Genomic DNA, 113,719 nt, shown 5'->3' with positions numbered 1-113,719 from the left:
CTGGGCGGGGTTGCCCGACTTGAAGATTCCGGATCCGACGAACACGCCCTCGGCGCCGAGCTGCATCATTATCGCCGCGTCGGCGGGGGTGGCGATTCCACCGGCCGTGAAGAGGGTGACGGGCAGTTTGCCCGCCCGCGCGACCTCCACGACGAGATCGTAGGGCGCCTGGAGTTCCTTGGCGGCGACGTAGAGCTCGTCCTCGGGAAGCGAGGTCAGACGACGGATCTCCTGGCGGATCCGGCGCATGTGGGTCGTGGCGTTCGACACGTCGCCGGTACCGGCCTCGCCCTTGGAACGGATCATCGCCGCGCCCTCGTTGATACGGCGCAGTGCTTCACCGAGATTCGTGGCACCACACACGAACGGCACCGTGAACGCGAACTTGTCGATGTGGTTCTCGTAGTCGGCGGGGGTGAGCACCTCCGACTCGTCGATGTAGTCGACACCGAGGGCCTGCAGGATCTGGGCCTCGACGAAGTGGCCGATGCGGGCCTTGGCCATGACGGGGATCGAGACGGCCTCGATGATGCCGTCGATCATGTCGGGGTCGCTCATGCGCGACACGCCGCCCTGCGCGCGGATGTCGGCGGGCACGCGTTCGAGCGCCATGACCGCCACCGCGCCGGCGTCCTCGGCGATCTTCGCCTGCTCGGGGGTGACCACGTCCATGATCACCCCACCCTTGAGCATCTCGGCCATGCCTCGCTTGACGCGGGCGGTGCCGGTGACGGGGGCGGTATCGGGGCTGGTCACGATGGGAATTCCTCCTCGGTGGACGGATCGACGAATCCTGCCGGCGCACAAGCGACCGGGCAGCGGTCCCCAGCTTAGGGCTGTATCAGAGCCCACCCCATAGCCAGTTGCAAACAACTGGACTGCATTGTGTCGGTCCATCCCTTCACCGAACGTCGGGAGGTTCGACCACGCCGCCCCGAACTGTCGTCCGGATCAGCGCCGATTCTCGTAGCGAGTGGCGCGCGGCCCGGGGGTCGAGACCCGCACGTTCTCGCCGGAACCGTCCAGTTCCGCACACTGGCCCGCACGTGTACACCCTCGGCATGACCGAAATGCTCCTGGCGACGTCAGTGGATCGCGCGGATCTCCGGTTGGCGTCGCCGCGCCGCGATCTGCCGCGCCTCGTCGAGCAGCTCGGGCAGATCCTGCGGGTAGACCGCGTTTCCGGACCGCACGAGCGCCTGCAGGTCCTCGTCGTCGAACCAGCGATGCTCGAGGCGCATGCGCCGCTCGAGATCGGTGAAACCGTCGTCGGCGGGTTCGAACGACGGCACCCGCACCGCGAAGAACAACTCCTCCGAATGCAGGACCTCCCCGTTGAACGGGAACACCGCCACACGCCGCCACATCGGCCCGCACAGGTGGTCGCGATCGACGTGGAGGCCGGTCTCCTCGGCGATCTCCCGGAGCGCGGCCGTCGCCAGGTCCTCGCCACCCTCGACCGCGCCGCCGACCGTGAACCAGAAGTGCCGCTCGGGCGCCGCCGGGTCGTGTCCGCGCAGGAGCAGGACCCGGCCGTCCTCGTCGAGCAGCACGACCCTGGCCGATGTGCGTGCCCGATCCGGAATCGGAGTGGTGCGGTCGGCAGGTACGGGCGCGGCGGCGGGAGCGGTCGCGACCGCACCCGCGCGCTCGGCGATCTCGAAGTAGGTGGGTAGCGGCGCGGTACCGCCGAGATGCAGCCAGCGGACCGGCCGACGGCGACGCAGCGCCAAGGTGTCGCGCACCGCGTCGTTGTGGAAGCGACGGGCGATGAGGACCCGCGCCTCCGCGTCCGCGAGTTCGGCTACGAGCTGGGGCCGCAACCGGCCGGTCTCGAGCCGTGCCAGGGCCGCCGACAACGCGTTCTCGGCTTCCTCGCGCCGAGTACGGTCGGCCCGCTCGGCGGTGTCGGCGAGCAGTGCGAGGGCGCGTCCCTCCGGCACCGGGATCGACGCCGCGATGCTCCGCACGACCACCGCGCGCCGGGCCAGGGCCGCGTCCAGAGCCTGCCAGGACAGGTCCGAGCGCACGTGGAGGCGGTCGAGGCGGTTGGCGGTGGAATAAGCCCATACACCGATCGCTACGACGACAGCGGCCACCAGCGACAGGATCAGGATCGTCACCGCGCTGAAGGTCACGACCGGACCTCCCGGACCGGACCGGCCCCGACGGTGACGGTCTCGTAGACCCGCAGGATCTGGTCCGCGACCACCGGCCAGTCGTAGGCCTCGACCACTGTGGATCCGAAGTCGACCAGTGCCTGCCGGCGGTCGTCGTCGTCGAGGACCTCGAGGATGCCGCGTGCGAGCGCGTCGGCGTCGCCGACCGGGACGAGGACACCCGCCTGCCCGTCGCGCAGCACCCGGCGGAAGGCGTCGAGCTGGGAGGCGACGACGGCCGTCCCCGCGGCCATGGCCTCGACGAGCACGATACCGAAACTCTCACCACCGAGGTTCGGCGCGCAGTACACGTCGGCGCTGCGCATCGCGGACGCCTTGTCGTCGTCGTCGACCTGCCCGAGGAGGCGCAGGTGCCGGAAGTAGCGTCCGGCTTCCTTCCGCAAGCGGTCCTCGTCGCCCCGGCCGACCACGAGAATCTCGATATCGGGGTGACGCGCGACGAGAGCGGGCAGCGCGCCGAGCAGAACCTCCATGCCCTTGCGGGATTCGTCGTACCGGCCGAGGAACAGCACGGTGCGGCCCGCTCGCGGGTAGCCGGGCAGCAGCGGGGCGTGCCGGAAGAACGGCACGTCGACGCCGTTGGGGATCTCGACCGCGTCGGCACCGAGGGAAGTGACCTGCCACCGCCTGGCCAGCTCGGAGACCGCGATCCGGCCGCTGATCTTCTCGAGATAGGGCTGCAGAACACCCTGGAAGGTGCTGAGCACCAGCGATTTCGTCGTGGATGTGTGGAAGGTCGCCACGATCGGTCCCTCGGCCACCTTGAGCGCGAGCATCGACAGGCTCGGCGCGTTCGGTTCGTGGATGTGGAGGACGTCGAAGTCGTTGTCGTTGATCCAGCGGCGGACCCGCGCGTAGGAGACCGGCCCGAAGCTCAGTCGCGCGACCGACCCGTTGTAGGGAATGGCGACGGCGCGGCCCGCGGAGACGACGAAGTCGGGCAGGGCCGTCGTCTCGGACGCGGGTGCCAGCACGCTCACCTCGTGCCCGCGGCCGATGAGGACCTCGGCGAGATCCACGACATGTGCCTGTACTCCGCCCGGAACGTCGAAGGAGTACGGGCAGACCATCCCGATCCTCACCTACGCCTCCATTCGGGCGCGGCGGGCCTCCGACAGATCGTCGAGCCACAACGGTTGCAGCATGTGCCAGTCCTCGGGATGTGCGGCGATGTTCGTGGCGAACCGGTCGGCGAGGATCTGCGTGGCCGCGTCGAGCCCGACGCTCACGTCGATCTCCGGATCCACGCGGAACCCCCAGCCGTCCTCGGTGAACCAGCAGTGCACCGGTAACAGAGCTGCGCCGGTGTCGATGGCAAGTTTCGCCGGTCCGGCGGGCATCCGGGTCGGTTCGCCGAAGAAGGTGACCGGGACTCCCTTGCGGGCGAGGTCGCGTTCTCCGAGCAGACACACGATCCGGTTGTCACGCAGCCGCGCAGCCAGCTCCCCGAAGGGCGGTGTCTCGCCGCCGCTCGACGGGAAGATCTCGAACCCGAGCCCCTCGCGGTACTCGAGGAAGCGCCGGTAGAGGGATTCCGGCTGCAAGCGTTCCGCGACCGTCGTCAATCCCCCGAAGTAGCGGACGCACCACACCCCGGCGAGGTCCCAGTTCCCGCTGTGCGGCAGGGCGAGGATCACACCGCGACCGGCGCCCAGCGCCGCCTCGATGTGCTCGCGGCCCTCGATGGACGCATCGATCGACGCCGCCGTCGCGTCGAGATCCATCGACGGCAAGCGGAACGCCTCACGCCAGTAGCGAGCGTAGGACCGCACCGAACTGCGGATCAGCTCGTCGGGCACCTCGTGCGGTTGCACCCCGAGCACCCGCCCGAGATTGCGTCGTAATTGCTGCGGTCCGCCGCCGCGGCGTGCCGCGACGTCGGCGCCGGCGTCGAACAACCGTCGCGCGACGCCGTCGGGCAGTGCCCGGACCAGCCGCCAGCCGCCCGCGTACGCCAGATCGGATGCGTTCTCGGCGAAGCTCACTGCGTTCCCCCGTCGTCCCGGGGAGCGGTGTCACTGCTCCCGGCCGGCGTGAGGGGGAGCAGTTCGCGCGCCCCTTCGGAGTTGCGGACGGCGAGCACCCGCTGGAAGACCGTGATCACCGATCCGACGACGAGCAGCCACATCGCGATGTGGATCGCCCAGTCGAGGCCGAGTCCGGTGAGGCCCGCTCCCACGAGCACGATCACGAGCCGGTCGGGACGCTCGATCAGGCCGCCGTCGGCGGACAGTCCGCTCGCCTCCGCGCGTGCCTTCGCATACGAGATGACCTGCGAGGTCACCAGACAGAGCAGGGTGGCGACGAACAGCGGACGGCTCTGCTCGTGGTAGACCGCCCACCACGCGAGACCGGCGAAGATCGCGCCGTCGGCGATCCGGTCGCAGGTCGCGTCGAGGACCGCGCCGAACCGGGTTCCACCACCGCGGGCCCGCGCCATCGCGCCGTCGAGCATGTCGAACATCACGAACAGCCAGATGACCATCGCGCCCCAGAAGAGGTACCCCATGGGGAACAGGGTCACGGCGGCGGCGACCGTGGCGACGGTGCCGACCAGGGTGACCGCATCCGGAGTCAGGCCGGTGCGGATCAAGGCCTTACCGAGCGGCGCGGTGACCTTCGACACCGACGCACGCCCGAAGAAGCTCAGCATCCCGCGACCCCTGTCTTCCCGTCCGACCGTTGTGTCCGGAATCCGATCCTGCCACGAGTCGAGCCGAAGATGCGCGGGTGGCTCGCTGCAGATCTGCAGGCGACACCGGGGGTGCGCTGCGATCTCGCCGGCTCGGGACGCGCCCTCACTCGTCCCATGCCGAGGCGAGCAGCGCACGGGTGTCGCGCAGCAGCTGCACCATCACCTTCGACCCGCCGAGGACCGTGATGAAGTTGGCGTCGCCACCCCAGCGCGGCACGACGTGCAGGTGCAGATGTTCGGCCAGCGAACCTCCTGCCGCGGCACCGAGGTTCAGGCCCACGTTGAAGCCGTGCGGACGCGACACCCGCTTGATGACCCGAAGCGCACGCTGGGCGAACTGCATGAGCTCGGCGCTCTCGTCGGGCGTCAGATCCTCGAGATTGGCGACCCGGCGGTACGGCACGACCATCAGGTGCCCCGGGTTGTACGGGTACAGGTTGAGCACCGCGTACACCGTTTCGCCGCGAGCGACGACGAGACCTTCCTCGTCGGACATCTTCGGGATGTCGGTGAAGGGTTCGTACGGCTCGTCGCGACCTCGCGGGGACTCGGTGATGTACGACATCCGGTGCGGCGACCACAGGCGCTGCAGGTGGTCGGACTCCCCCACACCGCGATCGACCATCGACGCGGGACTGTCGTCGGTCGCGGGGATGTCGGCCGGCCCCGGAGTGCGATCGCCCGTCACGACGTACTGCCTTCCCCACCGGAACCGACGAGCTCGGCGGTGGGCGAGGCGTTCTCGCGGCGGCGGACCCATTCGGTCACGATCCGCACGGCCTCGTCGACCGGCACGCCGTTGACCTGCGTGCCGTCGCGGAAACGGAAGCTGACCGCGCCCGCCGCGACGTCGCGCTCACCGGCGAGCAGCATGAACGGCACCTTCTGCGTGGTGTGGGTGCGGATCTTCTTCTGCATACGGTCGTCGGAGACGTCGACCTCGGCCCGGATCCCCTGAGCCTTCAGCTTGCCCACGACGTCGAACAAGTGGTCCTCGAAGTCCGCGGCCACAGGAATGCCCACGACCTGGACGGGCGAGAGCCACGCCGGGAAGGCACCGGCGTAGTGCTCGGTGAGCACGCCGAAGAACCTCTCGATCGACCCGAAGAGCGCCCGGTGGATCATGACGGGCCGGTGTTTCGCCCCGTCGGTGCCGGTGTACTCGAGCTCGAATCGCTCCGGCAGATTGAAGTCGAGCTGGATCGTCGACATCTGCCAGCTGCGACCCAAGGCGTCCTTGACCTGCACCGAGATCTTCGGACCGTAGAAGGCCGCACCGCCCGGATCCGGGACGAGGTGCAGACCCGAGGCCTCGGCGACCTCACGCAGGGTGTCGGTCGCGACGTCCCACAGCTCGTCGCTGCCGACGAACTTCTTGGGATTCTTCGTCGACAGTTCGAGGTAGTAGTCGTCGAGCCCGTAGTCCTTCAGCAGGTCGAGGATGAACTTCAGGACGCTGGTGAGCTCGTCGCGCATCTGCTCCGGGGTGCAGAAGATGTGCGCGTCGTCCTGCGTCATGCCGCGCACACGGGTGAGTCCGTGGATCACACCGGACTTCTCGTAGCGGTAGACGGATCCGAACTCGAACATGCGAAGCGGCAGCTCGCGGTACGAGCGGCCTCGCGACCGGAAGATCAGGTCGTGCATCGGGCAGTTCATCGGCTTGAGGTAGTAGTCCTGACCCGGCTTGCGAACCGTGCCGTCCTCGTTGAGCTCCTCGTCGATGTGCATCGCCGGGAACATGCCGTCGCGGTACCAGTCGAGGTGACCGGAGACCTCGTAGAGGTGGCCCTTGGTGATGTGCGGCGAGTACACGAACTCGTAGCCGGCCTCGACGTGGCGCTGACGCGAGTAGTTCTCCATCTCCTGGCGGATGATGCCGCCCTTCGGATGGAAGACCGGCAGTCCCGAGCCGAGCTCGTCGGGAAACGAGAACAGGTCGAGTTCGGTGCCGAGCTTGCGGTGGTCGCGGCGCTCGGCCTCGGCGAGGAGTTCGAGGTGCTCGTCGAGCGCCTCGGTGGACTCCCAGGCCGTGCCGTAGATGCGCTGCAGGCCGGCGTTGTCCTGGTCGCCGCGCCAGTACGCCGCGGAACTGCGCGTGAGCTTGAACGCCGGGATGAACTTGGTGGTGGGCACGTGCGGGCCGCGGCACAGGTCCTTCCAGACGAGCTCACCCGTGCGGGGGTTGAGGTTGTCGTAGATGGTCAGTTCCTTGCCGCCGACCTCCATCACCTCGGGGTCGTCGATGCCCGACTTGTCGTCGATGAGTTCGAGTTTGAAGGGTTCGTCCTTCAATTCCTCGCGGGCGTCCTCGAGGCTGTCGACGACGCGACGCGAGAAGCGCTGGGCATCCTTGACGATCTTCTTCATCCGCTTCTCGAGCTTCGCGAGGTCTTCCGGCGTGAAGGGACGCTCGACCTGGAAGTCGTAGTAGAAGCCGTCGCGGATGGGCGGGCCGATGCCGAGCTTCGCCTCCGGGAACTCCTGCTGCACGGCCTGTGCGAGCACGTGGGCGGCGGAGTGGCGGATGACGCTGCGGCCGTCCTCCGTGTCGGCGCCGACGGCCTCGACCTCGACGTCCGATTCCGGCGTCCACGAAAGATCGTGCAGCGTGCCTTCGGAGTCGCGGACGACCACGATCGTCTCGGGTCCCTTGGTGGGCAGACCCGCGTCACGGACCGCCGCGCCCGCAGTGGTCCCCGCGGGCACCCGGACGATCGTGGCTGGTTTCGCGGATGCGGGCGTGGTCACTGTGACGGACTCCTCGGCTCGATGCCTGATACGTGGTCGTCGCCGGGCGCGTGCTGCGGTCGACGATCGCGAGCACACGGCAACTTCATCATGCTATCGACATCCGCCCGGGCAGCGAACACAGGGAGCCGAGCGGAGAAACTCAGAGGTGGTTGAGACCCGTCAACACCCGTTCGAGCAGTTCGACGTTCGGTCCCACCTTGTCGGCCGTGCGGTGCACGGTGATCTCGCCGGTCGCGGCGAGATCACCGACCAGCACCCGGGCGACACCGAGCGGAATCCGGGCCAGTGCCGCGATCTCCATGATCGATCGGGGTTGGGCGCACAACGTCAGGATGAGGCGATGCTCGTCCATCGCCGGACCGGACTCACTGCCCATCGCGGAGGGGACGGCCGACACGAGCGCTTCGAGAGGCAATTCGACCTCGGCTCGGGTGCGTCCCCCGCTCCGCACGAACGGGCGCACGAACGACGACGTCTCTGGCTGGTTCATGTCCTCGATTCCCACACTGGTCCCGGTGCCCGCAATCCGGTCGGCCGACCGCGCTGCGTGGATCTGCTGCGCCCCCTCGACCGATCGCGTTGCGGGCCGGTTCACCTCGGTCGCCGCGACCTCGTCGACGACGAGGTCCGGCTCGTGGTGATTCCGTACCGGCACGGCGTGATCCGCCGGCCGCCGACGTCGACGGGACCGACCGGATCCGAATCTCGCACCGGTCGCCCCCACGACCGGCCATTCGCTGTCCGCAACGCTCATCCGGACGTGTCCTCCTCGACGACCACGATCCTGCCATCACTACGCACACTTCGGCCACAAGCACCACAGCTGTGCCCCCACGCCACCTGTGGACGAGGCCCACGCGGACCGTTGGGTTCGAAGGAATATGCGCGCGGGGGCAGCCGGCCGACCGGGCGCCACGCACGCGCTCCACGATGTCATCCGGGTACGAAAAAAGGCACCCTGGTAAGGGTGCCTTTCGTCACTGTCGATCTCTGTGGTCCCGGCTGGGATCGAACCAGCGACCTCCCCGGTGTGAACGGGACGCTCTTCCACTGAGCCACGGGACCGGGCCGCTTCGCAGCGGCTCGAACGAGATGGAACACTAACACGCTCCCGTCATGAAGACGAATCGCCTGGTCGCGGCATTTCCGACCGCAGCCTCACGCGCGTGCACGCGAGCGGGATGTCGGCCCTCGGACACCGGAGGGGGTCGGACGGACCGTCCCCGGTCCGAGACACCGAGAGGGCGCGACAGCCGGCCCCCGGAGCCCCAGCGACGCCCGCCGAAGGGGTCATCGGCCGGTCACCTTCGCGAAATCTGCCGGTTTTCTGCCGTTGACCTGCGGATTTGTGCGTTTCGTAGATGCTCGGCTACTGTTTTGAACCGCACCACGGAGAGCACGACGCCGAGCGGTGCGAATGCGGATGTAGCGCAGCTGGTAGCGCATCACCTTGCCAAGGTGAGGGTCGCGGGTTCGAATCCCGTCATCCGCTCGAGAGGTTGGACTCGACCTTTTACGGTGGAGTGGCCGAGTGGTGAGGCAACGGCCTGCAAAGCCGTGCACACGGGTTCGATTCCCGTCTCCACCTCGCGCGATTAGCTCAGCGGGAGAGCGCTTCCCTGACACGGAAGAGGTCACTGGTTCAATCCCAGTATCGCGCACCAGGTTCGACCAGCACGTGGGTCGATCCGGTTCACCGAAAGAACGTGCACATGCGGATGTAGCGCAGCTGGTAGCGCATCACCTTGCCAAGGTGAGGGTCGCGGGTTCGAATCCCGTCATCCGCTCCACTCCGGCGATCACGATGCCGGCGCGATTAGCTCAGCGGGAGAGCGCTTCCCTGACACGGAAGAGGTCACTGGTTCAATCCCAGTATCGCGCACAGAAGATGAAGGCCCCCTTCGAATTTCGAAGGGGGCCTTCATCCGTTCGGGCCGGGATCCGGACCGGCGGCGGGCCGGAGCGCGGGTGATCCGGTGCGGAGGCACTCCCCGCACCGGACGGGGCGCGTCATGCGCCGAGCTTGTTGATCCCCGCGACCATCGCTCGCAGCGACGACTCGTTGCCGGTCTCACCCGTGCCCATCACCCATGTCGTGTGCTCGCCGGAACGGCACAGCAGGAAGGTCGCGGACATCTCGCCGAGGTCGTACCGATGGAACGACAGGATCTCGATGTTCAGCCCGAGGTCGTACAGCATCGCAGTCATCGCGGCGATCGGTCCGCAGGTCGTGGCGGATGCGGTGTGGATCGTATCGCCGATCGCGATGGTCGCCTCGAATGCGCTGCGACCCGCCCCCAGGGCGGTTGCCGACCAGCCACCGAGCCTGACGGGGCCGGGCCGGCCGCCGTAAGCGGATTCGAACTCCGCCCAGGTCATGCCGGTGGTTTCCTCGCGCAATCCCCGAGGAAGTGCACGCCCGTATCGGGCGAGGAACGGATCGGTGGCGCCCGTGGCGCCGAAAGGGAACATCGGAGCAGATCCGGAGGAAGAGGTGAAGGCGTTCATCGTTCGTAGTGGTCTTCCACGAGAAGGAAGGACCGACGCGTAGCTCAACGACCCGCAGCGAGGGGTCGGTCCGAATCAGACCCCGCTACGGCGGTGAACTACGAGTACGCGCTTCATAGCCGCGACGGTACAACGCACCGACATTTCGTGCAAGTCGCACGCACGAACTCGTGTGACGCAACCGTGACCGCCCTGGCTGGAACCTGAGGGATCCCTCATGTAGCGTGGATGGTGCCATCCCCCCGATGGTGTCGAACCCCAGCCATGACCCCCCATCCAAGGCTGGGGTTCAGCCATATCCGGGCCCTTCTCCGCATCGCATCGGTCCTGCGGGGCGTGTGCCGAATCGTGTCGTCCGGGTGCTTCACTGGTGTGCATGTCCATGCCACCACTCGAAGAAGCGGTCTCCGTCGACGAGGCGGGAATCTGGGATGCCGAAGCGATCGCCCAGGTTGCAGCGGCCACCTTCCCGCTCGCCTGCCCTCCGGATGCCGCCGAGGACGACATCGCCGAGTTCATCGAGCGAACCCTCAGTGCGGAAAAGTTCGCCGAGTACCTGTCGTCTCCCGAACGCATCGTCCTCGAGGCGCGCGCGGGCGGTGAGATCGTCGGTTATCTGATGGCAGTGGACGCCGCCCCCGAGGATCCCGCGATCGACGCCGTGATCACGGCGCGGCCGGCGATCGAGATCAGCAAGCTGTATGTGATGCCGGGTCATCACGGCGCCGGCGTGTCCACGGCGCTCATGGAGGCGATCGTCGCGCGAGCTCGTGCGCTCGGGCGGGCCGGACTGTGGCTCGGAGTCAATCAGGAGAACACGCGCGCCCGTCGCTTCTACGAGAAACAGGGATTCGTGGCGGTGGGCACGCGCACGTTCGTGGTGGGCGCACGGACACACGACGATTTCGTCATGCAGCGCGCCCTGTGACGGGCGAGGGACCCCGGCGAGCGGGTGCGCGCCGGGTTCCCGATCAGCCCGCGGCGACCTCGAAGCGGGACAGTGCCAGCAGACGGGACGTCGCGCGCAGGTACTTCTTGCGGTAACCACCGGCGAGCATCTCGGGCGTGAAGATCTCGTCGAGCTTGGCTCCGGAGACCGTCACCGGGATGCTCGCGTCGTACATCCGGTCGGCGAGGACCACCAGACGCAGAGCCACCGACTGGTCCTTCGCGGGGTGGACGCCTTCGAGGAAGACCGCGGGGACACCCTCGACGAGTTTGCCGTAGCGGGAGGGATGCAGGGTGCTCAGGTGCGCGCACAGTTCGTCGAAATCGTCGAGCGTGGCACCCGGAATCGTGTCGGCGCGCTCCACCAGCTCGGCCGAATCGACCGGGTCGGGCGCGGGCGGCAGGTCGCGGTGACGGTAATCGGGACCGTCGACGCGGAGCGTCTCGAAGATGGACGCGAGCTTCTTGATCTCGCGAAGGAAGTCCTGGGCCGCGAACCGGCCCTCGCCGAGCTGGCCGGGCAGCGTGTTGGAGGTCGCGACGATCGAGACCCCGCGGGCCGACAGTTCGGTCAGCAGACGGGAGACGAGCATGGTGTCGCCCGGATCGTCGAGCTCGAACTCGTCGATGCACAGCACGCTGTGGTTCGACAGTTCTTCGACGGCCTTGTTGAACCCGAGGGCACCGACCACGTGGGTGAGTTCGACGAAGGTGCCGAAGGCCTTGGGTGCGGGTGCGCTGTGGAAGATCGAGGCGAGCAGGTGGGTCTTGCCCACGCCGAAGCCGCCGTCGAGATAGAGACCGGCACCCTGCGGCTGGGAGCGGCGACCGAACAGTCCCCGCTTGCCGCCGCGGATCTTCCCGATCTTGCCGACGAACTCCGCGGCGGTCGTCACCGCGGCCGCCTGGCTCGGTTCGTTGGGATCCGGAATGTACGACTCGAAGCTCACCTCGTCGAACATCGCGGGGGGCACCATCTGCGCCACCAACTGGTCTGCAGGCACCACCGGATTGCGATCGACGAGACGTTCGTGCATCAGCCCAGGGTACGACCGCATCATGCTCGAATCCTCACCCGAATCCGGAATGCGACCTACTTCACACGGCGTTCACCCCGCCGTCACGCTGCGGGAGGATACTTCCGGTCGGGCCGTCCACCACCGGTTGCACGCCGTCGTGGCCGAACCTGGCAGGCTGTGCGCATGCGCAGATCGGGAGTGATCGCCGCGATGTGGATCACGGTTGCCGTGGTGTCGACCGCGTGCGGAGCAGGCCCGTCGATACGTCCCGACGTCGCCGTCGTACGGGACGATCCCGGTGTCGCCGTGGATCGGCCCTCGCAGGACGAGGCCACGGTGCCCGAACTTCCGGTGCCGTCGGCCGAACCGGCCTGGCGGGACTGCACCGGAGAGACCCTGTCCGCCTTCGATGCACCCCCGGGTCCTGCGGGTCTCGTCCTCGAGTGCGCGGAGGTCGTCGCACCGATCGATGTGGCCGGAACCGTGACGGGCACCTTCCCCTTGGCCGTCATGCGTGCGCGACTGGCGGACACTCCCACCGACGCCGCTCCCCTGGTGCTCACGACCGGCGCCGACACGGCGTCGACACGCGCACTCACCGGCATGGCGACCGGTCCGATGTCCGGTGCACTGGCGATGCGTCCGATCGTCGCGGTGGATCGTCGCGGAATCGGCAGCTCGCTCGCGATCGACTGCATCTTTCCCGCTGATCGCCGCGGTCTCGGCGACCTCGGCCAATTCGGCCGCACCGGCGATGCACCCGATCGGGTCGCCGACCTCGGCCGTCAGGCGACCGTCTCGTGCACCGACTATCTGCAGCCTCAGCAACTGATGTTCGGCGCCTCGCACGCCGCCGACGACATCGAGCGTCTCCGCCAGGCGTGGGGGGTGGACCGGATCGGTCTGCTCGGAGTAGGGAACGGTGCGACCGTCGCACTCGCCTACGCTGCGGCGTATCCCGGTGCGGTCGGCCGGCTCGTCCTCGACTCCCCCGCCGCGGCCACCGCGGACGCGGAGCTCATGGCCGAGTCGCAGGCCCGTGGCGCGGAGGCCGCCGTCGACGCCTTCGCCCGTCGGTGCGCCGCCCTCGACTGCGCGCTCGGAGACGATCCCCGCGCGGCGATCGAGGAACTGCACGAGCAGGCGGCCGCGGGCGAGCTCGCGCCGGTCTCGGCCAACTCCTTCCTCACCGCCCTGACGGGGGTCCTCGGCACTCCACGCGCCGATCTGCAGGCCCGCGTCCGCGAAGTCGCGGACGTCCTCGCAGCGGCGCGGGGCGGTGACGTCATGCCGCTCATCGAGCTGGTCGGTGCGGCCGAGGCAGCGCTCTCGACGGACGGCCAGTTCGTCGCGCGGTGCAGCGACGGACAGCGGTGGCCGACCCCGACCCACGCGGGCGATCTCGCGAAGAGCTGGTCCACGCTGTACCCGCTGTACGGAGCGGACCTCGCGACGGGCCTGACGGCGTGCGCGGCCTGGCCGAGCCTGCCGGCGCCCCCGCTTCCTGCCGCGCTCGACGTGCCCGTGCTCGTCTCCTCGGGCGCCGCCGACCCGATCGTGGGTAACGCCGGGGTGGAATCGGTGACCGGTGTACTCACCGCGGGTGGCATCGCCTGGGCGTCACTGTCGTGGCAGGGCGCCGGCTACTCGGCGGTCCTGCACTCGGGATGCGTGCAGGCGCGGGTGGAGACCTATCTGTCCGACGGAGAACTTCCACCCAACGGGAGCCTGTGCCCCGCGTGACATCGCGGGGCACCGGCCAGGGCGTGTGCGCAGGCCCGCATTCGCTCGGGGTACCGTGCCGTAGTGTTCCTCAGAAGTCTCGAACCCCGTACCGCACGCACGACCGCCGAGGTGGTCAAGGCTGTGGTGTGGCCCCTCGCCGTCCTGACGGTTCTGCACCGGGTCGTGATCAAAGCGGTCAACGGGTTTCGAACGGACGACTTCACCCCGGTCTACAACGCGGCGCTGGCCTTCCTCAACCGCCGGCCCGTGTACACCGCCGAGTTCCAGTGGGTCGACCCCCACTATCTCTACCCACCTTCCGGGACCCTGTTGATCGCACCGATCGCGGTGATCGACCCGGAACGGTCGCGGTGGCTGTTCATCCTGGCCAATGCGATCGCGATCCTCATCGCGCTGTACCTGCTGCTGCGCATGTTCGGTCTGCGACTCGATTCGCCGATCGCGCCGGTGCTGGTCTTCGCCGCGTTCGCGTCCGAGACCGTGACCAACACACTCGTCTTCACGAACATCAACGGTCTCGTCCTCCTCGGCGAGATCGCGTTCTTGACGCTGCTGCTCAAACGGCGTGACCTGGGGGCCGGAGCGGCGCTCGGCCTGACCTTCGCCGTCAAACCGATCCTGGCGCCCCTGCTGTTATTGCCGCTCGTCCGCGGGCAGTGGAAGGTCTTCGTCACCGCTGCCGCCGTCCCGATCGCGTTGACGATCATCGCCTGGCCCCTGTCGGTCGACGCCTGGCAGTTCGTCGAGCACACCGTGCCCTATCTGCTCGAGTCCCGCGACTACTTCAACAGCGCGATCGTCGGCAACGGCATGTACTACGGGCTTCCGGGGTGGCTGATCCTCGGTCTGCGGGCGGTGCTCGCGGTGATGGTGGCGGTCTCGGTGTGGCTGCTCTACCGCTACTGCCGCCACGACGAGGTGTTCTTCGTGTGCACCGCCGGCGGTGTGCTGCTCGCGGCGTCGTTCCTGCTCGGGTCGCTCGGGCAGATGTACTACTCGATGATGCTGTTCCCGCTGCTGATGACGGTGCTGCTGCCGAACTCCGTGATGCGGAACTGGCCCGCCTGGCTCGCCGTCTACGGCTTCCTGAGCTACGACTCGTGGCTGTCGAACCGGTGGGTGGAGGCCGGACGGGCAGCGGAGTACATGAAAACCACCTTCGGGTGGTCGCTGCTGCTCATCGTGGTGTTCGCCGTCCTGGTCGACCGGTACCTCGCGGCGAAGCGCGAAGGACGCCTGGCGGACGGCATCGAACCGTCGCACCTGCTCCAGGAGAAGCAACCGGCCCGCACGTGATCCGTCCGTTCCGGTGCAGACGTGACGGGCGCCCCGGCCGCGGTTAGCGTGGAGATCATGACGTCTGCTCCTCGATCCGAACCCGCACCCAAGGTCGTCCACAGCGACGAGGAATGGCGCGCGAAACTCACTCCCGCCGAATTCGCCGTGCTACGGCAGGCCGGCACCGAACGTCCCTTCGTCGGCGAGTACACCGACACCGACACCGAGGGCCTCTACGAATGCCGGGCGTGCGGTGCCGAACTGTTCCGCAGCACCGAGAAGTTCCACTCGCACTGCGGGTGGCCGTCGTTCTTCGATCCCACCGACTCCGACGCCGTGATCCTGCGCGAGGACGACTCGCTGGGGATGCGGCGTGTCGAGGTGATGTGCGCGACGTGCCACAGCCATCTCGGGCACGTCTTCGAGGGCGAGGGCTACCCGACGCCCACCGACAAGCGGTACTGCATCAACTCGATCTCCCTGCGCCTGGTTCCGTCGGAGTGATCCCGGCCGCGGCCAGCGCGGTCCACAGCGCGTCGTGCCGCTCGGCGGTCGGTGACGGTTCGACGAGTTCGAACGCACATCCGATCGACCGTGCGGCCCCGTCCGCCTTTTCGCTGTCGCCGATCATCAGCGTGCGCCGCGGATCGACGCCCAGCGCGTCGACGGCGTAACGGAAGATCTCCGGTTCGGGTTTGACGGCGCCCACCTCGAAGGACAACGCGAACACCGACACGAGGTCGTCGATGCCGAGCCGCGCGAAGGCGGGCCGCAGGTCGAACGCGATGTTGCTCACCACGCCGACGGCGATCCCGTCACCGGCGAGCGCCTCGATCACGGGGACCGTGTCGGGATAGACCGTCCAGCAACCGGGGTCGGTCACCTTCCGGTACAGCGCCTGTGCCTGTTCGGGATCGGCGACTCCCGACTTCCTCAGCACCGTCAGATAGGCCTCGCGGTGCCAACGGGGTTCGCGGTCGCGATTGGTCCAGGCGTGGTGCTCGTCGGCGTCCATCTCGACGGGCTGGCCGGTGGGCGCGGTCAACCGCCGCATGAGTTCGGCCTGCCGGTGCACGTCGAAGGGTTCACCCGCGTCGTCGGTGACGTCGGCGAGCCAGCTCTCGTCCTCCTCGAGCCGGAACAACGTGCCGGAGAAGTCGAACAGGACGGCGTCGAAAGGTGTCGTGGCCATGCAGTCGAGGCTAGAGCCCGCACCGCCCGTCGGTCGGGCAACCGCCCCGTCCCGTGCCGGCCGCTCCGCTCGCGCTCGTCCGTCAGGTGGGCGAGAATCTGTCCATGGCCGCGACTCGCACGAGTGCCGGAAGCAGTACGAAACTGTCCGTCGTCGGTGCCGGCAGCGTCGGTACCGCAGTGGCCTACGCATGCCTGCTGCGGGGGTCGGCCGACGCGATCGCATTGTTCGACACGAATCCCGCGAAGGTGCGCGCCGAGGTCCTCGACCTGAACCACGGCACCCAGTTCGCGCCGTCGTGCCGGATCGAGGGCGGCGACGACGTCGCGGTCACCGCCGGTTCGGATCTGATCGTCGTCACGGCGGGCGCCAAGCAGCATCCCGGCCAGTCGCGCCTCGAGCTCGCCGCTGCGAACGTCGCGCTGGCACGGGATCTGACGCCCCGCCTGCTGTCCGCCTCCCCCGATGCGGTGATCGTGTTCGTCAGCAATCCCGTCGACATCGTGACCCGTGCCGCGGTCGCGGCGACCGGAATCGCGGACGGTCGGATCTTCGGATCGGGAACGGTGCTCGATTCCGGTCGGCTGCGGTACCTGCTCGCGCACCGCGCCGATGTGGCCGTCGAGAACGTCCACGCGTTCGTCGTCGGGGAGCACGGCGACTCGGAGGTCGCTCTGTGGTCCGGTGCGACGATCGGCGGCGTGCCGGTAGACTCCTTCACCGTCGACGGACGACCGGTCTTCGGTGCCGCCACCCGCGCCGAACTCTTCGACGAGGTGGTACGCAGCGCCTACGAGATCATCCGCGGCAAGGGTGCCACGAATCTCGCGATCGGCCTGTCGAGTGCCCGCATCGTGGAGGCGGTCCTGCGCAACCAGCGCCGGGTGCTGGCGGTCTCGACGCTGCAGACCGGCCTGCACGGCTTGCAGGACGTCTGCCTGTCGCTCCCCACCATCGTCGACGCGCGCGGCGCGCACACCGTGCTCGAGGTGCCGCTGTCGCCGGAGGAGAAATCGGGGCTGGCCGCTTCCGCGGCCACCCTGCACGACGTACAGTCGTCCCTCGGCCTGTGACGGCCCTGTACCGGAGAACTCAGCGCTGCCGGACGACCGGCGGGTCGTAGGCCCGGATGGGCGGCAGCTCACCGTCGAACCGCTCGACGTCGACGAGCACGTGCTGCCCCGTGCATCCGTGGGACAGCGACGACGTCCCGACGTCGGGGGTGAGCACGTTCGCATTCCCGTGCACGCACATCGACCCCGGATCGGACGGGTCCAGCGGGTCGTACCACGCACCCGTCGCGAGCTGGACGACGCTCGGGAGCAGTCCGTCGTCCACGACGACCCCCGCGAGGCAGGATCCGCGATCGTTGATCACGCGGACGATGTCTCCGGATTCCAGACCTCGCGCGGCGGCGTCGTCGGGATGCATCCGGATCGGTTCACGGCCGCGGATCTTCGACGCCTGGCTCACGGACCCGTGGTCGAGTTGGCCGTGCAGGCGCGTGGCCGGCTGGTTGGCGATCAGGTGCAGCGGGAACCGTTCGGCCCGAGGGGAACCGAGCCATTCGTCCGGCTCGTACCAGGTGGGGTGACCGGCGCAGTCGTCGTACCCGAACGAGTCGATGTCGGCGGAGAAGATCTCGAGACGTCCGCTGGGGGTTCGCAGCGGATGTCCGTCGGGATCGGAGCGGAAGTCCTCGAACAGGGTCAGATCGTCCTCGGTCCGCATCCGGACCGGTCCGCCGTACCAGAAGTCCTCGAAGGGCGGTGGATCCTCGACCCGCCGGTCGTCGGCGAGGACGAAACCGCGCCACTGCTCGTAGAGGTGTTCGAGCCACTGCCGGGAAGTCCGGCCCTCGGTGAACGTCTCGCCGAAACCGAGCCGGTGGGCCAGAGCGGTGAAGGTGTCGTAGTCGTCGCGGGCGTCGGCGAAGCGCGGTACGGCGGCCTGCATCGCGACGAGCAGCGGATCGTTGCGTGTGCACGTGAGGTCGTCGCGTTCGAGCGCCGTGGTCGACGGCACGACGATGTCGGCGTGCTTGGCCATCGCCGTCCAGTACGGGTCGTGGACGACGATCGTGTCCGGTCGCCGCAGCGCGCGACGGAGCCGCCCGATGTCCTGGTGGTGATGGAAGGGATTGCCGCCCGCCCAGTACACGAGCCGGATGTCGGGGAAGGTCGGACGTTGCCCGTCGTAGTCGAACTGTTCCCCCGGCCGCAACAGCAGGTCGGAGATCGCGGCGACGGGGATGAAGTCCGCGACGTCGTTGTTGCCCTGGAAGAGGGTGGGCAACGGATACGGGACGGGCGCGAGACCGGGTTCGTTCATCGAGCCGTAGCCGTGACCGAAACCGCCGCCGGGAACCCCGAGTCGACCGAGCATCGCGGCGAGGGTCACGCCCGCCCAGGGAGCCTGCTCGCCGTGCCGGACACGTTGCAGCGACCAGGTCACGGACACCAGGGTGCGACCGCGGGCCATGCGCCGCGCGAGGTCGACGAAGGTTCCGGCGGGCAGCCCCGAGAGCGTGGCCGCCCACTCCGGGGTCTTGGGAACGCCGTCGGTGCGGCCGAGCAGATACTCCTCGAACCGGTCGTAGCCGGTGCAGTAGCGGTCGAGGAACTCGCGGTCGGCGAGACCTTCGGTGGCCAGGACGTACGCGAGGGCGAGCATGATCGCGACGTCGGTGCCCGGCCGGGGAGCGAGCCACTCGTGCTCGCCGTGCATGTCGCTGCGGATCGGGCTGAACGAGACGATCCGGCCGCCGCGGGCCCGCATCCGGTCGAGGGCGTCGCGGGTGGGGTGGTCGCTCGTGCCGCCGTCGTTGACAGCGGTGTTCTTGAGCGGGATGCCGCCGAAGCACACCATCAGATCGGTCTCGCGGGCGATGACCTCCCAGGAGGTGGAGCGCGCGAACAGTTTCCAGTGGGTGCCCAGCACGCGTGGCATGATCACGCCGGTCGCGCCGAGCGAGTAGGAGTGCACCGAGCGGGTGTAGCCACCGAACATCTTGAGGAAGCGGTGCACCTGGCTCTGCGCGTGGTGGAACCGGCCGGGCGCCGACCAGCCGTAGGAGCCGCCGAAGATCGCCCGGTTGCCGTGCCGGTCCTTCACGCGCTGCAGTTCGCCCGCGAGGATCTCGGTGAGTTCGTCCCACGAGACCGCGACGTACTCGTCGTCGCCGCGTCGCGTGCTCGGTCCCGGGCCGTTCTCGAGCCAGCCGCGGCGGACGGCCGGTCCGGCGATGCGAGCACGGTGCCGCACCGATCCGGGGATGTTCCCCAGGATCGGTGAGGGGTCGCGGTCCCCGGCGTAGGGCTGCACGGCGACGACCTCGCCGTCGCGTGCCTGCGCCGAGAACATCCCCCAGTGCGCCATCTGGGAGAACAGCCGAGCGTCTCCCTCCGGTGGCACCGCGCTCGTCGGGGTCACGTCAGGGCAGCGACGCGACCAGCGCTGCGACGTCGACCCGCGGCCCGGTGAAGAAGGGGGTCTCCTCCCGGACGTGCAGGCGCGCGTCGGTGGCACGCAGGTCGCGCATGAGATCGACGATGCGGTCGAGCTTCGGAGCCTCGAAGGCGAGGATCCACTCGTAGTCGCCGAGCGCGAAGGCCGGGACGGTGTTGGCACGCACGTCGGGGTAGCCGCGAGCCGCCATACCGTGGTCGGCGAGCATCTTCCGGCGCTGCTCGTCGGGCAGCAGGTACCACTCGTAGGACCGCACGAAGGGGTACACGCAGACGTAGTCGCCCGGCTCCTCCCCCGCGATGAAGGCGGGCAGGTGGCTCTTGTTGAACTCCGCGGGCCGGTGCAGCGCGGTGTTGGACCAGACCGGGGTGCTCGCCCGGCCCAGGAGCGTGGTGCGCCGGAAGTCGGCGTACAGCTTCTGCAGGTCCTCGATGTGCTCGGCGTGGCTCCAGATCATGAAGTCGGCGTCGGCGCGGGTGCCGGCCACGTCGTAGATGCCGCGCACGATCACGTCGGTGTCGTCGAGGCGGGCGAAGAACGCCTTCGCGTCCTCGATCGCGGCGGTGCGGTCGTCGCCGAGAACACCGGGCCGGACCTGGAAGACCGACCACATGGTGTAGCGGAGGGTGGAATTGAGTTTGTCGTAGTCGAGACGTGCCATGACGTTCATCCTTCCATTCGTGCAGCCAGGCGTGCGGCCGCGGCCGTGCCTGATGCGACACATGCGGGTACGCCCACTCCGTGCAGCATCGCGCCTGCGACCTCGAGTCCGTCGATCCCGGCGATCTCGGCCTCGAGGGCGGCGACGATCTCGCCGTGGTGTTCGCGGTACTGCGGCAGCCCGCCGTGCCATCGCTGCACGATGGCGGCCACCGGTTCGGTGTCGACTCCGGTCACGGTGGCGAGATCCGCGCGGGCGAGTGCGATCAGCTCGGCCTCCGAGGCGTCGACGAGCGCGTCGTCGCCGAACCGTCCGAACGACGCGCGGGCGAGTGCGACGGGTCGTTCCGCAAGGTGCGGCCACTTCCGGCTCGACAGCGTGAACGCCTTCGCCGACAGCTCCTCCCCCGTCGCGACGAGGATCCCGGAGTTCTGCGGCAGGCCGGTGTCGTGCGGGAACGCGAGCGCGACCACCACCGACGAGGCGAGTGGGATCTGCGCGGCGCACTGCGCGGCAGATCTCACGCTGTCGGCGAGCAGCCGGGCGGCGTCCGGCGCGGGCACGGCGAGTATCACTCCGTCGACCTCACCGAGCGGCTCGATCGACCACCGGTCGCCGTCCCGCTTCAGCCCGGAGGCCGCGGTGCCGTAGAGGAATTCCGCGTCGGCCTCGCGCACGAGGGCCTCGAGCAGGACTCCGTAGCCCTCGCGCAGCGTCCCGAAGACCGGAGCGTCCGACGGCGGGGGCAGGGCGCGGGAAACGGCATCGCTCAGGCTCGTCGCACCGGCGTCGAGGGCGGCGGCGAGCGTCGGGACGGTGGCCCGGACACCGGCGGTGTCGGACAGCCCCGAGTACACCCCGCCGAGCAGCGGGTCGACGCTGCGCCGCACCACCTGCTCCCCGAAGCGTGAACGGACGAGTTCGGCGACGGAGACATCGGAGCTGCGGTTCCACTCCAGCGGCACGGTGGGCTCGGCGGCGATACGGGCCAGGGTCTCGTCGTCGACGAGTCCCTCGACGGACTGCGCGGACGCCGGGATACCCATCAGCGTGCCCGTGGGCAGCGGATGCAACCGTGCGCCGGCGTACAGGAGCGGTCGCGCGCCCGAGGGGTGGACGATGTGGTCGCTCAGCCCCAGTTCCTCGGCGAGTGCGAGCACTTCGGGACGGCGTGCGATGAACGCCTCGGCCCCGACGTCGACCGGGTCTCCGGCGAACGGCACGGTGCGGAGCTTGCCGCCGAGCCGCGACGATCGTTCGAGCACGACGATCCGCGCGGCGGCGCCGAGCGAACGACGCAGCCGGTATGCGGCGACGAGACCGCTGATCCCACCGCCGACGACCGCGACCGTCGGCGGGGTCACAGCGAATGCACCAGCTCGACCACTCGGGTGATGACGTCGGGATCGGTGTCGGGCAGGACCCCGTGACCGAGGTTGAAGATGTGGCCGGTGGCGCCGGCGGCCAGCGCACGATCGGCTTCGGCGGCGATGCGGCGCACCTCGCGTTCGACGACCTCCGGGCCGGCGAACAGGATGGCGGGGTCGAGGTTGCCCTGCAAGGCCTTGCCGGCGCCGACGCGCGTCGCGGCGACGTCGAGCGGGATGCGCCAGTCGACGCCGACGACGTCCGCACCGGCCTCACCCATGGCGCCGAGGAGCTCGCCGGTACCGACGCCGAAGTGGATGCGCGGTACTCCCGCATCGGCGATCTCGGCGAAGACACGCTCGGAGTGCGGCAGGACGTACTCGCGGTAGTCGGCGAGCGACAGGGCGCCCGCCCACGAGTCGAAGAGCTGGACGGCGTCGACACCGGCGCCGATCTGCGCGCGCAGGAAGCCGATGGCGACATCGGTGAGCTTGCCGAGGAGCGCGTGCCAGGTCTTCGGGTCGGCGTGCATGAGCGCCTTGGTGTGCTCGTGGTTGCGGCTGGGTCCGCCCTCGACGAGGTAGGACGCCAAGGTGAAGGGCGCCCCCGCGAAGCCGATGAGCGGGGTGTCGCCGAGCTCGCGGGTCAGCAGCCCGACGGCGCGGGCGACCGCTCCGACCTCCTCGGCCTCGAGGGACGGCAGCGCGGCGACATCGGCGGCGGTGCGGACGGGGGTCGCGACGACCGGGCCCGTCCCGGCGACGATGTCGAGGTCGATACCTGCCGCCTTGAGCGGGACGACGATGTCGGAGAACAGGATGGCGGCGTCGACCTTGTGGCGCCGCACCGGCTGCATCGTGATCTCGCAGACGAGCTCGGGGTCGAAGCACGATTCGAGCATGCCGACGCCGGCGCGGATCTCCCGGTATTCGGGGAGGGAGCGGCCGGCCTGGCGCATGAACCACACGGGCCGGTGGACGGGCCGCTCACCGCGTGCGGCCGCCAGCAGGGGCGCATGCGGCAGGATCCTCCGCGCGGGGTACTCCGCGGGCACCGCAGAGCCGACGTTCGTGTTCTCCAAGCCGGTCATCGATCCTCGTTCTTCGGGCACTGCGCGCAGTCGCGCAGGGCAGCGTCTGTCGGGTCCCGGACCGAGACGTGTGGTGCGGACCCGTTGCCCCATGCTGCCACGACCGCGCCGCCCACCGGAATCGGCGCGCCTCCCGCGTGCGGTGCGTCACCGGCACTAACGTCCGCTCGGTGACCACCTCGCCCGCCGAGCCGGCCCGCTTCCGTTCCGCAGTCGATGCGATGAACGCGGCTACCGTGCGCCCGGAGATCGAGGTCGGGCCGATCCGACCACCGCAACGGCTCGCTCCCTACAGCTATGCACTGGGCGCCGAGGTCCTGCACGACGAGACGGAGAGGGTGCCCGAGCAGTCGGAGGGCGACGCGTTCGGCCGCCTCATCCTGCTCTACGACCCCGACGGCGACGAGGCGTGGCACGGGACCACCCGGCTCGTCTCGTACATCCAGGCCGACGTCGACGAGAGCCTGGCGGCCGACTCGCTGTTGCCGGAGGTCGCGTGGAGCTGGCTCGTCGATGCACTGGCCGCGCACGGCGAACCCCTCACGGCCCTGGGCGGCACGGTGACCTCGACGACCTCCGTGCGGTTCGGCGACATCGCGGGCCCGGGCCGCGCACACCAGCTGGAACTGCGCGCCTCGTGGACTCCGCAGTCGGACGTGCTGGCCCCGCACGTCGAGGCCTTCTGCGACGTCCTCGCCTATGCCGCCGGTCTGCCTCCCGCGGGGGTCGCACGACTGCAGCGGTGAAAACCGACGCAATCCGACCAGATTTCTAGAACCTGTTCTACCCTGGTTCCATGCAGCGTCTCAGCGGACTCGACGCGGGTTTCCTCTACCTCGAGACTCCCAGCCAGCTCCTCCACATCTGCGGGCTGATCGTGCTGGATCCGACCACTGTCCCGGGTCGCCACGACTATCCGAGCCTCCGCAACGAACTCGGGGCACGACTCGCCGCCGTGCCCCAGTTCCGGATGAAACTGGCCGACAGCAAGTTCAACCTCGACCATCCGGTCTGGGTCGACGACCACGATTTCGACCTCGACCGGCACGTCCACCACGTCGGCGTGCCCGCCCCGGGAAGCCGGGTCGAACTCGCCGAACTGTGCGGCCACATCGCCTCGCAGCCCCTGGATCGCTCCCGGCCCCTGTGGGAGATGTGGTTCGTCGACGGGCTCGACGACGGCCGGGTCGCCGTCGTCGTGAAGATGCACCACGCCGGAGTGGACGGGGTGTCCGGCGCCGCCCTCGTCTCACAGTTGTGCAGCCTCGACCCGGCCGATCCCCGGCCGGAACCGGTCAAGCGGGGCGCCGGCGACGCGAACGATCTCGCCATCGCCCTCGCCGGCGCCCTCAACGTCGCCCGGCGACCCCTCCATTTGCTGCGGATCCTGCCGGCCGCCGTGACGTCGGTGACCTCGTGGATCGCCCGCGCACGACGCGGCGACGCGATGCCGGCGCCGTTCACGGCTCCGCGCACACCGTTCAACTCCACCATCACCGGACGCCGCAACGTCGGCTTCGCCGAGCTGGACCTCGACGATGTGAAACTGGTGAAGAACATCTTCGGCGTCACCGTCAACGACGTGGTGATGGCCGTGTGCGCCGGCGCGCTGCGCCGATATCTGGAGCGTCGTGGGGAACTTCCCGATTCCCCGCTCATCGGGATGATCCCGGTCTCGGTCCACGGCAGGTCGGATCGGCCGGGACGCAACCAGGTCTCGGCGATGTTCGCCGACCTCCACACCCACATCGCGGATCCGGCCGAGCGCCTGCGTGCCCTTGCGGAAGCGAATGCGGTGGCCAAGGACCACAACGCCGATCTCGGTGTGAACCTGCTGCAGGACTGGTCGCAGTTCCTCGACGCGGCGGTGTTCGCGCCCGCGATGCGCGCCTATGCCGGACTCCGCCTCGCCGACCGGCATCCGGTGATCCACAACCTCGTGGTCTCCAACGTGCCCGGACCGCCCGTCCCGCTGTACTTCATGGGTGCGCGTATGACGGCCATGTACCCCTTCGGACCGATCTTCCACGGGGCGGCACTCAACGTGACGGTGCTCTCCCTCGACGGCAGGCTCGACATCGGCCTGATCTCGTGCCCCGATCTCGTTCCCGACCTGTGGGAGCTCGTCGACGACTTCTCCCCCGCCCTCGACGACCTGATCCTCGCGGCCGGCGCGGAGGGCGACGAGGCCGTGCCGCAGGAGGGGTGAGCGAGGTCCGGCGAGCCCGCGCGGTCCCGCCGATCGCACGATCCGGACACGAACGGAATTGCGCACGGGAGGGACACGGCTAGAGTCACGCCCATGCCGGCACAGAACGACGAGGACGGGCAGAACAGCGCGAGCGTGACGACGGTGCCGCTCCTCGAACCCCGTGACGGCGTCCCCGAGGTCGTCACCACGGCGCGCGGGGTCGCCGACGCGGCAGCGATGCTCGCGCAGGGACACGGCCCGCTGGCCGTCGACGCCGAACGCGCGTCGGGCTACCGCTACTCCGCGCGCGCCTATCTCGTACAGTTGCGCCGCGAGGGCGCCGGCACGGTGCTGCTCGATCCCATCCCGACGCGGGACGATCTCGCGCCCCTGGCCGAGGTGATCAACGACCTCGAATGGGTGCTGCACTCCGCCGACCAGGACCTCCCCGGCCTTGCCGAACTCGGTCTCCGGCCGGCGACGTTGTACGACACCGAACTCGCCGGTCGCCTCGCCGGTTTTCCTCGCGTCGGTCTCGCTGCGATCGTGGCCGAGACCCTCGGCCTGGAACTGCGCAAGGGTCACGGTGCCGCGGACTGGTCGACCCGGCCGTTGCCGGAGTCGTGGCTCAACTACGCCGCGCTCGACGTCGAACCGCTCGTCGAGCTCCGCGAGGCGATGGCGCGTGAACTCGAGCGGCAGAACAAGACCGAGTGGGCCGCCCAGGAATTCGAGCACATCCGCCTCGCCGGGCCTCCGGCGCCGAAGCCCGACCGGTGGCGACGTACGTCGAAGATCCACGCGATCAAGGACCGGCGCCGCCTCGCGATCGTCCGCGAACTGTGGACCACGCGCGACGAGATCGCTGCCCGTCGTGACATCGCCCCCGGGCGCATCCTGCCCGACTCCGCGATCATCGCCGCCGCGGAGGCGAGCCCCGCTACCGTCGAACAGCTGCAGGCACTTCCGGTCTTCGGTGGACCCCGTCAGCGTCGTTCCTCGCGTGCCTGGTTGAACGCGATCGAGCGGGCCCGGGCGCTGCCCGAGGACCGGCTCCCACCCCTCACGCCGCCGCTGACCGGGCCTCCCCCGGCCGGTCGCTGGTCGCGCCACCACCCGGCGGAGGCGGAGCGTCTCGCCGTGGCGCGCGGCGAACTCACCGCTCTGAGCGAGGAGGTCGCCGTTCCGGTCGAGAATCTGGTGAGCCCGGAACTCGTGCGGCGCCTGTGCTGGGACTGGGACGTCGCGGCCGGGGACGACGTCGAGGAGTACATCGGCGGTCGTTTCGCCGAGGGCGGGGCACGGCCGTGGCAATGCGAGTTGACCGTGCCGCGACTGGCGAAGGCGCTCACTGCGGAGAAGTGATCTCCGGGGATCGCCCGAGCGAGGTGCGGACCGGGGACGAGTTCTCGCCGGAAACGTCGAGTCGGCAGTTCGGCGCGGCGTAATGTTCCCCTGAAGAAAACACAGTGTGTCCAGCCCTTTTCGTGCCCTCGCGGCCTGTCCCATCCAGGAGTTCCACGGTGACCCAACCATCGACCGCACACGCCGCGAAAGTCATCGCCGTGACCGTCGCAGCGGCCGTAGGCGGTTTCCTGTTCGGCTTCGACAGTTCGGTCGTCAACGGCGCCGTCGACTCCATTCAGGAGAACTTCGCGCTCAGCTCCTTCGTGACCGGCTTCGCCGTCGCCATCGCCCTGCTCGGTTGTGCCGTCGGTGCGTGGTTCGCCGGACGCCTCGCCGACAGCTGGGGCCGCAAACGCGTGATGCTCCTCGGCTCGGTCCTGTTCGTGATCTCCTCGATCGGATCCGGCCTGGCCTTCAGCGTTCCCGACCTGATGTTGTGGCGCATACTCGGCGGCCTCGGTATCGGTATCGCCTCGGTCATCGCGCCGACCTACATCTCCGAGATCGCGCCTGCGCGCTACCGCGGTGCCCTCGCGTCGCTGCAGCAGCTCGCCATCACCCTCGGCATCTTCGCGGCTCTTCTGTCGGATGCGATCCTGCAGAACGCCGCCGGTGGCGCGTCGAACGAGTTGTGGTGGAATCTCGAGGCCTGGCGGTGGATGTTCCTCGTCGGTGTGGCCCCCGCAGTCCTCTACGGTGTACTGGCGCTGACCATTCCGGAGTCGCCCCGGTATCTCGTGGGCAAGGACATGGACGAAGAGGCCGCGGCCGTGCTGGCGAGCGTCACCGGCGAGCTTCGGCCCGACGAACGTGTCCGCGAGATCCGTCTCACGCTGCGCCGGGAATCGAAGGCCTCCTTCGGCGACATCCGCGGCCCGGTCTTCGGTCTGCAGCCGCTGGTGTGGGTCGGCATCACGATGGCGGTGTTCCAGCAGTTCGTCGGTATCAATGCGATCTTCTACTACTCGACGACGCTGTGGAAGTCCGTGGGCTTCTCGGAGAACCAGTCGTTCACGACGTCGGTGATCACGGCCGTGATCAACGTGCTCATGACGTTCGTCGCGATCCTGTTCGTCGACAAGATCGGTCGCCGCCCGTTGCTGATGACCGGCTCCATCGGCATGTTCGTCAGCCTCCTGCTGGCAGCGATCGCCTTCTCGCAGGCGGTCGGCAGCGGTGAGGATGTCGAACTGCCGGCACCGTGGGGTGCACTCGCGCTCGTCGGAGCGAACGCCTTCGTGATCTTCTTCGCCGCCACCTGGGGTCCGATCATGTGGGTGATGCTCGGCGAGATGTTCCCGAACCGCATGCGCGCGGTGGCCCTCGGCATCAGCACCGCGGCCAACTGGATCGCGAACTTCACGGTCACGCTCGCATTCCCGCCACTCACCTCCGCGGTCGGACTGTGGTTCCTGTACGGGCTGTTCGCGTTCTTCGCCCTGCTGTCGTTCTTCTTCGTCAAGGCGAAGATCCCTGAGACCAAGGGCATGGAACTCGAGGAGATGCAGAGCTAGTCGACATGCGTGAGGGGCGGTATCCGGACCACCGGATACCGCCCCTCACGCGTATGCCCTCGTGTCGGCCGGCTCAGCCCGCTTCGCGGTCGGACTGTTCGACCGCCGAGGGGCGCGACCGCTCCTCGGGTTCGCTGTCGAGGCCGGCGACCCAGCCGGTGACCTGGCGTGCCACGTCCTGGGCCGTCAGACCGAGTTCGGCGTGGATCTCGTTGCGGGAGGCGTGATCGAGGAACCTCTGCGGCACCCCGACATCGCGCGTGGGAACGTCGACATCGTTGCGGCGCAGGGCAGCGGAGACCGCCGAGCCGACACCACCGTGCAGACCGCTGTCCTCGACCGTGACGACGATCCGGAAACCGCGCGCGAGGTCGACCACCGCGTCGGGCACGGGAAACACCCACCGGGGATCGACGACCGCGGCATCGATCCCCTGCCGGGAGAGACGATCGGCGACGTCGAGCGCGAGACCCGCGAACGCTCCGACCGCGACGATCAGTGCGTCGCCGCGCCGCGCCGGCGGCATCCGCAGCACGTCGACCGTGCCGTCGATCCGTTCGACCGCGGGAATGTCTTCTCCCACCGAACCTTTGGGGAATCGGAGGACGGTCGGTCCGTCCGAGACGCCGAGCGCCTCGCCCAGTTCCTCGCGCAGCGTCGCCCCGTCGCGCGGAGCGGCGACCCGGATACCCGGCACGATGCCCAGCAGGGACAGATCCCACATGCCGTTGTGGCTGGCACCGTCCGAGCCCGTCACGCCCGCGCGGTCGAGGACCACGGTGACCGGCTGCCGGAGCAGCGCGACATCCATGAGCAACTGGTCGAAGGCCCGGTTCAGGAAGGTCGAGTACACCGCGACGACGGGGTGCATCCCGCCGAGCGCCAGACCCGCCGCCGACGTCAGCGCGTGCTGTTCGGCGATGCCCACGTCGAAAGTACGTTCGGGGAACCGTTCGCCGAACTTGGCGAGGCCGGTCGGTCCGGGCATCGCGGCGGTGATCGCCACGACATCCTCTCGCTGCTCCCCCAGCGCGATGAGCTCGTCGGAGAAGACCGACGTCCAGTCGGGTGCGGAAGCCGCCTTCGCGCGGCCCGTGCGCGGATCCATGACGCCCGTGGCGTGCATCTGATCGGCGAGGTGATTCTCGGCGGGCGCGTACCCGGCGCCCTTGCGGGTCACGGCGTGGACGAGGACCGGACCGCCGTACGCCTTCGCGCGACGCAAGGCGGATTCCATCGCCTGCTCGTCGTGCCCGTCGACCGGACCGAGGTACTTGATCCCCAGGTCGGTGAAGAGCACCTGCGGGCTGACCGCGTCCTTCACGCCGGACTTCATGCCGTGCAGCACGGAGTAGGCCGCCGAGCCGATCCACGGAATTCGCTTGACGATGCGCCTGCTGTTGTCGAGCACCTTCTCGTAGCCCGGCTTGAGGCGCAGCGCCGCGAGATGGTCGGCGAGACCGCCGATGGTGGGTGCGTAGGACCGGCCGTTGTCGTTGACCACGATCACCATCGAGCGGTCCTGCCCGGCGGCGATGTTGTTGAGCGCTTCCCAGCACATGCCGCCGGTCAGCGCACCGTCGCCCACGACCGCGACGACGGTCCGATCGGACTGCCCGGACAGCGAATAGGCCTTGGCGAGCCCGTCGGCATAGGACAGCGCAGCCGACGCGTGCGACGACTCGATCCAGTCGTGTTCGCTCTCCGCGCGGCACGGGTAGCCGGACAACCCGCCCTTCTGCCGGAGGCTGTCGAACGCGTCGCGACGACCGGTGAGAATCTTGTGTACGTAGGCCTGGTGACCGGTGTCGAAGAGGATCGGGTCGCGCGGCGAATCGAACACCCGGTGCAGAGCGATGGTCAGCTCCACGACGCCGAGATTGGGCCCGAGGTGACCGCCGGTCGCCGCGACCTTCTCGACCAGGAATTCCCGGATCTCCCCTGCGAGCTCGGTGAGCTCCACAGGGGAGAGTCGACGTAGATCGTCGGGCGACTGGATGCGGGACAGAACACCCAACTGGAACAGCTCCCTCCGGCTCGTGCCTCGCGCTCGTCGCGCGAGTGATTCCCTCAGTCTACGGAGCACGGGAACGGAGCGTCTCCCGCCACCGCCTCGGTTCCGCGTGATCTGCTGGTCACCGGCGGGCGGATCGCCCGGTCGTGATCGAGGTCACCCTTGCGGGGAGATGTCGGCGCGATCGGCCGGCGACTTCTCCTCCACGAGATCGATGGTGGTGCGCAACGCCCGGTTCGGGATCAGCACCACTGCTACCAGAGTAACGACTGCGAACGCCGCCGCCACGAGGAAGAGAGTCGCCGTCGCATCGCCGTAGGCAGCGCGGATGACCTCCGCCACCGGCGCAGGCAGCCGGGAGAAGTCGAGACTTCCGCCGGAACCGCCACCGGAGGTGTCCACACCGAGCTTCGCGAGGCCGTCGGCGGAGAGCGTCGCGACACGGGAGGCGAGGATCGAACCGAGCACCGACACGCCGATCGCGCCACCGAAGGTGCGGAAGAAGGCCACGGAGCTGCTCGCGGCGCCGATGTTGCGAACGCTGACGGTGTTCTGCACGGCGAGGACGAGGTTCTGCATCAGCATGCCCGTGCCCAGACCCACGATCGCGATGTACACGCTGATCAGCGTCAGCGACGTGAGGTGATCGACCGTGCCGAGCAGGCCGAAACCGACCATCTGCAGGAGCGCACCGCCGATGAGGAATCCCTTCCACTTGCCGAAGCGCGTGATGAGCTGACCCGAGAGCATCGACGAGACGAGCGTGCCGGCAACCATCGGGATGGTGAGCAGACCGGCGACCGTCGGGCTGTAGGCACGCGAGGTCTGGAAGTACTGGCCGAGGAAGGTGGTGGCACCGAACAGGCCGATACCGACTGCCACGGACGCGATGATGGCGAGAGCGGTGGTGCGTTCGGTGACGATCTTGAGCGGGATGATCGGATCGGCGACCTTCGACTCGACGATGAGCGTCGCGGCGAGCAGGACGAGGCCGGCTCCGACGTACAGGGCGGACTCGACCGAGAACCACTCGTAGTAGCCGGCCTTTCCGGCGAAGGAGACCCAGATGAGCAGGACGCTCACGGCGGCGGTGATGAGCGTGGCGCCGAACCAGTCGATGCTCACGTTCTCCTTGCGGACGGTCGTGACGTGCAGCGTGCGCTGCAGCAGGACCAGCGCGACCATGGCGATCGGCACACAGACGTAGAAGCACCAGCGCCAGCCGAGGAGGTCGACGATGACGCCACCGAGCACGGGACCGCCCGACATGGCGACGGCCATGACGGCGCCCATGTAGCCGGAGTACCGACCGCGTTCACGGGGCGGGATGATGCTGCCGATGATCGCGACGACCAGAGCCGTCAGACCGCCCATGCCGATGCCCTGGATCACGCGGGCGGCGAGCAGGACCGGCACGTTGTGTGCGAGGCCTGCCAGCACCGATCCGACGACGAAGACCAGGATCCCGAGCTGGACGAGCAGTTTCTTGTTGAACAGGTCGGCGAACTTGCCCCAGATGGGGGTCGACGCGGCGTTGGCGAGCAGCGCCGTGGTGATGACCCAGGCGTACTGGGTCTGGGTGCCGTTCAGGTCGGCGATGATCGTCGGCAGGGCGGTCGAGACGATGGTGCTGCTCAGCAGCGCGGTGAAGAGAGCGGCAAGGAGGCCCGACAGCACGACGAGGATCTCGCGGTGCGTCATCTGCTCCTCGGCTGCGGGAGCAGCCGGGTGCGCTCCCGATCCGGAGACTGTGGTCATGGATTGGTCCTTCGTGTATCGATAACGAGCGGCGCCAGGGATGAGGTGAGGCGCTCGAGCGTCGTGATGGCGCCCGCGATCTCGTCCTCGTGCCAGTCCGCGAGTTCTGCGGAGAGACGTTCGGTCCGGCGTTTCTTCACGAGTTCGAGGATCTCGATTCCCGCGACCGAACAACTCACCCGGTGAGCGCGGCGGTCGTCGGGATCGGGATGTCGATCCACGAGGCCACGCTCGACGAGTTCGGCGATCTGTCTGCTCAACGACGACTGGCTGACGCACATTTCGACGGCGAGCTCGCTGGGACGGCACTCCCCCATCCGTGCGAGCACGAACAGCACCGCGACGAGTGCGGAGGGAAGCACGTCGGTGTCGTGGTGGACGAGTGCACCGCGCAGCGTGCGACCGAAGAGGAAGATGGCGTCGGCGAGTTCGTGGGTTTGGGCCTTGTCCGACACAGCGAACCTCCGTCGGGTGGATCAGTTGATTACGTCATGCAACTGTACATATTAGTTGCATACTACAAGCAATCTCTTACCGACATCACACCACCACTCCGACGTGTTTCCCGTCACACCACATCTCCGGGAGGGTGACGGGAAACACGCTCAACGGGTGAACAGACCGATGCACTCCACATGATGAGTAGACGGGAACGCCGCGAAGGCCCGGACGTCCGCCAACTCGAACCCGTGATCGCGATACAGCCCCACATCACGGCCGAACGAGGCGGGATCGCACCCCACGTGGACGATCCGGCGCGGACCCGCCTCGGCCACGGCCGCCACCACGTCCCTGCCGGCTCCCGCCCGCGGTGGGTCGAGCACGACCACCTCGGGTGCCGGTAGCTCGGGGATCATCCGCTCCACCCGACCGTGACGGAAGGACACCTGCCCGAGATCGGCGAGTGCCTCCATCCCGTCGTCGACGGCGGTCTTCGACGACTCGACCGACACCACATGCCCGGACGGACCCACCTGCTCGGCGAGCACCGCGGCGAACACCCCCACCCCGCCGTAGAGATCCCACGCCGTCGCACCCGCGGAGGCCTGCGCCCATTCACCCACCACCGTCGAATAGGTGGTCGCGGCACCGCGGTGGGCCTGCCAGAAGCCGGTCGGCACCAGCCGCCACTCTCGCCCACCGACCCGCTCGAGCACACGACCCGAACCCTCGATCACCTTCTCCGGACGGGGTGCGTTCGCCGCCGCCCGCCGCGACGCCGCGCCGCGCCGACCCTGCCGCCGCGCACCACCCGCGACGGCGGGCGGCGCGATCTCCACCACGTGCCGACCACCGTCCGCGTCGAGCACCACCTGCAACTCGGCTCCCGGTTGCCACACCCGGTCGGCGAGACCGACATAGGCGTGCGGATCGATCTGCGGACAGGCCAGCTCGGGCACGACCTCGTTGCTGCGATAGCGCCGGTATCCCGGATTCCCGACCACGTCCACCGCGAGCCGCACCCGGGTTCGCCACAAGGTCCCGTTCGAGGCACCGCCCGGCACCTCCTCGACCGTCACCTCGCGGTCCACACCGCCCAGCCGGCGCAGCTGTTCGACCACCACGGCGCCCGTGAAACGACGTTGCGCCGCGACGGTCATGTGCGACAGATCGCAACAGCCCGCTCCCCCCGGACCGGAGATCGGACAGACCCGCTCGACGCGATCCTCGGACGCCTCGAGTACGTCCTCCACGTCGGCGAAACAGAACGACCCGCCCCGATCCTCGGTGACGCGAGCGAAGACCCGCTCCCCCGGCAGTCCGTGCCGCACGAAGACGACCCGACCCTCGAACCGCGCGACACACGCACCGCCGTGGGCGGGATTCCCGAGGATCACCTCGATCCGCCGGCCGGACCAATCCGTACGCGGGTGTGCCTGACGATTCACCGGGGTTCCTCCTCGTTGTCGAACTGTCGTTCCTGTCCGTCCGGGACGGCCCGCCCCATCGCGCCCGCCTCCGCGGACGAGCGCAGCTGCCACGGCACACTCGTCACCATCACCCCCGGCTGGAAGAGGAGCCTGCTCTTGAGCCTCAACGCACTCTGGTTGTGGAGAAGCTGCTCCCACCAGTGGCCCACCACGTACTCGGGGATGAACACGGTCACCACGTCCCGGGGAGAATCGCGCCGAACCCGCCGCACGTAGTCGAGGACGGGCCGCGTGATCTCCCGGTAGGGCGACTCGACGACCTTCAGCGGAACCGTCAGATCGCTCTTCTCCCATTCGACGACGAGACGCCGGGTGCTCTCGTCGTCGACGTTGACGGTGATCGCCTCGAGCGTGTCCGGGCGGGTCGCCCGCGCATAGGCGAGCGCACGCATGGTGGGCATGTGCAAGGTCGAGACCAGCACGATGGAATGCGTGCGGCTGGGCAGCACTCCGTCCCAGTCCACGCTCTCGAGTTCCGCGGCGACCGTGTCGTAGTGACGCCGGATCGCCTTCATCAGCACGAACGCGACCACCATGGTCACCACCGCGATCCATGCCCCGGCCGCGAACTTGCCGGTCAGCACGACCAGCAGCACCAGCGTGGTGGACACGCACCCGACCCCGTTGATCAACCGCGACCGCGTCATGCGACCCCGGGCGGCGGGATCCGACTCGGTGCGCAGCTCCCGGGTCCAGTGACGCACCATGCCGGCCTGTCCCAGGCTGAACGCGACGAACACCCCCACGATGTACAGCTGGATGAGCCGGGTGACCTCGGCTTCGAAGACCCACACGAAGACGACGGCGATACCGGCAAGGAAGAGGATGCCGTTGCTGAACGCGAGGCGGTCACCACGCGTGTGGAACTGGCGCGGCAGGTAGCGGTTCTGCGCGAGAACCGAGCCGAGCACGGGGAATCCGTTGAACGCGGTGTTGGCGGCGAGCACGAGGATCACGGCGGTGACGATCGTGATCAGGACGAACGCAGCCGGTATCCCGTCGAAGACGGTATGGGCCAGCTGGGCGAGCAGCGTCTTCTGCTCGTAGCCCTCGGGCGCACCCCGCAGTTGGGTCTCGGGGTGCTCGGCCACCACGACCCCGAGTCGTCGGGCGAGGAAGACCACCCCGAGGAACAGCGTGACGGCGATGGCTCCGAGCACCAGCAACGTCGTCGCGGCGTTGCGTGCCTTCGGCTTCCGGAAGGACGGCACACCCGTGCTGATCGCCTCGACGCCCGTCAGCGCGGCGCACCCCGACGAGAATGCGCGCGCGACCAGGAGGACGAATGCGAGCGCCGTCAGGTCGGTCTGCTCGGCGACGAGTTCGAGATCGGCCGACTCGGCGCGCAACTCGTCGCCCAGGACGAAGATCCGGAACAGGCCGGCCCCGAGCATCACCAGCATGCAGCCCACGAAGGTATAGGTGAGAACGGCGAAGGCGCGTCCGGCCCGCCGGAGACCGCGCAGGTTCACCGCGGTCAGCAACACGATCGCGAGGATGACGAAGAGAACCTTGTGCCGGGCCACGAACGGGACCGCCGATCCGACCGTCGCCGCCGCGGACGACAGCGACACCGCGACCGTCAGCACGTAGTCGACGAGCAGCGCGCTGCCCACGGTCAGTCCGGCCGTGGGGCCGAGATTCTTCGTGGCCACCTCGTAGTCGCCGCCGCCCGATGGGTAGGCGCGCACCGTCTGGCGGTAACCGGCGATCACGATCACGAGCACGAAGGCGACCGCGAGACCGATCCACGGAGAGAACGCGTAGGCCGACAGTCCCGCAACGGAGAGGACGAGGAAGATCTCCTCGGGCGCGTAGGCGACCGACGAGAGGGCATCGGAGGCGAACACCGGCAGCGCGGTGCGTTTGGGCAGCAACTCGTGCCCGAGAGTGTCGCTGCGGAACGGCCGACCCAGCACGAGCCGCTTCGCCGCGGTGGAAAGCTTGGACACGCGCAAAGCCTATGCGGTTCGGGTCCGGAAGTACCCCTCGGCCGGGTCACGACTGCTCGGGGATCGTCACGCGGTACCGTTCGGTTCGGCGGTCCGATGCGGTCCGTCTCGGAAGGATCGACCGGAACGGAGTCCACGGTGTACGTGGTGGTGATGGGGTGTGGTCGGGTCGGCTCGGCGGTGGCCACCGCTCTCGTCCGGCTCGGTCACGAGGTCGCGGTCATCGACCGCGACGAGAGTGCGTTCGGGCGACTGGGCGACGACTTCCCCGGACACACGGTGCTCGGTATGGGCTTCGACCGGCACGTGCTGATCTCCGCCGGTATCGAACGCGCCGATGCCTTCGCGGCGGTCTCCTCCGGCGACAATTCGAACATCATCTCGACACGGGTGGCCCGCGAGACCTTCGGTGTCGAACGTGTCGTCGCGAGGATCTACGACGCCAAGCGGGCCGCGGCGTACGAGCGGCTGGGCATCCCCACGGTGGCGACCGTGCCGTGGACCACCGATCGCTTGCTCCACGCGCTGACGCACGACAGCGAGACCGCCCGCTGGCGCGATCCCACCGGATCCGTCGCCATCGCCGAGGTGAACCTGCACGAGGGATGGGTCGGACGACGCGTCACCGACCTCGAGGAGGCCACGGGATCGCGCGTGGCGTTCCTGATCCGGTTCGGCACCGGGCTGCTGCCCGACCGCAGGACGGTGCTGCAGGCCGACGACTCCGTCTACATCGCGGCCGTGTCGGGTTCCGTCTCGGAGGCGATCACCCACGCCGAGAACCCGCCGGTCGACGAGAACTGACCCACCCACCCGAGAGGAAGCTCACATGAAGGTGGCGATCGCCGGTGCCGGCGCGGTGGGACGCTCGATAGCGCGTGAACTGCTGCGCAACGCCCACGAGGTGATGCTCATCGAACGCAAGCTCGAGCATGTCGAACCGGACGCCGTTCCGGAGGCGGCCTGGGTCCACGCCGACGCCTGCGAACTCAGCTCGCTCGAATCCACCGGACTCGAACGGTACGACGTGGTGATCGCGGCAACGGGCGACGACAAGGCCAACCTGGTCCTCAGCCTGCTCGCGACCACCGAGTTCGGTGTCCCGCGGGTGGTGGCCCGCGTCAACGATCCGCGCAACGAGTGGCTGTTCGACGAATCGTGGGGTGTCGACGTCGCGGTGTCCACGCCGCGCATGCTCGCCGCGCTGGTCGAGGAGGCCGTCACGGTCGGCGATCTGGTGCGGTTGATGACGCTCCGCAAAGGCGCGAACCTGGTGGAGGTCACCCTGCGGGACACCACCGCCCTGGCCGGGAAGCCGGTTCGGAAACTGGAACTGCCCCGCGACACGGCGCTCGTGGCGATCCTGCGCGGCGGACGCGTGATCGTCCCGCAGCCGGACGATCCGCTCGAAGGCGGGGACGAACTGCTGTTCGTCACGGCAGAGGACGTCGAGGACGATCTCCGGCAGGCGGTGAACCGCTAGTCGCGCGAACCGTGCCGGTCGCGGAGACGGTGCCGGCCGTCGAGTCCGTGCCGGTCCTCGGGGCCCGGCTCGTCGTGGGAACCCGACGCCTCGTGGGACCCCCCGGCCGAAGCGTCCTCGATGGTCTCGGCCGGCGGGGGTTCGACGACCCGGTCCGCGCGCCGGACCGCCCAGAGGGTGACCAGCAGCGCCAGCGCGGTCAGCGGCCAGCCCATTCCGATCCGTGCGACCGCGAGCCACCCGGTGCGGTCCTCGTCGTAGAGCTGGTTCTGCACGAGATAGCGACCGAGGAAGACCAGGGTCCATGCGAGGGTGGCGACGTCGTAGGCGCGCACCGCGGTGGGATGTGACCGCCACTGCGAGCCCTGGCCGTTGAGCATCCCCCAGATCACGCCGACCAGCGGCCTACGGACGAGCACGGACAACAGGAAGGCGCCCCCGTAGACCAGGCTCGCGTAGATCCCGAACAGGAAGTATCCCTTCGCGTCGCCGGTGCGATGAGCGATGAAGGCGCACAAGGCGACTCCGAAGAAGCCGGAGATCGCGGGCTGGATCGGCGTGCGCTGGATCAGGCGCCACACGAGCACCGCCAGTGCCACACCCAACGCGGTCCAGATGGCCGCCGTGAGCCCCCACACGCTGTTGACCGGCACGAACACCAGCACCGGCAGCGTCGAATAGATCAACCCGCTGATCCCGCCGAGTTGTTCGAGCATCGTCTGCTGGTTGGTGTCGCTCACTCCTACGAGGGTGCCACATCGGGCACAGCGGTACGACCCCGCGTATCGACGGGGAACCACTCCGCGTACGCAGGGGCCGGCAGTCCCCGGCGCGCCGGTCAGGCCGGTTCGCGCAGCTCGTAGTACGGGTTGTAGATCACCTTGCGTCCGTCGCGTTCTCCCACGCGACCGCGGACCGTCAACGTACGCCCGGGTTCGATCCCGGGGATGCGCCGACGGCCGATCCATACGAGCTGGATCGAATCGGTCCCGTCGAAGAACTCCGCCTCGACGACGGCAGCAGCGGCACGCGAACACGACTCGACACTGCGGAGGCGTCCGTACATGGTCACTTCCTGACCGCGGGCGCATTCGACGATGGGTAGGGCGCCCGTGGAGTGCGACGATTCGGCCATCTCCTCGGCATCGAGTTCTTCGATGTCCTCGGTGAGCCGCCGTGTGAGCCGACGCAGGTAGCCGGCCGGGGAAGCCATAACACGCTCCTGTACGGAAGGGGCACGGATCGCGTGCCACCGGACTCTTCTTCGATCGCCACTGTAGACGCATTCTGGCCGGATACAAGTTGCACGGTGCACACCGTCGTGCAGGCACCGTCGACCTGCTGTGCAGGCACTGTCGGCACGACCGTGTGCGCAGGTGAGCGCCGTTGCCGGGGACCGATGGTGCAGGATCGTCCGCATGTCCCGCAGCGAATCCCCGGCCTCCCCGGACACCGGCCCGTCCCGGCCGGTCACCCGCACCGCGGTCGTGCTTCCCGGCACGGGTTCGGACGCATGCTTCGCCGAGAAGGCGTTCGGCCCCGAACTCCGGCGCCGCGGCATCACGCCGATCGCCGTCGACCCGGACCCTCGCGGTGTGGTGGCGAGCTACGTCGCGGCGCTCGACGATGCCGCCGAGAACGGGCCGCTCCTCGTCGGTGGTGTGTCGATCGGTGCGGCTGTTGCGTTGAGATGGGCGTTCGACAATCCCGACCGGGCCGTCGGCATCCTCGCCGCCCTACCGGCGTGGACCGGCGATCCACTGGAGTCCCCTGCCGCTGGGAGCGCGCGGTGGACGGCGTCCGAGCTACGCGCTCACGGACTCGAGGCGGTCACCGCGACGATGACCGCCTCGAGTCCGTCCTGGCTCGCGCGGGAGCTGACCCGCTCGTGGAGCGCCCAATGGCCCGACCTCCCGTCCGCGCTGGACGAAGCCGCGTGCTACCGAGCGCTCGACGTCGACGAACTCCGGGCCGTGGGTACGCCGGTCGGCATCGCCGCCGCGGTGGACGATGCGGTCCATCCGCTGGAGGTGGGGCGCCGATGGGCGCGGGAGATCCCTCGCGCGCAACTCGCGACGGTGACACTCGAGCAGATCGGGGACGATCCCTCCGTGCTCGGGAGACTGTGCCTCACCGCGCTCGACAGGATCGTCCCCGCCCCGAATCGATGATCGGGATATCGGCCTAGAAGCCGAGTTGCTGCATCGCCGAACCGGATTCGCCCCGGCGCGGCGGAGGGGTCTGCTGAGTGGGCGGGGTCTGCTGGGGAGGCGGAGTCTGCTGGGGAGGCGGAGTCTGCTGGGGAGGTGGGGTCTGCCGGGTGGGCTGCGTCGGCGAGGTCGTCCGCGGAGCGGGTTGTGCCGGAGCAGATCCCTGCCGGGGCGCGACCTGCTGCTGCGCCGCCTGCTGCTGTTGTTGTTGCGCTGCGACGAGCTGACGGGTGAGCGCCTCGGGGAGCACGATCGGCAACGGCGTACGGACCGGATGGGGGTCGGCTCCTCGCCGGACGACCGTTCCGGAGATCACCGAGCGTGCGATCCCGACGAGTTCGGAGTCGGCTCCCGCATTCCCGGCGGGCGCCGCCACGACACAGCGGATCATCCAGCGGAAACCGTCGACACCGATGAACCGCAGATCGGCGTTCGCGGCCCTGCCGTGAAGTTCACGACCCCACGGGCCCGACTCGATGCTGACCTCCGCATTGTCGTTGCGCAGGGTCTCCGCGAGTTCGGCAGCGACCTCGCGCCACTGTCCCGGCGACTTCGGCGCGGCGTACGCGGAGACGGTGATGCGCCCGAACTGGGTCACCAGGTGGACGTTCTGAGGCGTCCCGTTCGGTGCCATCTCGACCTGGATCTGGCCGCCGGCCGGCAGCGGTACGAGCACGGATCCGAGATCCAGACGGGAGGCGGCCACCGTCTCCTCGTCGACCTCGTCGATGTCGTACGGGCCGGAATCGGCCGCACTGCCGGTGGCGTATTCGTCGGAAGGCTCGTCGTAGGCACCGAGGTCGTCGCCGGGTGCAGCGGCGTCGCTCGTCTCGACGCTCGACCCGCGGTCCTTGCGGCGTCGTCCGAACATGTCAGGAACCCTCCTTCACGAGGCCGGCGTGCCCGCCGCTCGATCCGTATCCGCCGCTGCCCCGCGCCGTGTCGTCGAGTTCGTCCACTTCGACGAAGTCGACGAGTTCGACGCGCTGGACGAGCAACTGCGCGATGCGGTCGCCTCGGCGGAGTTCGACGGCGCGCTCGGTGTCGTGGTTGATCAGGCACACCTTGATCTCCCCACGGTAGCCCGCGTCGACCGTGCCGGGTGTGTTGACGACGGACAGTCCGAACTTGGCGGCGAGGCCGGAACGCGGGTGGATCAATCCGACCGTTCCCACGGGCAGTGCCACGGCGATACCGGTACCGACGAGCGCTCGCTCCCCCGGACCGAGGGTCACGTCGGCCGAGGTGCACAAGTCCACGCCGGCGTCACCGGGGTGGGCGCGAGTGGGCACGGGGAGCTCCGGATCGAGCCGGCGCAGCGGTATCGGGGGAAGATCGGTCACGTGGACCGAGACTACTCGCGTGCCGGGCTGCTCCACCGAGGCGACTATCCTTACGGTGTGTCCCGATCCTCGCGCACCTCAGCGACAACACCTCCGACGGCCGACGCCCCGACCTTCTCCGAGCGGATGTGGGTGCCGTGGTGGTGGTGGCCGATCGGGCTCGGTGTGGCCGCTCTGCTCGCGGCGGAACTGCACATGGGCGCGCCCGGGATGTATGCGTGGCTGCCCTACGTCCTTCTGCTTCCCATGCCGATCTGGGTCCTCACCTGGCTCTCACGCAGCAGGGTCGAGGTGGTGGGCGGCGAGCTCGTCGTCGGTCGCGCACATCTACCCCTCGATGTGATCTCGCGGGGGGTGGTGGTTCCGCCGTCGGCCAAGAGCGCCGCGATGGGACGCCAGCTCGATCCGGCGGCGTTCGTCCAGCACCGCCCCTGGGTGCGGACCATGGCGCTCGTGGTGCTCGACGACCCGGAGGATCCGACGCCGTACTGGCTGGTCAGCACGCGGCGGCCGGCCGAACTGCTCGCGGCACTGGGGTGCGACGAGTCGGGTCGCCGGTAGAGGCACGAAAGCCGGGGCACAGAAAGAGAGCCCGGACGCAGAGTGCAGCGGGAGCCGCCACAGCGCCGGGGCATGTGCGAGAGAGACGCGGGTGACCACGGCGCACCGTCGTCACCCGGTCTCGTATCGCACACCTATGTCCTCACGCCGCGCAATCCCGGCAGATCATGACTCCGTTCTCCTCGCTCGCGAGTCTGCTCCGGTGGTGCACCAGGAAACAGCTCGAACAGGTGAACTCGTCGGCCTGCTTCGGAACGACCCGCACCGACAGTTCTTCTCCGGACAGGTCCGCCCCGGGCAGCTCGAAGGACTCGGCGGTGTCCGATTCGTCGACGTCCACCACTGCGGACTGGGCCTCGTTACGCCGGGCCTTCAATTCCTCGAGTGAATCCTCCGACACATCGTCGCTGTCGGTCCGCCGGGGTGCGTCGTAGTCAGTCGCCATTTCCTCTTACCTTCTAGTACTCGTACCGGTAGCCGGCCGGGACACGGACGGTGCTCCCGGCCAAGGCAACGCACGACCGTCCGTTGGAGTTCCCGACGGGTATGTCACCGGGGTGACATACCCGAATTCACTCTGTTTCCACGCCGAACCGTTCGTTCTTGGACGGTTCGGCCGCCGAACAATAGCCGACCTTGCGCACGAATATGCAACCGATGCGCGAAAACGCGGGAAATTGTCCGGCAATCGTCATCAACAACACAACGACTCGTGACATTTCCTCGGGTCGGCGGTTCCGCCCACGCAGTCCCCGCCCTCTACAGTGAGTGCGACGATCCCGGCAGAAGACGAGAGGCAGGGCCGCGTGGTTTCCCTGATCACCGAAGGAAGCGCAACCGATCGCCGCGGCCGCCCGTTCCGCCGGCGCCGGGTGGTCCCGGCTGCCGTGGCCGGCGCCGTCCTCGCCGCAGCCACCATCGTCGTGTGGACCTCGGCGATCAGTTCGTCGGAACCCGTCACGACCACCGTGGCGTGCAACGCTCCCCCGACCGAGGCGGCCGATCCCGAAGGCCCGCAACCCGCTCCGCTCGGCGAGGTCGTGGACCGGTCGACGCTGCTCGAGGTCGAACCCGCTCCCCTGGCGGCAACCCGGGTGCGCGTGTTCAACGCCAACGGAGAACGCGGTCAGGCGACGCATGTGGCCGCGCAACTGAGCGATTACGGTTTCTCGAGTCCGCCCGACGTACAGGCCGGCAACGATCCGGTCTATGTCGACCAGAACCTGCAGTGCCAGGGGCAGATCCGGTTCGGTGAAGCCGGTCGCGCAGCTGCGTCATCGGTGTGGTTGCTCGCTCCGTGCGCCGAGTTGGTGCAGGACACACGTGAGGACGACACGGTGGACCTCGCGCTCGGCACCTACTTCCGCGAGGTCTCTCCCGGGGCTGATGCGGAGGAGGTTCTGCGGGCGCTGCGCGAGGTTCCGGCGGGCGAACAGACGGCTCCCCTCGATCTCGATCTGCTCACGGCCGCCCGCACTGCGCGATGCTGAAACTATTTTCAGAGACCGTGCATGCTGTTTTTCGTCACCGTCGCAGTAAAACGTGACCGACGACAATTTCCGATGTGACAAAACGGTCAATTCGGAATTGCGTGGAACGCTCCGATTTCGGTGAGGAGAGTTTCGAAATCGGCGGCGAGTCCCGGCGCGACCGCCACGGTGAGTTCGCCGTCGTCCCCGGTGCCTGTCGGGACACGCACCACCGCACCGGCTTCCGCGGCGACCAGAGCCCCCGCCGCCCAGTCCCACGGGCCGAGCCCATGTTCGTAGTGGGCATCGACCCGCCCCGCCGCGACCATGCACAGGTCGAGCGCAGCCGCTCCGACACGCCGGATGTCGCGCACCCTGGGCAACAGTGCCGCCACCAACTCCCCCTGACGCGCACGCCGTTGCGGGGAATACGAGAAGCCCGTCGCCACGAGCGCCATCCGCGGATCGGTCACCGGATTGCAGCGCAACCGGACCCGTGTGCCACCCGTATCCAGATACGCCCCGAGACCCTCCGCCGCGAAGAACGTCTCCCCGGAGGCGATGTCGACGACAGCTCCGGCCACCGAACGTCCGTCGACCTGCGCGGCCACCGAGACCGCCGACGCCGGGAGTCCGTACACGAAGTTCACGGTGCCGTCGATGGGATCGACCACCCACACCACCCCGCTCGCGGTCGTCGCCCTCGCACCGTCGCCACTGGTCTCCTCTCCCAGGAAGGCGTCCTCGGGCCGCAGTTCGGCGAGTCTGCGCCGGATGAGCTCCTCGCTTTCGGTGTCGGCGGCGGTGACGGGATCGGTCGCCGTCGACTTCGTCCCGACACGGGCGGCCTCCCCCGATCCCGGAGGGCCGAACAGCTCGGCTCTGCGTACACGAACATAGGCTGCGGCCTCACGCGCGGCGGTCACGGCGACGTCCCTCAACGCGGACGACTCGGATTCGGAGAGCGTTCTCTGTACATGCACGAACCGATCCGAACACAGCGCCGAAGGTTTCGCCACCGAGCGCCGCACCGGGCGGCACCGGGCATTATCGTTGCCACACGAGCGGAGCAGCCGGCCCCACCCAGCGAGAGGAAGTACACGATGGCACAGGACGTCCCCACGGACCGATCGAATCCGGGCAACCACGGATTCGGTGTCGACATCGGGGGAAGTGGCGTCAAGGGTGCCGTGGTGGACCTCGATACCGGCCGCCTGGTCGGCGACCGGATCAAGCTCCTCACTCCGCAACCGTCCACCCCGGAGGCCGTGGCGAAGACGGTGGCACAGATCGTCGAGCAGGCGGGCTGGTCCGGTCCCGTCGGCGTGACCCTGCCGAGCGTGGTCACCGGAGGTGTCGCCCGGACCGCCGCCAACATCGACAAGTCGTGGATCGGCACCGACGCCCGTTCTCTCTTCTCCCACGCGCTCGACGGCCGGGACGTCTCGGTGCTCAACGACGCGGATGCCGCCGGCATCGCGGAGGACCGCTTCGGTGCCGCCAAGGACACCGACGGTGTGGTGATCCTCCTGACCTTCGGAACCGGGATCGGCTCGGCCGTCCTGCACAACGGTGTCCTGCTGCCCAACACCGAGTTCGGGCACATGGAGGTCGACGGCAAGGAGGCCGAGCACCGCGCCGCCTCCTCCGTCAAGGAACGCGGCGACCTGTCGTACAAGCAGTGGGCCAAGGAGGTCTCCCGCGTCCTCACACGTTTCGAGGATCTGCTCTGGCCCGATCTGTTCATCGCCGGTGGTGGGATCAGCCGCAAGCACGAGAAGTGGATCCCGTTCCTGACCAACCGCACGCCGGTGGTCCCTGCCGAACTGCGCAACGCGGCGGGAATCGTCGGGGCTGCTCATGCTGCGAAAACAGGTGTCACTCCCTGAGTCCGGCGCATCGACCGCCCGGAGGATCGTTACAATGGTCCCCAGCAGGCCGGAACCGGCCCTCATCCCGACAGACCTCTCCGCCGGAACACCTCTGGCGCGACGCCGCACTACCTCGTCACGAAAGGGCGTACGTGGCAGCCACCGACATCCACACCGCTGATTCCGCCAACGAATCGGCACCCGTTGCGGACGCTTCCAGCGTCGCAGGCGCTGCGGACTCCCCGGAGGGCACCGCACCCGGTGCGACACCGCCGGCGAAGAAGACCGCTGCAAAGAAGGCTCCCGCGAAGAAGGCAGCCGCCAAGAAGGCTCCCGCGAAGAAGGCAGCCGCCAAGAAGACCACCGCGAAGAAGGCAGCCGCCAAGAAGACCACCAAGGCTGCGGGTGAAGAGGACTTCGACGGCGCCGAGGAAGCAGATCTCGCCGACCTCGAGGTCTCGGAGGGTGATCTCGCCGGCGCCGAGGATGTCGTGGTCGACGACGACGAGCCCAGCGAGAAGGACAAGGCCTCGGGCGACTTCGTCTGGGACGAAGAGGAGTCCGAAGCGCTGCGCCAGGCACGCAAGGATGCCGAGCTCACCGCGTCGGCAGACTCCGTGCGCGCCTACCTCAAGCAGATCGGCAAGGTCGCCCTCCTCAACGCCGAGGAAGAGGTCGAACTGGCCAAGCGCATCGAGGCCGGCCTCTACGCGACCCACATGCTGCAGCAGCTGGCGGAGAAGGGCGAGAAGCTGCCCGTCGCCCAGCGCCGCGACCTGAACTGGATCTGCCGCGACGGCAACCGCGCCAAGAACCACCTGCTCGAGGCGAACCTCCGCCTCGTCGTGTCGCTGGCGAAGCGTTACACCGGCCGTGGCATGGCGTTCCTGGACCTCATCCAGGAAGGCAACCTCGGTCTGATCCGTGCGGTCGAGAAGTTCGACTACACCAAGGGTTACAAGTTCTCCACCTACGCGACGTGGTGGATCCGTCAGGCCATCACCCGCGCCATGGCCGACCAGGCCCGCACCATCCGTATCCCTGTGCACATGGTCGAGGTCATCAACAAGCTCGGCCGTATCCAGCGCGAGTTGCTCCAGGACCTGGGCCGCGAGCCCACACCCGAAGAGCTTGCCAAGGAAATGGACATCACGCCGGAGAAGGTGCTGGAGATCCAGCAGTACGCGCGTGAGCCCATCTCCCTCGACCAGACGATCGGCGACGAGGGCGACAGCCAGCTCGGCGACTTCATCGAGGACTCGGAGGCGGTCGTCGCCGTCGACGCGGTGTCCTTCACACTGCTGCAGGATCAGCTGCAATCGGTGCTCGAGACCCTGTCCGAGCGCGAAGCGGGCGTCGTGCGTCTGCGCTTCGGTCTCACCGACGGCCAGCCGCGCACCCTCGACGAGATCGGTCAGGTCTACGGCGTGACGCGCGAGCGCATCCGCCAGATCGAGTCGAAGACCATGTCGAAGCTGCGCCATCCCTCGCGGTCGCAGGTGCTGCGCGACTATCTCGACTGACATCCGTCACAGCAACGAGGGCCACCCGATCGGGTGGCCCTCGTTCGCCGTTCCGGACCACCGCTGCTAGAGAAGCTCCGGTTCGTCCCCGGGAAGACGCTGCCGGCCGTCGCGTCCCGGGAGTCGTGCGGAGGCGAACCGCATCACGGGTTCGACGACTCGTGCGGCGACCGGACCGAGGACCGCGGTGATCATCACGTATGCGGAGGCGATCGCCGCGAGACGACTGTCGACGTGCCCCGAGGCGACAGCCAGTCCGGCGATCACGATGGAGAACTCGCCCCGAGCGATGAGTGCCGCACCGGCGCGGGCCCGGCCCATCACGGCGATGTGGTGTTGCGCCGCCGCGATCCATCCGGTGGCGAGCTTCGTCAGTGTGGTCAGCACGGCCAGCAGGATCGCCCAACCGAGCACCGGCGGTATCTCCGTCGGGTCTGTGTTCAGTCCGAAGAAGACGAAGAAGATGGCGGCGAACAGATCACGGAGCGGTTCGAGGACACGTACCGCGTTGTGTGCCGTGGAACCGGAGATGGCGATACCCAGCAGGAAGGCGCCGACGGCCGCAGACACCTGGAGGGCGGACGCGATGCCCGCCACCAGCAGCGCCGCGCCGAGCAGCTTGAGTAACAACGTTTCCCTGTCGGGACTGTCGAGCACGACCGAGATGTAGCGTCCGTATCGCACCACCAGTACCAGCACCACGGTGACGAGACCGAGCGAGATCGCGACGGCTTCGAGGCCGCCGAGCAGACTCACGCCGCCGAGGATCGCGGTGAGGATCGGGAGGTACACGGCCATCGTGAGGTCTTCGAAGACGAGAATCGACAGGACCACCGGCGTCTCGCGGTTGCCGAGGCGCCCGAGATCGGCGAGGACCTTCGCCACGATCCCCGACGAGGAGATGTAGGTCACGCCTGCGAGCGCAAGTGCGCCGACAGGGCCGAGACCCAGGATCAACGCGACCGCGGCCCCGGGTGCCGCGTTCAGGGCGAGATCGAGCAGACCCGCCATCCGGGAGCGTCGCAATCCACTGATCAGCTCGTTCGCGGTGTACTCGAGCCCGAGCAGCAACAACAGCAGTACCACGCCGATCTCGCTGGCGATGTGACTGAACGCGCCGATGTCGCCGAGCTGGATGAGTCCACCGTTGCCGAAGCACAGGCCGCCGACCAGATAGAACGGGATCGGCGACATGCCGATCCGCGCCGCCAGCCGCCCGAGGACACCGAGCCCGAAGAACACCGCACCCAGTTCGATGAGTGCGAGTGTCGTAGTGTCCATACCGCCGGATCAGCCGTTGCGCAGGATCCTGGCGGCAGCGTCGAGGCCGTCCGCCGTACCGACCGCCACCAGGATGTCCCCGCCCGTGAGGACGAAGTCCGGTGCCGGAGAAGGCATGACCTGGCCCGCACGCATCACGGCCACGACCGACACGCCGGTGCGGGTGCGCAGCGCGGTATCGCCCAGCGCCGCTCCGTCGAACCGGGAATCCTCGTGGACGTGGAGCTGGCGGGTGACGATTCCGGGCATGTCCCGGTGGTCCTCACTCAACTGGGCGACGAGCTGGGGGGCACCGAGCAGGTTGCTGAGCGTCGCCGCCTCCTCGACGGTGAGGGGGAGGGAGGCGGCACACGCATCGGGGTCGCCGGCCTTCGAGATGATGAGGTCGCTGTGACCGTCCCGATGGGTGATCACCCCGATGCGGCGCCCGGACGCCAGTTCGAAGTCCTTGCGTACACCGATCCCGGGGAGCGGAGTCACGTCGACGATCATGCCGAAAGACTAGTCCTCCGGACCGACGGCGTCCGCTCCCCCGGCCCCGAGGGGCGCGAATCGGCCGTCCGGTCCGGGGAGGAACGGCGTGACCTCCACCACGGCGTCCACGGGCAACGGCCCGTACAGGTGCGGGAACCGCATCGACTCGGGGTCCTCCGGTACGCCGGGTTCGAAACGGAGAGGGTCGTCGAGCCGTGTCGGGTCGACGTGCAGCAGCACCAGATCCTCGCGTCCGGAGTACAGCCGGTCGGCGGGAAGATGCACCTGCTGCGGCGTGGACAGGTGGACGAAACCCTGGGAGGCGAGGGATGCCGGAACGACGGCCCCGAGAGGTCCGGCGCGGTCCCAGTCGTCTCGGGAGATGATGTGCAGGAGGGTCTCGGTCATGTCGTCATTGTGCGTCGGAAAGCCGATCCGAGGCGTCCGCAGCGTCCCGCCCTCTGCGCTGTGAGCGAACACCTGCACGGAAAACCGGCATGTCGCAGCGTTTTCGCTGCTCGATGCGTGAAACGCGCCACGATTGGGCACCCAAGGGAACAACACGTGAACACAAATCGTCTGTCAGAGTAGATCCACCGCGCCGGCCGGTGCGGCGGACCAGACCCCGGCACCCGATATGAGCGGTGGCCAGTTTGGAGGAGTCATGCCCGGTACGTTGACCAGCCCGAAGTTGACCGCTGCAGATCGCTGCGATCGGTGCAATGCTGCCGCTCGTGTCCGCGCCGTCCTTCCCACCGGCGGAGAACTGTTGTTCTGCGGGCACCACGCCAACGAGCACACCGACCGTCTCCGTGAACTCGGAGCGACGATCGTGAGCGAGTCCGACGCCACCGTGTGAATCCGCCGTCCGGAACCGACGTTCTGTCACACGAACGAACCGTCGGTTCCGAGACCCGACCGAATGAACGGGCGACCACCTCGAGGTGGTCGCCCGTTCTCGTCGCCGGGGGCTCGGTGTGCGGCTCACCAGCTCCGCAGGATGGCGATGCGGTCGCGCAGCTGCTCGGCGGTCGCCATCGCCGTCGGCGGACCACCGCACTGGCGACGCAACTCACCGTGGATCACCCCGTGTGGCTTCCTGGTCCGATGGTGCACGACCGCGACGAGGGAATTGAGTTCGCGGCGCAGCTGCGCCAGGGTGTCTGCGGTCTCGACGCGCTCGGTGACCTGGGGCGGCGGGGTGGGCGCAGGCTCGGCCTTCGGCTTGTTCAGCTGCTGTTCCTGACGCTGACGCAGCAGCGCCCGCATCTGGTCGGCGTCCAGCAGACCCGGAAGCCCCAGATAGTCGGCTTCCTCGTCGGAACCGGCGAATGTGGCGGTGCCGAACGAGGATCCGTCGTAGATGACCTGGTCGAGTTCGGCGTCCGCACCGAGCGAATGGAAGGCCTTCTCGTCCTCGCCGGGCTCGTCCTTACGCCGGTTCGCGTCGGCGAGCAGCTCGTCGTCGAAGCCTTCCTTGACCCGGTGCGGCTTGCCGAGCACGTGGTCGCGTTGCGCCTCGAGCTGGCTGGCGAGTTCGAGCAGCACCGGCACGGACGGCAGGAAGACGCTGGCGGTCTCCCCCGTGCGCCGCGACCGCACGAAGCGGCCGATAGCCTGCGCGAAGAACAACGGGGTCGAGGCGCTGGTCGCGTACACGCCGACCGCGAGTCGCGGAACGTCGACGCCTTCGGACACCATGCGCACGGCGACCATCCACCGCTGGTTGCCCTCGCTGAACTGTGAGATCCGCTCGGACGCCGTGGGGTCGTCCGAGAGCACGACGGTGGGCATCTCGCCGGTCACCGCCTCGAGGATCCTCGCGTAGGCCCGGGCCGTGGTCTGGTCGGTCGCGATCACGAGGCCGCCGGCGTCCGGCATCCCGCCGGCACGCAGCTGCTGCAGACGGGTGTTCGCCGCGCCCAGCACCGCAGGAATCCAGTCGCCCTCGGGATCGAGGGCGGTCCGCCATGCCCGGGCCGTCTGCTCGGCGCTGAGTGGCTCACCCAGACGGGCCGTGAACTCCTCCCCCGCGCTCGTGCGCCAGCGTGCCTCACCCGAGTACGCGAGGAACACGACGGGCCGCACGACGCCGTCTGCGAGAGCGTCGGCATAGCCGTAGGCATGGTCCGCCTTGGACTGCAGCAGACCGTCTCCGTTCGGCTCGTAGGTCACGAACGGGATCGCGCTGTCGTCGCTGCGGAAGGGCGTACCGGTCAGCGCCAGACGGCGGGTCGCGTCGCCGAACGCCTCGAGGATGCCCTCACCCCAGCTCTTCGCGTCGCCGCCGTGGTGGATCTCGTCGAGGATCACGAAGGTGCGGCGCGCCTCCGTGCGTACGCGGTGCTTGAACGGGTGCGAGGCGATCTGCGCGTAGGTGACCACGACGCCCTGGTAGTCGCTCGACGTCTGCCCGGTCGAATTCGTGAAGTTCGAGTCCAGGGCGATGCCGATCCGGGCCGCCGCGCCCGCCCACTGGTGCTTGAGGTGCTCGGTGGGGGCGACGACGGTGATCTGGTCGACCGTCCGGTCGCGCAGCAGCTCCGACGCCACCCGCAGGGCGAAGGTCGTCTTACCGGCGCCGGGGGTGGCGACCGCGAGGAAGTCGCGCGGTTTCGTCGCGAGGTACTTGGTGAGGGCGCGGCGCTGCCAGGCGCGCAGCTGGGCCACAGGGGCGGAGGTCGTAGCTTGTCCGACGGTTTCGGTGCTCACCGGTTTCTCGTGCTCCTTGTCCGCTTCGCTCGGGCCGGTCCCACCGCACTCGTCCGGGTCCCGACCGTCATGCAGCCTATCGTCTCGGACGTCGCGGACCCGCCGAAGCCGCGGCGTCGGCGGGTCCGACGAGGGCTGCGTGGCAGAATTCGATGCACCCTCACCTGCCTGAGCGCGCACGCGAGCGTGTCATCAGGAATTCTGGAAGTAGATGAACGACACACCACGACCCCACGCACAGGCACCCCGCGGCCGCATACGGCACGCGGTGGGTAAAGGGTGGGAGGTGGTCACACACACCATGTCCTCGGCATGGGACCATTCGATCTTCAGCAAGGCCGCGACCGCGGCCTTCTGGCAGACCCTGTCGCTGCCACCGCTGGTGCTCGGTCTGCTCGGCAGCCTGGGGTACGTGGGCGGCTGGTTCGGTCCGGACACGGTCGAGATCATCACGTCCAAGACCGTCACCTTCCTCCGCTCGGTCTTCAGCGACAGCGTGGTCGACCAGATCATCGAACCCACCGTCGCGGACGTCCTCGGCCGCGGACGCGCCGACCTGATGTCGCTCGGCTTCGTGCTGTCGCTGTGGGCCGGCTCGTCGGCGATCTCGACGTTCGTGGACTCGATCGTCGAAGCGCACCATCAGCAGGACCACCGCCATCCGGTGTGGCAGCGGATCTTCGGTCTGCTGCTCTACGTCGTCTTCCTGATCCTCGCGGTCTTCACGCTGCCGCTCGTCGCGCTCGGACCCACGCTGATCGGCCGGCTGCTTCCCGATGCGTGGTTCGATCTGGGTTCGCAGATCATCGACACCTTCTACTTCCCCGCCGTGGGTCTGCTGCTGCTGATCGGCCTGACGACCCTGTACAAGGTGGCGCTGCCCAAGTCGCTGCCGTGGCACCGACTGCTCGGCGGGGCGGTGCTGGCGGGCGTGTTCTTCCTCACGTCCAGCGTGATCCTGCGGTGGTATCTGACGTGGATCGCCGCTACGGGCTACACCTACGGGGCGCTCGCCGCTCCGATCGCCTTTCTGCTGTTCACGTTCTTCCTGGGTTTCGCGGTGGTCCTCGGAGCCGAGTTCAACGCCACGGTGCAGCAGTTCTGGCCCGCACGCGCCACGCGTCTGGAGCAGTGGCGGGTATGGCTGGCGGAGCAGGCGGCGCGCGAGCCGTCGCCGGACAGTGGGCCCGTGACGAACCTCACCCGCCGACTGACGGGCACCACGACGATCCGGCTGTCCGACCTGATCCGGCCCGGGGAACGCGAACCCGAGTCGTGGCCGATCGACGGGAGACCTGCCGAGTCGGGGCCGGCATCCCACGACGACCCCGCCGGCCACGACGACAAGGCATCCCACGACGACAAGGCCGGGGGATCCGAAGTTCCCCCGGCCGAGACCGATCTTCCGCCGGCAGCGAGGCTCTCGCCAGGATCACCCGACGCCACGGTGGACGACGAGCCGTTCCACCCGGTGCCTCAGTCGCCCTTGCGCAAACCGTCGTAGACTTTCTTGCATTCGGGGCACACCGGCGAGCCGGGCTTCGGCGACCGGGTCACCGGAAAGACCTCACCGCACAGCGCAACCACGTGGGTACCCATGACCGCACTCTCGGCGATCTTGTTCTTCTTCACGTAATGGAAGAACTTGGGGGTGTCGTCGTCGGTCGTCTCGTCGGTGGTGGTATCCGGCCGTTCCTTGATATCCGTGCTCACGTGTCCATGATGCCGCACGGAGAGGCCGGATGCGTATGTGCGTGCGACGGTTCGTCGTGGGAAGGTGGAAGACATGGCGAGAACTCACGGTTTCGGCGGATCCCCCGAGAACGGATCGCCCGACAACCCGGTTCTGATCACAGCGGCGGAGACGTCGCTCGAGGATCAGCACCGAGCACGGGTTCGCAAGTACCTCACGATCATGTCGTTCCGCATACCGGCACTGCTCCTGGCGGCGATCGCGTACGGCATCTGGGAGAATCCCTGGATTTCGATGGCGATCATCGGGGTGTCGATTCCGTTGCCGTGGATCGCGGTTCTCATCGCCAACGACCGGCCGCCGCGCCGGAAGGACGAACCGAGTCGCTGGGACGGTCGCTTCGAGGACGCTCCGGCGATCGAGGCGTCGACCCACCGCGTGATCGACGGCTGACGGAGAGAGCGAGCGGGGAGCTTGCGAGAATGTCGTGGTGGACCGCGACCTTCTCCTGTCTCTCTGCCCGGCTCTTCGCACCGCATTGATCCGGTGCCGCTACGACCTCGACACCGTGCGGGATCTGCTCGGCCCCGAGGCGCACGCGGCACTCGGGCGCAGCGAACCCGTCCCCGCCCGGCGCGTCGCGCGGAGCGCCGGTGATCTCGGCGTGCTCGTCCGGCTGTTCCTCCTCCAGGACACCTGCGCCGAGACGGAGGTGGCGCACGCTCTCGAACCGGTGACGCCGGAGCAGGCCGTACGAGCGGGCCTGCTCGAACGCGACGGCGACGGCCTGCGCGCCGCGCTCGATCTGAGACCCCTCGACGCCGGTACCGGAAGTCGCTGGGTGTTGTCGGATCTCGACGGTTCGATCCGTCCCGTCCCCACCCGTCCCGATCACGTTCTCGGCGTCGGGCAGGCCTCTCTGTCGTTGTTGCAGGCGACCCCCAGCGATCGGGTCGGCACGGTGCTCGACCTGGGTACCGGCTGCGGAGTGCAGGCGATCCGGGCCGCGGACCACGCGGAGAAGGTCACCGCGACCGACATCAATCCCCGGTGCCTGGCCCTGGCCGCCGCGAGCGCGGCGCTCAACGGGATCGACCTCGATCTTCTCGAGGGCTCCTGGTTCGATCCGGTCGCCGGCCGCACCTTCGATCGGATCGTCGCGAATCCGCCGTTCGTGGTGAGCGCGGGACGTGTCGAGCACAGCTACCGCGACTCCGGTCTCGACCTCGACGGTGCGAGCAGGCTCATGATCTCGCAGGCGGCCGAGCACCTGAATCCCGGCGGGACCGCCGCGATGCTCGCCTCGTGGGTGCACGTCGAGGGTGAGGACTGGCGGACCCGGGTCGCGTCGTGGTTGCCGTCGCAGGGCGTGGACGCCTGGATCGTGCAGCGCGACGTCGCCGATCCCGCCCTGTACGTCGGCACGTGGCTGAGGGACGGTGACGCCGACCAGCGCGAGCCGGAGGTCGCGGTGCGTGCCGAGCAGTGGCTCGACCACTTCGCCGAGCACGGTGTCGAAGGAGTCGGGTTCGGATTCGTCTACCTGCGTCGCACCGATCTGCCGTCCGACGTGATGGCCGAGGATCTGCGGCACGCCTTCACCGATGCCCTGGGCGACGAGGCGATCGACTACTTCCGCCGCCTCGACTGGCTGCGTACGCACGAGGTTCCGGACGCCCGGTTCGTGGTACGCCCCGACACGGCGCTCGAGCGGGTGCACCTGCCCGGTGCGGAGGGCTGGGAACAGGTGGTCGCGCGGGTGCACCGCGGCGGAGGTCCGGCCTGGCAGCACGAGGTGGACGATCTCGCTGCCGCCCTGCTCGGAGGGATGCGCGCCGACGGCCTGCCCCTCGGGGATCTCGTGTCGCTGCTCGCGGCCGCGCACGGTGAGGACGAGGACGATCTGCTCACCCGGGCGGTGGGTCTCGTGCACGGGCTCGTGCGTCACGGGCTGATCGAGCCCGCCTGACGCTCGCCGGGGTGCGTCTGAGGTTCCACCCTTCGGTTCTCTCAGCAACTTCTCAGGAGCTCACCGGGTTAGTGCAGGTCAGCGCGGTGGTATTCGAAGACCGACGGGAACTCCACGGCTTCGCCGCTCGTTGAACCCTATGAGACACCACCGATGAGGAGGCACGTCATGGCACGCCCCGAAACCACCGCTCGCTTCGATTCCGACCTCGACGGTCAGAGCCCCGCCGCCGATCTCGTTCGCGTCTACCTGAACGGCATCGGACGGACCGCTCTGCTCACCGCAGCCGACGAGGTGGAACTGGCAAAGCGGATCGAGGCCGGCCTGTATGCCAAGCACCTGCTCGAGACGAAGAAGCGCCTGTCCGCCGCGAAGAAGCGCGACCTCGCGGTCATCGTCCGTGAAGGACAGGCCGCCCGCAGCCACCTGCTCGAGGCCAACCTGCGTCTCGTCGTCTCGCTGGCGAAGCGCTACACCGGACGCGGAATGCCCCTGCTGGACCTCATCCAGGAGGGCAACCTCGGCCTGATCCGTGCGATGGAGAAGTTCGACTACGCGAAGGGCTTCAAGTTCTCGACCTACGCGACGTGGTGGATCCGTCAGGCCATCACCCGCGGCATGGCCGACCAGAGCCGCACGATCCGGCTCCCCGTCCACCTGGTCGAACAGGTCAACAAGCTCGCCCGCATCAAGCGCGAACTGCATCAGCAGCTCGGCCGCGAGGCGACCGACGAGGAACTTGCCGACGAGTCCGGCATCCCCGTCGAGAAGATCGCCGATCTGCTCGATCACAGCCGCGACCCGGTGAGCCTCGACATGCCCGTCGGCAACGACGAGGAGGCCCCGCTGGGCGACTTCATCGAGGACGCCGAGGCGACATCCGCCGAGACCGCCGTCATCGCCGGCCTCCTGCACAGCGACGTCCGCAGCGTCCTCGCGACGCTCGACGAGCGCGAACAGCAGGTCATCCGCTTGCGCTACGGCCTCGACGACGGTCAGCCGCGCACCCTCGATCAGATCGGCAAGCTCTTCGGGCTCTCCCGTGAGCGTGTCCGCCAGATCGAGCGCGAGGTGATGTCCAAGCTCCGCGAGGGAGATCGCGCCGAGCGCCTTCGCGCCTACGCCAGCTGACCGGGCGCGTCAGCGGTATCCGATCCCCGAGAACCGGGCTGGGTTCTCGGGGATCGTTGCTGTCCGGGATCGTGTCCGACGAGTCGTCCCGTCCGGCTGCCGTTCAGCGCAGCCGGCGCGGTCCGAGGTCGAGCGGATGCGGTTCGGGCCCGATCCGTACGTGCGCGTCGGTGAGCTCGGCCCCCACCACCGAGGCGAGCACCGGCTCGCACACCAGCTCGCGCACCTCGGGGAGGTCGTCGGCGAGTGCCGAGATCCGCTGGACGAAGTCGACCAGCGCCGGCTTGTTCACCGGTGCCGCGTTCCGGTAACCCGAGAGCAGCGGGGCGGCCTTCGGCGCATCGATCAACTCGACCGCCTCGTCCTCCGTGAGAGGAAGCACACGATAGGCGCGGTCGCCGAGCAGGTCGGAGATCACACCGGCGAGACCGAAGGAGATCAGCGAACCGAAGGACGGGTCGTCCTGCACACGGATCGCGCAGCCGATGCCCTTGTGTGCCATACGCTGCACGTGCATCAACGGCTCCCCCGACACTGCGGCCAGGTCGCAGTACGCGATCCGCACCGAGTCGGCGTCCACGAGATCGAGCCGGACACCGCTCAGGTCCGGCCGGTGCCGCCACTGCGCGCCGGTGGCCTTGACCGCCACCGGGAATCCGATCTCCTCCGCCGCCGCCACCGCCTCGTCCTCGGTGGTCACCGCACGGAAGTCCGCGACCTCCACGCCGTAGCAGGACAGCAGCAGGGCCGCTTCGGTGTCCGACAGGTACCGGCCTTCGGGGGTCGTCCCGAGCCAGCCGTCCACGAGCGCACGGGCGCGTTCGGGATCGATTCCGGCCGGCCGCACGACCTGCGAGGGCGGCCGGCTCCGCCACTTCGCATACCGCCACGCCCGTCCCAGCGCCAGCGCAGCCCGTTCCGGACCGGGATAGGACGGCACGGATCCACGGGTCGGACTGCCGTCCGGTCCGCGCACGGCCAGAACGTCGGGGATGCCCTCGGTTGCCAGGAAGGTGGTCACCACGGGCTTCTCCGACCCGGCCACGGCGTCGCGCAGGGCCTGGGCGTAGGGCTGGACGTCGACGGCGACCGGCGGGACGAAGACCGCGATCACCGAGTCGACGTCGGATGATTCGAGTGCCCGCGCGACCGCCTCGGCGAACTCCTCCGGTGACGCCTGCGCGCCGAGATCCACCGCGTCCGGGGCCTGCAGTCCCTGTCCGCGTGCGGCATCGACGGCGAGCACTCCGAGAGCGGTGGAGTTGCCCACCACCGCGACCCGCGGTCCTGCCGGCAACGGCTGATAGCCGAACAGCAGTGCCGAGTCGAAGAGCTGGCCGATCGACTCGACCTGCACCACGCCCGCCTGCTCGAACAGGTAGCGCACGATGGTGTCGTCCATCTCGCCGGTCCGCGCGGCGAGTGCGGGCGGAACCGCGTGCCGGCCGCTCTTGACCGCGACGATCGGTTTGCTGCGCGCCACCCGGCGGGCGATGCGCGAGAACTTGCGTGGATTCCCGAAACTCTCGAGGTAGAGCAGCACCACCTCGGTCGCGGGATCGGTGTCCCAGTACTGCAGCAGGTCGTTGCCCGACAGGTCGGCGCGGTTGCCCGCCGAGACGAAGGACGACAGTCCGACCCCGGTCTTGGCCGCCTCGTCCAGAATCGCGATGCCGAGCGCACCGGACTGGCAGAAGAAGCCCACGTTGCCGGCGGCCGGGAGCACGGGAGCGAGAGTCGCGTTGAGGCGGATCGCCGGGTCGTTGTTGGCCACCCCGAGTGCGTTCGGGCCGATGAGCCGCATGCCGTGCGACCGTGCGGCGAGGGCGAGGCGGCGCTCGGCGTCGCGGCCCTCCGGTCCGGTCTCACCGAAACCCGACGACACGACGAGCAGCGCCTTGACGCCCTTCGCGAGACAGTCGTCGAGCACCGAGTCGATGGATTCGGCCGGCACGGCGGCGATGGCGAGGTCGATCTCGTCCGGGATGTCGCGGACGGTGGGATACGCGCGGACACCCCGGACCGACCGGTTCTCGGCGTTGACCGGGTAGACCGGTCCGGTGAATCCGCTGCGCAGCATGTTCACCAGCACGGCGTTGCCCACCTTGCGGCTGTCGGTGGAGGCGCCGATGACAGCGACGCTGGCGGGGCTCAGGATGTTGCGCACGCTGCGCGCCTCGGCGGCGCGTTCGCGGGCGTTGCGCACCGACACGAGTGCCTCGGTGGGGTCGATCGCGAACTCGAGGCGGACCACTCCCCCTTCGAAACTGCGGCTGACCTGGTAGCCGGCCTCCCGGAAGACGGTGATCATGTGCCGGTTCTCGGCGAGGACCTCGGCGACGAAGGTGTGCAGTCCGTTCTCGGCGGCCGCGCCGGCGAGATGTTCGAGCAGGATCGGGCCGAGGCCGCGTCCCTGGTGGGCGTCGGCGACGGTGAAGGCCACCTCCGCGGAAAGTCCGTCGCCTTCGTTCGACAGTCCTTCGTATCGGCCGACGGCGATGATCTCGTCGCCGAGCACCGCGACGAACGCCACTCGGGAGCGGTGGTCGACGACCGTGAAGTTGAACAGGTCCTTCTTCGAGATGGTCGGGTACGGACCGAAATACCGCAGATAGCGGGTGCGTTCGGAGAGTTTGCTGTGGAAGGCGACGATCCCCTCGGCGTCCTCGGGGACGATCGGCCGCAGGTGCACGACGCCGCCGTCCGAGGCCAGCACGTCGGCGACCCAGTGCCGCGGATAGGCGCGTGCCCGGGCGAGGGCGCGTTCGCGAGCCGGGTCGGTCTCTCTCGCCGTCGCGGCAGCCTTCGCGGGATCGGTGCTCGATCCCGCCGCGGGATTCTGCTGATCAGTCACGCGGATCCTCCGGGTCCAGGCCGAGCAGCGGGAACGCCGCCCGTCTCGTGGCGATGATCGCGGAATCGACGCGGGTCAGCGCACGGTCCAGAGATGCGATGCCCGTTTCCGGGGTACCTCCGGGACCGTCCCACGGCATATACGAGACGTCGGAGTCCTCCCCCATGCCGGTGGGCAGTTCGACGCCGGGAGCGAGAGCGCCGACGCGGTCGCTCCAGTCCGCCGGGATCGGCGTGCTCGGGTCGATCTCGCGGTCCAGCGCCGCCGCGATCAGGTGCGTCCATGCGCGAGGAACCACCCGCACGAGGCCGTACCCGCCACCGCCGACGGCGAGCCAGCGGCCTTCGCAGTAGCGATCGGCGAGATCCCGCATCGCGAGATACGACGCGCGTTGACCGTCGACGGTGAGCGAGAGGTCGGCGAGCGGATCCTCGCGGTGGCTGTCGGCTCCGCACTGACTGATGAGGATCTGCGGGCGGAACGCCGCGACAGCACCCGGCACGACGGCGTGGAAGGCGCGCAACCACAACGCGTCCACGGTGCCCGGCAGGACGGGAAGGTTGATCGCGGTGCCCTCGGCCGGGCCTGCGCCGACCTCGCTGGACCATCCGGTGTTGGGCCACAGGGTCGCGGGATGCTGGTGCAGCGAGATGGTGAGGACCCGGGGGTCGCCGAGGAATGCGTGCTGCACGCCGTCACCGTGGTGGGCGTCGACGTCGATGTAGGCGATGCGGTCGTAGCCGTGGTCGAGCAACCACGAGATCGCGATAGCGGCATCGTTGTAGACGCAGAATCCGGCGGCCCAGTCGGCCATCGCATGGTGCATGCCGCCGCCGATGCTCACCGCGCGCCGGGCCCGGCCGCTCGCGATCTCGCGCGCGGCCGCCAGCGTGCCTCCGGCGAGGGTCGCGCTGGCCTCGTGCATGCGGGGGAAGATCGGGTTGTCCTCGGTTCCGAGACCGTGCGGGGCGTCGGCCGGAGGTGCCGCTCCCTCCGGGGCGGAACCCGCGCGCTTGACTGCGTCGACGTAGGACGCGGTGTGGATGCGCAACAGATCGGTGTCGTCCGCAGGGGACGGACGGACCGTCTCGACGCCTTCGAGGAGACCGAGACTGCGGGACAGCGCCATCGTGAGATCGAGACGCGTGGGGTTCATCGGATGCGTCGGACCCCACCGGTAGTCGAGGTAGTCGGGGCTCCACACCACTATCCGATCGCCGCTCAGCTGTGTCGTACCGCCCGCCGCGGTGGAGCTCGTGGTCATGGACACAGACGCTACTGCGCCGCCCACGGACATGCGAGCCTCGGAGCGCGCCCCCACCGTCCTGTTCGCACGGTTAGAATCGGCCCGGACGAAGGGGTGTGAGAGTGAAGGACCTGGTCGATACAACGGAGATGTATCTCCGGACCATCTACGACTTGGAAGAGGAAGGCGTGGTGCCGCTGCGCGCGCGCATCGCCGAACGCCTCGAGCAGAGCGGACCGACGGTCAGCCAGACCGTGGCCCGCATGGAACGCGACGGTCTGCTCCGTGTCGCCGGCGACCGGCACCTGCAGCTCACCGAGAAGGGCCGCGATCTCGCGGTGTCCGTGATGCGCAAGCACCGGCTCGCGGAACGGCTTCTCGTGGACGTGATCGGTCTCGACTGGGAGAACGTGCATGCCGAGGCGTGCCGTTGGGAGCACGTGATGAGCGAGGAGGTCGAACGCCGCCTCGTCGAGGTGCTCAACAACCCGACCACCTCGCCCTACGGCAACCCGATCCCGGGGCTGGCGCAGCTGGGTCTCGACCGTACGGCGGCCCTCGACGAGAAGCTGGTGCGGCTGACGGAGATCCCCCACGGCAAGCCGACCGCCGTCGTGGTGCGGCGGCTCGCCGAGTACGTCCAGTCCGATCCGGAGGTCATCGCCCGGCTGCGTGAGGCCGGTGTCGTCCCGGACGCGCGGGTTACAGTCGAGACGCGACCGGGCTCGGTGTCCATCACCGTGGCCGGTCACGACAGCTTCGAGCTTTCCGACGAGATGGCCCATGCCGTGCAGGTGAAGCAGGTCTGACACAGACCCCTTTTCGCATGTCCGGTACGGGCATGCGAAAAGGGGATGTACAGCGTGAGACTTCTGGTGACCGGCGGCGCCGGCTATGTGGGCAGCGTGTGCACGACCGTGCTGCTCGAACAGGGCCACGACGTCGTGGTCGTCGACGATCTGTCCACCGGGAATGCCGAAGCGGTACCGGCGGGCGCCGAGTTCGTCGAGGGCGACATCGCGGCCGTCGCCGACGATCTGCTCTCCGGACCCGGTCCCCGCTTCGACGGCGTCCTCCACTTCGGAGCGCAATCACTGGTCGGCGAGTCGGTGGAGTGCCCCGAGAAGTACTGGCAGGGCAACGTGGTGACCACCCTCGCCCTGCTCGAGGCCATCCGCCGCTCGGGTACGCCGCGACTGGTCTTCTCCTCGACCGCCGCGACCTACGGCGAGCCCGAGAGCGTGCCGATCACCGAGGACGCGCCCACCCGTCCCACCAACCCGTACGGGGCGTCGAAGCTCGCCATCGATCACGCGATCTCGTCCTACGCGCACGCGCACGGTCTCGCCGCGACGAGCCTGCGGTACTTCAACGTCGCCGGCGCCTACGGCGGCGCCGGCGAGAACCGGGTCGTCGAGACGCATCTGATTCCGCTGGTGCTGCAGGTCGCTCTCGGTGTGCGCGATCGCATCTCCGTGTTCGGCACCGACTGGCCGACCAAGGACGGCACCGCGGTGCGCGACTACATCCACGTCAAGGATCTCGCCGACGCCCACGTGCTGGCATTGACGAAGTCCGAACCCGGCCGGCACGGCATCTACAACCTCGGCAGCGGAGAAGGTTTCACCGTCCGCGAGGTCGTCTCGGCCTGCGAGCGGGTCACGGGACTTCCGATCGCAGCGGTCGACGCACCGCGACGCGCCGGTGATCCGGCCGTTCTCATCGCCTCCAGCAGCCGCGCGATGTCAGAACTCGGGTGGAACCCTCAGCACACCGATCTCGACGAGATCGTCTCCGACGCGTGGGAGTTCACCCGGTCCCTCGGCGACCGACTGCACGCCGTTCGGCGCGGCTGAGCGCTGCGCGGTGTGAACTGCGTGCGCGATAGCCGTCAGGACGACTCGTCGTCGCGCGGCAGCCCGAGTCCCAATCTCATGGCGATCTCGTGGCCTGTCTCGGCGAGGCCGCGGATCGCATCGGGCCGCAGCCCCGCCTGCAACGCCTGGTCCAGCAGATCCGAAAGCCTGTGGCGGGGGTCGGATTCGAGGGCAGCGGTGAGCGCGACCCCGGCGAGCGGCCCGTCGCCGCGCACGTAGGCACCGAAGCCGACGAGTGCCGCGGCGTCCGCCCGTTCGGGATCCGGCAGTGCGCGTGCGAGTTCGCTCCACAGCCGCTCCGCCGCGCGTGCGAGCGGACCGGTCGCGAGCCCCATCGCGGCGTCCCGCACCGTGCGATTCGCGAGCAGCACCGCAAGTTCTGCGACATCCGACGCACTCGGATCCGTTCCGGCGGCGTACGCCTCGACGTGCGCGAGCACGGCCTGCAGTTCGACGCGGTCGGCACGTTCGCCGCCACCTTCGCGGGCACAACGCTCGTACTCGCGGTCGCGGGTCTCGACGACCTCGTCGATGCAGCGCGCAACTTCCTGCCGCACCGCCGGCGGGTACGGGGCGAGCAGCGCTTCGAGTTCGGTGCGGGAGCCCCGGATCGGGCTGCCCTCGAACACCCGCGCGGCCGCGACCACCGAGGATCCGGGGTCGGCCACAGTGCCGACGATGTCCTGGCCGGGCACGAACCAGGTTGCCCCGCCGGATATCTCGGGTAGCGCGTACACACCTGCCAGATCGATTCCGACGGCGTCGAGGTGATCCGCGAAATCGTCGACGAGCCGGCACACCTCGGCGACGGCCGGGTCGTGCCGGTCGGTGAGCTCGTCGTCCACGAGGACTGCGACCACGGATTCTGCACCCTCACGGGCACAGACGGCGCAGAAACGCCGGAACGCCGCGCGCATGAGTTCGGGAACGGGTTCCCCGGCCCCGGGCAGGACGAGGTCGTGTCGCATCACGGCACCGATGGTCGCGACCTTCCCGTTCGGGCGGGTCGGGGCGTCCCCGGTCGGGGTCAGGCACATCACGACGATCGAGCGGGCCGGCGGGAATCCCATCAGCGCGGGCAGGGCCGCGATCACGTCACCGACGTCGGTGAGCCGGAGGGGATGCGAGGACGAGGGCGTGGAAGTTGTCATGCTCGGACCGTGGCCTACGGGTCCGAGCGGAGAGCCGCCCACGAGGGCGATCCGCGGCCTGCTGGGGATGAAGCGGCCGGCTGTGGACAACTTCCGCGGCCGACGGGGGTCTCCGGCGTCCACCGGCCGATCCCGTCGCCGTGCGCTGCTAGGGTGCGGGGCCGGCCGTCAGGGCCGGGCAGCGAAGTCGACGGCGTCCCGGAACACACGGTCGAGACTCGCGGTGTCGGACCGGGCCGAGTCGAACGACATGTAGGTGACCGTTACGCGCACATCCCCGAGCTGGGCGATGCGCGTGGCCATCGACTGCGTCATGCCGCCCGATCCCCTGCCGGAATCGACCGTGCGGCTCAGGGCCAGGGTCTCGGCGCCGTCGACGGGCGCGGCGGGATCGTCGTCCAGGACGGTCGCGACGGTCGAGGTGACTCCCCGCACGGTCGCGTCCACCCGTGAGCACTCGGTCAGATGGGTCCGGTACTCGCTCAGGGAGGGGGCGGACCGGGCGACCTCGACGCTGATCGTCGCGCGACTCGCGTTGTCGGTACCCACCACCATGGCTGTGGTGTCCGGACCGTAATCCTGGGTGGGTGGCAGACATCCGCCCGGATCGACCTTCGAACCGGGCTGGATCCCGGTCAGGTCCGGTGCCGCCTGTGCCACCGCTTCCGGCGGAAGGACCACCGCGAGGTACGGCGCGGGGAATCGTTCCGGTGGCAGCACCAGCTCGCCCGGGGCGCGGACGGTCCCCGGCGCGGGTGCGGGTGCCGTCCCTGTCAGGGCTGCCGGTTCCGGACCGGGATCGCCGGCGACGGTCTCGGAACAGGCCGGTACGAACACCAGGCACGCGGCCAGCATCACGGTCCGGGCGACCGCTGCGCGGCGCCTCGGACGAACTTCGCGTCGGGTCACCCGAACCTCCCTCGGTCGTCGACGTCGGGCAGGGTGTGCGCCCCGGAATCGGTCGTCGTGGCGTCAATTAGACTCGAACACCACCATGCCACGTCGGGTGACCCCGGCGGAGAGCCGAGACGAAGTGTGATCGGAGTGGTTCGCAGATGGACGAGCAGTCCCGCATGTACGAGCTGGAGTTCCCGGCTCCGCAGCTCACGTCATCGGACGGTGAGGGGCCGGTGCTCGTGCACGGCCTCGAAGGGTTCGCCGATGCCGGACACGCGGTGCGTCTGGCGACCACCCACCTGCGCGAGAACCTGGAGACCGAACTCGTCGCGTCGTTCGCCGTCGACGAACTGATCGACTACCGGTCGCGGCGCCCGCTCATGACCTTCAAGGCCGATCACTTCTCCGACTACGCGGAACCCGAGCTGAACCTGTACGCGCTCATCGACGAAGCAGGCACCCCGTTCCTGCTGCTGGCGGGTGCCGAACCCGACCTGAGGTGGGAACGCTTCATCACTGCGGTCCGGTTGCTCGCGGAGCAGTTCGGGGTGCGGCGGACCATCGGGCTCAACGCGATCCCGATGGCGATCCCCCACACGCGGCCGCTGGCGGTCACCGCGCATTCGACGAACAAGGATCTCATCGCCGGGCACCACCGCTGGTCGGGCGAACTGCAGGTGCCCGCCGGGGTGTCGTCCCTGCTCGAATACCGGATGGGTCAGCACGGGCACGAGTCCGTGGGGTTCTCGGTACACGTGCCGCATTACCTGGCGCAGACGGACTATCCCGCGGCTGCCGAGACGCTGCTGACGAATGTCGCCGAGGTCGGGGGTCTCGAACTGCCGGTGCAAGCGCTCGGTGAGGCCGCCGCGCGGGTGCGCGAGCAGATCGACGAGCACATCGAGGACAACGCCGAGGTCCTCGGGGTGGTGCACGCGCTCGAGCGGCAGTACGACAGCTATGTGGCCGCACAGGAGCAGCAGACCTCTCCCCTGCCGACCGACGAGAGTCTGCCGACGGGTGAGGAGATCGGAGCGGAGTTCGAGCGGTTCCTCGCCGAATACGATCGGCGCGGCGCCGATGCCGGTGACGATCTCCCCGATCTGCGTGACGTGGAGGGCGACGGCGGGGCGGATGAGCCCGATTCGGACGACGGAGACGATTCCGCGACGCGTTGACCCCACGACGGGTCCGCCGGATGTTTCATGATCGTCACAATCGTCGTTGTCGACGTCACATACAGGCGGTACGCTTCGGCGACATGCCACAGTGGTAGTTGTGTCCGGTATCGGCGACAGCCCGGACAACCCGGCTACCACCACGCGATCACCGACGTCGCAGGAGACGCTCATGGTTCCACCGCGCGCCCGGACACTTCGCCCGGTTCCGGACAACGAACCCCGCATGGTGTTCCGCACGATCCACGGTTACCGACGCGCGTTCCGCATGGCCGGAGGCGGTCCTGCCCTGTTGCTCGTGCACGGTATCGGTGACGACTCGTCGACCTGGCAGGACGTCATTCCACACCTGGCGGAGAAGTACACCGTGATCGCCCCCGATCTGCTCGGGCACGGCCGCTCCGACAAGCCGCGCGCCGACTACTCGGTGGCCGCCTACGCGAACGGCATGCGCGACCTGCTGTCGGTCCTGGGGATCGAGTCCGTCACGGTGATCGGCCACTCCCTCGGTGGTGGGGTGGCGATGCAGTTCGCCTACCAGTTCCCCCACATGGTCGACCGCCTGGTGCTCGTCGCGTCGGGCGGTGTCACCAAGGATGTTCATCCCGCCCTGCGCCTGATCTCGGTGCCGATCGTCAGCGAAGCGCTGAGGGTCCTGCGACTGCCGGGGGCGATGCCGATCCTGCGGGCGGCCGGCGCCGTGCTGAACCGGGTCAATGCGTCGCCGCTGCGGCCGGGCGCGATGCTGCACGACACCTCGGATCTGGTGCGTGTACTGGGGAACCTTCCGGATCCCACGGCCTCCGAGGCGTATCTGCGCACGCTGCGTGCCGTGGTCGACTGGCGCGGTCAGGTGGTCACGATGCTCGACCGCTGCTACCTGACGGAGAACCTTCCCGTCCAGCTCATCTGGGGCGACCACGACGGCGTCATCCCGATCGCCCACGCCTATCTCGCCCATTCGGCCATGCCCGGCTCCCGTCTCGAGATCTTCCGGGGCGCCGGTCATTTCCCGTTCCGCGACGATCCGCTCCGCTTCCTGCGGGTGGTCGAGAGCTTCATGGAGAGCACCTCCCCCCTCGAGTTCGATCTGGACCGCTGGCGCAGGCTGCTCGTGTCGGGCGTGAGCGAATCGCAGATCACCGGTGGCCCGGAGACCCGGATGGCGGTGCTGGGCGCGATGGGTTCGGACGAGCGCAGCGCCACGTGACCGGCCCCGCACGGCCCACGCAGGCGAGTCCCGCGCTTCCGACTAGCCTGGAGAAGTGCTGCTTCCGGATCTGATACCCGACCCCGTCGACGACGACGCGTTGTTCGACGCGTTCACCACCTGGACGACCGATCGGGGCATCACACTCTATCCGGCGCAGGAGGAAGCGCTCATGGAACTGGTCGCCGGATCCAACGTCATCCTCGCCACGCCGACCGGCTCCGGGAAGTCGATGGTCGCGCTCGGTGCGCATTTCTTCGCCATGGCGACGGGCAAGCGCACCTTCTACACCGCCCCGATCAAGGCCCTCGTGAGCGAGAAGTTCTTCGCCCTGTGCGACGTCTTCGGTGCCGACAAGGTCGGCATGATGACCGGCGACGCGTCGGTGAACTCCGGAGCCCCGATCATCTGCGCGACGGCCGAGATCGTTGCGAATCTCGCGCTGCGCGAAGGACCGGATTCCGACATCGGCCAGGTCGTGATGGACGAGTTCCACTTCTACTCCGAACCCGATCGCGGCTGGGCATGGCAGGTTCCGCTCATCGAGTTGCCGCACGCGCAGTTCCTGCTCATGTCGGCGACGCTCGGCGACGTGACGTTCCTGCAGAAGGATCTGACCCGGCGCACCGGACGGCCCACGGTCGAGGTCTCGGGCTCCGAACGTCCGGTGCCGTTGACGTTCTCGTATTCGCAGGCGCCCATCGGTGAGGCCATCGAGGAACTCGTGACGACGCATCAGGCGCCCGTCTACGTCGTGCACTTCACCCAGGCCGCAGCTCTCGAGCGCGCCCAGGCACTGACCAGCGTGAACATGTGCACCAAGGCCGAGAAGGAGGCGATCGCCGCGGCACTGGGCGACTTCCGGTTCTCGACCGGTTTCGGCAAGACCCTCTCGCGTCTCGTCCGGCACGGCATCGGCGTTCACCACGCGGGCATGCTGCCGAAGTACCGGCGCCTGATCGAGAAGCTCGCACAGGACGGGCTGCTCAAGGTCATCTGCGGCACCGACACGCTCGGCGTCGGCATCAACGTGCCGATCCGCACCGTGCTGCTCACCGGCCTGACGAAGTTCGACGGCACCCGCACCCGGCAGCTCAAGGCACGCGAGTTCCACCAGATCGCCGGCCGCGCCGGTCGCGCCGGATACGACACGATGGGCACGGTCGTCGTGCAGGCACCCGAGCACGAGATCGAGAACGTGCGGGCGCTCGCGAAGGCCGGGGACGATCCGAAGAAGCGACGGAAGGTGCAGCGCAAGAAGGCGCCCGAAGGGTTCGTCTCGTGGGGTGAGGGCACTTTCGACAAGCTGATCGCGGCGTCGCCCGAGCCCCTGCAGTCGCGGTTCTCGGTGAGCAACTCGCTGCTCCTCAACGTCATTGCGCGACCGGGCAACTGCTTCGACGCGATGCGTCATCTGCTCGAGGACAACCACGAACCGCGTCCGGCGCAGCGCAAGCACATCCTCAAGGCGATCTCGCTGTACCGGGGGTTGCTGCAGGCCGGTGTCGTCCAGCAGCTCGACCAGCCGGACGAGTTCGGGCGCAGGGCCCGGCTCACCGTCGATCTGCAACGCGACTTCGCGCTCAACCAGCCGCTGTCGCCGTTCGCCCTGGCAGCCATCGAACTGCTCGACGTCGACTCCCCCACCTACGCCCTCGACGTGGTGTCGGTGATCGAATCGACGCTCGACGATCCGCGTCAGATCCTCATGGCGCAACAGCACGCCGCTCGGGGTGAAGCGGTCGGGCAGATGAAGGCCGACGGCATCGAATACGACGAGCGCATGGAACTGCTCGAGGAGATCACCTGGCCCAAGCCGCTGGTGGAGCTGCTCGAGCCGGCCTTCGAGACCTACCGGGGCGGACATCCCTGGGTCGCGGAGTTCCCACTGTCCCCGAAGTCGGTGGTGCGCGACATGATCGAGCGCAGCATGACCTTCACCGAACTGGTCTCGCACTACGGTCTGGCCCGCTCCGAGGGGCTGGTCCTGCGCTATCTCGCCGACGCCTACCGCGCCCTGCGGCAGACGGTGCCCGACTCCGCGCGGACGGAAGACCTCGAGGACATCATCGAATGGCTCGGCGAACTCATCCGCCAGGTCGACTCGTCGCTGCTCGACGAGTGGGAATCGCTCACCCATCCCGGCGTGGAAGGCGACGAGCAACAGATCGCGTTCGGTGCCGACTCGCCTCGCCCGTTGTCGGCGAACACCCGCGCGTTCAAGGTCATGGTCCGCAACGCGATGTTCAAGCGGGTCGAGCTGGCGTCGCGCCGGCGTTGGTACGATCTCGCGGCGCTCGGCGACGGTCTCGAAGCCGAGGACTGGGAGGATCTGCTCGAGCTGTATTTCGAGGAGTACGACGAGATCGGCACCGGTCCCGACGCCCGCGGGCCGTTGCTGTTCACCGTGGAGATGGGCCCCGAGCTGTGGCGGGTGCGCCAGACCCTGCACGATCCGCAGGGTGATCACGGCTGGGCGCTGATCGGCGAGGTGAATCTCACCGAGTCCGATGCCGCCGGTGAAGTGGTGTTCGACGAGTTCGAGATCGTCGAGGGCTGATTCGCCGCCGGGTGCCCGTCCGGGGAGCGGTAGCCTGACTCGGTGAGCGAACCGACCGTGGAACCCTTCCGCTTGGCCTACGTCCCGGGTGTCACCCCCGCGAAGTGGGTGCGGGTGTGGAGCGAGCGGATGCCGGACGTACCGATCGAGCTGGTCCCCGTCGAGCCGACGGCCGGCGCGGATCCGCTGCGCGAGGACGTCGCCGACATTGCGTTGCTGCGCCTGCCGCTGCAGCGGGACGGCCTGTCGGTCATCCCGCTCTACACCGAGGTTTCCGTCGTGGTGGTCCCCAAGGAGCACGTGTTCGCGGCGGTCGACGAGGTGTCGGTGGCCGACCTCGCCGAGGAGACGGTGCTGCATCCGCTCGACGACGTCCTGGACTGGGCGGCGCTGCCCGGCGAGGAGGCCTTCGAGCGGCCCGCGACGACCGAGGACGCGATCTCCCATGTCGCCTCCGAGGTGGGTGTGCTGGTGACACCCCAGTCGCTCGCCCGCCTGCACCACCGGCGCGACCTCACCTATCGCCCGGTCGTCGACGCACCGGCATCGCAGGTGGGACTCGTCTGGATCACCGACCGGACGACCGACCTCGTCGACGAGTTCGTGGGGATCGTCCGGGGACGCACGGCCAACAGTTCCCGGGGCCGCCGCAGCGATTCCGAGACGGAGTCCGGGTCCGGCGGCACCTCACGTCGCGGCGAACGCACGGGCTCGACCCCGAAGCGGCGCGCACCGGAGCCCACGACGTCCCGCCGGGCGGGAGCGTCCGCGCGGAAGCGCCCCGGGAAACCCCGGCGCGGGCGCCGTTAGCGGCACGCCGATCGCGGCCTGTCAGGGGACGGGGCGGCAGACCGACGGGACGCACCCGCGGATGGTCTCGGCGAGGATGCGGTAGTCCACTCCGCGCGGTGACGACGAGCGGAACACGAGACCGATCCGCCGTCCGGGTGCCGGGTCGGCGAAGTGCGCGACCTCGAGATCTCCCCGGGCGGTTTCGACGGCAACTGCGGAGGCCGGAACGAGGGTGATGCCCAATCGTCCTGCGACGCAGCGCACTACGGTGGACAGGGAGGTCGCACGGGTGTCACCGAGCGCAGGTCGCGCGTCGACGGACCGGCACAGGTCGAGTGTCTGGTCGCGCAGGCAGTGGCCTTCGTCGAGCAGCAACAGTTGCGCGTCGTCGAGTGCGGAGACGGACAGGTCGGTGCGTCCGGCGAGTTCGTGTCCGGTCGGCAGGACGAGGACGAAATCTTCGTCGTAGAGCGGAACTTCGATCACCCCCGAGACGTCGGCGGGCAGGGCGAGGACGGCCACATCGAGGGTTCCGGCGCGCAATGCGTCGAGGAGCCGCGCGGTCTGGTCCTCGACGACCTGCAACGACAGGGTCGGCATCGCTGCGTCGAGTGCAGGCAGGATCTCGGGCAGCACGTACGGCGCGACGGTGGGGATCAATCCCACGCGCAGCGGACCCGAGAGCCCGTCGGACACTCCCGCCGCCGCGTCGACGAAGCCGTCGGCGGCGTCGAGCACCATCTCGGCGTAGGGAAGCAGACGTGCCCCCGCCGGCGTCACGAGCACACGGCGGGTGCTGCGCTCGATGAGCTGGACGCCGAGGCCGTTCTCGAGAGCTGCCAGACCTTGGGAGAGGGTGGGTTGGCTGACCTCGAGTCGCGCCGCGGCCGTGCCGAAGTGCCGGTAGGTGGCCACCGCCACGAAGGCACGCAGCTGCGACAGGGTGGGCTGGTAACTCTGATCGGTCACGCCTATCAGTGTAGAGCGACCTATCGTGTTTACCTTTTGCAACTGTCGGAACTCACTGCGTCGACGTGGCGCCCGCAGCCCTGCCCGCCGCCAGGTCGGCCTCGCCGAGCACGACCTCGATCTCGCCACCGAACTCCACACCCGGAGCGAGCGGCAGCCGATCCCCGCTCCAGAACCGGCCGGGGTCGTACCAGTTGCTCCCCCGATGCCGTTGCTGCAGCAGACCCATCTCCTCCAGCGTCAACCCGACCACCTCGGCGCAGTACGCGCTCTCGAGCCCGCCCGACGGGACGGATGCCCTGCGTCGACGCGGGAGCCGGCCGGAGAACCAGCGCCCGGTGAGTTTCGTCGTCGACGGGAACGGTGTGCCGTCGAGCCGCGCGACGGTGCGCAGCAACTGGTCCTCCTGATCCGGCGTGACGGCCACCGAGATCTGCCGCAACCAGCCGCGCTGGCCGTAACGCGCACCCCATACCTGCACCGCGCCGCGGAGGTCGTGCAACTGCACGCCCCGCTGATGCCGCCCCGTCCACATGTCCGGGAGGCTGCGCCCGAGTTCGGCATGCCACATCAACGGCGGCAGATCGTCGAGCGCGACCGTCATCCCCACATGGTTCACGGGCGCATTGGTCAGCGTCTGGATCGCGCGGTCCGCCGGTGTGGCGCCACGGAAGATCCACAGGTCGCCCGTGCGGGTCGCCGCCACGGCCTCGTCGAGCGTGAGACGCGAACGCGCACCGGCGGGCCGGGCTGCCGACGAAGTGTCCATGCCGCCAGCCTGCCATGCCCGGCGGCCGCTAGGGTCGTCCGCATGGCGCTGCGCGGTGGCAAGTGGTGGAAGCTCGTCGGACTCGCCGGACTGGTGGGTGTGGCGGCGACGGGCGCCGTCGCCGCCCGCAACGAGCGACAGCGGCGGAACTACAGCCCCGACGAGGTGCGCTCGGTGCTGCACGAGCGCTACGCGCGATCGCTCGCCGCCCGCGACGGCAGCACCGAACTCCCCCTCGCCGAGGTTCCCCTCGGGCCGAAGGACCGGGTCAGCCGAGTGCTGCGGCGATTCCGTCGGCGAGATCGGCGATCTGCTCGTCGGTCATGACGAACGACGGCGAGATCTGCATCGCGCCCTGACCGGCGGCGCGTCCCGAGATCCCGTGCCGGCGCAGCGTCGTGACGAAGCCGAGCGCCTCGGCCGGGTCGGCGAGCTGCACGGCCGCCACCGCGCCGACACCGCTGCGCACCTCGGCCACCCGCGGATGCTCCGCCAGCGGTGCGAGCTTCTCGTGCAGTGTCCGCTCGATCCGCGCCGCTTCGGCGAGCAGATCCTCGCGCTCGATGATGTCGAGATTGGCGAGGGCGGCAGCCGCGGCAGCGGCGTGTCCGCCGTAGGTGTACCCGTGGCGCCACCACACGCCGCCGGCGAAGAACGGTTCGGCGACCCGCGGAGCGACGAACAACGCTCCCATCGGCAGATAGCCGGAGGTGAGCCCCTTGGCGGTGGTGATCATGTCGGGACTCAGGTCGAATCGCGACGACGCGAACCACGAACCGCCGATCCGCCCGAAGCCGGTGACCACTTCGTCGACGACGAACAGGATGTCGTGGTCGCGGCAGATGTCGCGGACCTCGGCGAGATAACCGTCCGGCGGCAGGTACACCCCGCCCGCACCGATGACGGGTTCGCAGAAGAAGGCCGCGATCGAATCGGCGCCGACCGAATCGACGAGCTCGAGCAGCGCCTTGGCGTCGTCCCACGCGACCTGCGCTGTGTCCTCCCACAGGCGCCCGTAGCCCTCGCCGTTGACCGGGATACCGGCGAGCGAGGTGCCACCGACGTGCATGCCGTGGTACGCCTTCTCGCGCGAGACCAGCAGCCGCTTGCCTGGCTTGCCGACCTCCTGCCAGTACCGGCGCGCGAGTTTGGCCGCCGAGTCGACCGAGTCGGATCCACCGGAGGTGAAGAAGATCTTGCTGCCCGGGACCGGGGCGATCGCCGCGAGCCGCTCGGCGAGTTCGACGGCGGGCTCGGACGTCAGATCGCCGAAATTCGAGTAGTGGGCGAGCTCGGCGACCTGTGCGGCGATCGCGTCTCCGATTTCGGTGCGGCCGTGACCGACGTTGGTGAACCACAGTCCGGCGGTGGCATCGAGATAGCGGGTTCCGGCGTCGTCCCAGATGTACGCACCTTCCCCGCGCGTGACGACGAATGCGCCGTCCCGTTCGATCGCGCCCATATCGGCGAATCCGTGCCACAACGCACCCACGACCCACTCCCCTCTACGACGATCACGACACAGGTCATCGTATGCGGAGGAAACAACCCTGGCGCCCGGGACCCGCACCCGTCACGCTGATGGCGTGACCGAGTTCCGCTTCTCCGTCAACATCTTCGAGATCGGGTCGCCCCCTGTGTTCGCTCGCCGGTGCCGCGCCGTCGAGGACGCCGACTACGACGCGGTGTACGCGGCCGACCATCTCGGTGTCCCTGCCCCGTTCCCCGTCCTGGTCGCCGCCGCCGCGGCCACCGAACGTCTGCGGGTCGGGACGCTGGTGCTCAACGCCGGGTTCTGGAATCCGGCACTGCTCGCCCGCGAGATCGCGACCACCGATGCGCTCACCGGCGGCCGGCTCGAGGTCGGCCTGGGTGCGGGACACATGAAATGGGAATTCGAGGCCACCGGGATCGACTGGGAACGGTTCGACGAACGCGCCGACCGCCTCGAGACCACCGTGCTGGAGCTGCAGCGATCGTTCGTCGAACCCGGTTTCGCCGAGCAGGCCGCGCTGCGCGAGGCGTTCGGTCTCCCGGTGCTCCGGCCGGTGCAGCGTCGCGGATTCGGCGGGCACGGCCCGCCCCTGATCATCGGGGGCACCGGGGACCGGGTCCTCCGGATCGCCGCGGCCCACGCCGACATCGTGAGTGTCGCGGGCGCCGTCCAGCTACCGGGGCGGCCACCGGGAACGTTCCGGATCGGCACCGCGGCGGAAGCGGACGACCGTGTCGCGTTCGCGCGAGGACGGGCAGGAGGCCGGGCCGGCGACATCGAATGGCACACCCTGCTCCAGGCGGTCGTGGAGACGGACGACCGGACGGGCACCGCCGTTGCCCTCGCCGAACAGTGGGAAGGGACCGTCGAGGCCGACGACCTTTTCGACTCGCCGTTCGTGCTGTTCGGCTCGGTCGACGAGATGGCCGAGCAGATCCTGCGCAGCCGGGAACGCTTCGGGTTCACCCATTTCACGGTCCACGCGCCGTACCGGGAGATCTTCGCCCGGGTGCTCGGCCGGGTGCGTGCCCTCTCGGGTTGAGGGCCGGGACCTCCCGGACCGGCCCCGAGCGGGTCGTTTCGCTAGGCTGTGTGATCAGCATGTCCATCTCTCCCGCCCCGAATCGTCGCGAACTGCGCGCCGCCCTGTCCGAGGTCTCCCTCCGCGACGAGAACCGGCTTCGTCGCCGGCTCGACCGGGCCCGGGACGGCGAGGCGTTGACCAAGATCGCCGCCGAGATCGACAACGCCCGTACCCGGCTCGCCTCCCGCGCGGCTTCGGTCCCGGCGATCCGTTACCCCGAGGACCTGCCCGTCTCGCAGCGCAAGGACGACATCGCCGCCGCGATCCGCGACCACCAGGTCGTCGTGGTCGCCGGCGAGACCGGATCGGGTAAGACGACACAGATCCCGAAGATCTGCCTCGAACTCGGGCGCGGTGTGCGCGGTCTGATCGGCCATACCCAGCCACGCCGGATCGCCGCGCGCGCGGTCGCCGAGCGACTTGCCGAGGAACTCGACACCGAACTCGGCGACACCGTCGGCTACACCGTCCGGTTCAACGATCAGGTCACCGACTCGACACTCGTCAAGCTCATGACCGACGGCATCCTGCTCGCCGAGATCCAGCGCGACCGGCTGTTGCGGCAGTACGACACCCTCATCATCGACGAGGCGCACGAGCGCAGCCTCAACATCGATTTTCTGCTCGGCTACCTCGCACAGCTGCTTCCGCGTCGCCCCGACCTGAAGGTGATCATCACCTCGGCGACGATCGACCCCGAACGTTTCGCGCAGCACTTCGCCGGCTCGAACGGCACGCCTGCCCCCATCGTCGAAGTCTCCGGGCGCACCTACCCCGTCGAGGTGCGCTATCGCCCACTGACCGTCGAGGTGGGTGAGACACTCGTCGACCGCGATCCCGTCGACGCGGTGTGCGAGGCCGTCGAGGAACTCCAGCGTGAGGGCGACGGCGACATCCTGGTCTTCCTCTCCGGCGAGCGCGAGATCCGCGACACCGCCGACGCCCTGCGCGACCGCACACTCCGCAACACCGAGATCCTGCCGCTCTACGGACGCCTGTCGGCGGCCGAACAGCACCGGGTCTTCACGCCGCACGCGGGCCGCCGGGTCGTGTTGTCCACCAACGTCGCCGAGACGTCCCTGACCGTCCCGGGCATCCGCTACGTCGTCGACCCCGGCACCGCCCGTATCTCGCGGTACTCGGTGCGGACGAAGGTGCAGCGACTGCCGATCGAGCCGATCTCGCAGGCCTCGGCGCGTCAGCGCGCCGGACGCTGCGGTCGTGTGGCCGACGGCATCTGCATCCGTCTGTACTCGGAGGACGACTTCGAGGGGCGACCGGAGTTCACCGAACCGGAGATCCTGCGCACCAACCTCGCATCGGTCGTGCTGCAGATGACCGCGCTCGGACTCGGCGACATCGAAGCCTTCCCGTTCGTGGAGGCGCCGGATCCCCGGGCGATCCGCGACGGTATCGCTCTGCTCGAGGAACTGGGCGCGCTCGAACCCGCGAAGAAGGGCGAGGCGCCGAGCCTGACCGCGACGGGTCGCGAGATCGCCCGGCTGCCCGTCGATCCGCGCATGGCCCGCATGATCGTCGAGGGCCACCGCAACGGATGCCTGCGCGAGGTGCTCATCATCGTCGCGGCGCTGTCGATCCAGGACGTGCGCGAGCGGCCCACGGAATTCCAGCAGGCCGCCGACGAGAAGCACGCCCGGTTCGCGGTCGAGGGCTCGGACTTCCTGGCCTACCTCCGCCTGTGGGACTACCTGAAGGAACAGCGCAGAGAACTGTCGTCGAGCCGGTTCCGCAGACTGTGCCGCGACGAATTCCTGCACTGGCTGCGGATCCGCGAGTGGCAGGACCTGCAGGGGCAGCTGCGTCAGATCACCGTCGACATGGGCTGGCAGACGCACCACCGCGACGTGAACCCCGACGACGTCCACAAGTCGATGCTCGCAGGTCTGCTGTCGCACATCGGTCTTCGCGAGGGCGACAAGCGCGACTTCCTCGGCGCCCGCGGCGCACGGTTCGCGGTCTTCCCCGGGTCGTCGCTGTTCAAGAAACCACCGCGCTGGGTCATGGCGGCCGAACTCGTGGAGACCTCACGTCTGTGGGCCCGGACGGCCGCGCGCATCGAACCCGAGTGGGTCGAGAAGCTCGCCCCGCACTTGGTCAAGCGCACCTACTCGGAACCTCACTGGTCGACGCGCCGCGAATCGGCGATGGCCTACGAACGTGTCACGCTCTACGGCATCCCCTTGATCGCCCAGCGTCCCGTGCCCTACGGACGGATCGATCCGGAGGTCTCGCGCGAACTGTTCATCCGGCACGCCCTCGTCCAGGGCGAGTGGCGCACGCAGCACAGGTTCTTCCACGACAATCGCGCTCTGCTCGAGGACGTCGAAGAACTCGAACACCGGGCACGGCGGCGCGACATCGTCGTCGACGACGAGGCCCTGTTCGACTTCTACGACCAGCGGGTCGGCCCGGAGGCGATCTCGGCCCGGCACTTCGACACCTGGTGGAAGAAGACCCGCAAGCAGCAACCCGACCTGCTGACCTTCACCCCGGACACGGTGGTGAACCAGGACGCCGCCTCGGTGCTCGAGGGCGATTACCCGGATGCCTGGCGCCAGGGCGAGATCCAGTTCCCCCTCACCTATCAATTCGAGCCGGGCACCGAGGAGGACGGTGTCACCGCCCGTGTCCCCGTCGCGCTGCTCGCGAACCTCAAATCCGTCGGTTTCGACTGGCTCGTACCCGGGATGCGGACCGAGCTGGTGACGGCCCTCATCAAGACCCTGCCGAAACACCTTCGGAGACAGGTCGTCCCGGCTCCCGATTTCGCGGCGGCCGCACTCGCGTCGGTGACGCCGCGCTCCGAACCGCTCGTCAACGCGATGGCCCGCGAGCTGTCCCGGCTCGGCCGGTGCACGATCGAGCCCTCGGACTTCGATCCCGGTGCGCTGCCCGACCATCTGCGGATGACCTTCGCCGCGGTCGACGAGCGCGGCACCGTGCTCGGCCGCAGCAAGAGCCTGGCGGCCCTGCGGAAGAAGTTGGCTCCGCGGGTCGAAGCGGAGGTCTCGCGCGCTGCTGCGGGCACCGAACGTCCCGCGGCGGCGGTGTGGACGGCCGAGACCCTCGGGAACCTGCCGGAGACCGTCACCCGCGAGGTCGGCGGCCGGAAGGTCACCGGCTATCCCGCCCTGGTCGCGGAGAAGGACGGCGTCGCGGTACGCGTACTCAGCACACCGCAGGCCCAGCAGAACGCGACACGTCAGGGGCTGCGCGCCCTGCTGCTCTCGTCGGCACCGACGAAGGCGAAGGCCGTGACCTCGGGGCTGACCAACATGGAGCGGCTCGCGCTCGGGCGGAACCCGGACGGGTCGTTCGAGGCGCTGATCGAGGACTGCCGCGCCTGCGCGGTGGACGAACTCATCGCCGCGCACGGCGCACCCGTGCGCACCCCCGAGGAGTTCGAGACGCTCGCGGTCACGGTGCGCTCCCACCTGCCGGGGCGAGTCGCTCGCCTGCTGAAAGCGGTTGTGCCCGTCCTGTCGCGCGCCCACGAGGTGGGTGTGCTTCTCGATCGGTCGAACAGCGAGGCTGCCGACGACGTACGCGAACAGCTGCAGTCGCTGCTGTTCCCCGGCTTCGTCACCGACCTGGGCTCACGGCGGATCGTCGATCTACCGCGCTATCTCACCGCAGCCGCTCAGCGCCTGGAGTCGTTGCCGGCGAGTGCGAATCGGGACGCTGCCGGAATGGATGTGCTCGATCGCGTCTACGGAGCCTACGACAAGCTGCTTGCACGCCTGCCGGAGGAGCGACGCACCGCACCCGAAGTCGTCGAGATCTACTGGATGATCGAGGAGTTGCGCGTGAGCCTGTTCGCCCAGAATCTCGGGACCCGGATCCCGGTGTCGGAAAAGCGTGTGGTCAAGGCGATCGACACCATCCGGTAGCGCCCGGATCGGCCATCGTGACCGGATCTGTCCGGAACAGTCGGCCGGGTGGTCAGTCGGCCGGGGCGGAGCGGGACTTCTGGTGTTCGCGCAGTTCGTGGATCTCACGTTCGAAATCCTCTGCCGAACTGAAAGAACGGTAGACCGACGCGAAGCGCAGATAGGCGACCTCGTCGAGATCGCGCAGGGGTCCGAGGATCGCCAATCCCACCTCGTGGCTGGGGATCTCGGGGGAGCCTTTGGCGCGCACCGCATCCTCGACCTGCTGTGCCAGCTTGTTCAGTGCGTCGTTGTCGACGTCGCGTCCCTGGCAGGCGCGCGCCACCCCGCGCACGACCTTCTCGCGGCTGAACGGCTCGGTCACGCCGCTGCGCTTGACGACGGACAGCACGGCCGTCTCGACCGTGGTGAAACGGCGCCCGCATTCGGGGCACGCCCGTCGACGACGGATCGCGGCACCCTCGTCTGCCTCGCGCGAATCGACCACCCGAGAGTCGGGATGGCGGCAATACGGGCAGTACATGTCGGTTCCTTCGTCGTGCCCGTGCGGGTCGCGACGTCGGCGCCGAAGCAATACTTCCCGACCGGAACCGTCTCCACTCGCGAGTGGGCCGACACCGCCGCAACCACACGGAGTGGTGTGACTGACAGTGTTGGACAATACCCGCCTGTCCGGTTCGGGCGCGGGTCGCGGGTCGGGGCGGGCCACGGCGCCGTCATTCCCGGCCGGAATCCGGCCCGAGGAGACGGCTTCCGGCCGGCGCGGTAGTACCGTCGAGTGAATCCGATTCGGCGATCCTCGCCAGGGTGACGCCGACCGGGGCATCCGGCGCCGGCCGGGCGGCCGACGCCTCCCGGATCTCGCCCTCGCCCACGCCCGTGACCGTGGTGCCGGCACTCTGCGAGATCACTTCGCCGGTACGGACGTGGGCGAGTACGAGGAGCAGCGTGGTGGCCAGCGCGGTGAGCAGCAGCGTCGCCGCCATCTGCCGCCGACTCGTCTGTTCCGCCGGCCGACGGCTGCGCGGCATGATCTCCGACCGGCGGTGCAAGGGCTCACGAGAGGACGTGACGACGCGCACCCTCGTCCGCGACGGGACACGAGTGCGGTGCACCGGGGATGTCGCGATCGGCCGGATGCGGTGCGGGTCTCCCCCACCCGGGCCCGAGACGGTCCGCTCCTCCGTGCGCGTCCGAACTGTTGTGCCCGCCCGAACTGTTGTGCCCGCCCGAACTGTCGGCCCCCGTCGTACCGCCGTGTCGATCCGAACCGCTCTGCTCATCGGAAATCCTCCGTGTCGCTGTGCGTGGTCTGCCGACCCCGTCGAGCACTCGATCATGTGTTCGAACGAAAGTCTGTTCGAATGTTCTACCACGAGCCCCGCCCCGCCGTCAGCTCCTCGAGGGGGTGAATCTCGAACATCTGTTTGATATACGCGCGAGATGTCGATAGATTCGAAAGGCAACTTGCAACCCATCCGACACTCGCCGCACGGAGGTCACGATGAAGGCGGACGGAACATCCACGGCCCGCCGGGGCGGACCCACGGCCGGCGATCCCACCACAGGACTCACCGAGCGCCAACGGCGCGTCCTCGAGGTCATTCGCGACTCCGTCAGCGAACGGGGGTACCCGCCGAGCATCCGCGAGATCGGCGACGCCGTCGGACTCAACTCGACGTCGTCCGTCGCGCACCAGCTGCGCACGCTCGAACGGAAGGGTTTCCTGCGCCGGGATCCGAACCGCCCCCGGGCCGTCGACGTACGCGGCCTCGAGCCACCCCACCTTCCCGAGTCGTCCCCCGAGGTGGTCGCCACCTCCTCGACCGACGAGATTCCCTCTGCGGCAATGGTTCCCGTCGTGGGCCGAATCGCAGCCGGTGGCCCGATCCTGGCCGAGGAAGCAGTCGAGGACGTCTTCCCGCTGCCGCGCGAACTCGTCGGCCAAGGTTCGCTGTTCCTGCTCAAGGTCGTCGGCCGGTCGATGATCGACGCCGCGATCTGCGACGGCGACTGGGTGGTCGTCCGTCAGCAGAACGTCGCCGACAACGGCGACATCGTCGCTGCGATGCTCGACGGTGAGGCCACGGTCAAAACGTTCAAGCGGGTCGACGGCGACGTGTGGCTCATGCCCCACAACCCGATGTTCGAACCGATCCCGGGCAACGACGCCGTCATTCTCGGCAAGGTCGTCACGGTCGTCCGCAAGATCTGATCTCCGGGCTCACCGGAGACGAACGAGACCGGGGTGGCTCCGCCGTGCGGAGCCACCCCGGTCTTCTCGTACATGCCTCAGATGTCGAGACCGCGCCCGATGACTTCCTTCATGATCTCGTTCGTGCCGCCGTAGATCTTCTGCACGCGGGCGTCGAGGTACGCCTTCGCCACGGGGTACTCACGCATGTAGCCGTAGCCGCCGTGCAGCTGCAGGCAGCGGTCGATCAGCTCGACCTGCTTGTCGGTGGTCCAGTATTTGGCCATGGCCGCCTCCGGGACGGTGAGCTTCTTCTCGTTGAGCAGCTCGATGCACCGGTCCACGAACACCCGGGCCAGCTGGGTCTCGGTGGCGAGCTCGGCGAGCTCGAAGCGGGTGTTCTGGAACTTGCCGATCGGCTTGCCGAACGCCTTGCGGTCGCGGCAGTACTGGATCGTGTCGTCGAGCACGCGTTCCATGGCTGCGGCGGCGACGACCGCGATCGCGAGGCGCTCCTGCGGCAGGTTCTGCATCAGGTAGATGAAGCCCATGCCCTCATGCCCGAGCAGGTTGGCCGCCGGAACACGCACATCGTCGAAGCTGAGTTCTGCAGTGTCCTGTGCGGCCAGACCGATCTTGTCGAGGTTGCGTCCTCGCTCGAAACCCGGCATGCCGCGCTCGACGACGAGCAGCGAGAAGCCTTGGGCACCCTTCTCGGGGTCGGTGCAGGCCACCACGATCACCAGGTCGGAGTGGATGCCGTTGGTGATGAACGTCTTGGCGCCGTTGAGGACCCAGTCGTCGCCGTCGCGCACCGCGCGAGTCTTGATGCCCTGCAGGTCGCTGCCGGTGCCCGGCTCCGTCATCGCGATAGCCGTGATGAGTTCGCCGGAACAGAAACCGGGCAGCCAGCGCTTCTTCTGCTCCTCGGTCGCGAGCTCGAGCAGGTAGGGCGCGACGACATCGTTGTGCAGCATGAAGCCCAGCCCGCTGAAGCCGAGCTTGGTGGTCTCCTCGGCCATGATGGCGTTGTAGCGGAAGTCGTCCATTCCGCCGCCGCCGTACTCCTCCGGCACCGCCATGCCGAGGAAACCTTGCGCGCCGGCCTTCTTCCACACCTCACGGTCGACGATCTTGTCCTTCTCCCACTGCTCGTGGAAGGGGGCCACCTCCTGTTCGAGGAACTTCCGGTACGACTCCCGGAAGAGGTCGTGCTCGGGCTCGAAAAGGGTGCGTTCCATCTGCGCTCCTGTGTGAGAGGTCGTTCGACATACTCACGGTATGCAGACGATCGCGCCGTGACGCTGACACAACCGAGCGGATTTTGTGACCCGGACTACCCCCAGGCCAGGATCAGTGCCGCAGATCCGCAAGTCTGCGCAGGAGGGGATACGCGACCAGGATGCCGATCGAACCCCACGCGATGCCCCCGAGTTCGACCGATCCGATCGCCAGCGTCAGATCGCCGATGCCGGCGACGAGCGCGGCGGCCGCGACGGTGAGGTTGACAGGGTCGGTGAAGTCGACCTTCGCGTCGATCCAGATGCGCACACCGAGGATGCCGATCAGGCCGTAGAGCACGAGGGTCGCGCCACCGAGGACACCGTCGGGCACGGTGAAGACCAATGCACCGAACTTCGGTGAGAAGGCGAGGACGACAGCGGTGACCGCCGCGACGGCGTACGCCGCGGTCGAATACACGCGCGTCGCGGCCATGACGCCGATGTTCTCTGCGTAGGTCGTCGTTCCCGAACCTCCCCCCGCGCCGGCCAGGGTGGTCGCGAGACCGTCGGCGATGAGCGCGTTCCCGGCCATGTCGTCGAGGTTCCGCCCGGTCATCGCCGCGACGGCCTTGACGTGCCCGACGTTCTCCGCGACCAGCACGACGACGACGGGAAGCGCCAGGAGGACGACCGACAGCTCGAAGGTGGGGCCGCGCAGATCGGGCAATCCGAACCACGCCGCGTCGCGCATGGCGTCGATGCGCTCGGAGGCGATCGCTCCGGTGAACGCCGCGAAGATCCATCCGACGATCACACCCACGAGGATGCCGAGCCGTCCCAGCATGCCCGGTCCCACCACGGTCACGAGCAGCGTGACCACGAGCGTGATGGTGGCGACGAGCGGTTGCGCCTCGAACGATCCGGTGGCGGTCGGTGCGAGGTTCAGCCCGATCAGGGCGACGATCGCCCCGGTCACCACCGGCGGCATGACCGCGTCGATGATGCGCGAACCTGCTGCCTTGACGACGAGACCGATCAGCACGAGAACGATGCCGACGGCGACGATCCCGCCGAGCTGCGCGGCCGGGCCGGAACCGGCCGAGGCGCTCAGAGGCGCGATGAACGCGAACGACGAACCGAGATAGCTGGGCACCCGTCCGCGCGTGATGATCAGGAACAGTGCCGTACCGATCCCGGAGAACAGCAGCGTCGTCGTGACGGGGAAACCCGTGATCGTCGGCACGAGCAGTGTGGCGCCGAACATCGCGATGACGTGCTGCATCCCGATGCCCACGGTGCGCGGCCAGGACAGTCGCTCGTGTGGTGCGACGACCGCACCTGGGTTGATGCGACGCCCGTCGCCGTGCAGTGCCCACCCTCGGACCGTGGTGGTGCGTCCGGTCGTCTTCGCTCGTTCGGTCACGACAGGACATCGTAGAACCGGTCGTCCCGGTCGTGCCGCTCAGTCCAGCAGTTTCGCGGCGGCGGCCCGTGCCGCGACGGGATCGTCGGTCGCGAGGACCACCTCTGCGGCCTCGCGGCAGCGATCCATCGGGACCGAGGAGAGCCGGGCGCCGACGCCCGTCACCGCCGACGCCGCGCACGACAGCGAGGTGACGCCCATCCCGGCCAGAACACACGCGAGGAGCGGGTCGGCCGCCGCCTCGCCGCACACCCCCACCGGTTTGCCGGCGGCGGTGCCTGCCTGTGCCGCGCGTGCCACCAATGCGAGTACCGCGGGTTGCCACGGATCGGTGAGGGCGGCCAACTGCGGCGACATCCGGTCGGCCGCCATCGTGTACTGCGCGAGGTCGTTGGTACCGATCGACAGGAAGTCCAGATGTTCGAGCAGCCGATCCGCGAGCAGGGCCGCGGACGGCACCTCGATCATGACCCCGGGTGAGAGCCCGCGTTCGCGCACCCGCGCAGCGAAATCGGCGGCCTCCGACACGGTCGCCACCATCGGCGCCATCACCCAGGGCCGGGCACCGGTGCGCGAGGCCGCCTCGGCCACCGCGTCGAGCTGCCGGTCGAGCACACCCGGCGCCGACGTGGTGATGCGGATACCGCGGACCCCGAGCGCGGGATTGTGCTCGTCGGGGTGGTTGGCGAAGCGGAGAGGCTTGTCGGATCCGGCATCGAGTGTGCGCAGGACGACCTTCCGTCCTTCGAACGCCTCGAACACCTCCGCGTAGATGTCGGACTGCTCCACCACGGTCGGCTCCGCGTCGCGGTCGAGGAAGCACAGTTCGGTGCGGAACAGTCCGATGCCCTGCGCCGGCGTGTGCCGCGCCGCCCGGGCGCCTGATCCGTCCTGCACGTTGGCGAGGATCTCCACCGGGTGCCCGTCCGCGGTGGCTCCGGGACCGGACCAGCCCGCCACACGTTCGCGTTCGATGCGGTCTCGTTCGACCTCGGCAGCGGCCTCGGCGCCGTCCGGTGAGAGCACGATCCGGCCCGTCGCGCCGTCGACCAGCACCGTCGTCCCCACCGGGACGTCGTCGAGGCCGGCCACCGCGACGACGCACGGGATGCCCAGCTGACGCGCGATGATCGCGGTGTGGCTCGTGGGTCCTCCGAGCGACGTGGCGAGCGCGACGATCGCGGACGGGTCCAGACCGGCGGTGTCGGCGGGTGCGAGGTCGGTGGCCAGGAGCACGGACGGTTCGTCCGGCATCTCGAGCCCGGGTTCGGGAGCGCCCTGCAACTCGGCGATCACGCGGTCACGGATGTCGAGCAGGTCGGTGACCCGCTCCGCCTGCAGACCCCCCATCTTCTCGAACAGTGCTGCGAACTGCTCCGTGGCACCGACGGTGGCGCCGACCGCGTCGGCGCCGGAACGGATCTTCGTCGCGGCCGCTCCGCGCCAGGCGCGATCCTCGACGAGTACCGCGGTGGCCTGGAGCACTTCCGCGGCGGCACCCGAGGCGCGGGAGGCGCGGGCCCGCAGTCGCTCGGCCACCACCCTCGCCGCCTCCTCGAATCTGCCCACCTCGGCTTCGCGCGCCGTGTCGGGGACGGATGTGCCCTGGGCCGGGACGACGGGACGCGCAACGGGCCGGACGACCGGTCCGTATCCGATACCGGGGACGACCGGGGTGCCGTGCAGGGCGGACACCGACTGCTCCATGGAGATCTCCTCACCGCGGTGGTTCGTTGTGACCCAGATTACTCACAAGCCTTGACATGTCAACACAGACGGGCGTAAAACAACATAAACCAACATCTATATCCCACAAATCGGGTACCCCCAGGAGTGACGGTGTACGCAGAGGAACGACAACAGGCGGTCGCAGCGCTGGTGGCGGCTCGTGGCCGCGTGTCTGTCGCCGCCCTCTCCGACCGTTACGGCATCACCACCGAGACGGTGCGGCGCGACCTCGCCCATCTCGAACGCCTGGGCCTCGTGCGACGCGTCCACGGGGGTGCCATTCCGGCCGCCTCGCTCACCGTGGCCGAACCCGCCCTATCCGAACGCGAACACACCCGCGCCGAGCACAAGGACCGCATCGCCGCCGCGGCCACGGCCTTCCTCCCACCGTCGGGGGGCAGCGTGCTGTTCGACGCGGGCACCACCACCGGCAGGATCGTCGGAGCACTGCCACCCGAGATCGAACTCACCGTCGTCACCAACTCGGTGCCGATCGCCGCACGTCTCGCGGCGATGAACACCGTGCAGTTGCACCTGCTCGGCGGGCGTGTCCGCGGAGTCACCCAGGCCGCGGTGGGCGCCGAGGCCCTGACCACCCTCTCGACAGTCCACGTGGACGTCGCATTCATCGGCACCAACGCCCTGAGCATCGACCACGGACTGTCCACGCCCGACGCCGACGAGGCCGCGATCAAGCGCGCCATGGTGCGCACGGCCGACCGGGTCGTCGTGGTCGCCGATTCGTCGAAGGTCGGCCGGCGCAACCTGCTGAGCTTCGCGTCGCTCGAACCGATCGACGTCCTGGTCACCGACACCGACCTCGACGACACCGACCGCCGTCAACTCATCGAACACGGAATCGAGGTGGTGACGGCATGATCGTCACGCTCACGGCCAACCCCAGTCTCGACCGCACGGTCGGGCTGACGGGCCCACTCGAACGCGGAAGAGTGCATCGCACCGAGCGATCGACCGTCGATCCGGGCGGGAAGGGGATCAACGTCGCCCGCGTGCTGCACGCCGCTTCGACCGAGGTGGTCGCCGTCCTCCCGGCCAACACCGGCGACCCGCTGCTCACCGCACTCGACGAGCAGGGCATCACGCATCGGGCCGTGCCCACCTCCGGGCCGACGCGCAACAACATCACCGTCGCCGAACCCGACGGCACCACCACGAAACTCAACGAACCCGGAACTCCCTGCACCGGACGCACGCTGGGCGAACTGCACGCCGCCCTGCTCGAGTGCGCGCAGGACGCCGCGTGGACCGTCCTGTCGGGCTCCCTCCCTCCCGGCGTACCCGAATCCTGGTACGCCGATCTCGTGGATGCCCTGCGCAGCCTCGGGTGCCGCATCGCGATCGACACCTCCGAGCGGCCGCTGCTCGCCCTCGCCGCGCGGTTCCCCGCGGCCGCCCCGGACGTGATCAAGCCGAATTCCGACGAACTCGCCCAGCTCACCGGGGCGGACGCCCACGAACTCGAATCCGGCGCCGCTTCCGGAGATGTCGGCGCCGTGGTCGATGCAGGGCGGGTCCTGGTCGACCGTGGCGTCGGGGCGGTCCTCGCCACCCTGGGAGGCGCAGGCGCCGTTCTGGTCACCGAGGCGGGCGCCTGGCGTGCCACCGCCGCCGACGTCACGGTCCGCAGCACGGTAGGTGCCGGCGACTCGTCACTCGCGGGATATCTGCTCGCAGAACGGGCCGGTCACGAACCCGCCGAGTGCCTGCGACTCGCAGTCGCCTACGGGACCGCGGCCGTCGCACTACCCGGAACCGCCCTTCCCACTCCCGATTCCGTCGACCCCTCCCGAGTGCACGTCACCGACGTCCACCGCCGACCCCGACCGCTCCCCTCCCACTCCTAAGGAACGTCATGTCCGACACCACCTCCGGCCCCGCAGGCGGTTCCTCGATCATCGGTACGGAACTCGTCGCGCTCGACGCCGACCTGGGACCCGACAAGAACTCCGTCATCGCCGCGCTCGCCCGACGCCTCGCCGCGACCGGCCGCGCCTCCGACGCCGACGCGCTCACCGCAGCCGTCCTCGAACGGGAAGCCAAGTCGGCCACCGGTCTTCCCGGCGGAATCGCGATCCCCCACGCCCGCAGCGAAGCGGTCACCACGCCCTCGCTCGGATTCGCCAGACTGTCTCCGAAGGCCGATTTCGGAGCTCCCGACGGACCCGCCGACCTCGTCTTCCTCATCGCCGCGCCGGAAGGTGCGGGCGGCGACCACATGAAGCTGCTGACCGCCCTCGCTCGCGCACTCGTGCGTCCGGACTTCGTCGCGTCGCTGCGCGCGGCCGCCTCCGCCGAGGAGGTCATCGCGCTGGTCGAAGACGTCCTCCCGCCCCGACCGGAGCCGTCGGGCACCGGTGCTGCCACCTCCGCCGCAGCGGCGGAACAGCCGGCGCCCGCCGCGTCCGCGAAGCCCGCGGTCGCACCTCCGCAGAGTCCGGAGCAACCCGCCGGAAGCCGCACGATCGTCGCGGTCACCGCGTGCCCGACCGGCATCGCGCACACGTACATGGCCGCCGACGCGCTGGCGGCGGCCGGTGAACGGGCGGGCGTGACGGTCCGGGTGGAGACGCAGGGGTCGAGCGGTAGCACTCCTCTGCCCGCCGACACGATCGCCGGCGCCGACGCCGTCATCTTCGCCACCGATGTGGGGGTCAAGGGCCGGGAACGGTTCGCCGGCAAGCCCGTGATCGCGTCGGGCGTCAAGCGCGCGATCAACGAGCCGGACACCATGATCGCCGAGGCTCTGAAGGCCTCTGCCGATCCGTCCGCACGCACCGTCGAGGCCGCCTCGGGCGCCCCGGCAGGCGAGTCGGAGGGCGGCAGCGACCTCGGCTGGGGCACCCGGTTGCGGCAGATCCTGCTCACCGGCGTGAGCTACATGATCCCGTTCGTCGCGGCCGGTGGTCTCCTCATCGCCCTCGGCTTCCTGCTCGCCGGTCCCGACATCACCGACTCGGCTGCCGACATCGTCCTCGACAACACGCTCACCAACCTGCCCGCGGGCGGACTCGGCACCTATCTCGGTGCGGTCCTCTACCAGATCGGCTCGCTGGCGTTCTCGTTCCTCGTCCCGGCGCTGGCCGGCTACATCGCCTTCGCGATCGCCGACCGTCCGGGTCTCGCCCCCGGCTTCACCGCAGGTGCGGTCGCCGTCTTCGTCGGCGCCGGCTTCATCGGTGGTCTCGTCGGCGGTATCATCGCCGGCTTCGCGGCCCTGTGGGTCGGCCGTATCCCGCTGCCCACCTGGGCTCGCGGCTTGATGCCGGTGGTGATCATTCCGCTGCTCGCGAGCCTGATCGTCGGTGGGCTCATGTTCCTGCTGCTCGGTCGTCCGCTGGCCGCGATCACGACGGGTCTGACGGACTGGCTCAACGGTCTGTCCGGTGGTTCCGCGGTGCTGCTCGGCGCCATCCTCGGCCTGATGATGTGCTTCGACCTCGGCGGACCGGTCAACAAGGCCGCCTACGCCTTCGCCGTGGCAGGTCTCGACGTCGCCAACACCGCCTCCCTCGAGATCATGGCGGCGGTCATGGCGGCCGGCATGGTTCCGCCGCTCGCCATGGCGCTGTCGTCGCTGGTGCGTCCCGGCCTCTACAGCACGGCCGAACGCGAGAACGGCAAGGCCGCGTGGCTGCTCGGCGCGTCGTTCATCTCGGAGGGTGCCATCCCGTTCGCGGCTGCCGACCCGATCCGGGTGATCCCGTCGATGATGCTCGGCGGCGCGGTGACCGGCGGCATCGTCATGGCGACCGGTGTCACGCTCACCGCACCCCACGGCGGACTGTTCGTCCTGTTCGCCATCGACCGCGTCGTGTGGTTCCTGATCGCACTGGTGATCGGCACGATGATCGCCGCGCTCGCGGTCAGCATCGCGAAATCGCTCACCCGTCCGGCCCGGGCCGCCGCCGAGGCGAACCCGCAACCCGTAGCAGCGCACTCCTGATCGTCCGATCGCAGTGCACTTCCCCACAACGAAGGAGATTCACATGCCCAGCACCACGGTTGCCGTCGGTTCGTCCATCGGCCTCCATGCCCGTCCCGCAGGGATCATCGCCGAGGCCGTCGTCGCGGCCGGCGTCCCCGTCACTCTCGCGGTGGACGGTGGCGAGCCCGTCGACGCGGGTTCGGCCCTGATGATCATGACGCTCGGCGCGGGGCAGGGCACGCAAGTGACGGTCTCCTGCGACGACGACGCGGTCCTCACGCAGGTCGTGGAGCTGGTGGCCGCGGATCTCGACGCCTGACCTCACTCGCGGGCGCGGCGCCGGACGGCGAGTCCGAGTACCGCGAGGGCGATCACCCCGGCGGCCACGCCCGCACCCGCGATCGGCCATGCCGCGGACGACGTCTCGTCCGCGGCATCGTCGTCCGCGGGCACGAACAGCTCGGTCGCACCGCGACGGATCCGGACCGGCGGGTTCTCCGCCGCTGTCGCACCGCGCTCGGACGCCGTGAGCAGATCGCCCTCGGTGGTGAAGGCGACTGCTTCGCCCTGCGGTTCGTCCGGTACCGGGATCCGGAAGCGAGGGCCTGCGACCAGGGCGGCCGCGAGATCGCCGTCGGGCACGTGGAACAGGTACACGTCGGTGTAGGTGCGTACTGCGGCGACCGTCCCGTCGGCGCTGACGGCACCGCCGGTGATCATCGAGGAGGACGCACCGGGAACGGGTCCGCCGGGAGTGTCCGACGGCCCGAGTGCGAGCGACCCGACCTTCTCGAGGGCGGCCGGTCCCGGGACGGGGAGGTCGCCGATCGTGAGTCCGCGTGCGGGCCGGTACACGGTGCTCGACCCGAACAGCGCCTTGGTCACGATCACCGGTTCGCCCGTGGCCGAGACGAGTACGGTCTCGGCGTCGCGAGGACCGTCGGGATAGGTCAGGCGGTGCAGGTCGCCCTGCCCGGTCTCGGGGTCGAGGGAGATGAGCGCGATCGTCTCGCGGACACCGGTATTGTCGCCGAGGTCGCCGAGCCACAACCGGCCGTCGGGGCCCGCAGCGAGATCCTCGACGTCGTACGGATCGACAGGAGTCGGAATCCGTTGCCGCACAGAGCATTCGTCGTCGAGTTCGAGGATGCGCTCGTCCCCCCCGGCATCCGGCGTCGCGAACAACCGTCCGTCGATCGCTGCGAGGCCGGACAGTTCGGCCAGCGCGGGATCGCCGGGGGTGCACAGGACCTCGTTCGGGAGGTCGGCGACCGGAATCCCCCCGTCCTGCGCACCGGCATGCGCCACCGGCACGAACGCCGTGACGGCAGCGACCAGCGCCGCCCGGCGCACGACCGGCATCAGGCCGCGAAGTCGACCAATGCCGACGCCAGCGCCGCCGGCACCTTCGCATGCACCCGCGTACCGTCCACCTCGTGCGCGGACGACAGGATCTGACCGTCGGAGTGGATGCGCGCGAGCAGGTCGCCGCGGGTGTACGGCAGGAGCAGCTTCACCTCGACATCGGGATCCTCGAGCAGGGCCGCCAGCCCGGCCTGCAGTTCGTCGACGCCTTCCCCGGTGTGTGCGGAGACGAACACCGCGCCGGGGATCGCACCGCGCAACTGGGTCAGGGTGACCGGATCGGCGGCGTCGATCTTGTTGACGACGATCAGTTCGGGCGGCGGCGGCGCATCCGATTCGCGCAGCACCTCGGTGACGACCTCGCGCACCGCCTTGATCTGCTCGGTGGGCATCGGGTCGGAACCGTCGACGACGTGGAGCAGCACGTCTGCGTCGGCGACCTCCTCGAGGGTCGACCGGAACGCCTCGACCAACTGGGTCGGGAGGTGCCGGACGAAACCGACGGTGTCGGTGAGCACGTACTCGCGGCCGTCGGGCAGCGCCGACCGGCGGGTCGTCGGGTCGAGGGTGGCGAACAACGCGTTCTGCACCAGGACACCGGAACCGGTGAGCGTGTTGAGCAGGCTCGACTTACCGGCGTTGGTGTATCCCACGATCGCGACGGACGGGATCTTGTTGCGCAGACGCCGGGTGCGCTTGGTGTCGCGCGCGGCCTTCATCGCCTTGATCTCGCGACGGAGCTTGGCCATCCGCTCGCGGATCCGGCGACGGTCGGTCTCGATCTTCGTCTCACCGGGACCACGCAGGCCCACACCGCCGTTGCTGCCGGCACGACCACCGGCCTGCCGCGACATCGACTCGCCCCAGCCGCGCAGACGCGGGAGCATGTACTCCATCTGCGCGAGGGAAACCTGTGCCTTGCCCTCGCGCGAGGTGGCGTGCTGGGCGAAGATGTCGAGGATCAGTGCGGTCCGGTCGATGACCTTGACCTTGACGACCTTCTCCAGGGCGGTGAGCTGGGCGGGAGTGAGTTCACCGTCGCAGATCACCGTGTCGGCGCCGGTGGACAGGACGATCTGCCGGAGCTCCTCGGCCTTGCCCGAACCGATGTAGGTCGAGGCGTCGGGCCGGTCGCGCCGCTGGACCAGGCCTTCGAGAACCTCCGATCCCGCGGTCTCGGCGAGCGCGGCGAGTTCGGCCAGGCTCGCTTCGGCCTGGGCGGCCGTTCCGCCGGTCCAGACACCGACCAGCACGACCCGCTCGAGGCGGAGCTGGCGATACTCGACCTCGGTGATGTCTTCGAGTTCGGTGGACAGTCCGGCCACACGCCGCAACGCGCTGCGGTCTTCGAGTTGCATCTCGCCGACGGACGGATCCTCGGCGGTCCAGCCTCCGGTCGCGTCGTACGCGGTCGAAGCGCTGTCGTCTGTGGTTGCGCGATACGGGCGCTCAGTGTTCGTCATACACCTCCATGGTGTCACGAAGCCCGAATCGGTGCATTCGAGTTTCTCCGCCCTTCGCCACCGGCGTCACCGGCACCGACGTCAGTGCGGCGCCGACCACCAGGTCTCGTCGAGTTCACCCGTCGCGACCAGCACCGACGGCCCGCGCAGCCAGGCGCGACCGTCCTCGATCCGCACCTCGACCGACCCGCCGGGAATTCGCACCTGCACCGCACCGTCGGATGCTCCGTCGAAGCGCAGGGCCGCCGCGGCCGCGGCCACCGTGCCGGTTCCGCAGGAGCGGGTCTCCCCCACGCCGCGTTCGTGGACGCGCATGTGGACCGTTCCGGCCGTGATGGGGGTCAGGAACTCGATGTTGACCCCGTGGGGGAAGAAGCCGGGGTCGAAGCCGGGCGCGGTGAGGTCGAGACCGGCCAGGCTCGTCTCGTTCAGGTGCGGGTCGACGCACGCGAGGTGCGGGTTGCCGACGTCGATGCCGAGACCCGGATAGACCCGCCCGTCGATGGTCGCCGCCGACTCGCCCAGGCTGCGCACGGTCCCCATGTCCACGGTCACCTCGCCGAGGACCGGTGAGCTCTCGTGCACCGTGACGGGCTTGCCCCCCGCCCGGCTGCCGACGACGAACTCGCGGCGGCTCTCGAGTCCGCGCGCGGTGAGATAGTGCGCGAACACCCGCACCCCGTTGCCGCACATCTCGGCGATGGATCCGTCGCCGTTGCGGTAGTCCATGAACCAGTCGTCCGCGCCGGTGCCCTCGGGCAGCTCGCCGAGCACCCCGGCCGAGACCAATGCGCCGGCCCGCGCCACCCGGAGCACACCGTCGGCACCGAGCCCACGGCGCCGGTCGCACAGAGCGGCGATCCGGCCGGCGTCGAGGTCCAGGCGGGCGTCGGGATCGGGAAGGATCACGAAGTCGTTCTCGGTTCCGTGCCCTTTGCTGAACTCCATGGGCGCTACCTTATCGGGCTGGTGAGGCCGGTGACGTCCGTGCGTCCCGCACCACCCGCAGGGCCGTCCCGCGCAGGTCGGGCTCGGCGCCGTCGAGCCAGTGGATGCGCGGATCGCGGCGGAACCACGAGCGCTGCCGCCGCACGTATCGCCGGGTCCCGATGAACGTCCGCTCGCGGGCGTGGGCAAGGTCATATTCCCCGTCGATGGCCGCGAGGACCTGGGCGTAACCGATCGCGCGTCGCGCGGTGACCCCTTCGCGCAGTCCGACCTCGACGAGTCCGTGCACCTCGTCGACGAGACCGCGTTCGAACATCAGGTCGGTGCGCCGGGCGATGCGGTCGTCGAGTTCGGCGGTGGCACGGTCGACGCCCAGGATCACGCTGCCCCAGCGGGGCTCGCCGATCGTCGGCTGCGAGGCCGCGAACGGCTGCCCGGTCAGTTCGACGACTTCGAGCGCCCGGACCATCCGGCGGCCGTCGGTGGGCAGGATCGTCGCCGCGGCGGCGGGATCCGCGTGCTGCAGCGCCCGGTGGACCGCGGCGAGCCCCTCGGTGTCGAGCAGCGCCTCCCATTTCGCCCGGACCTGCGGATCCGTCGCCGGGAACTGCCATTCGTCGAGCAGCGCCTGCACGTACATCATCGATCCGCCGACCACGATCGGGACGCGACCGCGCCCCAGGATCGCTTCGACATCGGCGATCGCGGCCTGCTGGTAGCGGGCGACCGTCGCGGTCTCGGTGACGTCGAGGACGTCGAGCTGGTGGTGCGGGATGCCGCGACGCTCGTGCGGCGAGAGCTTCGCCGTCCCGATGTCCATGCCGCGGTACTGCTGCATCGCGTCGATGTTGACGATCTCGCCGCCGAGCGTCTCGGCGAGGTCCAATCCGAGATCGGACTTGCCCGTGGCGGTGGGGCCCACCACCGCGATCGGGACGAGTGCGGCGGCGGGGCCGGTACTTCCCGCGCTCACGGTGTCCAGATCCCTACGTGGTAGCCCACGCCGTAGGGCGCGGCGGAGTAGGTGACGGAGGCCGAGCGGGGCCGCTCGCCGAAGCTCGCCGCCAGCACGTGCCAGGCGGCGCGTCCGGCCAGTTCGATCTCCGCACACAGCTCGGCGTCGAGCGCCGCGAGGGCCGCCGGATCTCCGGCGGCGAGCGCGGCCGCCAGTGCCGCCTCGACCTCCTCGGACCGCGGGTCGTAGGCGCCGGGGGCCTTGGCAGTGAGGGTCGCGGCTCCGTCGGCGACGACGAGCAGGGCCCGCGGAAGGTCGTCACCGTCGAGATCCGCACGCAGGTCGCGGCCGAGATCCGCGCAGTGCGCGGCGTCCGCGTCGACGGCCACCACGTGGGCCGTCACCCGGGTGTGGGGCGCCGTGCGGTCGCGGATCCAGCCGGCCACGAGCGCCGTCAGAGCGAGCGTGGGATCGGGTTCGCCCGCGGCATCGGGGCCGAGCTGCACCGCGATGTCGGCACCGAAACCGCGGAAGGTTCCGCGCGCGGTGGACGGAACGGTCTGCTCGACCGGCTCGGCACCCACGACCACCCATTCCGCGGCCCCGGACAGCCTGCGACCGACCTCGAGGACCGCCTCGCGCAGATCGCCGGTCTCGGATGCGGCGAGACCGGTCAGCTCGGGTACGAGCAGCGGTGGGGACGGCACGAACGCCGCGGCGGTCAACACATCGGCAACCGTAGTCCACCGGACCCGGCGCCTCGTATCGACACGACCTGTTTCAATAGTGGGCGGACACGATCGCGGAGCCCCCGGGATCGACCTGCGGTAGACCCATGCGACCAGGCAGCCGTGCCGCGCGGCAGAGATGAGGTATCGATGAGCGACCCGAACGCACAGGACCGTACCGGCGAGACGGCGCAGGAGCGGACCCCGCGTCCCGGTCCCGCCACACCCCGAGCTCATGCTGCGACCCCCGGCCCCGCCCGAGGCGGTGGCGGCACACCCGCCCGCGGCGGTGACGGTTCCGCCACGGCACCCCCGAAGCCGCATCCGGTGGCGGCCCAGACGCACCCCCATGTCCCGACGTTGCCCGCGAGTGATCCGAGTCTGTTCGGTCGCGTCGACGAGGACGGCACCGCATGGGTCCGCACGAGCGAGGGCGAGCGGTGTATCGGATCGTGGCAGGCAGGCGACGCCGCCGAGGGCCTCGCCCATTTCGGCCGCCGCTACGACGATCTCGTCACCGAGGTGGCGATCCTCGAGACCCGGTTGACCTCCGGCACCGCCGACGTGAAGAAGACCCGCGCAGCCGCCGAGGCACTCGCCGAGTCGTTGCCCACCGCCTCGGTCATCGGCGACCTCGATGCGCTCGCCACCCGGCTCACCGCGATCATCGAGCATTCCGAAGAGGCTGCGGTCCTCGCCAAGCAGGAGAAGGAGAAGCGGCGCGCCGAGAGCACGGCCCGCAAGGAGTCCCTTGCGGCCGAAGCCGAGACGATCGCCGCCGAGTCCACCCAGTGGAAGGCCGCGGGCGACCGGCTGCGGGAGATCCTCGAGGAGTGGAAGACCATCCGCGGTGTCGACCGGAAGGTCGACGACGTGTTGTGGCGCCGCTACTCCAAGGCACGTGAGGCGTTCAACCGGCGTCGCGGAGCCCACTTCGCCGAACTCGATCGCGAGCGTGCCGCGGCGAAGAGCCGCAAGGAGGAACTCGTCGCTCGGGCGGAGGAACTGCAGAACTCCACCGACTGGGGTGCCACCGCCGGTGCCTTCCGCGACCTGCTCGCGGAGTGGAAGGCGGCCGGTCGCGCACCGAAGGACGCCGACGACCAGCTGTGGAAGCGGTTCAAGGGTGCCCAGGACGTCTTCTTCGCGGCGCGTAACGCCGCGAACGCCGAGCGGGACGCCGAGTTCGAGGAGAACGCCCGCGCGAAGGAAGCGCTTCTCGAGGCGGCCTCGTCGATCGACCCGGCGGCCGATCTCGAGGGTGCCCGGGCCCGCCTGCGCGAGTTGCAGGACCAGTGGGAGGCGATCGGCAAGGTGCCACGCGAGCGCATGCACGATCTCGAGGGCCGGTTGCGGGCCATCGAGAAGAAGGTGCGCGAGGCCGCCGATTCCGAGTGGCGGCGCACCGATCCCGAGGCGCTCGCCCGTGCGGCCCAGTTCCGGGAGCGGGTGCGTCAGTTCGAGGAGCAGGCCGCCAAGGCGACCGCGGCGGGCCGGGCGAAGGAGGCCGAGAAGGCCCTCGCACAGGCTGCGCAGTGGCGTGAGTGGGCCGACGCAGCCGAAGGCGCTGTCGGCGAGCGCTGACCTCTCGACGCCGTAACATCCGAAACGGACGATCCCCCTCTCCCGGCCGGGAAGGGGGATCGTCGTCTTCAGGCGAGAGTCGTCAGGCCTCGGTGTCGTCGCGCATCAGGCGGGGTCGTTCGTGCAGGGCCGCGACCTTGCGCAATTCGGCCTCGGCCTCGAGCTGGGCGGAGGTCCGCGCCCAGACCACGCGGGCCCAGTGGAAGACGACGACCATGACGGCGAACCAGCCGATCACGAGACCGAAACCCGGTCCTGCGGCGGACGACTCGACGGGCAGGGTCTGGCGCGACCAGATCGCGAGCATGCCGAAGACGATGGTCACCGCCGAGCCGGCCAGGGACACCCATGCCAACGCCCACTTGCGGGTGACGAGGGCGAGGATCGAACCCAGACCCGCGAAGACCACTGCGAAACCCACGAACAGCCGCGACGGAAGACCGATCTCCTCGGTGGTCGCATCCGGTGCGAAGGACAGCACCTCCCATCCGTTGGCGGATCCGGCGTGGGGCAGGCTGAACGTCGCCAGCAGGATCAGGACCGCGATCGCGACGAACATCGCCCGGGCGCCCGGGTCGATGTCGCTCGCCACCTTCCGTTCGGCGGCTTCGAGTTGGGCTCGTACGTCACCGGTCGCGTGGTGATCGTGCGGCTTGTCGGTGGTCATGCGTTGCATCCCATCTGAGGCGGCAGCGGTTCCGGGACGCCGATGCTCGGCAGTCCGAGTCCGACACCGATCGGCGGTGTCTTGGGCAGCCGGCCCTGTTCGAAGTGGTCGCCCGCGCGTGTGCGGCGGTGCGTGAGGATCGGGGTGTCCGCGACGAGGTGATGCGGCGCGGCGTCGCTGACGACGATCGTGATGACGTCGCCGGGGCGCACCGCGGTGTCGATCGCACCCTCGGGACGGAAGTGCACGAGACGTCCGTCGCGGGCACGCCCGCTCATCCGGGCGGTCTCGGCGTTCTTGCGGCCCTCCCCCGCCGCGACGAGGAGCTCGACCTCGGTGCCGACGAGCGTGCGGTTCTCCTCGAGGGTGATGCGTTCCTGCAGCGCGATCAGGCGCTCGTACCGTTCCTGCACCACGGCCTTGGGGAGCTGACCGTCCATGTCGGCTGCGGGGGTGCCGGGGCGCTTCGAGTACTGGAAAGTGAACGCGCTGGTGAACCGCGCCTTCTCGACGACCTCGAGGGTCTGCTGGAAGTCCTCCTCGGTTTCGCCGGGGAAGCCGACGATGATGTCGGTGGTGATCGCGGCGTGCGGCATCGCGGCGCGGACCCGCTCGATGATGCCCAGGAAGCGTTCCTTGCGGTACGAGCGGCGCATGGCGCGCAGGATCCGGTCGCTGCCGGACTGCAACGGCATGTGCAGCTGCGGGCACACGTTCGGGGTCCGGGCCATCGCCTCGATGACGTCGTCGGTGAATTCCGCCGGGTGCGGGGACGTGAAGCGCACCCGCTCGAGGCCCTCGATGTCGCCGCACGCGCGCAGCAGCGCCGCGAAGGCACCCCGGTCGCGGGGCTGCTCGGGATCGGCGAAGGACCGGCCGTAGGAGTTGACGTTCTGGCCGAGCAGCGTCACCTCGAGCACGCCCTCGTCGACGAGCGCCTGCACTTCGGCGAGGATGTCGCCGGGACGCCGGTCGACCTCCTTGCCGCGCAGCGACGGCACGATGCAGAAGGTGCACGTGTTGTTGCAGCCGACGGAGATCGACACCCATCCGGCGTACGACGACTCGCGCTTGGCGGGCAGCGTCGACGGGAACGCCTCGAGAGCGTCGAGGATCTCGACCTCGGCGCGGCGGTTGTGCCGCGCCCGTTCGAGCAGCGCGGGAAGATTGCCGATGTTGTGCGTGCCGAAGACCACGTCGACCCAGGGCGCCTTCTTCACGACCGTGTCGCGGTCCTTCTGGGCGAGGCAGCCGCCGACGGCGATCTGCATGTCGGGGTTGTCGTCCTTGACCGGACGCAGATGACTCAGATTGCCGTACAGCTTGTTGTCGGCGTTCTCCCGCACCGCGCACGTGTTGAACACGACCAGATCGGGTGACGTGCCGGCAGCGGCCTTGGCGAAGCCGGCGTCCTCCAGCAACCCCGACAGGCGCTCGGAATCGTGTACGTTCATCTGGCAGCCGTAGGTGCGGACCTCGTAGGTCCGGGCACCGGTACGGGGGGCTTCTTCGTCGATCAGTGACACGTCTCAGGGTATCTCACCTCGACCGGTCCCCTTTCCACGCACCGACCCCACGAGCCCCGTCGACCTGTCCGTCACCGCTCGTGCCGGAGAAATCCCGTGACGCGTGCGTCGAAGGTGTCCCGAAATGCGAAGTCTCGGGCGCCGGACGGCATAGGGTCTGCAGATATGACATCAGCGGCAGCCGGAACGGATCGTCCGTCCGAGAAGTCGGACACCAGCTCGTCCATGATCTCCATGAACGGGGTGAACAAGCACTTCGGATCCCTGCACGTCCTGCAGGACATCAACCTCGAGATCCCCCGAGGACAGGTCGTCATCGTCGTCGGCCCGTCCGGTTCGGGGAAATCGACCCTCTGCCGCACCATCAACCGGCTCGAACCGATCGACACGGGTGAGATCCATGTGGACGGCACCCTGTTGCCGGAGGAGGGCCGGGCGCTGGCCCGTTTGCGTGCAGACGTCGGCATGGTGTTCCAGTCGTTCAACCTCTTCGCCCACAAGACGATCCTCCAGAACGTCATGCTCGGTCCCCTCAAGGTGCGCAGGATCAAGAAGGAACAGGCCCGCGAGTCGGCGATGGCGCTGCTCGACCGGGTCGGGATCGCCAACCAGGCCGACAAGTACCCGGCACAGCTGTCGGGCGGCCAGCAGCAGCGCGTCGCGATCGCGCGGGCCCTCGCGATGAACCCGAAGGTGATGCTGTTCGACGAGCCCACCTCCGCCCTCGACCCCGAGATGGTCCAGGAGGTCCTCGACGTGATGACCTCTCTCGCGAAGGAGGGCATGACGATGGTCGTGGTCACCCACGAGATGGGATTCGCCCGCAAGGCCGGCGACCGTGTGCTGTTCATGGCCGACGGCCGCATCGTCGAGGACACCGATCCCGAGACCTTCTTCACCGCACCGAAATCCGATCGCGCCAAGGACTTCCTCGGCAAGATCCTCAGTCACTGACCTTTCCGCATCCGACGGGCCGGCCGGCCCGTCGGACGTTGTTCCTGACGAACCGCACCGGAGGTATTCGATGAAACTGTCCCGCTCCATCCGCCTGGGTATCGGCGCCGTCGCCGTGGCAGTGGTCGCCACCGCGTGCGGTGGCGACGAGACGCGCAGTGTCTCGCAGTCCGCAGAGAACGGCACCCTGACGGTCGGTATCAAGTTCGACCAGCCGGGTCTCGGCCTGCGCAACCCGGACGGTTCGTTCAGCGGGTTCGACGTCGAGGTCGCCAAGTACGTCGCCGGTCAGCTCGGTGTCTCCGAGGAGAACATCGAGTTCAAGGAAGCCCCGTCCGCGCAGCGCGAGACCCTCATCCAGAACGGCGAGGTCGACTACGTCGTCGCGACCTACTCGATCACCGATACCCGCAAGGAGAAGGTGGACTTCGCCGGCCCGTACTTCATCGCCGGGCAGTCGCTCCTGGTGCGCGCGGACGACACCGAGATCACCGGACCCGATTCGCTCAACGGCGGCAAGCGTCTGTGCTCGGTGGCGGGTTCGACCCCGGCCCAGAACGTGAAGGACAACTACGCACAGGACGTTCAGCTCCAGGAGTTCGACACCTATTCGCTGTGCGTCGAGGCGCTGCGCAACGGTGCGGTCGACGCGGTGACCACCGACGACATCATCCTCGCCGGTTACGCCGCGCAGAGCCCGGGCGACTTCAAGGTCGTCGGCGAGCCGTTCACCACCGAGCGCTACGGCATCGGTCTCGCCAAGGGCGACGACGAGTCCCGCAACGCGATCAACGACGCGATCCAGGAGATGATCGACAGCGGTGCGTGGGCGGCCGCCTTCGAGGAGACGGTCGGCGCGTCGGGCTACCCCCTCCCCGAGCCCCCCGCCGTCGATCGCTACTGAGTGTCGATCGTTACCGCGTACGGGTTCCACCCGTCCCGTCCGCCGGTGCGGCCGGTCCGTGAGATCCCCACGGACCGGCCGGGCCGTTCCGGACTCCCACCCCGTCCCCTCGATCCCGGAGTGACCTGTGGATCTGTTGAGCAAGTACAGCAGCCAGCTACTCGACGCGTTCTGGACCACTATCCAGCTGACCGTCGTCTCGGCGATCGGCGCACTGATCCTCGGAACGATCCTCGCCGCGATGCGCGTGTCGCCCATCCCCGTGGCGCGCGCCGTCGGCACCGCCTACGTGACGATCTTCCGTAACACCCCGCTGACGCTGATCATCATCTTCTGCCTGTTCGGCCTGTCCCAGACGCTCGGCATCAAGCTGGCCTCCGAGTCGTCGCCGACCTTCCTGGTGGACAACAACTTCCGGCTCGCGGTGCTGGGCCTGATCGTGTATACGGCGGCCTTCGTGTGCGAGTCGCTCCGCTCCGGCATCAACACGGTCTCGCTCGGACAGTCGGAGGCCGGCCGCTCCCTCGGCCTGACCTTCGGTCAGAATCTGCGCCTGATCGTCCTCCCCCAGGCGTTCCGCGCCGTCATCGCCCCGCTCGGCTCGGTGCTCATCGCCTTGACCAAGAACTCGACGATCGCCTCCGTGATCGGCGTGTCCGAGGCCTCGCTGCTGATGAAGACGATGATCGAGAACGAAGCGGCCATCTTCGTCGTCGGTGGCATCTTCGCGCTCGGGTTCGTCATCCTCACCCTCCCCACCGGCCTGTTGTTCGGCCGGCTCAGCAAGCGATACGAGGTTGCCCGATGAGTGCACACGGAACAGTTCTCTACGACGCACCCGGGCCCCGCGCGAAGGCGATCTACCGGATCCTGTCGGTCGTCGTGGCCGCGCTCCTCCTCGTCGTCGGCTGGATCGTCTACCGCGCGCTCGACGCCAACGGACAGCTGACAGCGGCCAAGTGGGAGCCGTTCGTCGAATCCACCAGCTGGACGACCTATCTGCTGCCCGGCATCCGCGGCACGATCATCGCGGCCGTCGCATCGATCGTGCTGGCACTGATCCTCGGCACGGTGCTCGGCATCGCCCGCCTCTCCGATCACCGATGGGTCCGCGGGATCGCCGGCACGATCGTCGAGTTGTTCCGCGCCGTCCCGGTGCTGATCCTGATGATCTTCGCCTACCAGGTCTTCGCCGAGTACCGCGTCTTCAAGTCCGACTACCTCGCGCTGGCAGCGGTCATCACCGGTCTGACCCTGTACAACGGCTCGGTCATCGCCGAGATCGTGCGAGCGGGTATCAGGTCGCTCCCGCGCGGCCAGAGCGAAGCCGCCTACGCCATCGGCATGCGGAAGAACCAGCTCATGCGGCTGATCCTGCTGCCGCAGGCCGTGACGGTCATGCTCCCGGCGATCGTGTCGCAGATGGTGATCGCGCTCAAGGACTCTGCCCTCGGCTACCTCATCGGCTACGTCGAAGTGGTGCGTTCCGGACAGCAGCTCGGCGCGTTCTTCCAGAACTACCTGCCTGCGCTGCTGGTGGTCGCGGTGATCATGATCGTCCTCAACAGTGCGCTGACGCAGTTCGCGACCTGGCTCGAGAAGCGCCTGCGCTCCGGAAAACGCAAAAAGGGTGCCGTGGCGACCGAAGAGCCACAGACCCTACCGACGATGGCGGTGCCGGGCCTGGACATGACCGGCGAGAAACGCACGTAGTGTGCCCGACCGGCGAACGCCGGAAATAGTGTTTCAGTCGTGCGGGAGGTTGCTCGCGTCGGCACCGAAGGCCGCGAGTTCCTCCCGTACCACGTCGAACGCCATTCCCTGCGCGTAACCGCGCCGGGCCAGCATGCCGACCAGCCGCCGTACCAGCTTGTCGCGTTCGGCCGCGATCTCGCGCCGATCGCCTTCGGTGGGCAGCGGCGGCTGGGTGCGGAGCTTCTTGCGAACCAGCTCCACCGCGCGTTCGCGCTCGTCGGCGGTGTCGATCTGCTCGAGGGCAGCCGCCGCATCGTCGGCGTCGATTCCTTTACGGCGCAGTTCGAGTGCGATCGCCCGCTTGCCCTTCCCCGCATGCAGATGACGTGAACGCGCCCATTGGTCGGCGAAATCCGCGTCGTCGATCAACCCGACCTCGGTGAGGCGATCGAGGGCACGCTCGGCGACGTCGGACGCGAAACCCTTCTGCTCGAGCTTCGCCGCGAGCTCGGATCGACTGCGCGCGCGATCCGTCAGCAGACGCAGGCAGACATCCTTGGCCTGCGCCTCGGTACCGCCACCGGGCAGCTCCTGTTCGGTGCGAGCCGAGCGCCGCCGTCCGCGTCGTTCGGACCGTCTTTCGGACCGTCGTTCCTCGGGGTCGTCCATGACGCGCACAGTAGCCGGACCCACCGACAGCGCGGCCGTGTGCGGATATGCCGCGGGGGCACGGACGCGATGTGCGTCCGTGCCCCCGTCCGGCCTGGGCATTGACTAGAAGTCGACCGACTCCTCGGCATCGCTCGGATCGGTGAGTACGGCACCGATGCCGAGCTTCTCCTTGATCTTCTTCTCGATCTCGTCGCGCACATCGGTGTTCTCGAGCAGGAATTTGCGGGCGTTCTCCTTGCCCTGACCGAGCTGGTCGCCCTCGTAGGTGTACCAGGAGCCCGACTTGCGGATGAAGCCCTGATCGACACCCATGTCGATGAGCGAGCCCTCCTTCGAGATGCCCTGCCCGTACAGGATGTCGAACTCGGCCTGCTTGAACGGAGGCGAGACCTTGTTCTTGACGACCTTCACGCGGGTGCGGTTGCCGACCGCGTCTCCGCCGTCCTTGAGGGTCTCGATCCGGCGCACGTCCAGACGCACGGAGGCGTAGAACTTCAGCGCCTTACCGCCCGTGGTGGTCTCGGGCGAGCCGAACATCACGCCGATCTTCTCGCGCAGCTGGTTGATGAAGATCGCGGTGGTGCCGGAGTTGTTGAGCGCACCGGTCATCTTGCGCAGTGCCTGGCTCATCAGGCGGGCCTGGAGACCGACGTGGCTGTCGCCCATCTCACCCTCGATCTCGGCGCGCGGCACGAGTGCTGCGACCGAGTCGATGACGATGATGTCGAGTGCACCCGAGCGGATGAGCATGTCGGCGATCTCGAGCGCCTGCTCACCGGTGTCGGGCTGCGATACGAGCAGGGCGTCGGTGTCGACGCCGAGCTTGCGCGCGTAATCCGGATCCAGTGCGTGCTCGGCGTCGATGAACGCCGCGATACCGCCGGCGGCCTGCGCGTTGGCCACCGCGTGGAGGGCCACCGTCGTCTTACCCGACGATTCCGGGCCGTAGATCTCGATGACGCGGCCGCGCGGCAGACCGCCGATACCGAGAGCCACGTCGAGTGCGATCGATCCGGTGGGAATGACTGCGATGGGCGGACGTACGTCCTCGCCCAGGCGCATCACCGAGCCCTTACCGAAGCTCTTGTCGATCTGCGCGAGGGCGAGCTCGAGCGCCTTCTCGCGGTCGTGAGCCTGTGCTGCCATCTTGGTCCCCTTAATCGAATCTCGTCCTTGTTGTCGACGACGTTAGAACCCGGCACCGACAAGTTCGCCGCTGCGACCGCGGAAACGCCGCATCTGTGGATGGGATCACCGCCTGTGGACAACACCCATCCGGTGCACCCAGCATAGCCGAACACGTGTTCGAAATCCGGTCGCTCGGTGTCCGCGGGCAATGGTCGCATCCCTGTCGGACAGAGAACCGATGTCGCACCGCGCGCCCCTCTCGGAGGCAGGCGGAATCCCTCGTTCCCGCCGGTGAACCGTGACTACCGCCGCACGGGCGGAACGTCGAACTCGTCGCAGAGCGCGCGCCACACCTCGCGCGGTTCCTGCCCGGCCTCGATGGCCTCTGCGGGCGTCCGTCCACCGAGCGCGAGCAGCACATGATCGCGCAGTAACGCATCGCCGTGCATCTGCCCGAACTCGTCCCGGACCACCTCGTAGAACTCCGTCAACCGCACCCCGACCACGGTAGTCGCGTGCGCTGCGCGGCGACAGTTCAGTCCGCTGCGGCCTCGCACACCGCGACCGGGTCCTGCACGTCACGAGCACTGGCCGCGGCCGCACGAGCCGCGGCGGCGAAACTCGGTGACGACAGCACCGTGTCGATCGCGGAGCGGACCACAGCCGCGTCGAGCGGACGAACCACCACCGCGCTCCCCTGCCGTGCGGCGCGGTTCGCCAGCTCCCACTGGTCGCCGCCACCGGGCACGATCACCGCCGGAACCCCCGCGCTCAGCGCCTTCGCCAGCATCCCGTGCCCACCCCCGCATACGACGACATCGGCCTGCCGGAGCAGGACATCCTGCCTGCCGCGACCTGCGACGACCCGGCTCGGGAGCGCCTGCTCCGGGGGGTCGAGCATCGTCGCGGCGACCCGCATACCGGTTCCGTCGAGTGCATCGCACACCGTCTCGACCATGCCGGTGACGCCGGTCGTCGCGGTCGACGGCGCGACCATGACCAGCGGGCCGTCGCCCGGAGGCGGATCGAGGGCCTCCGCGGTGGGTTCCCACAGCAGCGGACCGACCACGTGCGCGTGCTCCGGCCAGTCGGGTCGAGGCAGCTCGAGCGCCGGCAGGGTGGCGATCAGCCGGGCCCGCGGCCCCGGATCACGAGCGGGTAACCCGATCCCGACGCGTGCGGCCGAGCGCTCGTGCTCCCCCTGCCGCAGCGATCTCGCGGTCATCGCACGCAGCGCGGCGTCCCGCAACCGCCCCCGCACCCCCACGCCCACGTCGAGACCGCTGCCGATCGGCGGAAGGCCACGCGACGGCAGGTACAGCGGGTGCGGCGAGAGCTCGACCCACGGGATCCCGAGTCGTTCGGCGGCCATCCCCCCGCCGGCGGTGAGAACGTCCGCCACCACGAGGTCGGGCAGCAGCGCACCGAGATCCGGGAGCATCTCGCTCGCGATGTGGGCGGCGCGGGCGTGGATCTTCGCCCCCGCGTCGCCGTCGTCGTCACCGAGCCGGGGCGCGAGCCCCTTCAACTCCACGACGGTCACACCGGGCAGATCGAGGCCGAGCCACCGTTCGCCTGTGAAGACCACCGCGTCGTGCCCGGCATCCGCGAGCCGCAGCGACAACGCGATCGCCGGAATCGCATGACCCGCATCCGGCCCGGCCACCACCGCCACTCGCACGCGCACAGCCTGCCACATCCCGCGTACGCGGGACCGGCTACCACACCGTCGTGGGACGTCCCCTATCCCGCGAAGGTGTACAACTCGAATCCGGCAGCACGAGCGGCAGGAAAGCCCGGCAGCGGCGCGGACGATCGCTCCACCTGTTCGCGGGCCTGTTCCTCGGCGCTCCTGTCGTCGAGAGCCTCGAGATAACGGCGGTGCGCCGCGAGCGAGTCGACCGCCACCTCGACGGTGTCGGTCACGTCCACCGCATGAGTCGGAGAGGTCGTGTTCACCGCGACCCATCGCACCCCGGGCCAGGGCTCGAGACCGGCTTCCGTCAGTTCCGGGAAGATCCACTCGTTGGCCGCGTCGGCGACCGCGTCGAGCACGGACAGCCCGAGCGCGCGATGATCCGCGCTGTTGAGAAAGCCCGGGAACCAGGTGAGCCCGAAGTTCCCGGTCACCACCATCTCGGGCCGGTGTCGTCGGATGCTCGCGGCGATATCGCGTCGCAGGTCGAGGCCGGCGACGAGCTGCCCGTCGCGGTGGCCGAGGAACTCCACCGAGTCCACGCCCACGATCCGCGCGGATTCGCGTTCCTCCGCCTCCCGCAGGGGACCGCACTCCCGCGGGTGGAGACCGGCGATTCCGGCCTCCCCGCTCGTCGCGAGGACGTAGCGCACCTGCTTGCCCTGTCGGGTCCATCTCGCCACGGCCGCGGCGGCACCGTATTCGATGTCGTCGGGGTGCGCGGCGATCACGAGCCCGTGCTGCCAGTCCTCCGGTACCGCCTCCACAGCTGCCCCCTTCGTCCTACAGGTGCGTCAGGTCGTGCTTGTCACCTCCCGATACTGCCTTGTACAGCAGGTATCCGCCGAAGATCACCGCGCCGAGTACGAGAAAGCCGAACAGGTTGTCGAGCAGGGCGCCGAGCACGGCGAGACCGACCCATACCACCGCGACGATTCCTACGATCTTCCAGAACATGGGTACTCCCACCTCGATGCCGACCTCTTCCGTGCCGGACTCCGTTTGCTTGGTACGCCTCGATCCTGACAGCTCCGGAAGGGAAAAACACCAGGTCAGCTCAGATATCAGGGAAAGATCAGGGGACACCCGGAGGTGCACCCCGGTGTGACCTTCGGGCACCCGGACACGGGCCGATGACGTGCGGCACGCCGGTACGGCTTAGGCTCTACAGGTTCACCGTCCATATCAGAAGGCTGAGTAACCGTGTCCTCGTCCCGCCGTATCCCCGCGCGCGACCTCGCGCAGATCGCCGTCTTCGCCGCCCTGATCATCGCCCTGGGACTACCCGGCCAGATCAGCATCGGATCGTCCGGCGTGCCCATCACGCTGCAGACCCTCGGTGTGATGCTCGCGGGTGCACTGCTCGGCGCGCGTAAGGGTGTCCTGTCGGTGCTCACCGTGATCGTGCTGGGACTGGCACTGCCCGTTCTCGCCGGCGGTCGCACGACCCTCACCTCGCTGGCCGGTCCCACGGTGGGCTTCCTCATCGGCTGGATTCCCGCCGTCGCCGTCATCGGCTGGCTGAGCATGAAGATGCTGCCGCGTTACCGCACGCTGCCCGGTGTGGCCGTCAACGTCCTCGGCGGCATCGTCGTGCTCTACGCCTTCGGTATCGCGGGTATGGTCCTGCGCACCGATCTCACGGTGTGGGCCGCGGCCGCCGCCAACGTCACCTTCCTGCCGGGCGATCTGGCCAAGGCGGTCGTCGCCGCCGCGGTCGCCGCCCAGGTGCACCGCGCCTATCCCGCGCTGGTGGCGCCGCGTATCGCGCACCGTCCCGCAGCGGACCCCGCCCACTGACCCGTCGGCCGTCGATGAGCGAGATCCGATTCCGGGGGGTGCGGCACGCCTACGGCGACCGCACCGTCCTCGACGGGGTCGACGTCGTCCTCACCGAACGACGCGTCGGCATCGTCGGCGCGAACGGCAGCGGCAAGTCGACGATGGCGCGGATGATCAACGGTCTGCTCGTCCCGTCGTTCGGATCGGTGACCGTCGACGGCCTCGATACGGCCCGCAAGGGCCGGGAGGTGCGCAAGAAGGTCGGTTTCGTCTTCACCGACCCGGATCACCAGATCGTCATGCCGACGGTGGCCGAGGACGTCGCCTTCTCGTTGCGACGCAGCGGGCTCGGCAAGGAGGAACGTGAAGCCCGGGTGCGGCAGGTCCTCGCCGATTTCGGGCTCGCGGGACACCACGACCATCCCAGCCACCTGCTCTCGGGCGGCCAGAAGCAGTTGCTCGCGCTCGCCGCGATCATGGTGACCGACCCGGCGGTGCTCGTCGCCGACGAGCCGACGACCCTGCTCGACCTGCGGAACACGAAGCTCATCGCCCGTACGTTCGCGAGCCTGCCGCAGCAGGTGATCGCGGTGACGCACAACCTCGATCTGCTCACCGATTTCGACCGTGTCCTCGTGGTGGATTCGGGGCGGATCGTCGCCGACGACGAACCGGTCGCGGCACTGGCGCACTACCGGAACCTGATCGGGTGAACACTTTCGGCCTCTACCACCCGGGAACCTCCGTCCTGCACAGGATTCCGGCGGGGGCGAAGCTGCTCGCGGTCGCAGTGCTCATCCTCGTGCTGACCCTGTGGATCCGCCAGCCGTGGCAAGTGCTACCCGCCCTGGGTCTGGCCGTGCTCGCCTATGCCGCCGCGCGGATACCGCCGCGTCTCGCCGTCGTGCAGTTGCGTCCACTGGTGTGGATGCTGGCGATCATCGCCGGCTTCCAGGTGCTCGTGGCCGGCTGGGAACGCGCGGTGGTGATCTGCGGATCGCTAATCGTGGCGGTCGCGCTGGCCGCCCTGGTGACTCTCACGACGCGGACCACCGACATGCTCGACGCGATCGTGCGCGCGGCACGTCCCCTCGCACGCGTCGGCGTCGACCCCGATCGGGTGGGCCTCGTGCTGGTGATGACCGTCCGCGCGATCCCACTGCTCGGCACCGTGGTCACCCGGGTGACCGAGGCACGCAGAGCGCGCGGCCTCGGCTTCTCGTTGCGGGCCCTCGTGGTTCCGGTGGTGGTGGGAGCATTGCGCACGGCCGAGGCGATGGGTGAGGCACTCGCCGCGCGGGGTGTCGACGACTGATGCATCCGCGCACTCAGCGGTAACGCTGCTCGATCTGCCCCACCTCGCGCCAGGACTGAGCCCAGCTCTCGAGCTTGTCGGACGTGGCGATCAGTTCGGCGCGGCGCCGGTCGAGCATCGCCAGCGAACGGTTGCCCTCGGCGGTCGCGGCGAGCCGGGCCGCGGCGGCCACGAGTTCCTCGAACTGGTCGACGCCCGTTCCGAGACGCTCGCCCGCGTCCGTGATGGCAGCGGACAGATGGGTCTTCGCGGCCGCACTGCCTCGCGCGGCGGATTCGAGGGCCACCACGTCCTCGACGACGGCGTCGAGTGCGGACGCGGCTGCGCGTGCGGCGTCGTCGATCTCGGCGAGGTCGTCGGAGGCCACGGAGTTCGATCTCACGAGCACACCGAGCAGGCGCCTGAGACTCTCCTCGTTCGCCGCGAGTCGTTCCATCGGTGCGCGGGCAACCGAATCGGCCGGCGGGAGCGACCGCCGGCGGGGCGGCGGTGGGGGCAGCGGTACCGCGTCGAGACGACGGAACGTCCGGACGGCGAGGACGGCGGGTATCGCGAAGGCAGCGGTCGCTCCCCCGGTCGCGACGAGCGTCCATTCGGGAGCCGATGCGACGGCGAGGGTGGCGGTGCCGATCGCCGTGGTGCCCGAGGTGGCTCCGAAGAAACCGGCACGCCGACGGGCACGCCGCTTCTTGCGCCGCAGCCGGGCCGCGGGATCGCGCCAGCGGCGCGCAGCGTCCATCGCGTTGTCGGTGGCGTCGCGGAATGCGGCGACGACCGAGCCGGGGATGTTCCCGGCCCGGTCGTCTCCGGAGGCGTTCACGGCGGATCAGTTCCAGGGGGTACGAATCACCGGCCGGTGGTGCCGGCGGCGTTCGGGGGTTCCTTGCGGGTGTCGACGGCAGGGTTCGCGGGGGCACCGGGGAGTGCCTCACCCTTCATCGACGCCCGGATCTGCTCGAGGCGGCTGTGACCGGCCATCTGGACGGTGGCCTGCTGCACTTCGAGCATCCGGCCCTGCACCGAATTCTGGGCGAGCTCGGCCGAACCGAGGGCGTTGGCGTAGCGGCGCTCGATCTTCTCCCGGACGGCGTCGAGGCTCGGGGTGGTCCCCGGAGCCGAGAGGGTCGAATCCATCGACCGCAGCGACTCGCTCACGCGCTCCTGCATCTTGGCCTGCTCGAGTTGGCTGAGCAGTTTCGTCCGCTCGGCGACCTTCTGCTGCAGCGCCATGGCGTTCTGCTCGACGGCTTTCTTGGCCTGCGCGGCGGCCTGGAGCGACTGGTCGTGCAGCACCTTGAGGTCTTCGACGGACTGCTCGGCGGTGACGAGCTGCGCGGCGAACGCCTCGGCCGCATTCGTGTACTGGATCGCCTTCTCGGTGTCGCCCGCCGCCGTGGCCTGGTCGGCCATCATGACGGCCTGGCGTGCGCTGGCGTTGAGCTTCTCGACCTCGTCCAACTGCCGATTGAGCTTCATCTCGAGCTGACGCTGGTTACCGATGACGGAAGCCGCCTGCTGCGAGAGGGCCTGATGCTGGCGCTGAGCGTCCTCGATCGCCTGCTGAATCTGGACCTTCGGATCGGCCTTCTCATCGATCTTCGAGTTGAAGAGCGCCATGAGGTACTTCCAGCCCTTGACGAAAGGATTAGCCATGGGTGTGATCCTGCCTCCATCTGGTACGCCGCGCCGAACGCGACCCGGTACGCGGCCCTCGCGTCCCGGTTCGAAGATCGTCGGTCCGCTGCTACCCCCGACGACCCACCTGCCCTACCCTGGCCGGGTTCGTGCACGCACCACGACCCGGTCGATGTCGCTCATGCCCGCGTCCGGCGAGGCCGGCACGGTTCGTGATCCATGTTAGGCGGCTGCCAGCGCCTGCGCGGCGGGTGCAGGAATCACCATCCGTGGCTCCTGCGCGAGCAAGCCGGGCTCGGGGCCGTCGGGCCGATCGGCGGAGATCGTCTCGGATGCGGTGCTCTCCATGCCCGCGCGACGGTCGAGTCCGTCCGCCAGCAGACCACTCACGTCGAACAGCACGTCGGAGAGCGGGACATCCAATGCGTCGCAGATGGCCGCGAGCAGTTCGCTCGAGGCCTCCTTCCTGCCGCGCTCGATCTCCGAGAGGTAACCGAGGCTGACCCGGGCGCTGCTGGAGACTTCGCGCAGGGTGCGGCTCTGCGAAACACGGGTGCGCCGAAGGCTGTCACCGAGTGCCTCACGCAACAACAGCGCCATCCCATCCTCCTTCGTCCGTCGTGCCGACACCTCGACAACGCGCGACGACGCTGCGAGGTTCCCGCGGATCGATCGGACCTCGATACTGCGGTGTCCAGACATTACAACGCCCACGGCCGTCGCAGACGAGCGAGTGGTCCCGACACCGCGGTGTCGACCGCCCCGAGCCGGATACCGCACCGGTCGCCGCACGAGTTCGTCCACCTGTACGCCGGCCCGAGTGGCGACCACGAGGGGTCGCCCGGATTCACCGGGCGTCCTCACCCACCGCGCGGCCGCCGTCCGGAGTGTCCTCCGCAGGGGTGTTCCCGACATCGACGGTCTCCACACGTGTGGTCTCGCTCCGGCGTACTCCGGTGCGCAGACGGATGGCCTGGACGACGTAGTCGAGACCGGTCACCACCGTCAGCGCGACCGCCAGGATCATCAGGCCGATCGCCACCGGTTCCACCGAGTCGGGCAGGGGCAGCAGGTAGAGGCCGATGGCGAGCGTCTGCACCAGGGTCTTGGCCTTACCGCCGCGACTCGCCGGGATCACGGCGTGGCGGAGCACCGCGAAACGCAGCGCGGTGATCCCCAGCTCCCGGGCGGCGATGATTCCGGTGACCCACCACGACAGGTCGCCGAGCATCGACAGTCCGACGAGTGCCGCGCCGATGAGGGCCTTGTCGGCGATGGGGTCGGCGAGTTTACCGAAATCGGTGACGAGACCGTGTTTCCGCGCGAGTTGACCGTCGATCCGGTCGGTGATGGCGGCGATCGCGAAGACTCCGGTCGCCGCGAGCCTCCACGCGGTGTCGTGCCCGTCGCCGACGAAGAGCAGCACCAGGAAGACCGGCACCAATACGATCCGGCCCACCGTCAGGATGTTGGCGATGTTCCACAACGGCACCGGATCGTGCGGGCTCCCGGCGTGTGGTCCCGGTGCGGCGCCGCTCCCGCCCGACGCGGTGACATGCTGGCGGGGCGTGCTCATGTGCCCCACAATATCGGTAGCCGCACGCGCTACTGTTCACCGCATGACGACTCCGCCGACGAACCACGACTCGAACGATCGAATGGTCGTGCGGCGCGCCCGAACCTCCGACGTGCCCGAGATCAAGCGGCTCATCGACATCTACGCGGGCAAGATCCTGCTCGAGAAGAATCTGGTGACCTTGTACGAGGCCGTCCAGGAGTTCTGGGTGGCCGAACTCGGGGGGCAGGTCGTCGGGTGCGGTGCCCTGCACGTGCTGTGGTCGGATCTCGGGGAGGTACGCACCGTCGCCGTCGACCCGTCCGTCAAGGGCCACGGCGCGGGTCACCTGATCGTCGCGCGTCTCGTCGAGGTCGCCCGCGAGCTCGAGCTGGAACGACTGTTCGTGCTCACCTTCGAGGTGGAATTCTTTGCGCGGCACGGTTTCGCGGAGATCCAGGGGACTCCGGTGACGGCCGAGGTCTACGCGGAGATGTGCCGGTCGTACGATACGGGCGTCGCGGAGTTCCTGGACCTGAGCTATGTGAAACCGAACACGCTCGGGAACACCCGGATGCTCCTCACCCTCTGATCGAGATCACGAAAGCGAGGCCCGATGGCCCTGTTCGCCGTCGAGTACACCTATTCGGATGCGACCGCCGCGGCGCGCGACGAACATCGTCCCGAGCACCGCGCGTGGCTCGGTGATCTCGTGGAGCAGGGCGTCGTGCGTGCGACCGGTCCGTGGGCGGACGGGTCGGGTGCGCTCATCCTCGTCGACGTGGCCGACGAGGCCGCGGCGCGCGAACTGATGGCCCAGGACCCGTTCTCGCAGCGCGACCTCGTCGATGCCGTGCGCATCACCGGATGGAACCCGGTGATGGGCGTGTTCAACGCTTGACGGGTTCCTTCGCCCCTCGCGTCTTCAGCAGGCTCGCCACGGTCGTCACGACCAGCACCCCGACGATCACGATCAGCGATACCGAAGTGGAGATCTCCGGGACGGCGACGTGCTCGCCGCCGTTGATCCAGCCGAGCGTGTTCTCGTGCAGGGCATGGAGCACCAGCTTCACGCCGATGAACGCCAGGATGATCGACAGTCCGTAGGACAGGTAGACGAGCCGCTCGAGCAGGCCACCGATGAGGAAGAACAGCTGGCGCAGACCCATCAGCGCGAAGGCGTTCGCGGTGAAGACCAGATAGGGCTCGTCGGTCAGGCCGTAGATCGCGGGGATCGAGTCGAGCGCGAAAAGGATGTCGGTGAACCCGATCGCGACGAGCGCGAGAAGCATCGGGGTGACCATCTTCCTGCCGTCGATACGGGTGACGAGCTTGTCGCCGTCGTACTCGTCGTGCACCGGCAGGAACTTGCGGGCCAGCTTCACCATGCGGTTCTCCGAGATACCCTGCGGGTCCTCGCCGTGATCGCGGATGAGCTTGACGGCCGTGTAGATCAGGAAGATACCGAAGAGGTAGAACACCCAGCTGTAGGCGTTGATCGCCGCGGCACCGACCGCGATGAAGGCACCGCGCATGACCAGCGCCAGGACGATACCGATCGTCAGGACCTTCTGCTGGTATTCACGGGGCACCGCGAAGGTGGCCATGATGATGACGAAGACGAACAGATTGTCGACCGACAGCGCCTTCTCGGTGATGTATCCGGCGAAGTACTCGCCGCCGTAGGTCGGTCCCCACGCCGCGAAGACGATGAGACCGAAGACGATCGCGATGGCGATGAACACCGCCGACCAGAATCCGGATTCCCGCAGTGTCGGAGCGTGCGGTTTGCGAACGTGAGCGAAGAAGTCGAAGACGAACAGTCCGATGATGACGGCGATCGTGATCAACCAGGTCGTCAGAGTTACGTGCACGGGCATCACAGCCTTCCGGTAGGTTGTCGTACCTGCCGGAGGTCTCTCCCGCCCGGATCGTTACCGGACCGACGGCCCCGGGACGGCATCGGCGCCGCACGTGTTGACGAGACCGCCGCGGACAAGGGGATACTCCCCTCCACAGCTCCCTCGATTGTGCCACATGCGCCTATTCCGCGCCCGAGGGCGCCTCCGCAGCCTCGCCGCCACCGCGGATCGAGTACAGCAGACCGTCGAGTTCCTCCGGCTTGACCAGCACCTCTCGCGCCTTGCTGCCCTCACTGGGTCCCACGACCCCGCGGGTCTCCATCAGATCCATCAGGCGGCCGGCCTTCGCGAATCCGACGCGCAACTTGCGCTGCAGCATCGACGTGGAGCCGAACTGGCTCGTCACCACCAACTCGACGGCCTGGAGGAAGACATCGAGGTCGTCGCCGATGTCGGGATCGACGTCTTTCTTGTCGCCGGCCTTCGGGGTGGTCACGCCTTCGTTGTACTCGGGCTCCGCCTGGTTCTTCGCGAAGTCGACGACGGCCGCGATCTCTTCGTCGGTGATGAAGGCACCCTGCATGCGCACGGGCTTGCCCGCACCCATCGGCAGGAAAAGCCCGTCGCCCATACCGATGAGCTTCTCGGCGCCGGGCTGGTCGAGGATGACTCGCGAGTCGGTGAGCGAACTCGTCGCGAACGCGAGTCGCGACGGCACGTTCGTCTTGATCAGGCCCGTGACGACGTCCACCGAGGGCCTCTGCGTCGCCAACACGAGGTGGATGCCGGCGGCACGGGCCTTCTGGGTGATGCGGACGATCGCATCCTCCACGTCGCGGGGAGCCGTCATCATCAGGTCGGCGAGCTCGTCGACGATGGCGAGAATGTAGGGATACGGCCGGTACACGCGTTCGCTCCCGAGCGGCGCGGTGATCTCCCCCGACTTCACCTTGGTATTGAAGTCGTCGATGTGCCGCACGCGGTTGGCCTGCATGTCCTGGTAGCGCTGCTCCATCTCCTCGACGAGCCAGGCGAGCGCTGCGGCCGCCTTCTTCGGCTGGGTGATGATCGGCGTGATCAGGTGCGGGATGCCCTCGTAGGGGGTCAGTTCGACCATCTTCGGGTCGATGAGGATCATCCGCACCTCGTCGGGGGTCGCGCGGATGAGCAGTGACACGAGCATCGAGTTGACGAAGCTGGACTTACCGGAACCGGTGGAACCGGCGACCAGCAGATGCGGCATCTTGGCGAGGTTGGCGGAGACGAAGTCGCCCTCGATGTCCTTGCCGAGACCGATGACGAGGGGATGGTGGTCGCGGCGGGTCGAGGGGGCCGCGAGCACGTCCGACAGGCGCACGAGCTCACGGTCGGTGTTGGGGACCTC

General features: G+C 68.9%; 107 protein-coding genes and 6 tRNA genes (2 of these 113 running past the window's edge). 50 read left to right on the top strand and 63 right to left on the bottom strand.

Annotation, left to right across the window (positions count from 1 at the left end; translation table 11 throughout):
• From pdxS to EQ874_RS10095, 9 genes are all read right to left on the bottom strand, one after another.
• Nucleotides 1-756 carry the 5' portion of a pyridoxal 5'-phosphate synthase lyase subunit PdxS gene (gene pdxS, locus EQ874_RS10135; protein WP_129976669.1) on the bottom strand. The gene continues 147 nt to the left of window position 1, outside the view, so only the first 756 of its 903 coding nucleotides appear in the window; its start codon is at nt 754-756; the stop codon falls past the left edge of the window.
• Nucleotides 757-1,085: 329 nt separating this feature from the next.
• Entirely contained in the window at nt 1,086-2,138 is a 1,053-nt protein-coding gene (locus tag EQ874_RS10130; protein ID WP_129976668.1) for an NUDIX domain-containing protein, read from the bottom strand.
• The gene (locus EQ874_RS10125) at nt 2,135-3,262 is read right to left on the bottom strand and encodes a glycosyltransferase family 4 protein (RefSeq protein WP_129976667.1); all 1,128 of its coding nucleotides are present in this window, start codon (nt 3,260-3,262) and stop codon (nt 2,135-2,137) included. Before EQ874_RS10125 ends, EQ874_RS10130 begins: the two co-directional genes overlap by 4 nt.
• Nucleotides 3,263-4,165: a phosphatidylinositol mannoside acyltransferase gene (locus EQ874_RS10120; protein ID WP_064064973.1), complete on the bottom strand. Its 903-nt coding sequence runs from the start codon at nt 4,163-4,165 to the stop codon at nt 3,263-3,265.
• Complete coding sequence (gene pgsA, locus EQ874_RS10115) at nt 4,162-4,833, bottom strand: phosphatidylinositol phosphate synthase (RefSeq protein WP_064064974.1); 672 nt, start codon at nt 4,831-4,833, stop codon at nt 4,162-4,164. The genes EQ874_RS10120 and pgsA (EQ874_RS10115) overlap by 4 nt, the downstream gene beginning before the upstream one ends.
• Nucleotides 4,834-4,978: 145 nt before the next feature.
• Entirely contained in the window at nt 4,979-5,500 is a 522-nt protein-coding gene (locus EQ874_RS10110; RefSeq protein WP_051017579.1) for an HIT domain-containing protein, read from the bottom strand.
• 59 nt (nt 5,501-5,559) lie between these two features.
• Nucleotides 5,560-7,626: a threonine--tRNA ligase gene (gene thrS / locus EQ874_RS10105; protein ID WP_064064975.1), complete on the bottom strand. Its 2,067-nt coding sequence runs from the start codon at nt 7,624-7,626 to the stop codon at nt 5,560-5,562.
• 142 nt (nt 7,627-7,768) lie between these two features.
• Nucleotides 7,769-8,383, bottom strand: coding sequence for a DUF742 domain-containing protein (locus tag EQ874_RS10100; protein ID WP_129976666.1), 615 nt, complete (start codon nt 8,381-8,383; stop codon nt 7,769-7,771).
• 239 nt (nt 8,384-8,622) lie between these two features.
• Nucleotides 8,623-8,694: transfer RNA gene (locus tag EQ874_RS10095), tRNA-Val, on the bottom strand.
• 354 nt (nt 8,695-9,048) lie between these two features.
• On the opposite strand from EQ874_RS10095, the gene EQ874_RS10090 reads away from it, so the two are divergent.
• The 5 genes from EQ874_RS10090 (at nt 9,049) to EQ874_RS10070 (ending at nt 9,511) form a co-directional block, all read left to right on the top strand.
• A tRNA-Gly gene (locus EQ874_RS10090) sits at nt 9,049-9,121 on the top strand.
• A gap of 25 nt (nt 9,122-9,146) precedes the next feature.
• Nucleotides 9,147-9,217: transfer RNA gene (locus EQ874_RS10085), tRNA-Cys, on the top strand.
• A gap of 1 nt (nt 9,218) precedes the next feature.
• Nucleotides 9,219-9,293, top strand: a tRNA-Val gene (locus tag EQ874_RS10080).
• A gap of 50 nt (nt 9,294-9,343) precedes the next feature.
• Nucleotides 9,344-9,419: transfer RNA gene (locus EQ874_RS10075), tRNA-Gly, on the top strand.
• A 20-nt stretch (nt 9,420-9,439) separates the two neighbouring features.
• A tRNA-Val gene (locus EQ874_RS10070) sits at nt 9,440-9,511 on the top strand.
• Nucleotides 9,512-9,639: 128 nt separating this feature from the next.
• Here the strand turns inward: EQ874_RS10070 and EQ874_RS10065 are convergent.
• A complete protein-coding gene (locus EQ874_RS10065) occupies nt 9,640-10,101 on the bottom strand; it encodes a 2-isopropylmalate synthase (RefSeq protein ID WP_242496706.1) in 462 nt (153 codons plus the stop codon).
• A gap of 412 nt (nt 10,102-10,513) precedes the next feature.
• Here EQ874_RS10065 and EQ874_RS10060 point away from each other — a divergent pair, with 412 nt between their 5' ends.
• A complete protein-coding gene (locus tag EQ874_RS10060; protein WP_129976664.1) occupies nt 10,514-11,065 on the top strand; it encodes a GNAT family N-acetyltransferase in 552 nt (183 codons plus the stop codon).
• A 43-nt stretch (nt 11,066-11,108) separates the two neighbouring features.
• Here the strand turns inward: EQ874_RS10060 and zapE are convergent, their stop codons facing one another.
• Nucleotides 11,109-12,122 carry a cell division protein ZapE gene (gene zapE / locus EQ874_RS10055; RefSeq protein ID WP_064064979.1) on the bottom strand — a complete coding sequence of 338 codons (1,014 nt, stop codon included), beginning with the start codon at nt 12,120-12,122 and terminating at the stop codon, nt 11,109-11,111.
• A gap of 165 nt (nt 12,123-12,287) precedes the next feature.
• Here zapE and EQ874_RS10050 point away from each other — a divergent pair, with 165 nt between their 5' ends.
• The 3 genes from EQ874_RS10050 (at nt 12,288) to msrB (ending at nt 15,632) form a co-directional block, all read left to right on the top strand.
• Nucleotides 12,288-13,847, top strand: coding sequence for an alpha/beta fold hydrolase (locus tag EQ874_RS10050; RefSeq protein ID WP_207213521.1), 1,560 nt, complete (start codon nt 12,288-12,290; stop codon nt 13,845-13,847).
• 63 nt (nt 13,848-13,910) lie between these two features.
• Complete coding sequence (locus EQ874_RS10045) at nt 13,911-15,146, top strand: glycosyltransferase family 87 protein (protein ID WP_207213520.1); 1,236 nt, start codon at nt 13,911-13,913, stop codon at nt 15,144-15,146.
• A 57-nt stretch (nt 15,147-15,203) separates the two neighbouring features.
• Nucleotides 15,204-15,632, top strand: a complete 429-nt coding sequence (gene msrB / locus EQ874_RS10040) for a peptide-methionine (R)-S-oxide reductase MsrB (RefSeq protein WP_129976662.1) — start codon at nt 15,204-15,206, stop codon at nt 15,630-15,632.
• On the opposite strand, the gene EQ874_RS10035 is transcribed toward msrB, so the two are convergent.
• Nucleotides 15,595-16,320 (bottom strand): HAD-IA family hydrolase, encoded by a 726-nt coding sequence (locus tag EQ874_RS10035; RefSeq protein WP_115311447.1) that lies wholly within the window; start codon nt 16,318-16,320, stop codon nt 15,595-15,597. The genes msrB and EQ874_RS10035 overlap by 38 nt on opposite strands.
• Nucleotides 16,321-16,424: 104 nt before the next feature.
• Between EQ874_RS10035 and EQ874_RS10030 the strand changes: the two genes are divergently transcribed.
• A complete protein-coding gene (locus EQ874_RS10030) occupies nt 16,425-17,393 on the top strand; it encodes an L-lactate dehydrogenase (protein ID WP_129976661.1) in 969 nt (322 codons plus the stop codon).
• A gap of 19 nt (nt 17,394-17,412) precedes the next feature.
• Here the strand turns inward: EQ874_RS10030 and EQ874_RS10025 are convergent, their stop codons facing one another.
• Genes EQ874_RS10025 through hemE form a run of 4 tightly spaced genes read right to left on the bottom strand, consistent with a single transcriptional unit; the run spans nt 17,413 to nt 22,907 of the window.
• Nucleotides 17,413-19,698 carry a molybdopterin-dependent oxidoreductase gene (locus tag EQ874_RS10025; protein ID WP_129976917.1) on the bottom strand — a complete coding sequence of 762 codons (2,286 nt, stop codon included), beginning with the start codon at nt 19,696-19,698 and terminating at the stop codon, nt 17,413-17,415.
• A 55-nt stretch (nt 19,699-19,753) separates the two neighbouring features.
• Nucleotides 19,754-20,449: a hydrogen peroxide-dependent heme synthase gene (hemQ, locus tag EQ874_RS10020; RefSeq protein WP_026003467.1), complete on the bottom strand. Its 696-nt coding sequence runs from the start codon at nt 20,447-20,449 to the stop codon at nt 19,754-19,756.
• 5 nt (nt 20,450-20,454) lie between these two features.
• Complete coding sequence (locus EQ874_RS10015; protein WP_064065356.1) at nt 20,455-21,813, bottom strand: protoporphyrinogen oxidase; 1,359 nt, start codon at nt 21,811-21,813, stop codon at nt 20,455-20,457.
• On the bottom strand, nt 21,810-22,907 hold the full coding sequence (hemE, locus tag EQ874_RS10010) for a uroporphyrinogen decarboxylase (RefSeq protein WP_016935160.1): 1,098 nt from the start codon (nt 22,905-22,907) through the stop codon (nt 21,810-21,812). Before hemE ends, EQ874_RS10015 begins: the two co-directional genes overlap by 4 nt.
• Before the next feature lie 170 nt (nt 22,908-23,077).
• Here hemE and EQ874_RS10005 point away from each other — a divergent pair, with 170 nt between their 5' ends.
• The 4 genes from EQ874_RS10005 (at nt 23,078) to EQ874_RS09990 (ending at nt 28,019) form a co-directional block, all read left to right on the top strand.
• Nucleotides 23,078-23,653 (top strand): DUF3000 domain-containing protein, encoded by a 576-nt coding sequence (locus tag EQ874_RS10005; RefSeq protein WP_026003525.1) that lies wholly within the window; start codon nt 23,078-23,080, stop codon nt 23,651-23,653.
• Nucleotides 23,654-23,703: 50 nt separating this feature from the next.
• Nucleotides 23,704-25,116: a wax ester/triacylglycerol synthase family O-acyltransferase gene (locus EQ874_RS10000; protein ID WP_129976660.1), complete on the top strand. Its 1,413-nt coding sequence runs from the start codon at nt 23,704-23,706 to the stop codon at nt 25,114-25,116.
• A gap of 93 nt (nt 25,117-25,209) precedes the next feature.
• Complete coding sequence (locus EQ874_RS09995) at nt 25,210-26,463, top strand: ribonuclease D (RefSeq protein ID WP_064065354.1); 1,254 nt, start codon at nt 25,210-25,212, stop codon at nt 26,461-26,463.
• A 158-nt stretch (nt 26,464-26,621) separates the two neighbouring features.
• The gene (locus EQ874_RS09990) at nt 26,622-28,019 is read left to right on the top strand and encodes a sugar porter family MFS transporter (protein WP_026003480.1); all 1,398 of its coding nucleotides are present in this window, start codon (nt 26,622-26,624) and stop codon (nt 28,017-28,019) included.
• A 73-nt stretch (nt 28,020-28,092) separates the two neighbouring features.
• Here the strand turns inward: EQ874_RS09990 and dxs are convergent, their stop codons facing one another.
• The 5 genes from dxs to EQ874_RS09965 form a co-directional block, all read right to left on the bottom strand.
• Entirely contained in the window at nt 28,093-30,036 is a 1,944-nt protein-coding gene (dxs, locus tag EQ874_RS09985; protein ID WP_129976659.1) for a 1-deoxy-D-xylulose-5-phosphate synthase, read from the bottom strand.
• A gap of 153 nt (nt 30,037-30,189) precedes the next feature.
• Complete coding sequence (locus EQ874_RS09980) at nt 30,190-31,791, bottom strand: MDR family MFS transporter (protein WP_129976658.1); 1,602 nt, start codon at nt 31,789-31,791, stop codon at nt 30,190-30,192.
• Nucleotides 31,788-32,246, bottom strand: a complete 459-nt coding sequence (locus EQ874_RS09975; RefSeq protein WP_016935138.1) for a MarR family transcriptional regulator — start codon at nt 32,244-32,246, stop codon at nt 31,788-31,790. Before EQ874_RS09975 ends, EQ874_RS09980 begins: the two co-directional genes overlap by 4 nt.
• Before the next feature lie 150 nt (nt 32,247-32,396).
• Nucleotides 32,397-33,680, bottom strand: a complete 1,284-nt coding sequence (locus EQ874_RS09970) for a TRAM domain-containing protein (protein WP_129976657.1) — start codon at nt 33,678-33,680, stop codon at nt 32,397-32,399.
• Nucleotides 33,677-35,674, bottom strand: a complete 1,998-nt coding sequence (locus EQ874_RS09965) for an APC family permease (RefSeq protein WP_064065488.1) — start codon at nt 35,672-35,674, stop codon at nt 33,677-33,679. The genes EQ874_RS09970 and EQ874_RS09965 overlap by 4 nt, the downstream gene beginning before the upstream one ends.
• A 138-nt stretch (nt 35,675-35,812) precedes the next feature.
• On the opposite strand from EQ874_RS09965, the gene EQ874_RS09960 reads away from it, so the two are divergent.
• Nucleotides 35,813-36,478, top strand: coding sequence for a TrkA family potassium uptake protein (locus tag EQ874_RS09960; protein ID WP_129976916.1), 666 nt, complete (start codon nt 35,813-35,815; stop codon nt 36,476-36,478).
• Nucleotides 36,479-36,503: 25 nt separating this feature from the next.
• The gene (locus tag EQ874_RS09955) at nt 36,504-37,157 is read left to right on the top strand and encodes a TrkA family potassium uptake protein (protein WP_129976656.1); all 654 of its coding nucleotides are present in this window, start codon (nt 36,504-36,506) and stop codon (nt 37,155-37,157) included.
• On the opposite strand, the gene EQ874_RS09950 is transcribed toward EQ874_RS09955, so the two are convergent.
• On the bottom strand, nt 37,154-37,897 hold the full coding sequence (locus tag EQ874_RS09950; RefSeq protein ID WP_129976655.1) for a DUF3159 domain-containing protein: 744 nt from the start codon (nt 37,895-37,897) through the stop codon (nt 37,154-37,156). The genes EQ874_RS09955 and EQ874_RS09950 overlap by 4 nt on opposite strands.
• Nucleotides 37,898-37,995: 98 nt before the next feature.
• A complete protein-coding gene (locus EQ874_RS09945) occupies nt 37,996-38,370 on the bottom strand; it encodes an OB-fold nucleic acid binding domain-containing protein (protein ID WP_129976654.1) in 375 nt (124 codons plus the stop codon).
• A 205-nt stretch (nt 38,371-38,575) separates the two neighbouring features.
• On the opposite strand from EQ874_RS09945, the gene EQ874_RS09940 reads away from it, so the two are divergent.
• Nucleotides 38,576-39,328, top strand: a complete 753-nt coding sequence (locus tag EQ874_RS09940) for an alpha/beta hydrolase (protein ID WP_242496705.1) — start codon at nt 38,576-38,578, stop codon at nt 39,326-39,328.
• A gap of 13 nt (nt 39,329-39,341) precedes the next feature.
• Here the strand turns inward: EQ874_RS09940 and EQ874_RS09935 are convergent, their stop codons facing one another.
• Nucleotides 39,342-40,238, bottom strand: coding sequence for a DUF3710 domain-containing protein (locus EQ874_RS09935; RefSeq protein WP_129976652.1), 897 nt, complete (start codon nt 40,236-40,238; stop codon nt 39,342-39,344).
• 1 nt (nt 40,239) lies between these two features.
• Entirely contained in the window at nt 40,240-40,710 is a 471-nt protein-coding gene (gene dut, locus EQ874_RS09930) for a dUTP diphosphatase (RefSeq protein WP_064065483.1), read from the bottom strand.
• Nucleotides 40,711-40,836: 126 nt separating this feature from the next.
• Between dut and EQ874_RS09925 the strand changes: the two genes are divergently transcribed.
• Nucleotides 40,837-41,271, top strand: coding sequence for a DUF3093 domain-containing protein (locus tag EQ874_RS09925; RefSeq protein WP_064065491.1), 435 nt, complete (start codon nt 40,837-40,839; stop codon nt 41,269-41,271).
• A gap of 142 nt (nt 41,272-41,413) precedes the next feature.
• Here the strand turns inward: EQ874_RS09925 and EQ874_RS09920 are convergent, their stop codons facing one another.
• Nucleotides 41,414-41,716 (bottom strand): DUF4193 domain-containing protein, encoded by a 303-nt coding sequence (locus tag EQ874_RS09920; protein WP_006551346.1) that lies wholly within the window; start codon nt 41,714-41,716, stop codon nt 41,414-41,416.
• Nucleotides 41,717-42,077: 361 nt separating this feature from the next.
• Here EQ874_RS09920 and cei point away from each other — a divergent pair, with 361 nt between their 5' ends.
• On the top strand, nt 42,078-42,761 hold the full coding sequence (cei, locus tag EQ874_RS09915; RefSeq protein ID WP_026003580.1) for an envelope integrity protein Cei: 684 nt from the start codon (nt 42,078-42,080) through the stop codon (nt 42,759-42,761).
• Nucleotides 42,762-42,847: 86 nt separating this feature from the next.
• Here cei and EQ874_RS09910 read toward each other — a convergent pair whose 3' ends face one another.
• Nucleotides 42,848-43,723: an inositol monophosphatase family protein gene (locus EQ874_RS09910; RefSeq protein WP_242496704.1), complete on the bottom strand. Its 876-nt coding sequence runs from the start codon at nt 43,721-43,723 to the stop codon at nt 42,848-42,850.
• A 120-nt stretch (nt 43,724-43,843) separates the two neighbouring features.
• On the opposite strand from EQ874_RS09910, the gene ppgK reads away from it, so the two are divergent.
• Together ppgK and EQ874_RS09900 are read left to right on the top strand one after the other, a co-directional pair.
• A complete protein-coding gene (gene ppgK / locus EQ874_RS09905; protein WP_064065481.1) occupies nt 43,844-44,629 on the top strand; it encodes a polyphosphate--glucose phosphotransferase in 786 nt (261 codons plus the stop codon).
• 134 nt (nt 44,630-44,763) lie between these two features.
• Nucleotides 44,764-46,134, top strand: coding sequence for an RNA polymerase sigma factor (locus EQ874_RS09900; protein WP_016935123.1), 1,371 nt, complete (start codon nt 44,764-44,766; stop codon nt 46,132-46,134).
• A 66-nt stretch (nt 46,135-46,200) separates the two neighbouring features.
• On the opposite strand, the gene EQ874_RS09895 is transcribed toward EQ874_RS09900, so the two are convergent.
• Genes EQ874_RS09895 through EQ874_RS09885 form a run of 3 tightly spaced genes read right to left on the bottom strand, consistent with a single transcriptional unit; the run spans nt 46,201 to nt 48,297 of the window.
• Entirely contained in the window at nt 46,201-47,415 is a 1,215-nt protein-coding gene (locus EQ874_RS09895) for a cation:proton antiporter (protein ID WP_129976651.1), read from the bottom strand.
• Between the two features lie 9 nt (nt 47,416-47,424).
• Nucleotides 47,425-47,907 (bottom strand): cation:proton antiporter regulatory subunit, encoded by a 483-nt coding sequence (locus EQ874_RS09890; RefSeq protein ID WP_064065533.1) that lies wholly within the window; start codon nt 47,905-47,907, stop codon nt 47,425-47,427.
• A 9-nt stretch (nt 47,908-47,916) separates the two neighbouring features.
• Nucleotides 47,917-48,297 carry a DUF952 domain-containing protein gene (locus EQ874_RS09885; RefSeq protein ID WP_016933956.1) on the bottom strand — a complete coding sequence of 127 codons (381 nt, stop codon included), beginning with the start codon at nt 48,295-48,297 and terminating at the stop codon, nt 47,917-47,919.
• 256 nt (nt 48,298-48,553) lie between these two features.
• Between EQ874_RS09885 and EQ874_RS09880 the strand changes: the two genes are divergently transcribed.
• On the top strand, nt 48,554-48,748 hold the full coding sequence (locus tag EQ874_RS09880) for a hypothetical protein (protein ID WP_006551338.1): 195 nt from the start codon (nt 48,554-48,556) through the stop codon (nt 48,746-48,748).
• Between the two features lie 125 nt (nt 48,749-48,873).
• On the opposite strand, the gene EQ874_RS09875 is transcribed toward EQ874_RS09880, so the two are convergent.
• The gene (locus EQ874_RS09875) at nt 48,874-50,601 is read right to left on the bottom strand and encodes a DEAD/DEAH box helicase (RefSeq protein ID WP_242496703.1); all 1,728 of its coding nucleotides are present in this window, start codon (nt 50,599-50,601) and stop codon (nt 48,874-48,876) included.
• A 301-nt stretch (nt 50,602-50,902) separates the two neighbouring features.
• On the opposite strand from EQ874_RS09875, the gene EQ874_RS09870 reads away from it, so the two are divergent.
• Complete coding sequence (locus tag EQ874_RS09870) at nt 50,903-52,105, top strand: YihY/virulence factor BrkB family protein (protein WP_245208007.1); 1,203 nt, start codon at nt 50,903-50,905, stop codon at nt 52,103-52,105.
• Here EQ874_RS09870 and EQ874_RS09865 read toward each other — a convergent pair.
• Entirely contained in the window at nt 52,078-52,314 is a 237-nt protein-coding gene (locus EQ874_RS09865; protein WP_006551335.1) for a DUF3039 domain-containing protein, read from the bottom strand. The two genes, EQ874_RS09870 and EQ874_RS09865, sit on opposite strands and share 28 nt — an antisense overlap.
• A gap of 73 nt (nt 52,315-52,387) precedes the next feature.
• Here EQ874_RS09865 and EQ874_RS09860 point away from each other — a divergent pair, with 73 nt between their 5' ends.
• From EQ874_RS09860 to EQ874_RS09850, 3 genes are all read left to right on the top strand, one after another.
• A complete protein-coding gene (locus EQ874_RS09860; RefSeq protein WP_016933953.1) occupies nt 52,388-52,747 on the top strand; it encodes a DUF3099 domain-containing protein in 360 nt (119 codons plus the stop codon).
• A gap of 37 nt (nt 52,748-52,784) precedes the next feature.
• Nucleotides 52,785-54,263 carry a methyltransferase gene (locus EQ874_RS09855; protein ID WP_129976650.1) on the top strand — a complete coding sequence of 493 codons (1,479 nt, stop codon included), beginning with the start codon at nt 52,785-52,787 and terminating at the stop codon, nt 54,261-54,263.
• 168 nt (nt 54,264-54,431) lie between these two features.
• Nucleotides 54,432-55,394, top strand: a complete 963-nt coding sequence (locus EQ874_RS09850) for a sigma-70 family RNA polymerase sigma factor (protein ID WP_064065537.1) — start codon at nt 54,432-54,434, stop codon at nt 55,392-55,394.
• A gap of 103 nt (nt 55,395-55,497) precedes the next feature.
• Here EQ874_RS09850 and EQ874_RS09845 read toward each other — a convergent pair whose 3' ends face one another.
• Together EQ874_RS09845 and EQ874_RS09840 are read right to left on the bottom strand one after the other, a co-directional pair.
• On the bottom strand, nt 55,498-58,248 hold the full coding sequence (locus EQ874_RS09845) for a bifunctional GNAT family N-acetyltransferase/acetate--CoA ligase family protein (RefSeq protein ID WP_129976649.1): 2,751 nt from the start codon (nt 58,246-58,248) through the stop codon (nt 55,498-55,500).
• Nucleotides 58,241-59,512: an acetoin utilization protein AcuC gene (locus EQ874_RS09840; protein WP_129976648.1), complete on the bottom strand. Its 1,272-nt coding sequence runs from the start codon at nt 59,510-59,512 to the stop codon at nt 58,241-58,243. The genes EQ874_RS09845 and EQ874_RS09840 overlap by 8 nt, the downstream gene beginning before the upstream one ends.
• 104 nt (nt 59,513-59,616) lie before the next feature.
• Between EQ874_RS09840 and EQ874_RS09835 the strand changes: the two genes are divergently transcribed.
• A complete protein-coding gene (locus EQ874_RS09835) occupies nt 59,617-60,303 on the top strand; it encodes a metal-dependent transcriptional regulator (protein ID WP_016935055.1) in 687 nt (228 codons plus the stop codon).
• Between the two features lie 54 nt (nt 60,304-60,357).
• Nucleotides 60,358-61,350 (top strand): UDP-glucose 4-epimerase GalE, encoded by a 993-nt coding sequence (galE, locus tag EQ874_RS09830; RefSeq protein ID WP_064065543.1) that lies wholly within the window; start codon nt 60,358-60,360, stop codon nt 61,348-61,350.
• A 35-nt stretch (nt 61,351-61,385) separates the two neighbouring features.
• Here galE and EQ874_RS09825 read toward each other — a convergent pair whose 3' ends face one another.
• Nucleotides 61,386-62,522, bottom strand: coding sequence for a DUF4192 domain-containing protein (locus EQ874_RS09825; protein WP_129976647.1), 1,137 nt, complete (start codon nt 62,520-62,522; stop codon nt 61,386-61,388).
• Nucleotides 62,523-62,690: 168 nt separating this feature from the next.
• Nucleotides 62,691-63,377, bottom strand: coding sequence for a DUF5642 family protein (locus EQ874_RS09820; RefSeq protein ID WP_129976913.1), 687 nt, complete (start codon nt 63,375-63,377; stop codon nt 62,691-62,693).
• A 200-nt stretch (nt 63,378-63,577) separates the two neighbouring features.
• On the opposite strand from EQ874_RS09820, the gene EQ874_RS09815 reads away from it, so the two are divergent.
• The 4 genes from EQ874_RS09815 to EQ874_RS09800 all read left to right on the top strand — a co-directional run bounded on the left by EQ874_RS09815 (nt 63,578) and on the right by EQ874_RS09800 (nt 69,177).
• Nucleotides 63,578-64,597, top strand: coding sequence for a PAC2 family protein (locus EQ874_RS09815; protein ID WP_064065189.1), 1,020 nt, complete (start codon nt 63,578-63,580; stop codon nt 64,595-64,597).
• A 172-nt stretch (nt 64,598-64,769) separates the two neighbouring features.
• Nucleotides 64,770-65,807, top strand: coding sequence for an alpha/beta hydrolase (locus EQ874_RS09810; protein WP_129976646.1), 1,038 nt, complete (start codon nt 64,770-64,772; stop codon nt 65,805-65,807).
• Nucleotides 65,808-65,862: 55 nt separating this feature from the next.
• On the top strand, nt 65,863-68,367 hold the full coding sequence (locus tag EQ874_RS09805) for a DEAD/DEAH box helicase (RefSeq protein ID WP_129976645.1): 2,505 nt from the start codon (nt 65,863-65,865) through the stop codon (nt 68,365-68,367).
• Between the two features lie 42 nt (nt 68,368-68,409).
• A complete protein-coding gene (locus EQ874_RS09800) occupies nt 68,410-69,177 on the top strand; it encodes a LysR substrate-binding domain-containing protein (protein WP_064065187.1) in 768 nt (255 codons plus the stop codon).
• 21 nt (nt 69,178-69,198) lie between these two features.
• On the opposite strand, the gene EQ874_RS09795 is transcribed toward EQ874_RS09800, so the two are convergent.
• The gene (locus EQ874_RS09795) at nt 69,199-70,128 is read right to left on the bottom strand and encodes a hydrogen peroxide-inducible genes activator (protein WP_129976644.1); all 930 of its coding nucleotides are present in this window, start codon (nt 70,126-70,128) and stop codon (nt 69,199-69,201) included.
• Between the two features lie 52 nt (nt 70,129-70,180).
• Complete coding sequence (locus EQ874_RS09790) at nt 70,181-70,897, bottom strand: hypothetical protein (RefSeq protein ID WP_129976643.1); 717 nt, start codon at nt 70,895-70,897, stop codon at nt 70,181-70,183.
• A 42-nt stretch (nt 70,898-70,939) separates the two neighbouring features.
• Between EQ874_RS09790 and EQ874_RS09785 the strand changes: the two genes are divergently transcribed.
• Complete coding sequence (locus EQ874_RS09785; protein ID WP_129976642.1) at nt 70,940-71,224, top strand: hypothetical protein; 285 nt, start codon at nt 70,940-70,942, stop codon at nt 71,222-71,224.
• Here the strand turns inward: EQ874_RS09785 and EQ874_RS09780 are convergent.
• Nucleotides 71,166-72,359, bottom strand: coding sequence for an aminotransferase class III-fold pyridoxal phosphate-dependent enzyme (locus tag EQ874_RS09780; protein ID WP_064065190.1), 1,194 nt, complete (start codon nt 72,357-72,359; stop codon nt 71,166-71,168). The two genes, EQ874_RS09785 and EQ874_RS09780, sit on opposite strands and share 59 nt — an antisense overlap.
• Before the next feature lie 124 nt (nt 72,360-72,483).
• Here EQ874_RS09780 and EQ874_RS09775 point away from each other — a divergent pair, with 124 nt between their 5' ends.
• Nucleotides 72,484-73,434: a TIGR03621 family F420-dependent LLM class oxidoreductase gene (locus EQ874_RS09775; protein WP_129976641.1), complete on the top strand. Its 951-nt coding sequence runs from the start codon at nt 72,484-72,486 to the stop codon at nt 73,432-73,434.
• A 59-nt stretch (nt 73,435-73,493) separates the two neighbouring features.
• Nucleotides 73,494-77,387 carry an ATP-dependent RNA helicase HrpA gene (gene hrpA / locus EQ874_RS09770; RefSeq protein ID WP_129976640.1) on the top strand — a complete coding sequence of 1,298 codons (3,894 nt, stop codon included), beginning with the start codon at nt 73,494-73,496 and terminating at the stop codon, nt 77,385-77,387.
• A gap of 52 nt (nt 77,388-77,439) precedes the next feature.
• Here hrpA and nrdR read toward each other — a convergent pair whose 3' ends face one another.
• Together nrdR and EQ874_RS09760 are read right to left on the bottom strand one after the other, a co-directional pair.
• Nucleotides 77,440-77,910, bottom strand: coding sequence for a transcriptional regulator NrdR (gene nrdR / locus EQ874_RS09765; RefSeq protein ID WP_026003332.1), 471 nt, complete (start codon nt 77,908-77,910; stop codon nt 77,440-77,442).
• A 193-nt stretch (nt 77,911-78,103) separates the two neighbouring features.
• Complete coding sequence (locus tag EQ874_RS09760; RefSeq protein ID WP_129976912.1) at nt 78,104-78,373, bottom strand: LysM peptidoglycan-binding domain-containing protein; 270 nt, start codon at nt 78,371-78,373, stop codon at nt 78,104-78,106.
• A gap of 518 nt (nt 78,374-78,891) precedes the next feature.
• Here EQ874_RS09760 and lexA point away from each other — a divergent pair.
• On the top strand, nt 78,892-79,602 hold the full coding sequence (gene lexA / locus EQ874_RS09755; protein WP_064064514.1) for a transcriptional repressor LexA: 711 nt from the start codon (nt 78,892-78,894) through the stop codon (nt 79,600-79,602).
• A 77-nt stretch (nt 79,603-79,679) separates the two neighbouring features.
• Here lexA and EQ874_RS09750 read toward each other — a convergent pair whose 3' ends face one another.
• From EQ874_RS09750 to ptsP, 3 genes are all read right to left on the bottom strand, one after another.
• Nucleotides 79,680-80,822, bottom strand: a complete 1,143-nt coding sequence (locus tag EQ874_RS09750; protein ID WP_129976639.1) for an acyl-CoA dehydrogenase family protein — start codon at nt 80,820-80,822, stop codon at nt 79,680-79,682.
• Between the two features lie 112 nt (nt 80,823-80,934).
• A complete protein-coding gene (locus EQ874_RS09745; RefSeq protein WP_064064515.1) occupies nt 80,935-82,227 on the bottom strand; it encodes a solute carrier family 23 protein in 1,293 nt (430 codons plus the stop codon).
• A gap of 39 nt (nt 82,228-82,266) precedes the next feature.
• Nucleotides 82,267-83,934 carry a phosphoenolpyruvate--protein phosphotransferase gene (ptsP, locus tag EQ874_RS09740; RefSeq protein WP_129976638.1) on the bottom strand — a complete coding sequence of 556 codons (1,668 nt, stop codon included), beginning with the start codon at nt 83,932-83,934 and terminating at the stop codon, nt 82,267-82,269.
• 132 nt (nt 83,935-84,066) lie between these two features.
• Here ptsP and EQ874_RS09735 point away from each other — a divergent pair, with 132 nt between their 5' ends.
• The 4 genes from EQ874_RS09735 to EQ874_RS09720 are packed head-to-tail and all read left to right on the top strand — an operon-like array spanning nt 84,067 to nt 88,220.
• Nucleotides 84,067-84,834 carry a DeoR/GlpR family DNA-binding transcription regulator gene (locus EQ874_RS09735; protein ID WP_064064524.1) on the top strand — a complete coding sequence of 256 codons (768 nt, stop codon included), beginning with the start codon at nt 84,067-84,069 and terminating at the stop codon, nt 84,832-84,834.
• Complete coding sequence (gene pfkB, locus EQ874_RS09730; RefSeq protein WP_064064517.1) at nt 84,831-85,820, top strand: 1-phosphofructokinase; 990 nt, start codon at nt 84,831-84,833, stop codon at nt 85,818-85,820. Before EQ874_RS09735 ends, pfkB begins: the two co-directional genes overlap by 4 nt.
• Before the next feature lie 8 nt (nt 85,821-85,828).
• Nucleotides 85,829-87,919, top strand: coding sequence for a fructose-specific PTS transporter subunit EIIC (locus tag EQ874_RS09725; protein WP_129976637.1), 2,091 nt, complete (start codon nt 85,829-85,831; stop codon nt 87,917-87,919).
• A gap of 43 nt (nt 87,920-87,962) precedes the next feature.
• Entirely contained in the window at nt 87,963-88,220 is a 258-nt protein-coding gene (locus tag EQ874_RS09720) for an HPr family phosphocarrier protein (RefSeq protein ID WP_064064519.1), read from the top strand.
• Nucleotides 88,221-88,222: 2 nt separating this feature from the next.
• Here the strand turns inward: EQ874_RS09720 and EQ874_RS09715 are convergent, their stop codons facing one another.
• The 5 genes from EQ874_RS09715 to EQ874_RS09695 form a co-directional block, all read right to left on the bottom strand.
• Nucleotides 88,223-89,263 carry a hypothetical protein gene (locus tag EQ874_RS09715; protein ID WP_129976636.1) on the bottom strand — a complete coding sequence of 347 codons (1,041 nt, stop codon included), beginning with the start codon at nt 89,261-89,263 and terminating at the stop codon, nt 88,223-88,225.
• The gene (hflX, locus tag EQ874_RS09710; RefSeq protein WP_064064521.1) at nt 89,263-90,729 is read right to left on the bottom strand and encodes a GTPase HflX; all 1,467 of its coding nucleotides are present in this window, start codon (nt 90,727-90,729) and stop codon (nt 89,263-89,265) included. The genes EQ874_RS09715 and hflX overlap by 1 nt, the downstream gene beginning before the upstream one ends.
• A gap of 81 nt (nt 90,730-90,810) precedes the next feature.
• Nucleotides 90,811-91,677 (bottom strand): diaminopimelate epimerase, encoded by an 867-nt coding sequence (gene dapF, locus EQ874_RS09705; RefSeq protein ID WP_064064522.1) that lies wholly within the window; start codon nt 91,675-91,677, stop codon nt 90,811-90,813.
• A 10-nt stretch (nt 91,678-91,687) separates the two neighbouring features.
• Nucleotides 91,688-92,650, bottom strand: a complete 963-nt coding sequence (gene miaA / locus EQ874_RS09700; protein ID WP_064064523.1) for a tRNA (adenosine(37)-N6)-dimethylallyltransferase MiaA — start codon at nt 92,648-92,650, stop codon at nt 91,688-91,690.
• Nucleotides 92,647-93,360, bottom strand: coding sequence for a hypothetical protein (locus EQ874_RS09695; RefSeq protein WP_129976635.1), 714 nt, complete (start codon nt 93,358-93,360; stop codon nt 92,647-92,649). The genes miaA and EQ874_RS09695 overlap by 4 nt, the downstream gene beginning before the upstream one ends.
• Before the next feature lie 150 nt (nt 93,361-93,510).
• Between EQ874_RS09695 and EQ874_RS09690 the strand changes: the two genes are divergently transcribed.
• Nucleotides 93,511-94,944 (top strand): DUF349 domain-containing protein, encoded by a 1,434-nt coding sequence (locus tag EQ874_RS09690; protein WP_129976634.1) that lies wholly within the window; start codon nt 93,511-93,513, stop codon nt 94,942-94,944.
• An 82-nt stretch (nt 94,945-95,026) separates the two neighbouring features.
• On the opposite strand, the gene EQ874_RS09685 is transcribed toward EQ874_RS09690, so the two are convergent.
• Complete coding sequence (locus EQ874_RS09685) at nt 95,027-95,611, bottom strand: hypothetical protein (protein WP_242496702.1); 585 nt, start codon at nt 95,609-95,611, stop codon at nt 95,027-95,029.
• Nucleotides 95,608-97,137: a tRNA (N6-isopentenyl adenosine(37)-C2)-methylthiotransferase MiaB gene (miaB, locus tag EQ874_RS09680; protein ID WP_064065520.1), complete on the bottom strand. Its 1,530-nt coding sequence runs from the start codon at nt 97,135-97,137 to the stop codon at nt 95,608-95,610. Before miaB ends, EQ874_RS09685 begins: the two co-directional genes overlap by 4 nt.
• Nucleotides 97,138-97,362: 225 nt before the next feature.
• Here miaB and EQ874_RS09675 point away from each other — a divergent pair, with 225 nt between their 5' ends.
• The 4 genes from EQ874_RS09675 (at nt 97,363) to EQ874_RS09660 (ending at nt 100,708) form a co-directional block, all read left to right on the top strand.
• Nucleotides 97,363-98,091, top strand: coding sequence for an amino acid ABC transporter ATP-binding protein (locus tag EQ874_RS09675; RefSeq protein ID WP_172506097.1), 729 nt, complete (start codon nt 97,363-97,365; stop codon nt 98,089-98,091).
• A gap of 70 nt (nt 98,092-98,161) precedes the next feature.
• On the top strand, nt 98,162-98,995 hold the full coding sequence (locus EQ874_RS09670; protein WP_064065522.1) for a glutamate ABC transporter substrate-binding protein: 834 nt from the start codon (nt 98,162-98,164) through the stop codon (nt 98,993-98,995).
• Between the two features lie 127 nt (nt 98,996-99,122).
• A complete protein-coding gene (locus EQ874_RS09665) occupies nt 99,123-99,803 on the top strand; it encodes an amino acid ABC transporter permease (protein WP_016934961.1) in 681 nt (226 codons plus the stop codon).
• On the top strand, nt 99,800-100,708 hold the full coding sequence (locus tag EQ874_RS09660; protein WP_129976633.1) for an amino acid ABC transporter permease: 909 nt from the start codon (nt 99,800-99,802) through the stop codon (nt 100,706-100,708). The genes EQ874_RS09665 and EQ874_RS09660 overlap by 4 nt, the downstream gene beginning before the upstream one ends.
• Before the next feature lie 33 nt (nt 100,709-100,741).
• Here EQ874_RS09660 and EQ874_RS09655 read toward each other — a convergent pair whose 3' ends face one another.
• The 6 genes from EQ874_RS09655 to EQ874_RS22875 form a co-directional block, all read right to left on the bottom strand.
• Nucleotides 100,742-101,359 (bottom strand): regulatory protein RecX, encoded by a 618-nt coding sequence (locus tag EQ874_RS09655; protein ID WP_064065524.1) that lies wholly within the window; start codon nt 101,357-101,359, stop codon nt 100,742-100,744.
• 105 nt (nt 101,360-101,464) lie between these two features.
• On the bottom strand, nt 101,465-102,508 hold the full coding sequence (gene recA, locus EQ874_RS09650; protein WP_064065525.1) for a recombinase RecA: 1,044 nt from the start codon (nt 102,506-102,508) through the stop codon (nt 101,465-101,467).
• 284 nt (nt 102,509-102,792) lie between these two features.
• Nucleotides 102,793-102,987, bottom strand: a complete 195-nt coding sequence (locus EQ874_RS09645; protein WP_026003514.1) for a DUF3046 domain-containing protein — start codon at nt 102,985-102,987, stop codon at nt 102,793-102,795.
• Between the two features lie 38 nt (nt 102,988-103,025).
• Nucleotides 103,026-104,171: a nucleotide disphospho-sugar-binding domain-containing protein gene (locus EQ874_RS09640; protein ID WP_207213528.1), complete on the bottom strand. Its 1,146-nt coding sequence runs from the start codon at nt 104,169-104,171 to the stop codon at nt 103,026-103,028.
• A gap of 62 nt (nt 104,172-104,233) precedes the next feature.
• Nucleotides 104,234-104,953 carry a PIG-L deacetylase family protein gene (locus EQ874_RS09635; protein WP_064065571.1) on the bottom strand — a complete coding sequence of 240 codons (720 nt, stop codon included), beginning with the start codon at nt 104,951-104,953 and terminating at the stop codon, nt 104,234-104,236.
• 16 nt (nt 104,954-104,969) lie between these two features.
• Nucleotides 104,970-105,143 (bottom strand): hypothetical protein, encoded by a 174-nt coding sequence (locus EQ874_RS22875; RefSeq protein WP_165369231.1) that lies wholly within the window; start codon nt 105,141-105,143, stop codon nt 104,970-104,972.
• 246 nt (nt 105,144-105,389) lie between these two features.
• Here EQ874_RS22875 and EQ874_RS09630 point away from each other — a divergent pair, with 246 nt between their 5' ends.
• From EQ874_RS09630 to EQ874_RS09620, 3 genes are read left to right on the top strand one after another with little or no spacing between them, the layout of a single operon-like run.
• Complete coding sequence (locus EQ874_RS09630) at nt 105,390-105,986, top strand: biotin transporter BioY (protein ID WP_064065570.1); 597 nt, start codon at nt 105,390-105,392, stop codon at nt 105,984-105,986.
• A gap of 14 nt (nt 105,987-106,000) precedes the next feature.
• Nucleotides 106,001-106,681 carry an ABC transporter ATP-binding protein gene (locus EQ874_RS09625; RefSeq protein WP_129976631.1) on the top strand — a complete coding sequence of 227 codons (681 nt, stop codon included), beginning with the start codon at nt 106,001-106,003 and terminating at the stop codon, nt 106,679-106,681.
• Nucleotides 106,678-107,283, top strand: a complete 606-nt coding sequence (locus tag EQ874_RS09620; RefSeq protein ID WP_129976630.1) for an energy-coupling factor transporter transmembrane protein EcfT — start codon at nt 106,678-106,680, stop codon at nt 107,281-107,283. The genes EQ874_RS09625 and EQ874_RS09620 overlap by 4 nt, the downstream gene beginning before the upstream one ends.
• Before the next feature lie 13 nt (nt 107,284-107,296).
• On the opposite strand, the gene EQ874_RS09615 is transcribed toward EQ874_RS09620, so the two are convergent.
• The 4 genes from EQ874_RS09615 to pgsA (EQ874_RS09600) form a co-directional block, all read right to left on the bottom strand.
• Nucleotides 107,297-108,103 (bottom strand): hypothetical protein, encoded by an 807-nt coding sequence (locus EQ874_RS09615; protein WP_016935015.1) that lies wholly within the window; start codon nt 108,101-108,103, stop codon nt 107,297-107,299.
• 26 nt (nt 108,104-108,129) lie between these two features.
• Nucleotides 108,130-108,936 (bottom strand): PspA/IM30 family protein, encoded by an 807-nt coding sequence (locus EQ874_RS09610; protein WP_026003485.1) that lies wholly within the window; start codon nt 108,934-108,936, stop codon nt 108,130-108,132.
• Nucleotides 108,937-109,140: 204 nt separating this feature from the next.
• Nucleotides 109,141-109,518 (bottom strand): helix-turn-helix transcriptional regulator, encoded by a 378-nt coding sequence (locus tag EQ874_RS09605; RefSeq protein WP_026003380.1) that lies wholly within the window; start codon nt 109,516-109,518, stop codon nt 109,141-109,143.
• Between the two features lie 247 nt (nt 109,519-109,765).
• The gene (pgsA, locus tag EQ874_RS09600) at nt 109,766-110,494 is read right to left on the bottom strand and encodes a CDP-diacylglycerol--glycerol-3-phosphate 3-phosphatidyltransferase (protein WP_129976629.1); all 729 of its coding nucleotides are present in this window, start codon (nt 110,492-110,494) and stop codon (nt 109,766-109,768) included.
• A 43-nt stretch (nt 110,495-110,537) separates the two neighbouring features.
• On the opposite strand from pgsA (EQ874_RS09600), the gene EQ874_RS09595 reads away from it, so the two are divergent.
• Both EQ874_RS09595 and EQ874_RS09590 read left to right on the top strand, forming a co-directional pair.
• A complete protein-coding gene (locus tag EQ874_RS09595) occupies nt 110,538-111,065 on the top strand; it encodes an amino-acid N-acetyltransferase (protein ID WP_172506037.1) in 528 nt (175 codons plus the stop codon).
• A gap of 24 nt (nt 111,066-111,089) precedes the next feature.
• Nucleotides 111,090-111,374, top strand: a complete 285-nt coding sequence (locus EQ874_RS09590; protein ID WP_064065148.1) for a YciI family protein — start codon at nt 111,090-111,092, stop codon at nt 111,372-111,374.
• Here the strand turns inward: EQ874_RS09590 and EQ874_RS09585 are convergent.
• Both EQ874_RS09585 and EQ874_RS09580 read right to left on the bottom strand, forming a co-directional pair.
• Nucleotides 111,364-112,347, bottom strand: coding sequence for a TerC family protein (locus tag EQ874_RS09585; RefSeq protein ID WP_026003378.1), 984 nt, complete (start codon nt 112,345-112,347; stop codon nt 111,364-111,366). The two genes, EQ874_RS09590 and EQ874_RS09585, sit on opposite strands and share 11 nt — an antisense overlap.
• 169 nt (nt 112,348-112,516) lie before the next feature.
• A protein-coding gene (locus EQ874_RS09580) for a DNA translocase FtsK (RefSeq protein ID WP_207213519.1) crosses the window boundary here: on the bottom strand, nt 112,517-113,719 show its 3' portion. Its footprint extends 1,581 nt past the window's final position; the window shows 1,203 of its 2,784 coding nt (coding positions 1,582-2,784); its start codon lies off the right edge, out of view; it ends in the stop codon at nt 112,517-112,519.

It is taken from the genome of Rhodococcus sp. Q1, from assembly GCF_004153645.1.
Lineage (GTDB): Bacteria > Actinomycetota > Actinomycetes > Mycobacteriales > Mycobacteriaceae > Rhodococcus > Rhodococcus gordoniae.
This window is presented reverse-complemented; position numbering and strand designations above follow the sequence as displayed.

What these genes read in the sequence shown, in the direction of transcription:
- lexA (WP_064064514.1), top strand. Translation starts at nt 78,892, where the DNA reads ATGAAGGCGGACGGAACATCCACGGCCCGCCGGGGCGGACCCACGGCC.
- EQ874_RS09925 (WP_064065491.1), top strand. Translation starts at nt 40,837, where the DNA reads ATGTGGGTGCCGTGGTGGTGGTGGCCGATCGGGCTCGGTGTGGCCGCT.
- EQ874_RS09760 (WP_129976912.1), bottom strand. Translation starts at nt 78,373, where the DNA reads ATGGCGGCGACGCTGCTGCTCACCGCGCTGGCCACCACGCTGCTCCTC.
- EQ874_RS09920 (WP_006551346.1), bottom strand. Translation starts at nt 41,716, where the DNA reads ATGGCGACTGACTACGACGCACCCCGGCGGACCGACAGCGACGATGTG.
- ptsP (WP_129976638.1), bottom strand. Translation starts at nt 83,934, where the DNA reads ATGGAGCAGTCGGTGTCCGCCCTGCACGGCACCCCGGTCGTCCCCGGT.
- pfkB (WP_064064517.1), top strand. Translation starts at nt 84,831, where the DNA reads ATGATCGTCACGCTCACGGCCAACCCCAGTCTCGACCGCACGGTCGGG.
- EQ874_RS10025 (WP_129976917.1), bottom strand. Translation starts at nt 19,698, where the DNA reads ATGGCGCACTGGGGGATGTTCTCGGCGCAGGCACGCGACGGCGAGGTC.
- EQ874_RS09815 (WP_064065189.1), top strand. Translation starts at nt 63,578, where the DNA reads ATGGACGAGCAGTCCCGCATGTACGAGCTGGAGTTCCCGGCTCCGCAG.
- nrdR (WP_026003332.1), bottom strand. Translation starts at nt 77,910, where the DNA reads ATGTACTGCCCGTATTGCCGCCATCCCGACTCTCGGGTGGTCGATTCG.
- EQ874_RS09660 (WP_129976633.1), top strand. Translation starts at nt 99,800, where the DNA reads ATGAGTGCACACGGAACAGTTCTCTACGACGCACCCGGGCCCCGCGCG.
- EQ874_RS10065 (WP_242496706.1), bottom strand. Translation starts at nt 10,101, where the DNA reads ATGTTCCCTTTCGGCGCCACGGGCGCCACCGATCCGTTCCTCGCCCGA.
- EQ874_RS09655 (WP_064065524.1), bottom strand. Translation starts at nt 101,359, where the DNA reads ATGGACGACCCCGAGGAACGACGGTCCGAAAGACGGTCCGAACGACGC.
- hemQ (WP_026003467.1), bottom strand. Translation starts at nt 20,449, where the DNA reads ATGGCACGTCTCGACTACGACAAACTCAATTCCACCCTCCGCTACACC.
- EQ874_RS10110 (WP_051017579.1), bottom strand. Translation starts at nt 5,500, where the DNA reads ATGGTCGATCGCGGTGTGGGGGAGTCCGACCACCTGCAGCGCCTGTGG.
- EQ874_RS09870 (WP_245208007.1), top strand. Translation starts at nt 50,903, where the DNA reads ATGTCCTCGGCATGGGACCATTCGATCTTCAGCAAGGCCGCGACCGCG.
- EQ874_RS09840 (WP_129976648.1), bottom strand. Translation starts at nt 59,512, where the DNA reads ATGACCACGAGCTCCACCGCGGCGGGCGGTACGACACAGCTGAGCGGC.
- EQ874_RS09610 (WP_026003485.1), bottom strand. Translation starts at nt 108,936, where the DNA reads ATGGCTAATCCTTTCGTCAAGGGCTGGAAGTACCTCATGGCGCTCTTC.
- EQ874_RS10035 (WP_115311447.1), bottom strand. Translation starts at nt 16,320, where the DNA reads ATGGCCACGACACCTTTCGACGCCGTCCTGTTCGACTTCTCCGGCACG.
- EQ874_RS09955 (WP_129976656.1), top strand. Translation starts at nt 36,504, where the DNA reads ATGAAGGTGGCGATCGCCGGTGCCGGCGCGGTGGGACGCTCGATAGCG.
- EQ874_RS09860 (WP_016933953.1), top strand. Translation starts at nt 52,388, where the DNA reads ATGGCGAGAACTCACGGTTTCGGCGGATCCCCCGAGAACGGATCGCCC.
- EQ874_RS09980 (WP_129976658.1), bottom strand. Translation starts at nt 31,791, where the DNA reads ATGACCACAGTCTCCGGATCGGGAGCGCACCCGGCTGCTCCCGCAGCC.
- ppgK (WP_064065481.1), top strand. Translation starts at nt 43,844, where the DNA reads ATGGCACAGGACGTCCCCACGGACCGATCGAATCCGGGCAACCACGGA.
- EQ874_RS22875 (WP_165369231.1), bottom strand. Translation starts at nt 105,143, where the DNA reads ATGTTCTGGAAGATCGTAGGAATCGTCGCGGTGGTATGGGTCGGTCTC.
- EQ874_RS09810 (WP_129976646.1), top strand. Translation starts at nt 64,770, where the DNA reads ATGGTTCCACCGCGCGCCCGGACACTTCGCCCGGTTCCGGACAACGAA.
- EQ874_RS09885 (WP_016933956.1), bottom strand. Translation starts at nt 48,297, where the DNA reads ATGACCGAGACCCTCCTGCACATCATCTCCCGAGACGACTGGGACCGC.
- hrpA (WP_129976640.1), top strand. Translation starts at nt 73,494, where the DNA reads ATGTCCATCTCTCCCGCCCCGAATCGTCGCGAACTGCGCGCCGCCCTG.
- pgsA (WP_129976629.1), bottom strand. Translation starts at nt 110,494, where the DNA reads ATGAGCACGCCCCGCCAGCATGTCACCGCGTCGGGCGGGAGCGGCGCC.
- EQ874_RS10030 (WP_129976661.1), top strand. Translation starts at nt 16,425, where the DNA reads ATGGCCGCGACTCGCACGAGTGCCGGAAGCAGTACGAAACTGTCCGTC.
- EQ874_RS09725 (WP_129976637.1), top strand. Translation starts at nt 85,829, where the DNA reads ATGTCCGACACCACCTCCGGCCCCGCAGGCGGTTCCTCGATCATCGGT.
- EQ874_RS09825 (WP_129976647.1), bottom strand. Translation starts at nt 62,522, where the DNA reads ATGACAACTTCCACGCCCTCGTCCTCGCATCCCCTCCGGCTCACCGAC.
- hflX (WP_064064521.1), bottom strand. Translation starts at nt 90,729, where the DNA reads ATGACGAACACTGAGCGCCCGTATCGCGCAACCACAGACGACAGCGCT.
- EQ874_RS09690 (WP_129976634.1), top strand. Translation starts at nt 93,511, where the DNA reads ATGAGCGACCCGAACGCACAGGACCGTACCGGCGAGACGGCGCAGGAG.
- EQ874_RS09850 (WP_064065537.1), top strand. Translation starts at nt 54,432, where the DNA reads ATGGCACGCCCCGAAACCACCGCTCGCTTCGATTCCGACCTCGACGGT.
- EQ874_RS10060 (WP_129976664.1), top strand. Translation starts at nt 10,514, where the DNA reads ATGTCCATGCCACCACTCGAAGAAGCGGTCTCCGTCGACGAGGCGGGA.
- EQ874_RS09945 (WP_129976654.1), bottom strand. Translation starts at nt 38,370, where the DNA reads ATGGCTTCCCCGGCCGGCTACCTGCGTCGGCTCACACGGCGGCTCACC.
- zapE (WP_064064979.1), bottom strand. Translation starts at nt 12,122, where the DNA reads ATGCACGAACGTCTCGTCGATCGCAATCCGGTGGTGCCTGCAGACCAG.
- EQ874_RS09750 (WP_129976639.1), bottom strand. Translation starts at nt 80,822, where the DNA reads ATGGAACGCACCCTTTTCGAGCCCGAGCACGACCTCTTCCGGGAGTCG.
- EQ874_RS09940 (WP_242496705.1), top strand. Translation starts at nt 38,576, where the DNA reads ATGTCCCGCAGCGAATCCCCGGCCTCCCCGGACACCGGCCCGTCCCGG.
- dapF (WP_064064522.1), bottom strand. Translation starts at nt 91,677, where the DNA reads ATGGAGTTCAGCAAAGGGCACGGAACCGAGAACGACTTCGTGATCCTT.
- EQ874_RS09790 (WP_129976643.1), bottom strand. Translation starts at nt 70,897, where the DNA reads ATGGACACTTCGTCGGCAGCCCGGCCCGCCGGTGCGCGTTCGCGTCTC.
- EQ874_RS10000 (WP_129976660.1), top strand. Translation starts at nt 23,704, where the DNA reads ATGCAGCGTCTCAGCGGACTCGACGCGGGTTTCCTCTACCTCGAGACT.
- EQ874_RS09895 (WP_129976651.1), bottom strand. Translation starts at nt 47,415, where the DNA reads ATGGACACTACGACACTCGCACTCATCGAACTGGGTGCGGTGTTCTTC.
- recA (WP_064065525.1), bottom strand. Translation starts at nt 102,508, where the DNA reads ATGGCAGCACAGGCTCACGACCGCGAGAAGGCGCTCGAGCTCGCCCTC.
- EQ874_RS09780 (WP_064065190.1), bottom strand. Translation starts at nt 72,359, where the DNA reads ATGGGCGCGATCGAACGGGACGGCGCATTCGTCGTCACGCGCGGGGAA.
- EQ874_RS10050 (WP_207213521.1), top strand. Translation starts at nt 12,288, where the DNA reads ATGCGCAGATCGGGAGTGATCGCCGCGATGTGGATCACGGTTGCCGTG.
- msrB (WP_129976662.1), top strand. Translation starts at nt 15,204, where the DNA reads ATGACGTCTGCTCCTCGATCCGAACCCGCACCCAAGGTCGTCCACAGC.
- EQ874_RS09595 (WP_172506037.1), top strand. Translation starts at nt 110,538, where the DNA reads ATGACGACTCCGCCGACGAACCACGACTCGAACGATCGAATGGTCGTG.
- EQ874_RS09785 (WP_129976642.1), top strand. Translation starts at nt 70,940, where the DNA reads ATGGCGCTGCGCGGTGGCAAGTGGTGGAAGCTCGTCGGACTCGCCGGA.
- EQ874_RS09625 (WP_129976631.1), top strand. Translation starts at nt 106,001, where the DNA reads ATGAGCGAGATCCGATTCCGGGGGGTGCGGCACGCCTACGGCGACCGC.
- EQ874_RS09890 (WP_064065533.1), bottom strand. Translation starts at nt 47,907, where the DNA reads ATGATCGTCGACGTGACTCCGCTCCCCGGGATCGGTGTACGCAAGGAC.
- EQ874_RS09880 (WP_006551338.1), top strand. Translation starts at nt 48,554, where the DNA reads ATGCCCGGTACGTTGACCAGCCCGAAGTTGACCGCTGCAGATCGCTGC.
- EQ874_RS09605 (WP_026003380.1), bottom strand. Translation starts at nt 109,518, where the DNA reads ATGGCGCTGTTGTTGCGTGAGGCACTCGGTGACAGCCTTCGGCGCACC.
- EQ874_RS09935 (WP_129976652.1), bottom strand. Translation starts at nt 40,238, where the DNA reads ATGTTCGGACGACGCCGCAAGGACCGCGGGTCGAGCGTCGAGACGAGC.
- EQ874_RS09670 (WP_064065522.1), top strand. Translation starts at nt 98,162, where the DNA reads ATGAAACTGTCCCGCTCCATCCGCCTGGGTATCGGCGCCGTCGCCGTG.
- EQ874_RS09590 (WP_064065148.1), top strand. Translation starts at nt 111,090, where the DNA reads ATGGCCCTGTTCGCCGTCGAGTACACCTATTCGGATGCGACCGCCGCG.
- EQ874_RS09685 (WP_242496702.1), bottom strand. Translation starts at nt 95,611, where the DNA reads ATGACCACCGACAAGCCGCACGATCACCACGCGACCGGTGACGTACGA.
- hemE (WP_016935160.1), bottom strand. Translation starts at nt 22,907, where the DNA reads ATGACCGGCTTGGAGAACACGAACGTCGGCTCTGCGGTGCCCGCGGAG.
- EQ874_RS09715 (WP_129976636.1), bottom strand. Translation starts at nt 89,263, where the DNA reads ATGCCGGTCGTGCGCCGGGCGGCGCTGGTCGCTGCCGTCACGGCGTTC.
- EQ874_RS09720 (WP_064064519.1), top strand. Translation starts at nt 87,963, where the DNA reads ATGCCCAGCACCACGGTTGCCGTCGGTTCGTCCATCGGCCTCCATGCC.
- EQ874_RS09995 (WP_064065354.1), top strand. Translation starts at nt 25,210, where the DNA reads ATGCCGGCACAGAACGACGAGGACGGGCAGAACAGCGCGAGCGTGACG.
- pgsA (WP_064064974.1), bottom strand. Translation starts at nt 4,833, where the DNA reads ATGCTGAGCTTCTTCGGGCGTGCGTCGGTGTCGAAGGTCACCGCGCCG.
- EQ874_RS10100 (WP_129976666.1), bottom strand. Translation starts at nt 8,383, where the DNA reads ATGAGCGTTGCGGACAGCGAATGGCCGGTCGTGGGGGCGACCGGTGCG.
- EQ874_RS09820 (WP_129976913.1), bottom strand. Translation starts at nt 63,377, where the DNA reads ATGCTGGCCGCGTGCCTGGTGTTCGTACCGGCCTGTTCCGAGACCGTC.
- EQ874_RS09675 (WP_172506097.1), top strand. Translation starts at nt 97,363, where the DNA reads ATGATCTCCATGAACGGGGTGAACAAGCACTTCGGATCCCTGCACGTC.